The sequence below is a fragment of the Desulfatiglans anilini DSM 4660 genome (genome assembly GCF_000422285.1).
Lineage (GTDB): Bacteria > Desulfobacterota > DSM-4660 > Desulfatiglandales > Desulfatiglandaceae > Desulfatiglans > Desulfatiglans anilini.
The window spans coordinates 1-81,394 of sequence record NZ_AULM01000016.1 but is presented as its reverse complement, the minus strand read 5'-3'; the positions used below and the strand labels follow the sequence as shown (position 1 = coordinate 81,394).

Sequence of the window (81,394 nt, the reverse complement as noted above, 5' to 3'; positions counted from 1 at the left end):
CAAAACAAGTCTGTCCAAATTACCCCGAAAATCACCACCAATCGTCCAGGATAATCAGAAAAAAAACGTCAGATTATTGTGAAAGACGACACCCCGCCGGCAAAAGGAGCCAGAAAAAAGTGCCCACTGCAAGTCTCCATCGACAAAGGATTTCACAGCCTTGTGCAGGTGCTCCTCGAAAGCGGAGCAATTTTTCAAGATGGGTCTTTCAATGCGCTCGAGCTGGCGCTGGGCAACCGTCGCCTGGATTTGATCAAGCTTTTGGTGGAACACGGAGCCGACGTCCGGTCGGTGGACATGACGTGGGTCTTCGACTCCTGGGACCCGGCGATCATGGAATATTTCATCGATCAGGGTGCCGATGTTGAAACCGGCTATCCGCTTGCAGAGGCGCTGTGCTGGAAAATCCGAACCGTTTTGAGGGTGTTCAAGCGACACAAAGACCGCTTCCCCAGCTTTCAGGACCAGGTAAACATGGCATTGCGCCATCACTGCAAGGAGGGAAATCTCAAATGGGTGTCACTGTTGTTGTGGGCCGGTGCCGATCCGTTTGCCAAGGGGCCGGATTCACCTGGCGAAGACCCGGAGGAAGACCTGTGCGCCTTGGAGTACGCCGCGCTGTACAAGCATTTTGACATTTTCAAACTGAAAAATATCAGGATATCCCCTGATCACCCCATTGCGAGTGACATGCTGGAAAATGCCTGCCGGGCGGACAAGGCGGATTTTCTGGTTGAACTCCTTGATCAGGGATTCAATCCTGCCGAACAGAAGGATCGGGGGTCATCCCTCATCCAGACCTGCATACGGTGTTTGGATTGGTCCTTCGACTACGATTGGTTCACTCGCGAACGCAAAACCAAGGACATCGATACTTCCCGTTCGCGTGAAACGCTTAAAATGATACACATTCTGGCCAAACACGGCGCCAAGTGGAGGCCCACGGAGCGGTATCAAATCAACGACGCCCGCCGGTCTCTGCTCAAAATGAGCGTCGATTACACGGTCGAGTTCGTCTGGATCATGGCCAAATACGATGGCTGCAGCCGTGATACCATCGAACAGCTCCTGCGGACGCCCACGATAAAGCGGCACGTTGCCAAACATCAACCGCGCATCCAGGAGCTTTTAAAGGAATTTCCATCGATACCGGAAGACACGAGTTGAACGGGAACTGTTGGCGAGGAAACCCAAGCTGACACCGTTTCCACCATATCGGGAACGGCCTGATCTTTGATAACCCATTGATATTGAAGGTTTTCGGTTAACTCCGGGAGAAAAAGAACGGTTATGAAGAGGGTTGCACACGGGGAGCCAGACAAAAATACGGTCGATGAAGCACCGGTTTTATTTAAAAGGAAGCCTTGAGCAAGAACAGATCAGGGCTTTTTCTTTGTCCAAACGTTTCCGGCCCCTTCCAGCTTCTTCCCCGCCCGCCCGGCCATCTCTGTTTTTGGCCGGTTTTTACTGTACCTGGACATAACCCCATGCTTGCGCCGCTATCTGACTGACCGTAGGCCGCATGCCGCCCCGTGATGCGAGGCGCTCCTTGCCTCCAGCCTTTGCCGGCGCCGGATTGCCAACCCCGTTTCCTGCCGACTCCGCAAGGCCGGGATTGAAAGTGAGTGAATTCGGCTAGACCCAAGCAGGCCAAAGGCGAGCGGTCCTTGACAAACCCGCACTTTGGTAATACATTGGATGCACAATGAATAACCTGGAGGCGCACCATGATCAAAAGACTGACCAAACACGGGAATAGCCTCGCGCTGGTGATTGACCGGGCCGTGCTGGAGCTTCTGAAGATCAATAAGGAAACCCCTTTGGAAATTTCCACAGACGGCCAGTCACTGGTGATCACACCGCTCAGGGACACAGATCAGGATGTAACCTTCAAGGAAGCGCTCGAATCGGTGAACACCCGCTACGGGCGGGCACTCAAACGGCTGGCGGAATAGGGCGTGCATCCGATCTTTCTATCATTTGCAGAGGTCCTTCAGATTCATCAGGATCAGATCGATCGTTACGGCGGAGAGCCCGGCATACGCGACCGTGGGCTTTTGCAGAGCGCCATCGCAACGCCGGCGGCCGGATTCGGTGGGCGCTACATCCACCAGGACCTGTTCGCGATGGCTTCCGCGTACCTGTTCCACATCGTCAAAAATCATCCCTTCATAGACGGCAACAAGCGCACCGGAGCTGTAGCAGCTCTCGTCTTCATGCTTCTGAATGGAATTCAGGTAGGAATCAATGAGGATGACTTGGAAAAAGCCGTACTAGCCGTAGCCGAGGGGAAATGGGACAAGGCACTCGTCACCGAGTTCATCAGGAAAAACTCCCGACTTGACAGAAAATAGCTGATAAGCCATCCCCTGACCACCTATCAAAAATGTGCAAAGAACATGTCGTATCAGCAATTCTTCCGGCTGCAGGTTCCAGTGGGTTGCCGTCGGCTGGGTACATCGAAAAGGATCTTTCTGGTATTATGTGAAATTATTTCCGCATTTTCTTGCGCCGGGGTCTTGTTGGCCAGCAAAGCGCTGAAAATTGTAGGAACAGGCACACGCGGTTTCTGGAACCTCACCCACATTGACACAGAGGGAGCGTCTTGACCGTTGAGGACACCGTGGTCCGCGGCCGGCTCTTCGAGACATCCTCCGGCATCCCGATCCTGGAGGTTCCGGAGAACGACATCCTTGCCGTAGGGACCACCAAGCCACTCGCCGACTTGCCCCCGAATCGGACACGGACGCGGTGCATGTGGCACAAGTCTAAGGATCTGAGGCGCTTACGGAGAAACGGCTTGATGCATTCGGGGTCTGTCAAGACAATCCCTTATGACGCCTCACGTTGAGCGCCTTCCATTCGAGCAGCGGCTGGGATTGTATGCGTCGCTGAAGAGATTCATCGGCGGTCAAAAGCGTGGGGTCGATCACCCCTTGTTCCAGCAGCAGGTCCAAGAACTTACGCTCGGGATCCGTAAAGGGCAGCACTGCGGATAGACGTTCACGGCATTCCCTTACAAGACGCATCCCGTATTCGGCTGATTCCGCTTGGACCTCGGCCGCATTGACGCGCAGCGTAGGGATCAACTGCCTGGCCAAATCCATGGCGTCGAAGTCCACATCGCCCGAGGAGACCGTCCTCCAATCCTTCCTGTTCATCGCGCCGTAGACCACGAACCCGATGCGAAGGAGGTGGGAATCGAGGTTGTCCATTCGGAGAATCCGATGGCTGTCGAACAGGTCCCGCGCCTGTCTGCGCGCCAATAACGCCGCGAGCTTCCCGGCCGCCAGTTCATGGTGATCCAGCACGGGAATGCTCGTGGCCCTCCAAGTCCCGATGGGATGAGAGTCGCGGGTTGTCACAGGCCAAAGCGGGACACGGAACATGAAGTTGATGTCAACTTCGAGGTTACCGCTCCGGCCGGATGCGTTTTCATACCGCAATGACCACTTGCCTCCAGCGTGTTCTTCAGGCATCCGCCTGACTGTGAAACCCTCCCGAGCGAGGACTGCTTGAACAGCCTGCTCGACCTTGGGACGTTCGGCGAGCATGCCGTCACGATCTTCGGCTTCCACGTAGTTCAGATCGATGTCGACGGAGAGCCGGGGAACATTGAAGACGAAAAGATTCAAGGCCGTTCCGCCCTTGAGGACCAACTTCCCTTTGAGGAAAGGGTGGCTTCGCATGGCATCGAGCAGCCCAAGCAGGTGAGCGACCTTTTCGAGCACATCCGGTCTGAAGCCCGTTGCCTGCGCTTCGGCGGCCAGCTTCTCTGGGGAGATTTTCATAGTACCTCTCCCCACGCCCGTTCGAGCACTTCCCTTGGAACCACCAAGTTCCATTCCGACACGAGGCGACCGGATGTCCGCTTGGCGCGGTCCAGATAATGCGGTTGCCGGGGCCGCAGATCGTGAAGCGCCTTGAGGTGACGGTCCTCCACCATCAACGGTTCGCGGTGCTGTTCGAGAAAGAACCCCACCTTCGCCCCGGTGGTCGCGTTTCCGAGCAGAAGAGCGTACTCCACGACCTTGTCGAGGTCGAAGAATTCGACGGACTCCAGCGACCGCCAGATTTCCTCCCAGCTTCCCGAAAGGTCCGGACGATCCAGGACGTCCACCAAGGTCCGCTCCAGGCTCGTGACCCGTAGCTCCATACCGGCGCGCTCCGGGGTCGAAACGCCGACGTGGATTTTTCCCGCGCGGAGGAGAGTGTGTGGAAACCTCGTCCCCCGGAAAACATGGGAGCGGAACGTCAGAGGTCCAAGCGGGCGGGATGCCGAGTACGTGATGTGTGTATAAACCGAGTAAGCCTTTCCGTGAAACTCCAATGCCGTATGGTGCGACAACACCGAATCCGGCGTCAGCTTCGCGGCGACGAGGAACGGATCGACCGGATACGAATCCGTATCGGCTCCCGACGGGATGACGGCATACAACCCGCGGCGTACCCGAACGACGCGTCCGGCCTTCTGGTGGTACGCCAGGAGCGACTCCTGCGCCCGCCCGCCGACTTCACCGTGGGACGACAGATGGTTGGCCAGATCGTCTCCGGTGAAAACCGGGTGCTTTCGGAAGAACTCATCATGTTTCATCTTTGGCATCCTTGACTTGGTTTCACGTTACCCATAGCAATGTTATGGGTTTTGAGTCAAAATGTCAAGTGTAAAGTCGGGTTTATTGACAATCTCACGCGAAACCCATATGAAATTATGGGTTTCATACGTGCGCGTCAAGTGCCGAACGCCCCGTCGACGTTCCCTCCCCGCCTCCGATAGATAACCCCAGGGGCGGGCGCTTCCCGCCACACGGCGCGAATGTCGCGCCCACAAGGGCAAGACAAATCCGCAGGACAGCGGATTTGGACGGCCAAAGGCCGCCCGAAGGGGGGGAGCCATGGAAGGCGAGCATCAAACCGAGAGGACCCCGGTGGAAACACGATCCAATCCGAAATCCAAGAACCCGGCAGCTGATGCGGTAGCTGAGCCGTCGCCGCTTTCAGCGGACGGTCTGGTGCTCGTCCCGCTTGCCGCCGCCGCGGACGAGGGACTGGACCTGCCCGTGGAGCAGGTGCTTCACCTCGAGTGGGACGCGCCGGCCTTCTCGCCACGGGGCAACTCTCTCGTCCTTCCCGCGTTCCAGTCCATCGAACTCCTCCGCGATTACCGCCGGGCCGAAAAGGCCATCGCCAAGCGCTGGGCCACGCCGTTCAGGCTCCTCAAGGTCGGCGGCGCGTTCGGCCAGAAGATGGTCATGCCCGATCAGAAGATGCACGAACAGGTCCGCGACATGGTCAACAACATGGACCTCAAGAACGGCTTGGTCGTCCCCTTCTACGTCACGGTGGAGACCCACGGCACCGAGGGGCAGGTCCTCAACGTCGAGGACAAGGTCAAGGAGGTGAAGGAGGACATCGTGGTCAAAGTACTCGAAGACGGCTTCGAGTTCGAAGGCCGGCGCTATAAGTCCCTCTCGGCCATTGCCAGGGCAGCACCGGCTCCCAGTGGAACGGGTTCATCTTCTTCGGCCTCAAACCCCCAGTGACGACCCAGAAACACCAGGAGACGATCCCATGAAGAACGGTGCCGTCGCAAATCGGGAGAGCATCCGTTGCGCCGTTTGCACGCGTAAATCGACCGAAGAGGGCCTCAAACAGGACTTCAACAGCCTCGACGCCCAGAGGGAAGAATGCTACAAGACCACGCCCAGAGCTTGGGAACAGACCTCAGTTCTTTTTGCCTCATGGCGCTCTTACGCGGAGTGCAATGGGGAAGCGGGGGGTGATGTCCGCAAGTTCGGTCCAATGCTCAGTAAACGAGGTTTCCTGCCCGAGCGTCTTGGATGCCCCCAAAGACCCAATCCTCAATCTTCACTGGCTGGCCATCTATTTCAAGCATGATGGACAAACTGGACAGATAAAACCATTCATCGCTCCTGCGCGCATGGGATAAACCGGAAAATGCGTCCAGGGGATTGGGGAACCTCTTTGAGCAATGTCCCTTATCGACTGCAGGCTATGATTTTTTGGGCGTCACCGAGAGCCAAGAAGTACGTCAGAGGCAACAGTGGAGAGAGGCGAAATCCTGCATGCTCATAGAATCGGGCAGCCCTCTCATGCAAGGCATGTACAAGCAAGGCCCGAATGCCCGCGATCTCCGCCGCTTGCAGCGTCCGGAGTACAGCTTCTCGAAGCAGGTCAAGGCCGAAACCTTGCCCTTGCCACTCCTCGTCAACCGCGAGGCGGCCCAACACCATGACGGGAATGGGATCAGGCATGTTGCGCCGCACCTTAGAGGGGGCCTCGAGGGCGGCGACAGCCCCGGCAGCCAAGGCATAATACCCGATCACGCGGTCGTTTTCGGTGATGACATAAGTCCTGGATGCACCGCTGGACTGGTTTGCCAACGCCCTCCGCTTGAGCCAATCGTCCATGCTCGGTTCGCCGGAGCGAAACGACAGAACGTCGTGATTCCCTGCAAGAGGCTCCGGCGCGTTGATCATTTCTCCCACCGAGGCTTACGCGAGATGAGGGCCTTCAAACGCTCGTTCGAACTCGGGGGACTGTCCAGCAGCCTCTGGAATTCCAGGAATTGTTCGGCCGAAACCCGAAACAGCACCTGGTCGAGAATGGCGTCCTTCGCAGCCTTGGTAACCGCGTCAAGGATAAACTCCGTTCTCGTCTTGTTGCTGAGCGAAGCGGCCTGATCAATCAGGTTACGCTGCGCAGGGGCCACCCGGATATTGATGTTTGTGCTGCGGCTCAATTGAGCAGTCTGCGCCATGGCTTGTTCCTCCTATGCTGATACCATAGAGCACCGCGCATTACGTGTCAATACATTGTGCGCACAAAACCTTTGTAAGGAAATACCGCCGTTGAGGGTCTCATCTGGGGCATCCAGAATCATTAATCGCCCACGCGCATGCGCGCGCATAGAGCATGGAGGGAAAACCGGATTCGATAACCCTGATGCCCCCGATGACCCAATCCTCAATCTTCACTGGCTGGCCGCCAACGCCAAGGTCGAAGAGGAAGGAGATAAAGGCAGAGGCGGCTCGCAAACGGATCACGTGCTAGTGATCGCCGTAATCGAGCCACTGCGTGATCGCCTTAATGAGGCCACTTGGTGATCGGCGTAATGGGGCAACTCGATCCGACACGATACCCCGAAAGACCCGCTTCCGGGGGAAGCGTTCAGACCCCGTCACGTCTGCGGGAGATCCCGCCTGCTTCCATTCGTTCAATCCTGAAACAAAATTCTTGCGCAAACCCTTGTCTGGTGCTAATGAAAAGAGCATTCCTCAGGGCCCATTTTTCACAAATAATAAAGTCTATTTCAGTTTTATTAACGCCGGTCAAAACATGGACAATTCTGGCCTGCAGAAAAATGGCCAAGATTGGCGGCGCCTGGCGCTCGTATACGACAAAACAAAACCGTCAGGCCTGCTCGCGAAAATGAATCAAGGACTCTGGGATGTTGGGATATATGGACCCGTGGAAATTTCATAATAAATCCATCTATTTTCGGAGCATGGCGCCAATCTTCATCATTTCGGAGTGGAGCCGCCCAACGAATCAAATATAGGTAGAATGGGAAATCTGGCGCGTTATCTGCAGCTCGAATTCTCTCGCCACAAGCCTCCTGGGTGGTCCTGCACTTCGGAGGTTGCGGTCACGCCGCCTGAACTTTGCAAGCTCTTGGGGTTTACGCCTAAAACGGATGTCTTGTTGGCAAATGCCGACGGGTCACGCCGGTATTGGATTGAATTTGAAGTAAGCAGAGCGGACCCCGTGGCAAATCACGCGAAATTTGCCGCTACACATTTGTTCAGTCCACAATCCGATACGGATGTATTTGTTTCCATGGTCAGTCCCCATGTGGCAACAGGGCGTAGAAATCTGGGAGCAACCGCCATTTCTCTAATGCGTCATGTGGGCATGAATGCTTTTCAAACGACCTTATTGCCTCGATATTCACCTCAAGAAGTTAAGCATCTCAATCAAATGCCGCTTCATGAATTACGTGGAAGACATATTGATATCTCTTCTGAAATCTTAAGAGTTTTTGATATATCAAAACCGTTAATTTCTTTTGAGAGGTCCAGAATTCACTTCGCAGCAAATTTGCTGGAGGTGATTCTGAATATCAGATCATGGAACACTGAGATCCAGAATAACAGCAACAAGCTATTGTGGGGAAAAAGAATAGCTAAATATTTCGTATTTGATAATAGATTAAAATGGTTTGCACCAAGTAAGTACTGTGCATTTACATTCATTAATCCTGATGCCAATTTAATGTCATCTCGGTTGAAAATTTCGGATCTCAACGGCATGTCGATCAAGCGGTATTCAAGCATCGAACGTAATAACTGGCAGTTTGACGGACAGCGAGCCAAAAATCATCTGATTCACAACTTGGGGATGGTCTTAATAGAAGCTGAAGAGGATAGCAAAATTTGGGAACGCTTTCAAAGATGGCTTGGTGACAATTCAGATTCAATTACAGTTCATCCTTCCCGTCCCAAGTTTATTCTTTTTCCTTAAACGTCCGGCTTCGCTCAGGGGGGGGAATTCAACCCCTCAGTGCGTAGCCCGTTACATTGCAAGGCGGAAACCGATACTACAGGCATAGGTTTACCAGTCGGAGCCAGCACAAATTGCATATTTTAGACAGGCGAAAATTTCTTAAGCAGTAATAACTAATGCTCATCCTAAATGCTCTTCAACTGCAGACAGAGGACACCAGACCATTTCCGAGTGGATACCTCACCCGCGACGAACTGGAAGTCCTAGGCCGAATCGTCAAAACCTACCTCCCTCCGGCCGAAGACCGCGGCCTCCGCACTCAAAACGGCATCATGAGCAAAAGTATCCCGGTCGGAATATCATTACAGTGAACATAAGAAAATCATTCGTCTTGTAATATCAAAACCAGAGTATCTTTTTCGTATTTGATCCTAAAAAGCCTCTGTCCGTCAGTGCTGCCATCTTTTGATTGAGAAAAATAAGAGCAATAGGGCGAGTCGGGAGGCGATTGAATATAAAAGGATCTGCCGTCGCTGGATCGCCTGAGTGTTGCCTGCCATTTCTCGCCGTTCATTTTCACTCGCACGAGTTTCTCTCCTCCCGGGGGGAGCCGGCGAGCCCCAAGAAGCAGTTCTGCGAGCTCAGGGCGAAGCTTGAAGGTGCTTTCCGTAACATCCGGGCCGGCATACACAGTCTGCCGAAGGGCCTTCCGCCTGAAATATTCAGCCAGGGCGAATGTGGCCCGGTCGCGCACAAGCATCCTGAAATGATCGTCCATCCAGAAGGGATGGACGGCTTGTTGAAGAAGGAAGCGGTTCTGGTTGAGGTCCAGAATGAAAAAATCCTTCGGGCTGTTGCTCAGGAAATGGAGCGGCATTTTTCTGAGCTTTCTTATTATAAGGTCAAGAGGGAATTTGCCGGGCTCCTCGGCCCTGGCAAGATCTTCGTAGTCGGGCAGATGATCCGGATGGGCCAAGAAATGGTTGAGAAACCTGACGGCGATGTCCTCGATCGCCCATTGGGTGCCCGGCATTTCGAGCAGAGAAAGGAGCACCACCATTTTATAGGAGCGGACAGGGCGAAGGTCCTTTTCGAGATGCTGTAGAAACGCCTCTCCAGGGGTGTCGAGGATGTCGTTTTCGCAGGGATCCAGCCGGCCGTCTTCGCAGTAAAGCTTCGCCCGCAACCAGTTGCCGAAATGGGAGATGAAAGCGCGCGGATCGATATCATACCCTGCAGCGAAAAGATCCATGAGCTGTGGTGACCTGCCTCCAAGGTTCTCCCTGATCTCGAGATAAAAGTTCTTGAGACGTTCAGCCACTGGCGTATGCCTGCCGAGGATCGTCTTCAATTCATCGTCCCAGATCCTCTGGACCTTCAATTCCGGATCCAGGAAGCAGGATGCCGGCAGCATTTTTCGGGGGTCCGGCCGGACTTTCCCTGCAAAGTCTTTGATAAAGGTCTCGATCGACGTGTACCCGCAAAGCGCGAGCGGCGCCACATGCACTTTACGGTAGTTTCCCACGAAATCGATGGCCACCAGAAAATCCTTTCCGGGCGATCGTCGCAGTCCGCGGCCCAGTTGCTGGAGAAAAACCGCAAAGGACTGGGTCGGTCGGAGGAAAAGCACATGGGTAAGCTCAGGGATGTCGACGCCTTCGTTGAAAATATCGACCGAGCAGATCACCTTGAGTGGGTCCTTCTCATCTCGAAGGCATCGAATCGTTGCCTGGCGGGTTTCTTCGGAATCCTCCCCTAGAAGGGCCCTGGCAGGAATCCCATGGCTCAGGCTCAGGTGTCTTGCCGTATACCTGGCGTGGGCGATGGAGGAGCAAAAGGCAAGGGCTTTGATCTTGCCCATTGAAGGCAGAAAATTAGAAAGATTGCGTGCGATGACAGCGGTGCGGGTGTCCGTGCTCAGAGCCTGGTCAAGCTCGTGTTCGTCGTATTGGGTACCGCGCCAAGTGATCCCACTGTAGTCCGTTTCATCATAGACGGCAAAATACTGAAACGGGGTGAGCCAGCCGCGTTCGATCGCCTCCAGAACCCTCAGCTCATAGGCGATATTGTAGCCGCAATGGGCGAGAACATCCCGGCCGTCCATACGCTCCGGAGTGGCCGTGAGGCCTAGGAAGAACTGCGGGCGGAAGTGTTCGATGACGCGCCGGTACGTAGCCGCCTGGCTGTGGTGGAACTCGTCCATCACGATGTAATCGAAAGAATCAGGCGGCAGCTTTTCCAGTGTGGAATGGCGGCTGAGGGTCTGGATCATCGCGAAGACGGCCGGGTGATCTGATGCGGGCCGGTCCTCGGCGGTGCAGAGGGCGCCGAAATAGGGTAAGTTCATGACGGTTCGGAAGCTCTCCATGGCCTTCAGAAGAATTGTCTGGCGGTGGGCGATGAAAAGCATCCTACGGCAGCCGGATGTCCGAAAGTCGAAGGCGGCGAGGTAGGTCTTTCCGATTCCCGTGGCGGCGATGACCGCCGCCCGTTCGACGCCCTGTGCACGCATCTCAGCCAGTTTTTCAAGCGCTTCGATCTGGGGGGTGTTGGGGTGGACAGGCTCCTGGCGGGGTGACGAGCCTTCAGCCACTTGCTTGTCTCGGAAATGCTCGGGGTGGTAAGCTTTAGGGGCTGCGCTTTCAGGGACAGTGTGGAATCGCCGCCGGTAACCTTCGAGGAAGTCTTCGCTGACGGGAACGGACTGCTTCGTCCAGTATTGATCGAAGATCCGGACGGCGGCTTCGAAGGGGGCGGCTTCCTCGAAGGCGAGATTGATCTCGCTCGAAGTGAAGTAGTTCCACTCGATATTGGTGGTGAGCCCTGCCCCGGTGAGGTTCGAGGAGCCGATGATCACGGAGCCCACGCCGTCGCGGCGTTTAAAAAGGTATGCCTTGACGTGGAAATCCGGGGGCACCCTGTCGAACGGCATCTGCGGGGGATGAAAAACCCGTACTTCACCGCCTGGTAGAAGGCGTTCGATGTGGCTCAGGTATTCGGGCCGGGTGACGTTGCCCATGGTCGACAGGAGAAGCCGAAGCCTGCCGCCGGACGCAACGAAGCGCTCAAAACCCGTCAAGAGCAGATTGACGGCGGAAGGGGAGGAAAAGGCCGAAGCGATCCAGGCATCGGTGCTCCGCAAAAGTTCGGAACGGATGAGTTCGATCAGGTCCAGGGCGTCGCCGGGATTGAACAGAAAGGCAGGCGTGTCGCGACCGGATGCAGTTTGGGCGATGTATCCGTTGACAGCTTCAAGAAACAGTTTTTCGTGGAAGCAGCCTCGTTCGGCGGCCCTTGTACGGCGAGCCTGCTCCAGATCATGGAAGGTGAAACCTTCTTCACGGAGGGCGGCCAACACAGTCTCGAGCAGGTCGGCGGATTCCGTCAGAACGCCGTGCGAATCCTTTGCTCTCCACGCGGAGAACAGCTCGTGGGCCTCCTCGAGGATCTTCCGGCCGAGGGCCAGTCTGAATTCGTCATCGCCAAGCGTCCGCACAAAAGGCGCCTTACCGGCCTCCCGGATGATTTCCGGGATGCGGTCGCGCACGAGCTTGCGGTAAATGACCGGCTTTTCTTCTTGCTGGTCCATCAACCGGGCTCTCCCAGGGGATCTGCGGGTGCATCAGCTTCATGATGGGGTTTTTCGAGCACATACCCGAGCCAGACATCCTTAGGGCGTACCGCTGAAATCTGACGTTGAACATCCAGGATGGTGAAGCCGCTGGAGGCGATCAGCGCGCGTAGCGGCTGATCCTCCCATAGATAGAAGACGCGCCCGTCAGGAATGGACGAGGACCCGCGGCCTTCCTTGAGGGTCAGGAGGACCTTTCCACGTGGTCGGAGCCCCTGCGTAATGTGAAGGAAAACCCGCGAAAGGGACTCATGTGGGACGTGGACCAACGCTCCCACCAGCAGGATCGCGTCGCAGGGGAGAGACCGGAAGTCGAAAGAGCGGAAATCGGCCTCATGGATCTCGCATCCGGCATGGTCGGCGGCCATGCGTGCAAGACTGCGCGAGCGCTCCATGCCGACCACACGATAGCCTCTTTCTTTGAACCAGCGCAGATCGCGGCCGCTGCCGCAGCCTACGTCGAGGAGCAAACTCGCCGGCGGAAGGTATCGGATAAGCGGCTCGAGAAAGGGCGCCGGGTCGATTCCGACCGTCTGCTGGTAATAAGCTTCGTGGTTTTCCTCGTAGAATGAGCCGCTCATAGGTGTTTCAGCGCATCCCCCTTTTCTGCTTTCACAACCGCTCGGCTTGCTGCGCAAACGTGATCATCCTATACCGTCAGGCTGCTGCAAGCGAAACGAGCGCTCCAACAGGGGATCAAAGGCCTCTCGTTTTTCATGGGTGAATGGGGCAAGCCTAAGGCGATGCAAAACTCAGGGGATGTTTTCCCTTTTAAAGAACCCCATTTTTCGGGAAAGGCCCTCTTAAACAGATGTCTTCGGGAAGCGTGCATGCTTTTGCCGCTTCGCTGCTGTAGCGCCCGATTCCGTACCGAGTGAGATCGAATTCTGAGGTGCACCGCGATTCTATTCGTTTATATTCTGAACCGATATGATATCCTGCCCCTCGAGTCAACCTCAAAAACATGTCGAGGCGGCGGTGTGGCAATCGAGGCGTGGGATTGGCGAGGTCTTGACGAGGCCGGCGGGGAGGAGCCGGATCTGGTGGCAGGAGCCGGAAGGGGCAGTTCGGCAGTGTGGAAGGCGGAATTTTCGCGTCATGGCGGCTCGGCCTGCGCGCTTGGTGGGCGGGGCGATGCGGACGGTCAGATACGGGGCGCTCAACGGCGGAGCCAAGGGTGCACTGATAGGGACTGAGAAATGAACAGGCAAGGGGGGATCGCCTTTTGCCAAAGGAGGGGCGCCATTTCCGCATACAACCGGACAAATCAGTTCGTGCAAAACGACACCTCTTGCGCGGCCGCCCAGGATGACCGGCAATGCATCGTGTGCGGCATGTTCTCGGCCCATTTTTTTGCCTGGGTGGACGGGGCTCGATACGAGCGCTGCGGCACTTGCGGTGCAACGTTTCTGAATCCGGCACAAAGGTTGTCGAGCGAAGCGGAGTCCGCGCAGTACCGCCTGCACCGAAATGATCCGGCTGATGACGGCTACCGCCGATTCCTGTCGAAGCTTGCAGATCCGTTGCTGCAACGGCTGCCTCTGCGGGCGAAAGGGTTGGACTTTAACAACCCGTTTGCATCCGAGTGCACGAATGGTACTCGGAATCAGCAATCTTTGGTTGCTCCCATATCTCACTTGTTATGACATGCAATAACTTTTCCACGACGAGATTCGCGCAAGCAAATTCAAAGGGGCTTTTGCAGATCATCACCGATTATGCATATGCTTTGACCACCCTGGATCGGTTTGATCACGGGACGCTGATCATCGAGGAGGTCACGCGTCCGGCACCCTATCTGTTGACCTATGATGCGGCCATGAAAATCGTAAAGGCCATGCAACCCGGATTCGGCGGCTTGTTCGGGTTGGAAAAGGACCGAGGAACCCTTGAGCAAGAGCAGCTCAGGGCTTTTTCTTTGTCCAAACGTGTCCGGCCCCTTCCAGCCTCTTCGCCGCCCGACTGGCGATTCTTTCTAGCCGCTTTTTTTGGATACCCGGCCATCCTGCGCTGGATGATCGAGGGTTGCCTGAATTGGCGGGAGAATGGTCTACTGCAGCCGGAGAGCGTGAAGGAAACCACGGCCCCTATTTTGACGAGCAGGATCATGACCTTACGCCATTTTAAAGGCATCACACTGAGAAAGAAGGAAGAATGGGAGGATTCCTACCAAAACTACTGCTGACGCATGACAGAGATGACAGATATGCAGATTGACATCGGCTTTGGTGACATCGTTTATCCGGAGCCGGAAAGATTGGACCTACCGACCATGCTGAATTCCCCGGCGCCAAGGTTGCTCTGCTACAGTCGCGATCCGATGATCCTTGGTAGCCTAAAAATAGCTATTTATCCAGGTCAGTAGCCATTTGCCGATCTTGCCTTCTAAAGAATGATCTCCCAGCGAGCGCCCCGCCCCCTGCCGACAAGCCGAACCTTGCCTTGTTTTTTCAGCTCAGCGAGGATTTTCTTGATCAGTTGCGTGCTGGCCGATGGAAGTTGGGCTGCCAGGTCTCCCAGTGTGAACTGCTCCACTTGAGCGAGAACGGTCTGTTTTACCAGGTCGCTTTTGGCGGGACGGGCCTCCGTCGACTCCACCTGTCGTTCGAACTCCTTGTAAGCAAGGCGCAACATGCTCAGAAAATGGTTCCACCAAGGCAGAAGTTCGTTCTTGCCTTCATGCCATCCTTGTGAGCATTCGGCCAGGACGCCATAATAATCTTCCTTGCTCTGCTCGACCAGACGTTCCAAGCTGACGTACCGTGCAACCTGGAAACCATGTGACTGAAGCAAGAGTGTTGTCACCAGTCGTGAAACACGTCCATTTCCGTCCCGGAATGGATGGATGCACAGAAGGTCGAACACGAAATTGGCGACGACTAAAAGCGATGGAAGTTGTTCACCGTCACAAGCTTCTCTATAATTTCGGCAAAGGGTATCCATAATTTTCGGTGTGTCTTCGGCGGAAGTGGGAACAAACCTGATTTTCCTCTCGCCGTTAGGCAGAATCTCGATGATTTCGTTATCCCGTTTTTTCCATTCGCCTGCATCGCCCGAAAAACCACTTTGAGCGAACGCGTGAAGCCGCTGGATGGCCTTCGGTATGATGGACACTTGGCGCTTTCGCGAATAAATCCAGTCCAAAGCCTGTCGGTATCCCGCGAGTTCTTCTTCAGAGCGGTCCCTGGGCTTGGACTTTCCCAAAACCACCGGACGGAGACGGTCGGCCGCTATGGTCACGCCTTCTATCCGATTCGATGATTCCACACTCTGGATAATCGCCTGTTCCCTCAGAACATCGAGAACTTCCGGTTTCTGCCTAATCCATAGGTCTTGCTTGCCGCGGGCTTCCATACATGCGCCGAGAAGCCAACCCGTACCCACTGGGATCGAAATGTCAGCCAACTTTTTTTGGTCTAAAGACAACAATGTCGATTACCTCCATCTAATGATAGCTTAATAATGGCCTATTTCAATTCCAGTAGCCAATTCATTTTTCGAAAGGAGCGGCATCCATTCGAACAAACAGGAAAAAAAGTTACTTGTCGGAATAAAGAGTTATAAATCGGCTTTCGGCAAGAAAAATCATTACAGGTACCCCGCTCAAATTCTTCATATCAGCTCTTGTCCCGCCCACCGACGTTCCTTCCCCGCCTCCAGTAGATAATCCCAGGGGCGGGCTTTCCCCGCCACACGGCGCAAACGCGCCCACAAGGGCAAAAACACCAAAAGGAATCCGCTGGAAACACGAGCCGACAGGATACCCGAAAGCCCCGCATCCGGGGCAAGCGCTCAGACACCTCCGCGGGAAAAGGTGAATTCGATCCTGAAGCAGCTGCTGGAGGGCGAAGGGCAGCAGGCCGAACGGTCGCTCAAGAACCGGTTCGCGTCCTGGCGGCGAGGCCTTCAGGCAGCCGAGACCGGCGCATCTCGGCGTACTGTGGGAGAGCTGCGGCAGAATGCCGAAATGGCCCGCCAAATAAGGCTCGAAAGACAAGAACACGACCGCAGGCAGCGGGAACTCAAGCGCCGAAAGGAGCGGGATGCGTATCTGAGGAGATTGTCCAACGATTTTCCCAAGGCATGGGCATCGGTTCGGGAACCCGTCGAGCGCGGATCCGGGCTCGGGTATGACGAGGCCTGCCGTGCGCTTGTCGACATTTCCGAAGCCTACACGCTTTATTCGACCAAGAAGCGATTTCAACAGGAATTGAAGAAATTCATGGCAAAGCACCTGCGGCGCAAGGCGTTGATTCAACGCCTGGTAGAGGCCGGAATCTGGGAGGATCGATAAAAAATGAGCACGCGAAGCCCTAAAAACGATCGGGAACTCCCCGCCCTGGATGAGTTGATCGAGGAAATCACGGTCGACGCCTACGGTGATGATGAGCAGCTCTGGGCTTTCCGGCAAGCCTTCGAGGATGAGGTCCCACTGCCGGCCGACGGGTTCGTCATCGGTGAACCGGTTTCGCTGATGGCGGTGGACTACGATGGCAATGAACGGCGCGGTTTGACAGCAAGATGCCGTCGCGAGGACGGGTCCGAATATGTGGTTGCGGCCCCCGATGTCGTGTTGCCGCAAGCCTCGGCAGGTGCACGCTATATCGCCGCCTACCGGCAACCGTCCGTTTCTACGCTGCATGCACGGCTATGGATTGTGCCTCTGGCGTCTTGGGCGTTTTGAAGAGGCGGAGCGCCTATTGCAAAAGATGCTCTGGCTGAACCCGTCCGACAACCTGGGCGTGCGCTTTGTCATCGATGACGTGAAGGCAAAAACAGCCTGGGAGGATCGTGAAAACGAGTGAGGAGGTGCGGCAAGCAGCCTGCCCAAAAGAAGATAATCGTCAAGCAGCCTATCCTGTTTCATCGGAATCGGCCTGATCTTTGATAACCCACTGATATTCAAGGGCTTCGGTCAGCTCTGGAAGAAAGTGAACGCTTATAAGAATATTGCATACAGGGAACCGAAAATACATCGGCTGATTTCAGCGGTTTTTATTTAACGCACGCCCCCTTGGGGATCACCCAACGGGGTTTTGTCCGTTCGGCCTGGTCCTCCGATTTCATCCCAGCTTGGACAACTGGAGCGGGCGAGTCATCGAGACCCACCCAAAGTCTATCCGCTCGGTTCTGTGATGTCAGCGGGCGCGGGCCGGCTCGAAGGCCGGGACTTTGCATTTTTCGGCAGCCTTTGCGAGGGCTGGATCCTTTGTGGCGAGGGGAAGATCGAAGCGCATGGCGAGGTCCAGATAGGATGCGTCATAGGTGGAAAGCCCGTGTTCCCGAGCGAGTGAGACGATCTCTTTGAGCATCCGCTCCGGGGTTTCCTGTTCAACCGTAATGGGCAAGCCGCCCAAAAGGGCGAGAAAGCGCACGACCGCAGCGTGACTGAGTCGTTTTTTCCTTTCAGCCGCAAGCAGCACATTGCCCACTTCAAGGGGCCAGATGGCAGGCACCAAGGCCTCCGCGGATTCGAGGCTTTCGAGGACGGCCTCCGCGTAGCCGTTTCCCTCATCCTCGAAGCACCACGACATGACGACGGAGTTGTCGACCACGAAACGCGCGGACATTAGCGCCTTCCCTCCGCGATCATGTCGCGAACCGAAAGTCCGTCAAGGCGGTGGGCGCTTCGAAACTGTTTCAATTGATCGATGACGTCCCGCACGGGCGTCCTTTTCGAGGAATCCGCGGGTTGCAGGGTCGCGACAGGCACGCCGTGCTTCGTGATCGTTATTCTCTCACCCTTGGCGACACGCTCCAGAAGTTGGGGGAGATGTGTTTTTGCCTCGTAGGCCCCGATTGTCTCCATAAGCTCCCTCCACAAACAAACCAGTCTGAGACTAGTCTAAAAAAATCCACCCCGAAAGGCAAGTTTTTTCATATAGTAAACACATTAAAAATCACTCAGCTTTTATGATTAGAAGCAGGGCATCTTTTTCGTATTTGATCGTAAAAATCCTCTCGCCTTCAGTGCTGCCCCCTTTCGATTGAGAAGAACGAAAGCGCTGGAGGGTAAGACCTTTTTCGCGGAGAGCAGTCAGCATGGCCTCGAGCAGGTCGGCGGATCCCGTCAGAACGCCGTGTGAATCCTTTGATCCCCGGGCGGAGAACAACTCGTGGGCCTCCTCGAGGATCTTCCGGCCGAGGACCGGTCTGAATTCGACATCGCCAAGGGTGCGCTGATAGGAACAGAGAAATGAACAGGCAAGGGGGAAGCGCCTTTTGCCAAAGGAGGGGCTCCATTTCCGCATACAACCGGAAAAATCAGTTCGTGAAAAACGACACCTCTCGCGATGCCGCCCGGGATGACCGGCAATGCATCGTGTGCGGCACGTTCTCGGCCCATTTTTTTGCCCGGGTGGACGGTGCCCGATACGAGCGCTGCGGCACTTGCGGTGCAACGTTTCTGAATCCGGCCCAAAGGTTGTCGAGCGAAGAGGAGTCCGCGCAGTACCGCCTGCACCGAAATGATCCGGATGATGACGGCTACCGCCGATTCCTGTCGAAGCTTGCAGATCCGCTGCTGCAACGGTTGCCTCTACAGGCGAAAGGGTTGGACTATGGATGCGGTCCGGGACCGGCGCTTGCATGCATATTGAGTGAGGCGGGGCACCATGTGCGATTGTTCGACCCGCTTTTTTTCCCCGATTCAGAAGCGCTCGAAGATCTCTATGATTTCATCGTCTGTGCAGAGGTCATCGAGCACTTTCATCGGCCGGCCGAGGAATTCGCCCGGCTGGACCGGATGTTGCGACCCGGCGGGTGGTTGGCCCTGATGACCTGCTTCCAGACGGACGATGAGCGTTTCGCGGCTTGGCATTACCGCCGGGAACAGACCCATGTGGTTTTTTTCAGTGAGGCCACGCTGCGTTACATCGCTCGTCAGCACCGGTGGCGCTGTGAAATCCCGGTAAAAGACGTCGCCTTGATGCAAAAGCCTTGTGATGCAGGAGCCATGCACAGAAAAGCCTGATCTGGATCGTCTGCGGCCGGGCCGAGGGCGGACGATGATCCCCGGAGCGTCTGCGGCTCCGCCAGAGACTCGCACACGTGGACCAGCATCCGCGGTCTGCCGCGCATCGGGGCGATGAAATCGACCTCCCGGCCGTTAGAATTTCCGGTTACCGCCATATCCGGTAATAATTATCGCCGGTTGCAAGCCTTACGAGGAATCAAGGCTGGATTGGCCCCTCGCCCTAGACCACCAGGGCGATCAAAAGAGGATTCATGTGGTAATCTACCCCGATATAAGCTAATTTTTGAAGCTGTCCTCCGTTTCAGGATTTTTTACCGGCGTGCATCTTACACCACGCACCCGCCCGTTTCATAATGATCCAAGGAGAAACAAAATCGGAAAAGCGGGTTTATGCCCGGATTCGAAAACATCGTTTCAGGAAAACGAAATAAGGCCGCCCCCCCGTTTTTAGATCGTGCAAAGCTGCGGTGGTCGAAAAAAACGACGAAAAAGCGATCGAATCGGATGATGGAGGCTATGGCCGGACCCATGAATGGCCACTGTTGTTTGTTGGTTCATCCGGCAACCGGGAAGGAGCTGGAATTCATCATTCAATCGACGAAATCTATGTAGAGCGGCTTTCCAATTGCAGCCGGTCCGACCTGCAGGGCGGGTTACCGGTCCACCCGCACCCGGCTCACCGGGTCTTTCTCAAAAGGAATCCGTATCATGCGGCAGGATCCTGTCTCTGAATACGACTACGTGGTGATCGGTTCGGGATTCGGGGGCTCGGTTTCGGCCCTCCGGCTCGCGCAGAAGGGCTACCGGGTGGCCGTCCTCGAAAAGGGCAGGCGCTACCGGACCGAAGACTTTCCGCAAACCAACTGGAATCTCCGCAAGTACCTGTGGCTCCCGCGCCTCGGCCTTTACGGCATCCAGGTGCTCACCCTGCTCAGAAACGTCTTCATCCTCAGCGGAACCGGTGTCGGGGGCGGCAGCCTGGTCTATGCCAACAACCTCCTCGTCCCTCCCGACGAGGTCTTCCGAAAGCCCGAGTGGGGGCCCGGAGACTGGAGAGCGAAACTGGCCCCGTATTACGCCAAAGCGCGCGCCATGCTCGGGGCCGTGAGATGCCCTCAGGTGGGGCAGGCAGACAGGCTGCTCGCCGAAGTGGGCCGGGAACTCCGCGGCGAGGACACCTTTCACGTCAACGACGTGGGGGTCTTTTTCGGGCCGCCCGGGAAAACCGTGCCGGACCCCTATTTCGGCGGCGAAGGGCCGCCGCGCACCGGCTGCACCCACTGCGGCGCGTGCATGATCGGGTGCCCGGTGGGAGGCAAGAACACCCTCGACAAGAACTACCTTCATCTCGCCGAACGGGCGGGCGCGAGGATCTTCCCGGAGACCGAGGCCACGGCGATCCGCCCACGTGCCGGCGGCGGCTACACCGTGTTCACCCGGCAGCCCACGGGCCTGCGCCACCCCCGCCGCACCTTCACGGCCCGGGGCGTCGTCCTGAGCGGCGGCGTTCTCGGCACCGTGAAACTCCTCCAGAAATGCAGAGATGCCGGCTTTCTCCCCGGCCTCTCCCCGCGGCTCGGGGAGGGCGTCCGCACCAACTCCGAAGCCCTGCTGGGGGTCAAGGCCAACGACCCCGGCGCCGACTACTCCGACCAGATCGCCATCACCTCGGGCATCTACCCCGACCCCGCCACCCACATCGAGGTGGTCCGCTACAACCGGGGCTCCGATGCAATGGCGCTCCTCACCACCCTCCTCACCGACGGCGGCGGGCGGATGCCCCGCGCCCTCAGGTTTCTCGGCATCGCCCTCAGGCGCCCCGGGGCCTTCCTGCGATCCCTCTGGCCGTTCGGGTGGGCCGCCCGCACCTCCATCCTGCTGGTGATGCAGACCGACGAGAATCAGATCCGTCTGGATTTCAAACCCCGCTGGTGGCGGCTCGGCCTGAAGAGCCTGAACTCTTCCCTGGCCCCGGGCGCCCGGAAAGTCCCCTCGTACATCCCCATCGCCAACGAGGTGGCGCGCCGCATGGCGGAGAAGATCGGCGGCGAACCCGTCAGCGTCTGGACCGAGGTTCTCCTGGATGTCTCCACCACCGCCCACATCCTGGGCGGCTGCGTCATGGGAGCCGGCGCGGAAAAAGGGGTGGTGGACCACGCGGGCCGCGTGCACGGCTATCCGGGCCTGTGGGTGGCGGACGGCTCGGTGGTGCCGGCCAACCTGGGCGTCAACCCGAGCCTCACCATCACCGCCCTGGCCGAGTATTTCATGGACCAGGTGCCCGAGAAGGAAAAACCCTCCGTCGCCCCGGGGCCCCCGGATGGACGGGCGACAGGGACCCGGCGCCGCCCGGCCGGAGGATACACGGGCAGGGTCCTCGTGGTGGACCTCAGCCGGCGCAGCACGGAGGTCTACGAACCTGCGGACGAGGATTACCGCAGGTACCTCTCGGGCTACGGCCTCGGGGCCGCCTTCATCATGGAGCGGCAGAGGCCAGGCGTCGCCCCCTTCTCCAACGGCAGCTACCTGGGTTTTTGCTCCGGGCTCCTGGGCGGGACGGGCGCCCTCTTCGGGGGGCGCCTCATGGTGGTGGGCAAATCGCCGCTCACCGGCGGGTGGGGCGATGCCAACGTCGGCGGCTCCCTGTCGCGAGCCCTCAAACGGTGCGGCTACGACGCAGTTTTTTTCACGGGGCGCGCCGACCCGCCGGCGTGGGTGCACCTCACCGACAAAGGGGTGGAGATCCGCGACGCCTCCGAACTGTGGGGGAAAGACAGCGTCGCCACGGAGCACTTCATCCGCGAGAGGCTCGAGGCACCCAGGGCGCGGGTGGCCTGTATCGGCCCGGCAGGAGAGCGCCTTTCGCTCATGGCGGGGATCGCCACGGACGGGGGGCGTCTGGCGGCGCGCTCGGGACTCGGGGCGCTGATGGGGTGGAAGCGCCTGAAGGCCCTGTCCTTCGACGGCCGGAAGCGGGTGAGCGTCGCACGACCCGCGGAGATCAAGCGTATCAACCAGCGGTTTCTCAAGCGCTTCAGAAAATCCGGGCTGCAGGATCGCCTGCTCCTGCGCCTGACCAACCCTTTCAGCCGGTTCCTCGCCCTGACCGGGCTGCCCGCCCCCGCAAACCCCGCCCTCCTGAGAGAACTCCTCCGCCGCTACGGCACATCGGGCTTCACCCTCTATTCGACCATGATCGGGGACATGCCCATACGGAACTGGAGCGGTGTGGGGCATCTGGACTACGGTTTTTCCCGAAGCGCGAAGCTTTCGGACGAGAGCGTCCTCCGCCACCAGGTGCGCCGCTATGCCTGCGACGCCTGCCCTCTGGGCTGCGGCGGAACCATCCGGATCGAGGCGGGCCGCTACGCCGGTGAAACGGGGCACAAACCCGAGTATGAGACCCTGGCTGCCTTCGGGGGCCTGCTCCTGCAGGACGACCTTGCGGCCATCATCGACATGAACGAGGCCTGCAACCGGGCGGGGATCGACACCATCAGCGCCGGAGCGGCCATCGCCTTCGCCGTCGAGTGCTTCGAAGCAGGGCTCATCGATGAGAACACCACGGGCGGGCTGCGGCTCGGCTGGGGAAGAACGCGCGAGATTTCCACCCTGCTCCGCCAGATCATCGAACGGGAGGGGTTCGGCGACATCCTCGCCGACGGGGTGAAACAGGCCGCCCTGAGGCTGGGGAAAGGAACCGAGTCGCTGGCGGTTCACGCGGGCGGGCAGGAACTCCCCATGCACGACTCCCGGCTCGACCCGGGCTACGCCATCGCGTACCAGTGCGAACCCACCCCCGGGAGGCACACCATCTCTTCCTATCTCTACGCCGACCTCTTCGGTGTGGACCGACGCTTCCCCCATGCACGCCGCCGGATCCGGACCGCGCGCACGCGCACCGCCCGCCGTGTCGAGCGCTACCGCGCCGGTTCCATCTACATGCAGCTGATCAACGGCGCCGGCCTGTGCCTGTTCGGGGCCCTCACGAGCCCCCTCCCTGTCGTGGACTACCTGAACGCCGCCACCGGGTGGGATCTTCCGGCCGACGCCTACTTCGACACCGGGGAAAGGATCCTTTCGCTTCGAAAGGCATTCAACGCCCGCGAAGGCATCAAGCCCGAAGATCAGCGCCTCAACCCGCGTGCCCTCGGCCACCCGCCCCTGCAGCGCGGCCCCCTCAAGGGCAGACGCCTCGACATGGACAGGCTCGAGCGGTGTTTCTACGAAACGATGGGCTGGGACCTCGAGACGGGCGGACCCACGCGGGAGACCGCGGTGCGGCTTGGCCTAGAGAAGATTTGCGGTGTTTGAGCGGGCTTGGCGGGTCGGCCCGCCGCCAGCAAATGGGGATCGACCGGGCTAGTCGCAGGATCGCCGCCCAAAGGGACGGTCGCATAAAGGCCGCGGCGGACAGGTATGATCCTCCCGCGGTTGCGGTAGTATGTCAGGAGCGATTTGCGGGTGTTCGGATTACCGGATCCTCTTACGGACAGAAAGCGGTCCAATTCGTCTACCGTAAATACCGCGTGCCGGGACAGGAATTCATTCAGTTTCATAGATGAATCTTTTTGACGCATATTTGACATAGTGCCAAAAATATTAGCTTTTTCTCGCCCGTTCATCAATCAATACCTCCGAGATTTCATGGCCTGGCGAGATAAGGCTAAAATACTTGACATTTTATCGCCTACTTGTCAATTCACCCAGCGATGTTCCTTTTCCACTTCCGGTAGATCATCCCAGGGGCGCGGCAGGCGGAATCCGATAGGTGACGCCCGTTGCGGTCGGAAATCGTTTCACGTCGACCAGGAATACCTGTAAACTGTTTCCATCCGGAAATGATTTCCTGGTAGAACCTGGTTTCCACTCCGGAAATGAGTTTTTGTCTTCACATGCTGCGAAGGCCGCGACCCATGACCCTTGTTTTGTGGAGCGGGATCTGAAGTTCCGGCTTTCCGCTCAGGAACGGCACCCGGCGGATCAGCAGCAGCGGCGATAATTTTGGAAGGCGTTTACGGGTATTGTGCGCAACCTTTTGCCGGGCCGGAACATGATCGGCCATCCCGGGGGAGGCGTGCTCGGAAAGGAGATAGAGGCAAGATTGATTGCAGGTTAGCCTGCCAAATGAAAGAACGAATGAAACGGGGAGGTCTTTATGGATAGAATCAACCTTGATCGACTTCGGCGAGCGTTCATCGACCGGCATTTCGGCTGGTGTGTTTCCCTTTATATGCCCACGCACCGGGCTGGAAAGGAAACGGAGCAAGACCCGATCCGCTTCAAAAACCTGCTGCGCCAGGCGCAGGAGCGGCTGCAGGCCAAAGACATGCGCTCAGCGCAGATCCAGGATCTCTTCAACGCCCCTCAGCGTCTCCTTCAGGATCAATCATTCTGGAGGAAGCAGAGTGACGGGCTGGCCGTGTTTTTCTCGGAGGATACGCTCGAGTTTTTCAGGGTCCCGATCGATTTTCCCGAATTGATCGTCGTCTCGGACCGCTTTCACGCCAAGCCTCTGCTGCGCCAGCTGACCAGCGACGGTACGTTCCATATTCTGGCGGTCAGCCAGAACCAGCTCCGGCTGCTGGCAGGAACGCGCGACACGGTCGATGAAATCGAGCTGGAAGATGTGCCGCTGAATCTTTCCGAGGCCTTTCCGGAGGGCATCCCGGAAAAGCAGCTGCAATTCCACACCGGGACGCGCTCGACTTCCGGGGGTAAACGCGCCGCCGTCTTTCACGGACACGAACTCGGCAATGAAACCAAGAACCGCATCCGGCAATGGTTCCGAAGGGTCGATAAATCCCTGCGGGATTTGCTGCCGGAGGGGTCCTCCCCTCTGGTGCTTGCGGCGGTCGACAACCTTTTTCCGCTCTATAAAGAAGTCAACACCTACCCCTGGCTGATGGATGAAGGCATCCCGGGAAACCCCGAACGAATGAAACCCGACGAGCTTCACCAAAAGGCCTGGGCCATTGTCGAACCGGTATTCAAACAGGAACGTGAGGATGGCGCCGCCCGGTACCGGCAACTGGCAGGCACCGGGCAGACGACGGCCGAGGTCACCGAGGCGGTCCAGGCGGCGCTTCACGGACGGATCGAACTGGTCTTCGTCCCCGTCGGGGTGCAGGTCTGGGGCAGGCTCGATCCGGAGGCACAGACCGTCGACGTGCACAAGAGCCATGAGCCCGGCGATGAGGACATCCTGGATTTTACGGCTATCCAGACGCTCCTCACGGGGGGCAGAGTGTACGCAGTTTCACCCGAAGAGGTCCCGGACCAGGCCCCTCTTGCAGCTGTGCTCCGTTATTGATGTCACAGCCCATTTCAGTAAGGAGCTTTTATCGGGACTAACCATACAAATAGGAGGCGACACCATGACCATCACACTGCCCGATCTCCCTTTTTCCAAAGACGCGCTTTCCCCGGCGATCAGTGCCACCACGCTGGACTTCCATCATGGGAAGCACCACCAAACGTATGTGGCAAACCTCAACAAACTTCTGGAAGGGACGGATCTGGCCGGAAAGACCCTCGAAAACATCATCGAGAAAACCGCCGGGAGCCCTGACCGGGCCGGCATCTTCAACAACGCGGCCCAGGTCTGGAACCACACCTTCTACTGGCACTCCATGAAGCCGGGCGGCGGCGGTTCGCCCTCGGGCGCCGCCGCCCAAAAGATACAGTCGGATTTCGGCGGTTACGATGCCTTTGCCAAGCAGTTCAAGGATGCCGCCCTGACCCAGTTCGGCAGCGGCTGGGCCTGGCTGGTCCTGGGGGAGGGAAAGCTGGCGGTCATGAAAACATCCAATGCGGACACCCCCATTGCCCATGGACTGAAGCCCCTTCTGACCGTGGACGTGTGGGAGCACGCCTATTATCTCGACTATCAGAACCGGCGCGGTGATTATGTGGACGCCTTCATCCAGAAACTCATCAACTGGGATTTTGTAAATACCAACCTGGGCTGAAGCCCGGGTCTGGAAGAGGCCGGCGCAGGCCGCCGAGAGGAAAGACCTGCCGGAGCCCGGCGGCGTTCACGCAAGGAATAGCGTTTTCCTGCTCAGGACTTTCGACTGGTTCAGGAGGATCACTCAGTGGAACAGAGCGGCAATAAGAGGCGATCTGTGGCCTATTTTTCCATGGAGATCGGCATCGACGAAAAAATCTGCACCTACAGCGGCGGCCTGGGGGTGCTGGCCGGAGACACCATTCGTTCGGCGGCCGACCTGCGGGTGCCCATGGTTGCGCTCACGCTTCTATACCGCAAGGGCTATTTCCGGCAGCGCCTGGAGCCCGACGGATGGCAGCGGGAGGAGCCGACCTCCTGGCCTTTCGAGGAGCTGCTTGAGGAAGGGGTTCCTCGGGCGCAGGTCCTGGTCGAGGGAAGGACCGTCCACCTTCGGGCCTGGCGGTACAACGTCAAGGGAGTGACCGGGTACACAGTCCCCATCTACTTTCTGGATGCCGACCTTCCTGAGAACTCCGAATGGGACAGGGGGCTCACCCATGCTTTGTACGGTGGTGACGACCATTACCGCATTTCACAGGAGTTGATCCTGGGGGTGGGCGGCATCCGGATGCTGCGCACCCTCGGTTACAACGAGATCGACACCTACCACCTCAACGAAGGCCACGCGGCCCTAATCACCCTGGCGCTTCTCGACGAGGAAGCCAGACAGGCCGGAAGGGAATCAATCGTCCAGCAGGACGTGGAACCGGTCCGCGACCGTTGCGTCTTCACCACCCACACCCCTGTGCCGGCCGGTCATGACAAATTCCCTCTGGATCTCGCGCGGAAGGTGATCGGAGAACGGGATGACTTTTTCGGTCTGGAGGGCGTCCTCTACGAAAGCCACTTCCTGAATATGACCTATCTGGGCCTCAATCTGAGCCGTTATGTCAACGGCGTCGCACAAAAGCACGGCGAGGTGTCGAGGCTCATGTTCGCCGGCTACTGCATCGACGCCATCACCAACGGGGTCCATGCCGCCACATGGGTTTCGGCTCCTTTTCGAGAACTGTTCGACCGGCATATTCCTATGTGGAGGAAGGATAACTTCAGCCTGCGCTCCGCTCTGAGCATCCCCCGGGAGGAGATCTGGAATGCCCACATGCAGTGCAAGAAGCAGCTCATGGGGCTGGTCAACCGCGAAACAGGCGCGGGCATGGACGAAAACATCCTGACCATCGGATTCGCCCGCCGCGCCGCCACCTACAAACGGGCCGACCTCCTTTTCAGGGACATGGAGAGGCTGAAGCGGATATCCCATGAAACCGGAAAAATCCAGGTCATTTATGGCGGCAAGGCCCATCCCCGCGACCAGGAAGGGAAGGAACTCATCAAGCGGATCTTTCGGGCCAAATACGAACTACAGCAAGATATCCGGGTAACTTATCTGGAAAACTACAATATGACGCTGGGAGCGATGATCACCGCCGGCGTCGACCTCTGGCTCAACACCCCCGAACCGCCTATGGAGGCTTCCGGTACAAGCGGGATGAAGGCCGCCATGAACGGAGTCCCGAATCTAAGCGTTCTGGACGGCTGGTGGATCGAAGGCCACATCGAAGGGCTGACCGGCTGGTCCATCGGGGACCCTGTTCGCGGGAAAGGCGACGAGCGGGATCATTCAAGGGATGTCCCCTCGCTTTACGACAAATTGGAGCACGCCGTCGTTCCCCTCTTCTATCAGGATCGACGGCGGTTTATGGACATCATGGCGTATTCCATCGCCATCAACGGCTCCTTTTTCAACACGCAGCGGATGGTGCAGGAGTACGTCCTCAACGCCTATTTCAACCGCTGAAGCAGGCCGTTCCTAAACGGGTTGCTTCGCCTTCGGCGGAGAAAGAGGCGCAGGGGCCCTGAGAGCCGTGGCCGCTGGATGATCTTGCCCGGCAGGGACGCACGGCCCGCAGAGATCGAGCCGGCCGGTCAGCATTTTCGAAAACCGCGCCCCGAAAAAATGGAGAGGGGTCGAGCATCATGCAGGAAGAAAGAAACCGGGCGCTCTGGCACGCTATGGAGATTGAGGACGTGCTCGGGCGCCTGGAGGCCTCCAAGGAGGGCATGACCAGCGAGGAAGCCCGCCTCCGCCTCGAGGAGGCAGGCCCGAATTCCCTGGAGGTGGAGGAGGAAACCGGGCCGCTCCGCCTGCTCTTCAGGCAGGTCCAAAACCCCTTGATCTATCTCCTTGCGGGCGCCGCCGTCCTCTCGCTCCTGGTCGATCACCAGGTGGATGCAGCGGTCATCGCAGGGGTCATCGTGCTGAACACCCTGCTGGGTTTCATGCAGGAATGGCGTGCCGAAGGCGCGCTGGCGGCTCTTCGCAAAATGGCATCCCCCCACGCGAAGGTCCTGAGAGACGGAGGGACCGAGGACATAGACGCGGCCGAAGTGGTGCCGGGGGACATCTTGATCCTCGAAACAGGCGACCGGGTCGCTGCCGGCGCCAGAGTGCTCCTGTCAGAAGACCTCCATGTGGACGAATCGGCCCTTACAGGAGAATCGGTGCCGGTTCCCAAGAGCCCGGACGCCTTGGATGAAGACGCCTCCATGGCCGACCAGAAGAATATGCTCCGCATGTCCACAAGTGTCACGGGCGGCAGGGGCAGGGCGATCGTGGTCGCGACGGGGATGAAGACCGAAATCGGCCGTATCGCGGCGGAGGTCCGCGCCACCAGCAGGGAGGATACGCCCCTCCAGAAACGGATGCACAAGCTCGGCATGGTCCTTGGCCTGGCCGGCCTGGCACTGGCGGCCGGCGTCTTCGGGCTCGGGATCCTGCGCGGGCATGAATGGATCGAGATGCTGATGTTCTCCGTGGCGGTGGCGGTCTCAGCGATCCCCGAGGGGCTTCCGGCGGTCATCAGCGTCACCCTGGCGCTGGGCGTGCGGAGGATGGCGGGAAGAAAGGCCATCATCCGGCGCATGCCGGCCGTCGAGACCCTGGGCTCCACGACCGTCATCTGTTCCGACAAAACCGGAACGATCACCAAGAATCAGATGACAGTTCAGAAGATCTGGGCCGGAGGCCGGACCTTCGAGGTGAGCGGAGAGGGGTACGCCCCCGAGGGCCGGATCAAGGCCGAAGACGACGAGCCTATAAAGGAGCTGCCCGGACCGCTGAAAAGGCTCCTCGAAATCGGTCTTTTCTGCAACAACGCTGAACTCCAAGAAACGGACGGCCGGTGGACCGTCGAGGGAAACCCGAGCGAAGGGGCGCTGGTCGTCGCCGCAATCAAGGCTGGAATGGACAAGCGCGCCGAAGATCTGCAGAGACTCGCGGAAATCCCGTTTTCCAGCGATGCCAAGTACATGGCGACGCTTCACCGGCAGCCGGACGGCGGAAAACCCGTTGCCTTCGTGAAAGGCGCCCCCGAGCGCATCCTCGAGTTCTGCTCCCACGTGCTCAAGAACGGGGAGGCTGTGGAACTCGATGCGCGGCTTCGCACCGAGATCGTCGAGATAAGCGAACGGCTCGGTTCCGAGGCCCTGCGGGTCATGGCAGGCGCCTTCAAAGAGATCCCGCAAAGGGAGAAGACGCTGAAGCGACCGGAAATCGAGAAAGGGCTGACGCTTGCCGGCCTCTGGGGCATGATGGATCCGCCGCGTGAGGAAAGTATCCGAGCGGTCGAAGACGCCAAAGGAGCGGGCATCAAACCGGTCATGATCACGGGCGATCACGCGCTCACCGCCCTCGCAGTCGCAAAGGCCGTCGGGATCGCCGGTGACGGGAAAGCCGTCACGGGCAGTGAAATCGACGCGCTCGAGAACCCTGCGCTGGCGGAGGCGGCACTGCAAAACGGGGTGTTCGCCAGGGTCACACCCGCGCACAAACTCAAGATCATGGAGGCGCTCAAAGGGAGGGGGCACATCGTGGCCATGACCGGCGACGGCGTGAACGACGCCCCGGCGCTCAAGGGCGCCGATATCGGGGTGGCCATGGGGATAACCGGGACCGAAGTGGCCAAAGAAGCAGCCGACATGATCCTGATGGACGACAATTTCGCGACCATCGTGCGTGCCGTCGAAGAGGGCCGCGTCATCTACAACAATCTCAGGCGGGTCGTCTTTTTCCTGCTGGCCACCAACCTGGGCGAAATTCTCACCCTGGTGGCGGCCCTGATCCTCGGGCTGGACCTGCCTCTGACAGCGGTCATGGTCCTTTGGGTCAACCTGGTGACGGACGGGGCCTGCACAGTGCCTCTCGGCATGGAGCCCGGACATGCGGACATCCTCGAACGCCCGCCCCGAGACCCCGACGAATTCATCATAGACCGCATCGTAGCCCTGCGAATGGCCCTGCTTACGCCTATCATGGCCATGGGAACCATCGGCCTCTTCTGGTATGCCGGCAGGAGCGGAAACCTGGAGCATGCCCGAACGGTCGCCTTCACCACGCTTGCGGCCTTCCAATGGTTCCAGGCCTTCAACGCGCGCGCAGCCTTCCGTTCCATCTTTTCGGTGGGCGTCCTCAGCAACCGATGGGTGCTGCTCGGCGTGGGAACCGCCGTCATCCTTCAAATCGGGGCCGTGCACAGCCCCATCGGACAGATGCTCTTCGGCACCACCTCCTTGGCTTTGAGCGACTGGCTCCTGATCCTGTCGGTTTCGAGCTCCATCTGGGTCGCCGACGAGATCTTCAAACTATTGGGCCTCTATGGCAATCCCGAAAGAAGGCGGGATTAAACCGTTTCTTTGAACTAACATGGCACGCTGAAATATCAAGATGCCTTTGCCTGCCACGAAAGGAGTACAAGCAATGGAAAATCGTGATCTGATTCCCGACCATCAACTGGATGAGGTCGGTCTCCACCACCTGGGACAGGTCTACTGGAACCGCTCCACTCCGGAATTGTACGAGCATTCCATCCGACGCTACGAAGGGCAGATCGCCCACCTGGGGCCCTTGGTGGTATCCATGGGCCAGCACACGGGCCGGGCGGCCAAGGACAAGTACGTTGTGGACGAACCGAACACGACCGGGGATGTCTGGTGGGGCAAGGTGAACGTGAAGTACCCGGAGGAGCGGTTCAAGGCCCTCCACGAACGGATGGCCGCCTACCTGCGCGGAAAGACGGTCTTTGTGCAGGACTGCTACGCGGGGGCGGACAAAACCTACCGGCAGGCCGTGCGGGTCGTCTCGGAGTTCGCCTGGCACAACCTTTTCGCCCGCAACATGTTCATCCAGCTGCCCAGGGAGCAGGCCCCGATCAAGTCCTTCGTCCCGGATTTCACCGTCCTGCACTGCCCGCAATTCCACGCCGACCCGGACGACGACGAGACCCGCAGCGGGACCTTCGTGGCCCTCCACATCTCCAGGAAGCTCGTGCTGATCGGGGGCACCGCCTACGCCGGGGAGATCAAGAAGTCCATCTTCACGGTCCTCAACTTCCTGCTGCCTGAACGGAACGTGCTCTCCATGCACTGCTCCGCCAACGCCGGCAAGGCCGACCCGGACGATGTCGCTATCTTCTTCGGCCTGTCAGGGACCGGCAAGACCACGCTGTCGGCGGATCCGGACCGTCTGCTCATCGGCGACGACGAACACGGGTGGTCTGACAAGGGGATCTTCAACTTCGAGGGCGGCTGTTATGCGAAGGTGATCAAGCTGTCGAGCGAATCGGAGCCCGAGATCTATGAGTGCACCCGCCGTTTCGGCACAATCCTCGAAAACGTGGCGATGAACACGACCCTGCGCCGCCTCGACCTGGATGACGCGAGCCTGACCGAAAACACCCGCGCCTCCTACCCGCTCACCCATCTGCCCAACATCGTGCGCTCCGGCATGGCCGGCCACCCGCGCAACGTCATCTTCCTGACGGCCGACGCCTTCGGCGTGCTTCCCCCGATCGCCCGGCTCACGGAGGACCAGGCCATGTACCACTTCGTCAGCGGATACACGGCCAAGGTGGCCGGGACGGAGAAGGGCGTGAAGGAGCCAAGCGCCACCTTCAGCGCGTGCTTCGGCGCCCCCTTCATGGTGCGCCATCCCTTCGTCTATGCCGAACTGCTGGCGAAAAAGATCAAGAAGCACAAGGCGAACTGCTGGCTGGTCAACACCGGCTGGACGGGAGGCCCTTACGGGGTGGGATCGCGCATGAAGATCGAATTCACCCGGGCTCTTTTGAAGGCTGCACTCGACGGCTCGCTCGAAAAGGCCCGCATGCGGCCCGAACCGGTCTTCGGGTTTCAGGTGCCGACCGAATGCCCGGGGGTCCCCTCGGAGATCCTCGATCCTCGCGCCACCTGGCCGAATCCGTCGGACTACGATGCACAGGCAGGCAAGCTGGCCCGGCTGTTCCGGGAGAACTTCGTCCAGTTCGAAGATCAGGCTGCAAAAAGCGTCATCGGTGCAGGGCCTCGAATCAGCTGATTCAGCAGGGGGTAAAAGCGCCCTGCCGGCTGGCCGCAGCGATGTGAACCTCGGCCGCTTGCGAAACGGTATCGGACTCGCCGGAACCTGCGAATCCGATACCGTTTTGCTGTTTTTTCTCTTCTACGGACGATCTGAGGGGGCTGTCAGGCGTCTTTCCGGCAATGACGGGCTTCCGCCGACAGGAGGTCGAAAAATGCCGGCCCGGCCCTTTCCACCAGGGCCGCGAACCTTTCTCCACCCTTGCTGTGCTCCTTATAGTACCGAACACAAAACTCCAGCAGATGCAGGACCGTATCCGCATCGTAGAGGCCGGGGAGTTCTTCCGCCAGTCTCGGGTGACGCCCGAGCTTGCCCCCGATCAGCAGCCGATACCCCCGCTCCCCGCAGCCTATCGTGCCGGTGGGACAGGCTCCGATGCACTGTCCGCACCGGACGCAGCGGTCCCACTCGAACACCGGGCCGTGGCCGACCGGGTCGACCGCCACGGCCCCCTCCCGGCACACATCCTGGCAGGCGCCGCATTCACTGCAAGGGATTTCCGTTCGCAACGGCGCGGCCGCACCTATCAACCCGATATCCTTGATTTGCGGCTGGGAGCACGCATTCGGACAGTCTGCCAGGGCAACGCGGAATTCATGATGAAGCTTCAAAGGACCGGGCACCGTCCGCTCCAGAAAACCCCGCAGATCCTGCTCCAGGAAAACCTTTTCAATCGACCGCACCAGGCCGCTGTCTTCGATGATCCGATTGGGACACCCTTGCGATCCGAAGCAGGCCTCCACCTGAAAACCCTGAACCTCTTCGCTCATCCGGCTCAGAAAGCGCTTCTTCGCCGCCTGCACGTCGTCCAGCGTGACCACCTGGCGTCCTTCCGCCGAAACCTGCGCCTCCACGCGCTGGCGGACCCGCTTCCGAACAAAAAACGGCGCCTTTTTCACCTCTGCCTCGGCATCTGCCTGCCACTTCATCGGCTACGGCCACCTACTCTTACCATCTAGTAGAATTAAATTTCGCGACTCACTCGTAAGCGAAGATCACATCCGCCCAACGGCCGCAGAAAGAGGGGGCTCGCCCCTGCGTATCCAGCCAGGAGAGCCTTCAGCACTTGGGAACAGATCCAAATGCGGTCTCCGGCCGGCCCGTAAGACTCAGAAGTCATATAAAAGCCGCGTGGTAAAGGTGGTCTCGCTATCTAGCGGCACCCCCTTAACGGTGATTTCATCCCTAAACCAGGCGTGGTCCAGATTGAACTGAAAGCGGATGTGCCTGTTCGGGAACCAGTTCAATCCTACGGTGATCGACTGGGCCTTGTCGGTCCCGGTGGCAAGTCCAAGTCGAAGCAGTTCATCGGAGACTCTGAAGATTTGATACCGCCCCACCACCTGCCAGGCTCCCCATCCCCCCTGGGAAGGATCGAAAACCGCCTTCGGCTTGATGGGGAGATCGCGCGGCGAATCCTCCCCGGTCAGGACATAACCCAGATTGAGGTAATACCCGTGCACATCGAACTCGGTGGAATACTCCGTGTTTTTAACCGTCTCGAAATGTCCGGACAGATACTCCGTCTTCAGATTGAACGGCCCGCTGAGGTACTCCAACTCCAAGCCCCAGCGGGTCAGCCTGTCATCCTGGTCAACGCCAGGCTGAAAATCGAAAAACGGGGTGAATGCCTGCGTCGTAAATTCAATCCCCGAAAGATCCCGTTCATTGTTACCTGTGCTGAAGGACCCGCCCACGTACAGATCTTTCAGCGACGGAAGAGAACTCGAATGGTAAAAGGGGGCATAGACGATTCGCGCAGTGAAGTCCTTGTCGTCGACCACCGCCTCGTCATTGCGTCCCTGGCCGTTGAAGAATCCGGCGGCCCACTCCAGCTGGTTTCGGTACACCTTCCCGAAGGCCATGAGCCCGATGTCTTCCTGTGGCGAAAGCGCGTTGACGACCATCGCGCGCTCCATAAAGTCGGTCCATCGTGCGGAGTATACGGCCTCCAGGCTGAAAGGCTCCAGCACCTGTCCTGCACGAATGCGCATTTCCGGATACTTGCGGTATTCGAGCCACCCTTCCTGGAGGATCCCGTTGCGCTCGCCTATGAAGGTGCCGTATAGCCGGTATCCCCAATCGTTTTCGAGAATGCCCCGGACATCCAGCCGAGCCCTTCGCATCAGAAATGTGCTGCTCTCGGGATGCCCGCTGTCGAGGTACCAGCGTGAATCCGCTTGCAGCCATCCGCCGATCCGAAGCTGGTCATCGGCTCCCTTCAAATAGAATCCGTCGTCATAAAGCGTCCTGAGGCTCTCTTCTCTGGGTCCTTCCTGCGCCTCTGTAAGCCGTATGCTTTGCATGATTTCGCGCAGGTACTCCTCGTGCTCCGGCTTCTTGACAGCGGCTTCGATCTTCTGTTCGACCTCGGAATCCTGTCTCTTCAACTGCTCTTTCATCGCGGACAGTTCTTCCTCATGAGCCTCCATGACACGCTTGTAGTCCAGGATGATCTTCTCGAGCTTCTCGATCCGCGCCTTGAGCGCCTCCTCTTCAGAACACTGCGCAAAGGGGCAGACGACCGGACACAGCAGCCAAAAGAACGCTCCGGCGCAGGCCCAAAGCGATTTCTGAATTTTGTGGCTTATGGTCGAATTCACGCTCTACCTCCTCTCCGATTCTTTTTCCTTGCCCTTGGTTCAGATCACACCGGTCGCCAACGCCAGGGCAATCACCACCAGGAGCCCGCCAGTCAAGGTCTGGATGGACGCCATGGTGATCTTGTGAAGGAAGCGCTTGCCGGCCATGACACCGAGAAAGGCGGCGAGGGTGCCCGTAAGAATCAGCGGCCACTGTTCGGGCCCGATCGGATTGGCGGCCTTTGCCATCAAGAAGGTGGCCGCATAGGTGGCGATCCGCGCCATGTCCACCATGAACCCGATCAGGGCGTTGGTCCCCACGAAGGCCTCGGTGGAAATCCCCACCTTGGCCAGAAATGCCGATCGCAGGGCTCCCTGGTGCCCTGAAAAGCCGCCGAAAAAGCCTGAGAGGAGGCCGCCCAACAGGAGATACCTGCGGTCGAATTTCAGCGCCCGCAGCTGCGGCAAGAGCTCGAAGCAGGCAAACCCCAGCATCAGGACCCCCATGACCAGCTTGATCGGCGTGATGACGGCGGTCCGCCCTCCGATCGCGTAGCGGGCTATCTCTCCCAGATGGGAGACATAGCCGAGGGCGGCCGCCCCGGCGAAGGCAGCGAGGATCGCCGGCACCCCGAAGCGGACGACAAGCGTCCTGTCCGCGTGTTTGCCGACCACTGCGATCTTGAAGACGTTGTTTGCCCCATGGACCACCGCCGTGGCGGCGACCGCGACCTCGAGGGGAAAGAACAGGGCGAAGACCGGCATCAGAATCGTACCCAGGCCGAACCCGGAAAACAGCGTGAGCCCCGAGACAAATAGCGCGGCGACCCCGACAATCACGAAATCCACTGGATCCCCCTCTGCTGCCTGCAACGGACCATCGGACTCGCCCCGCTTGGGAGCTCCAAGGGCGCGGCGAGTCCGATGCCGGGCCTGCGCAAAACAAACCCATCATTGGGTCAAAAGGTCAAGACCTTATCGGCGTCAATGGAAAGTTCATAGAGGTCATCCATCCATCCGATAGGGCAGGAGGCTGATCCCACGAGACCGTGGGATTTCATGCAGACGCCTCAGACATAGAAATCACCCTCGAACTGGTTCATCTGCCCCATGACGTCGAACTGATCACTGCCGGCCTGTTCGAAAAGGACCCCTTTGCCCAGCATGAAGACGCTGACCTCGTCCCCCTTCTTCACGCCGACATTGGCCAGCCTCATGGCGTTGTAAATGGTCTCCCCGTCCTCCGTGGTAATGATGAACAACACTTTCATGGTCGACCTCCGTTAATATTTTTTGATAAGAATTCCTCCATCTTTTGTCTATCCGTCGCTACATCGAGAGGCAACCATTCATCCTCGAACAGAACGTTGGTCGAGCTCCTGAAAAGATACCCTCTGGCCTCTTCGGAATCGATCGTGTAGATGTTCACATCCAATTTCCCGTTGAATTTCTCTTTCATGTCGTTGGCTACGCCTATAGCCTTTCTGCACGAAACTCAACCTGGGTTGCCGCTGTGAAATACCGTCAATTTGGGCATGCTCCGTCACTCCTGGTATCTAGTGTCTATCCGGAAATGATTTCCCGGTACAACCCAGTTTCCAATCCGGAAATGAGTATTTTTTGCCAATATCAAGGAAATCAAGCATTTGCGCGGAGGCGACCTGTAGGTCGCCGCACAAGCAAATGCGCAGATTGACGCCGAGATTGGCAAAAAAGACGATTTCCGGATGGAAACTGTTATATTTCTGTGCAAACACGATCATGATGCTGACACTTTGAAAATCACGCGGCCGCGCGGACACGCAGCAGCGAAAGGACCGCCGTCACATCTCCCTTCCATCTTCATCCGGGTAGCCTCTCCTCCCTTTCAAGTTTGGACAGCAGAAACGTCGCGCCCCTCAAGGAGAGACCGAGTTTTTCAGCCAGCATTTTGCTATCCAACCGCCCGTGCTTTTTGGAAAGCGCCAGCACCTCCGCCTCCAATTCATCCAGCCAGTCTTCGAAAAGCACCAGCAGCTCCGGATCCGCAATCGAAAGCAGCAGCTCCGATTGCGCAACCTTGTTCACCAGACTCTGACACATTTCCGTCGGGTCGACACCTTCGCCCATGCATTCCGCCAGTCACAAATGCACCATGCTGGAAACCCTGTCGCCCTCCGACTGCTCGATCAGGTTCATCAGAAAGCGTTCCCGGGCTTCCTGATCCAAATCCTGCAAAAGCCGTCCCAGAATCCTGGTGATTTCCGGCAGGGCCTCTTCCGGGGCCATGCCGGCGATACTCTCGAAAAGTTTATCCATACCCCCAAGCTACCTCGTGTCCATCCGGAAAGGATTTCCCGCCAACCCATCGACCAATCCGGAAATGAGGATTTTGCTTCACACCCTTCGGGTGCTCAGTCCCACCCGTGCGGGGCAGGTCCCCGTTGCTTCACACACTTCTCGTGCCGGGATATCATCCCCGGAATCCCTGCTCTTCGACCGACAGGTCAAGGGCCATATCGCTTAACATCTTCAACACATTCATAATTCTCTTGTCCGCCAGATCATAGTAAACAAACGGGCCTTCCCGCTTCACCCTGACCAGCAGGGCTCGTTTCAACTCCTTCAAATGGTGCGAGACCAGCGGCTGCGACAGATCAACCTCCTCGACAATCGCGGACACCGATTTTCTGCCCTTGCTGATGGACATCAAGATTTTCAGGCGATTAGGGTCCGAAAGACTCTTTGCAAGAAAAGCGGCACGCTGAAGGTCATCGCCGCCCGGTTGGTGCTCCAACGCGCACTCGTCGCCGCAAACGTCCGACTCCCTGTCCGGAGTCCTCGGCCTATGCACCGTTTTAGCTGCCATTCAAAGCCACCCTCGCTCCGCCTTCGGGTCTTTCCACCTCACATGTTGTCAGGAACTTTCCACCCGGTCCGGACGCCGGCACCCGCAGCGTCCCTGTTGACGACAGGGGTTCAAGAGCGGGATGCCTCGCACACCCAGCCTTGTTTCCGGTGCGCATAATATAAATGCTCGTTTATATGTTTATCTTCATTTTGTCAAATGGATTTGGTGAGGACAGCCCTCGGGCCCCCTTTTCTCTCAGGAAAGGTTCAGATCGCCAGAGGTCCCGGCCCCGGCAAAAAACTCCTGGCTCTTATGCTTCGCTGGGTTCTCGAGCCGGCGGACGCACACGGCCCTTTCTTCGCGGACTTGGGTCCCGCCGGGCTACCCGTTCTTGTGTCCTTCCTGTGCTTTCTCGCCTCATGAAAACGAATTCCTCGCGAAAAGCGGTTTCCGCTTAACCCCGACGAGGGTATGATAGAAAAAAGAGGCGAGGTGCGAGTCGGCGCCTGGGCCATTTTCCGACCGTTTGGCCTCAGGCGGACGCTTGCCGCGCGTGAGGCAGGAACTGGATCCCCGGCCGCCTCCGGCCCGGACATCCCGAGCAGCGAATCCATTACAGAGGAAAATACATGCTGAATCGATCGAACATCCTGATCGGCATTTCGGTGGCGATCCTCACCATCTCTCTGTGGGCGTTCCTGAACCGCCCCGAGCAGGAGCCGCGCTGGCCTCCACGGATCCAGGGCTTTTCGTTTTCCCCCATGCGGGCGGGAGACGACCCGGTGCAATCGATCTACCCGAGCGAAGAGGAAATCGATGCCGACCTGGCCCTCCTCTCCGGCACGACCCACGCCATCCGCACCTACACCGTTGACGGCGTCCAGGGCCGGATATCGGAACTCGCTGAAAGACACGACATCAATGTGGCGCTGGGGGCCTGGATCGACGCCCGGCTCGACCGGAACGAAGCGGAGATCCAGCGACTCCTGAAAATCCTCGCCAACCCCCGCAACATCGTGCGCGTCATCGTGGGAAACGAGGCCGTCCTCCGGAACAATGTGCCCTTGGAACAGCTATGGACTTATCTCGACCGGGTGCGCAGGGCCACCGACATTCCCGTCAGCACGGCGGAGCCCTGGCACGTCTGGGTCAAGAACCCTGAGCTTGCGGAGCACGTCGACTACCTCGCCGTCCACATGCTCCCCTATTGGGAAGGCATCCATGTCGACAGGGCCGTGGACTACGTCGTCGAGCGGATCGACGAACTGAAGACGCTGTTTCCCGGCAAGCCCATCGTGATTGCGGAGGTCGGCTGGCCCAGCAACGGGCGGACCCGGGTGTCGGCCGTGGCCTCGATGTCCAACGAGGCGACGTTCCTGAGGCGCTTTCTGGATCGGGCCGGGAAAGAGGGTTACATCTACTATGTCATGGAGGCCTTCGATCAGCCCTGGAAGCGGACCACCGAGGGAGCGGTCGGGGCCTACTGGGGGGTCTATGACGTCGAGCGGAAGGTCAAATTCCCCTTTGTCGAACCGATCGTGCCGATTCCGCGTTGGTATATCCTGGCCGGCCTCTCGGTGCTCATCGCGGCCATCGTCCTCGCCGTGCTCTTCATCGACAGCCGGACGCTCCGCAAGCGCGGGCGCAGCTTTCTGGCCCTGACCGCCTACGCCTCTGCCACGGCCGGCGTATGGATCGTCTACGATTATCTCCATCAGTACCTGACGCTGACCACGATCATCGTGGGGATCCTCCTGTTCTGCGGGATGGTGGGGGTTATTCTGGTCCTGCTGACCGAGTCCCACGAGTGGGCGGAAGCGATCTGGATCACCGGAAGACGGCGGGCCATCGAGCCGGTTGTGGACTGCCCCGATGCCGACCTGCCGTTCGTCTCCATCCACGTCCCGGCCTACAACGAGCCTCCCGAGATGTTGAAACGGACCCTCGATGCCCTGGCCGCCCTGGATTATCCCCGCTTCGAGGTCATCGTCATCGACAACAACACCAAAGACCCCGACATCTGGAGGCCGGTTGAAGCGCATTGCAGGGAGCTGGGTCCTCGCTTCCGCTTTTTTCACGTGGACCCCCTGGCCGGGTTCAAGGCGGGGGCGCTGAATTTCGCCCTCCGGCAGACCGCTCCGGAGGCCCGGGTCATCGGCGTCATCGACAGCGACTATTGGGTCGATCCTCAGTGGCTGCGCGCCCTGGCGCCGCATTTCCGCGGGGATGCCTACGCGTTGGTCCAGGCCCCTCAGGATTACCGCGATGAGCACGAAAGCCTGTTCAAGTTCATGTGCTATGCGGAATACCGGGGCTTTTTCTACATCGGCATGATCACCCGCAACGAGCGCAATGCCATCATCCAGCACGGCACCATGACCCTCGTGCTCAAGAATGTGCTGGAAGAGGTCGGAGGATGGAGCGAATGGTGCATTACGGAGGACGCCGAACTGGGGCTGCGGATCTTCGAGGAGGGATATCAGGGCACGTACATCCCTCAAAGCTTCGGCAAAGGCGTCATGCCCGACTCCTTCCAGGATTACAGGAAACAGCGGTTTCGCTGGGCCTATGGCGCCATCCAGATCCTGCGGCGGCATTTCGGCCTTATCTGCGGCCTGCGCAAGAGCAGGCTGACCTGGGGGCAGCGCTATCACTTCCTGGCCGGCTGGCTGCCATGGATCACCGACGGGCTCAACCTGATCTTCAATCTGGGGGCGATTGCCTGGTCCGCCGCCATGATCATCAACCCGCGGAAGATCGACTCGCCGCTGATGGAGCTCTCCCTGCTGCCGCTCGCCTTCTTCGCCTTCAAGGCCGCCAAGATGCTCTACCTCTACCGCACGCGGGTGAACGCCACGCTCCGCCAGACCGCCGCAGCGGCCCTGGCGGGCCTGGCGCTCTCCCACACCATCGCGAAAGCCGTCATCACGGGGTTCTTCACCAGCGGTCTGCCGTTTTTCCGCACGCCCAAGTGGTCCCGCAAGAACGCCTTTTTCCAGACCCTGGCCTCGGCCTGGCAGGAGGCCGGTCTGGCTTTGGTGCTCTGGGGATCGGCGGTCGGCGTCCATCTTTCCAAGCCGATTCGCGACCCGGATCTCAATCTGTGGATCGTGGTTCTGCTGGTCCAGTCGCTGCCATACTGCTGCGCGGTCATCGTCGCCTTCATCAGCAGCCTTGGAAAACCGTCCGCGGCGGTTCCGAGCTGGGAAACGGAGGAGGAGGGTGCACGGTCGGCGGTCTTGCAGCAGGGAGACGAGACCTTAAAGCCCTGAAGACCTCTTCCGGGTGCATCGGGACCATACGGAAATGAAGCGTGTATCTTGACACGCTACACGTGTTCAGTCCGACTGCATCGCGGCCGGTCTCGGTTTGACCGATATCCAGGAAATCGAGCGCTTGCATAGAGGCAATCCGTAGGCCGCCCCTGGCGCCGAGATTGGTAAAAAGGACCACATCCATGGAGACCGCACCCTTCAATCATCCGGGTCTGATTATCGCTCTTGCGCTGGCAGCGGGAATGATTTCTCAAGCGCTGGCCCACCACCTGCGCCTGCCGGGGATCGTCCTGCTGCTGGCTGCAGGTGTCGCTCTAGGACCGGACGGTGCCGGCCTCATTCACCCGGAGGCGCTCGGTTCGGGGTTGAATATTCTGACGGGTTTCGCTGTGGCCGTCATCCTCTTCGAAGGCGGGATCAACCTGAAATTCAGGCGCTTGAGGCGCACTCAGCACTCAATCCGCCGACTGATCCTTCTGGGCGGCCCCGTGACCCTGGCGGGCGCCGCGACGGCCGCGCATTGGATCATGGACTGGCCCTGGCAGACCGCCCTCCTCTTCGGCACCCTGGTGATGGTCACCGGCCCAACGGTGATCAATCCCCTGCTGAAACGACTGAAGGTTAAACGCACGGTGGCCACTGTGCTCGAGGCCGAAGGCGTGTTGATCGACGCCTTCGGTGCGGTCGTCGCCACGGTGGCCCTTGAGGCCGCCTTGAGCCCCGCCCACGGCACCCCGCTTGTGTGGGGCTTGCACGTCGTATCCCGCCTGGGATTCGGCACCCTTTGCGGCTGCGCCCTGGGTATGGTCCTGATTCTGCTCTACCGTCTAAAACGATGCATCCCGGAGGGCACGGAAAACGTATTCACCCTGGCCGCAATCCTGGCCCTTTTTCAGGGCAGTAACCAGCTGCTTCCGGAAAGCGGTCTGGCCGCCGTAACCACTGCGGGTATCATCGTCGGCAATTTCAGCACTCATGCCCTGCGGGATCTTGCGGAATTCAAAGAGGAGTTGACCGTCCTCCTGATCGGCATGCTCTTCGTCCTGCTCGCCGCCGATGTCCGCCTGTCACACGTCATGAACCTCGGGTGGCCGGCCCTGGGACTCGTCCTGGTCCTGATGTTCCTGATCCGGCCTGCGGCCGTTTTCGCCGGAACCGTTTTTTCGGATCTGCAATGGAAAGAACGGCTCCTTATCGCCTGGATCGGCCCCCGGGGAATCGTGGCTGCAGCCGTGGCATCCTTTTTCGCCAACGCCTTCGGCGAAAGGGGACTAACTGGGGGCTACGAACTCCGTGCAATGGTTTTCCTGGTCATCGCCTCGACGGTCGTCGTCGCGGGTCTGACCGGTGGCTTCGTTGCCGGCGCGCTGGGTCTGCGGCGACCGAGTCAGGCAGGGTGGGTCATTTTGGGGGCCAACGCCCTTGCAAGGGGCTTGGCAAGATTGTTCAGAGAAGACAGCCAGGAGACCATCCTGATCGACTCCAATGCGGATCACTGCATGGCCGCGCAAAACGACTGCACTCGGATTATCTACGGCAATGGCCTGCAGTCCAGAAACCTGCTGCGGGCTGAAATCGACACGCGGCGCGGCGCCCTCGCCCTGACAGGCAATGACGAGGTGAATTATCTGTTCGTCCAGAAGGTGAAGGAACAAACCAGAGGGATTGCCCTTTGGACTGCCTTGAAAATGGATTCGGAGACCCTGACCAGGAAGATGCTGCATAGATCCGGGATCCACCTCATTTTCGGCGCGCCGATCGACGTCGAGATCTGGGATCGCCGCTTCAGATCGAATCAGGTGTACCTCCAGCATTGGCGATGCCGATCCAACCCTCCTCGATACGCTGAAGGCTGTCATCTGATGACGGGGTATCCGGGAAGCGGTCTGATTGCCGCCGCCATGCGCAGGGAGAAAAGACTGTCACCCGTCGGTGACGGCACACGCTTCAAGGCAGGGGACAAGGTCTATTTTTTCGTGTTCAAGCCCGAAATAGACACAGCCCGAGAATTTTTGAAGGCTGCGGGGTGGCGGCGCCTCGACCTCGAGGACCAAGACGCCTTCACGACCTCGACCTGCCACCTCAAACAGGGTAAACCCACGCCTTCGTGCGCCCAGACGGAACCATAGGGTAGACACCGGTACCGGCGGAACTTCGTGATCCCGAGCGGTTCAAGGTGCCCCATGAGCTGGTTCCAGAAGCCTGCCGGCTTCTCTTCCTCGTGCGGTCGAGCCCCTCCATCGGGTGGGCAACCGATGCGCTGCGACCGCTATCCAAACAAAAAAATTGACGCCTCGCAAATAGCATGGTAGAGGGAGAAGGCATATAATGAGCGGCTGAAGCCGTTCCGGCCTGAGCTTCGGGCCATTACGGTCCAGAATTTCGCAGCCCTTCGCTAAAAGGGCGGAAGTACATGCTAAAAAACAAGGCCACGAAGGTCTAAGCCCCCGGTGGCGGGAGCGCCTTCGTGGCCTTTTTCGTTCAGGGGTCTTCCGGGGGAAGGACAAATCACAGGAAACGCCTGCTCGGATACGGTGATTATGCGGCAACCCCCGGGTTCCTTCGCGGAATCTTCTCCGATCGGTCATGAGCATGGCATACAACGCGTTGACAGGGAAAGAGGTTATGAAAAAACATGTTATGATAGCGACGGCCATCGCGGCCGGTGTGATATTAACCGGAAACACCTGGAGCGGAGAAGCATCCGCTCAAATGGGCCGAGGGCCATCGGAGCCTTACGTAGAGAAGCGGCCGAAAGTCTCTGCAGCCCCTGAACCGGAATCCCCCGCGCTGTTCGAGAAAATCGGTGATATGATCACATTCAGTTGTATCATCGCCGGAGCCTACCAGTATGAGAACCCGAGCGTCGGTGAAGACGATGACTTCGGGCGCGGCGCCATGGCGATTCAACCGGAAGTCAGCATCAGCCCGACCCCGGCCGACGAGATCTTCTTCAAGCTCGGCTTTGGCGCAGGAAACGGCCTGAACATCGAAAAGCACCCGTTCCCCCTCGCCCCCTGGGCCGCTGATCTGGAAGACGACGTTAAGGATATCAACGGACGCAACCGGGATTACCTCTTGACAGCCTGGTACAAACATCTGTTCACTTTCGATGAGGGGCTCACGCTGGGGCTCACGGGGGGCATCATCGATGCGACCGATTATCTCGACGAGAATCCATATGCCAACGATGAATTTTCCCAGTTCATGAACGAAGCCCTGGTCAACGCCCCCAATGCATTCCTGCCCTCCTACGACCTCGGAGGGGCGCTGGAATGGGAGTGCAGCAACATTGCCCTGAAGGGGGTGATCATGCAGATAGATGAAAACGACGAGGGCGATGCTTATGATTTTTACGGCGTCGAACTGAACTATACGCTGGACACTCTCCTTGGGGAGGGCAGCTACGGCATCCTCCTGTGTGCGACCAGCCGTGATTTCAGCGGAGCAGGGGGGGGCGGCAAAGAAGCCCTGAAAGGAATCGGCCTTTCGTTCGCTCAGCCGCTTGGAGAAAACCTGGGGGCCTGGATCCGCTTCCGTTGGTGCGACGATAAGGCGGCCGTTGATTTCAAGAACCTGTATTCCGGAGGATTCGACATCAGCGGCAGACTCTGGGGCCGGGAGCAGGACAATATAGGGATCGGGTATGCGCGGCTGGGCGGCGGCAACCAGGACATCGACCGGGTACAGGTGGCTGAGGCCTATCTGCGATGCGGACTGGGCGAGATCTTCGCCGTCACCCTGGATGTCCAGTATCTGGACGACCAATATAAGGCGGGTGCCGGTGAGGATGTCGACGGATGGATCACTGGTGTGCGGTTGACCGCGGAATTCTAGCACCCGATCCGATCCATCCTTTTCACTCCGAACCCGAAGTCGGCTTGCCTTGTTTTTTCGTCCGGGGAGAGGGAATTTTATGTCATGCCCCGCCTGATCAGGCCCGACGGTCTCTGGTGGACGCCGGTTTCTTCAACGCGTTCGTCTGCCTGTCAAGGCGCCGGGTGGACATCCATCGCCCGTCTTTCCATTTTTCCCGATTACAGCTGTTTCAGGCGTAACCACGCTTTTTCAGAACCATGAACTTCATCCGACAAGAGGTTGCCCATGATGCGCAAAGTCTTTTCATGCCTTACCGCTGCAGTTCTGACCCTCCTGGCGGCGTCTTTCCATCCCGCCTGGGGCCACTTCGGTGCGATCATACCGTCCGATGACATCGTGACCAAGGACGACCCAAAGAATCTGACTCTTCAGATCAAGTTCATCCATCCCATGGAGATGCATTACATGGACATGGCAAAGCCGAAGCAATTCGCCGTGGTCCATAACGGCGAGAAAACCGACTTGCTCGGCGGCCTTCGGGCGTCCAAGGGAAAGAGCCCCGATCAGACGGAAGCCTTCACCTTCTGGACCGCCGATTTTGAAATCCGCAGACCGGGGGACTATACTTTCTACACAGAACCTGCACCTTACTGGGAACCCGCCGAAGACTGTTTCATCGTCCATTACACCAAGGTTTGCGTCAACGCCCTGGGTCTGGAAGCAGGCTGGGATCAGCCGGTCGGTTTGGAAACGGAGATCGTGCCGTTGACCCGCCCCTACGGGCTGTGGACCGGGAATGTCTTCACAGGGCAGGTGCTGCTCAAGGGCAAGCCGGTTCCGTTCGCCGAAGTGGAAATTGAATATCTGAACGAATCGCCCGGGAATACCCATGTCGTCACTCCGCCGGCCGATCCCTACGTGACGCAGGTGGTCAAGGCGGATGCCGGCGGCGTTTTCACCTACGCCATGCCGAGGGCCGGCTGGTGGGGCTTCTCCGCCCTTAGCAAGGCCGACTGGAAGCTGAACCAGGACGGGCAGGAAAAGGAAGTGGAAATCGGGGCTGTCTACTGGGTGCGCACCCGCGATATGAACTAGCTTCCATCCGGAAATGGTCTTTTTTGCCAATCTCGGCGTCCATCTGCACGTTTGCTTGTGCGGCGACCACCAGGCCGCCTCCGCGCAAACGCTGGATTTCCTTGATATTGGCTAAAAATCCTCATTCCCGGATTGGAAACTGGGTAGTACCGGGGGACCATTACCGGATGGACACAAACGGGCTTGCATCAGGAAACGGCCTTATCACCGGAATGGATTCGAAATTAACGGAGGTTTACATGAAAATCAGGCGTTGCGGAATTCTGGCCTTTGTTGCAATTTTCCTTTTCTCTGGGACCGCGCTGGCGCACAAGGTGAACGTCTTTGCCTACGCCGAAGCCGGAAAGATCTATACGGAAAGCTATTTCCCGGACGGCAAGGCCATTATCGGCGGCAAAGTGCAGGTGTACGACAGCTCGGACCGATTGCTTCTGGAGGGAGTGACAGACGATAAAGGATTGTTCAGCTTTGACATTCCCAAAATGGATGACTTGAAGATCGTCATCGACGCGGGCATGGGGCACCGAAACAGCTTCGACCTGAAAAGATCTGACGTGGAGACCGGCAAGTGATCCGCCTGCAAAAAGCCTTATTGACAGGTCTTCTGTGGGTTCTGCTTTTCGGCCCGCCTGCCCCCGTCCATGCGCAGGATCTTCCCGAGGGACAGACTCAGGCCATGATGGCCCTTCTTAAAGAGCAGAACAGCGCGCTGTCAACGGATCTCCGGCGCATTCAGCGTGAAATTGCAGCCCTGCGGGCCGATCTTTCCATGCCCGGCGTGAAAGACATCTTCGGGGGCATCGGGTATATCTTCGGCCTGTTCGGGGTCGCGGCCTTCGTCGCCTCCCGCCGGAAATCCCCAACCCCTCCGGCCGGATGAAGAACATCTCGACAACGGTTTCACGTGAAACACGTGCGGAGTCATCATAAAGGGAAAGACGCTTGTCGAATAAGGGTGAAATGATGAGCTCGCGACTACGGGGGAGCGCAACTTGACCATCGAAGTCCTCATACTCCTGGCCATCGTCGCTGCAGCCTTCGTCCTTTTTGTCGGGGGATGGCTGAGGGTGGATGTCGTCGGCCTGCTGGTGCTCTCCGCCCTTGCCTTGACAGGCCTTGTCAACGCCCAGGAGGCGCTGGCGGGGTTCAGCAGCCCGGCGGTGGTCACGGTGTGGGCCCTGTTCATCCTGTCCGCCGGACTGACGCGCACCGGCATCGCCCACCAGCTCGGGCGGCCGCTGCAGCGCTTCGCCAAGGGCAGCGAAGCGCTGCTCATAACGGCCCTGATGGTTGCGGCCAGCCTGCTCTCGGCCCTCATCAACACGGTCACGGTCGCCGCGATTCTGCTGCCGGCGACGATGGACCTGGCCCGGCGCAGCGGACGCCCCCCTTCGCGGCTGCTCCTGCCCCTGGCGCTCGGGTGCCTCCTCGGGGGCCCGTTCACCGGCATTTCCACCCCTCCCAACATCCTGGTGACCGACGCCATTCGCAGCGCCGGCCTGCAGCCCTTCGGCCTTTTCGACTTTACACCGATCACCGGTGCCATCGTTGCTGCCGGGATCTTGTTCATGGTCGTGATCGGAAGGCGTCTGCTCCCGAGCCGCACCACCCCGCAGGAAGGCGTTGACCGCCCCTCCATCGGCACGTCTTATCAGCTCGCTGCCCACATTTTTACGACACGCATCCCGAAAGGCTCTCCACTCGACGGCCGTACCCTCGCCGAGAGCAGGCTCGGATCGGCCCTTTATCTCACCGTGCTGGCGCTTCAGCGAAAAGGGGTGCTGATGCTCGCTCCGCGTCCGAACGACATCCTGCAGGCAGGCGACACCCTGGTTGTGCATGGCACCCCTGAATTCCTGGAGGGCTTCCGTGCCAGCGAGCACCTCCAGGTAGAGCCGGTCGAACTCGCGCAGAACCTCTTCCCGCGATGCCTGCAAATCGCTGAGGCGCGCATTCCCGAAGGCTCGCCGCTGCTTAGCTCTACACTGGCGGAAAGCGGCCTGCGGCGCGAACATCGCGCCCAGGTGCTCGCACTCCACGCCTCGGATGAAACCGAGGTCAAGGATCTGCGGCGCCATCGTCTGGCCGAAGGCGAAAAGCTGATCCTGCAGGGCGAGTCTGAGGCCCTCGAAAAGCTGGCGGCCCTCGGGCTCATCTCGGATCTGCATATCGTGCCGGATCACGAGGCAGGCATCCTTGCCGCCAGGCGCACCGAACTTCTGCCTGTGCGCGTTCCTGCGGGATCGGTGCTCGCGGAGCACAACCTGATAGAGAGTCGTCTGGGAAACGGGTTCGGTCTGACGGTGATCGGCCTCGCGCGCGGAGAGGAAGTGCTGTGCATGCCATCACCGGACGAAAAGATACAGCCTGGAGACCTTCTGGTGCTGCAGGGCTCGACCCGAGACCTCGAGGTGCTGGAAGGGCTTCAGGATCTGGAAATCTCGGAACGGTCCACCAGCCTGGCCGCCGAACTGGAATCCCAGCAGATCGGCGCAACCGAGGTTTTGCTCTCGCCCAGAACCAGCCTGGCCGGCCGGACCCTCGCCGATCTCCTTTTCCGCGAGCGTTACGGCATCAGTGTCCTCGCCATCTGGAGAAGGGGCCGCGCCTATCGGACCGGTCTTCAAGACATGCCGCTCCAATTCGGAGACGCCCTCCTGGTATATGGACAGCGTCAAAGCCTGGAAAATCTGGCCCGCGACCCCGATTTTCTCGTACTCGACGAAGCGGCCGCCCGGGCGCCCCGCCTCGAAAAAGCACGGGTTGCAGTGGCCATTATGCTCGCGGTCCTCGCAAGCGCTATCCTCGGCCTGGTACCGATCGCCATTGCCGCCCTTACCGGTGCCGCGCTGATGGTGCTCTTCGGCTGCCTGAGCATGGAGGAGGCCTACCGGGCCATCGAGTGGAAAGTCGTATTTCTGATTGCAGCGATGCTGCCGCTCGGAGCCGCCATCGAAAACACGGGTGCTGCCCAGATGGGGGCCGGCGCGTTGGTCGCCGCCGTCGGCGATCTCGGCCCGCGATGGGTCGTCGCCGCCCTCTTCGTCATCACAGTGCTCGGCACCCAGATCATCCCCACGGCGGCCCTGGTGGTCCTCATGGCACCGGTGGCGCTGAGCGCCGCCGCATCGCTAGGGATTTCGCCGCATCTCCTGATGATGACCGTAGCCATTTCGGCCTCGTCGAGCTTCGCGAGCCCCCTCTCGCATCCCGCCCATCTACTGGTCATGGGACCGGGCGGCTACCGCTTCATGGACTATGTGAAGGTCGGCGTCCCCATCACGATCATCTCGCTGCTTGTCTCCGTCGCGCTGCTGCCGGTCCTGTGGCCGCCTTTCGGATAGTCTTTGGCCACAGAAGCAGGCCAATAGGTCCGGCCGCGGCCCGGATCCAGTTTTTTCGACCGGCGCGCAATCATGACAGCACCTCGGCCTGCACAACAGCATCAAGGGCGGGTGAAATTCCTTATAGGGGCCAAATCCTGGAGCAGTGCATCCGCTCTCGCCCCGGAATCGAACGGTTTCTTTCCCTTCCCTTTATAAAGATTCCGAAGGCTTGACCTTTTATCATCGTAATTTCCTGTTTGACATATCGGATTAAATCACATATTATCGTTATCAATAATCGCAAAAGGAGTTCTTGCGTGGACCGGCTTCGAGGCTTTACCTATCGGTCGAATCTGTGAACGTCTCAACGTCTCGCTCGGGGAATGATCTTTTAGCCTCTGATCAACAGGTATACGAATGAGAGCAGGTCCGTTCCTGGTTGTTTTCGAGTCTGATCATATGGCGGTTTTCTTTCATCGTAAATCAAGGTTCAAAAGGCGTCTCGAAATCCTGAGGCGAGGCGATAAAAAGTCCACGATCGCTGCAAGCAAAGCAGACGAAATCATTAAGAATCTTATCGGGGAGGATTTCTCGCTTTTTGATGATATATACAATAAAACCAAACACGGGGAATTGCGAATTGATAAATGCATAAAATACGACTTGGGGAGTGGATACCGGCTGATATGCATAGAATATGGCGGCGATATTTTCATCACTTATGTGGGTACCCATGACGATTGCGATCGCTGGATCGAAAACAATAGGCGCTTTGAACCGGACTTAACGGATGCGATAGATGAAAAAAACCCTGAGGATTACACGCAGAGAGACAATAAGCCTCTGGATTTAAGTCGCGATGAAGAAACGGACTATGACGAAATCCTCATGAAGAAGATCGATCAGAATGTTCTCAGGAAGATTTTCTGCGGTCTGTGCAGTAAAGACACCGACTAGATAAAAAGCCGCAAGAGCTTTTAAATCAAATCGTAAAGCCGCTCGGGATAGCCATAGCTCTCTTAAATCATAAATCTATTCCCCCGCCAGAAGCGCTGCGCCGAAGGCACCCACGGACTGCGGATCCTCCGGCACGAGCACCCTTCGGCCGAGCCTTTCCTCCAGCAGCCGGCGCATGCACGGATTCTTGGCAACACCGCCGGTGAATACGATGTCTCCCCCGGACGCAATCCGGCTGATCATGCTCGCAGCCCGGCGGATGACGCTGGCGTGCAGGCCGAGGGCGATCTCCAGCCGGTCGTTGCCCTTCGCGATCAGGGAGGTGACCTCCGATTCAGCGAATACGGTGCACATACTCGATATGCTGAGTTCTCTGTTCGCTTTAAGGGCCTCTTGGCCGAAGGCTTCGATGGCGAACCCCAGTGTTCTTGCCATAATCTCCAAAAATTTCCCGGTACCGGCGGCACAGCGGTCGTTCATCTCGAACTTTTTCACCTTCCCGTTTTCGAACAGCGCAATGGCCTTGCTGTCCTGCCCGCCGATGTCGAGCACGGTTTGGGCCTCGGGGAAGATTGCACGTGCACCTCTGGCGTGGGCCTTGATTTCCGTCACCGTCGGTGCATCGAAGGAGATCTCGAAAAGATTCCGGCCATAGCCGGTTGCCATGATCCGGTCGAACGTCACCTCCTCGGTCAGCCGCTTCGCCTCGGCCATCGGGTCGAACCCGGTGTCGGCCTGCACGCTGGAAACGATCTCGCCTGCTTCACCCACAACCACCAGTTCAATGGTGCGAGAACCAATGTCGATTCCTGCAAAACGCATGTGTATCCAAACCCCTCTTCGCCCAGGATGCATGCACCCTGAACATGTCCGTGAAAAACAACGGCCTTCCCTTCCGGAAGACATAGCCCTGCGGAGAATACCCACCGCCGGACGGCGCGGCGGTCTTGATCCAACAGGAAACTTGGGACCGCCTGAAGCCGAAGCAGCCGGAGGCAACCCTTGAGATCAGCGAAAAAACCCGTCTGAAGGGACGCTGTCTGCAGCCTGGCTTACCGAAGCTGTTCGACGAACGCCTCCACCCGAGTCCTCAGCTGGCCGACGTCCTCCATACTGTAGTCGGTCTCGATGCGCAGACAGGGAATCCCCATATCTTCCAGGGCTTTTTCGACCGGCATCGACTCCATCAAATAAGGCTGGCAGAACTGGAGTCCATAATGGATTACACCATCCGCATTGTAGGCGGCGACCATCTCCCGGATGTGCTCGAGCCGATCGGGATTGGGCGTAAAGATGGCGCAATCGATTTCGAAATAACGATCGACGATCGCATCCAGCATTTCATCCACGGTTTCACCGGTTTCATCCGTAAGATTGCGGGTGCCGCGTTCGCCCACGCAGGACTCCTCACCCACGATCACCGCCCCGGCGCCTTCGACGATCATGGGGAGTTTCCAGTTCGGTACGGCCTGCGGACAGCCCGATATCAGGATACGCGGGGTCTTTGCGGGGAAGACGCCTTTCTTCAGCTCGATCCGCCGCTCCAGCTCGTCGCAGATCTTGTTCACGGATTCAGTGAACCGCGCCGGGTTGTCATAGAAAAAGACCTGATTGACCAGCAGGGCATCCAGTCCCGATACGGGCGCCGGATCGGCCTTCCGGAGCAGCGACAGCCGATGAACAGCGGCGCGCTTGGCATTGACCGTACGTACCGCCTGCTTCAGCGATTCGGCGGTCACCGGAATCCCGGTGAGATCCTCGACGGCTTCCTTGAAACGCAGATACTCCGCCTTCAGAAGGGCCTTCCCGTTTTGGGATTTGACCTGCGGGAGATCCATGACATAAAGGTTTTTGACGAGATCCTTCAAGGACTCGTAGGCCTTCTTCTTGCCGTCGCAGGTGTTCTCCCCAACGATCATGTCCGCGCTCTCGAGATAGGGGCAGACCTTGCCGATCTTGAAGCCGAAGGAGGATTTGATCAGGGCGCAGGTATTGCGAGGCAGGATTTTTTCCACATCCTCCATGGCGAAGTCCGCCCCCGAGCAAAGTCCCACCAGGGTGGCATTGGCGGCCAGGACGATTTCCTCCGGCACGAAAACGCAGTAGGAGCCGATGATCTTCCGCCCGGCTGCCTTCTCATCCAGCAGTTCCTTGATCCTGAGGCCATGGACTTCGCTCATGACGAAGTCGAAGTAGCCCATTCCCTCCGGACGGTCTTTCTGCGACATGTAGATGTCCTGATAGGCCTGTCCCAACACCGCCAACAACGCATCGTGGGCCGCCAGGTCGAGCCCCAGGTCCGCCCACATGGATCGGTAATCCTCTGCCATGGTATTATGCTCCTTTCGATTCTTCTCTTCGGTTGAGCTTCCGCTTTTTGCATCGGTCGACCAGATGGTACGACCCCTATACGTTCCGATGCCTGTTTGCCCGCCGGTACTATCGGCCCTATAGCCCCATGAAACGATGCCTCCGGCGGGCGGCGGCGCGCCGAATTGGCGGGCAGGCTCGCGGCGCTCGGCTTCCCGGCGCGAACCTCCGCAGAACGATGGACCCTTTACTCGGATTATCGAGTCTTAAAGAGACCGCCGGAATGCATAAACAAGAACACATGATAATATAAATTTTAACGATTTGTCAAACAGGAAATACTGATATTAAAACCCATCTTCATCGGGGCATACAATGATTTCGCCTGCACCGGCCGACACCTCGAAACCCTTGTAGGAAATCGGCTCATACCGGACACCTCACGGACCTCGGGCAGAGGAGCTTTGAGGGAAACGAAACTCTCTACGGCAATGTCAAAAATGGCGTGAATTCAAGCCTGTTGAGACCAGGTCGTCGGCATTTGTCTCCACGCCCTCCGGACGACAAGGGGCTTCTTGCATGGGAAGCCTTTCAGCCTATCGAACCTGCCCTTCAAAATTTGGTTCGCGTGGGGTTTCGTTGGACGTGCGGCAGAAAAATCGGGATTGCCGGAAGGGATTTTCATGGTAAGGTGTTCAGGATTTGAGATGAGTCTTCGGCACCCGTCCGGCCCAGCCGGGCACAACTACTCGGCGGGCCGGAACCTGTGCCGACACCCGCTAACGGGCAGTGCACTGGTAGGGCAGATGAAGGAATCATCGCCGATCATTGAAGTCGCCGGCCTCGCCAAGCATTTCGGCGATGTCGCGGCCGTCGAATCCGTGACCTTTCACATCCAGCCGGGTGAATTGTTCGGTTTCCTGGGCCCCAACGGCGCGGGCAAGACCACGACCATCAATATGCTCACCGGCCTGGCACGACCGGATTCAGGGTCGATCCGGATCGGCGGCATCGATTGCACCGCCCGGCCACGGGCGGCCCAGCACCTGATCGGGGTGGTCCCCGACGAAAGCAACCTCTACCCCGAACTCAGCGGTTTTCAGAACCTCGCCTTCTGCGGGGCCCTTTACGGCATGCCCAAACACGAGAGGCACGGGCGGGCCCGCGAGTTGCTGGACCTCTTCGGACTGACTGCAGCCGCCGACCGCAAGTTCAGCGGCTATTCCAAGGGGATGAAGCGTAAACTCACCATTGCCGCTGGAATCATTCACCGGCCCCGGATCCTTTTCCTGGATGAACCGACGACCGGGATCGACGTGGCGAGCGCGAGGCAGCTGCGGGAGCTCGTCGCCGAATTGAACCGGGCCGGTACGACCGTCTTTCTGACCACCCATTACATCGAGGAGGCGGAACGCCTCTGCCACCGGATCACCTTTATCGTCTCGGGACGCATCGTCCGGGTCGATACGGTGGAGAGCCTGGTTCAGCCCATCCGGGAAAAGCACGTCCTGGAGGTTTCCTCTGTGAATGATCCGTCCGATCTCCTGGTGCGGCTGGAGAAATCCTTTCCGGGACATACCTTTGCCAGGCCCGGGCGGGGGCTGGTCCGCGTGGAGGCCGATGAACCCATTCGGGTCGGACCGTTGGTCCGTTTTCTCGAGGATCAGGGGGGCGAGGTTATAGAGGCGCGAAGGATGCGGCCGACGCTCGAGGATATCTTCGTGAAGGTTACCGGGATCGAAGCGGATGCCATGCGAAAAGAAAAGACCAAGGCGGGAGACGGCGGCCGATGAAGCTCTGGATCGCCTTCTGGAATATCCTGGTAAAAGACATGCGGACCTACTACCTGAAGCCGCCGAATGTCAGCTGGGGACTCGTCTTCCCCCTCGCCTGGACCGGGATGTTCTTCATCAAATCCGGAAGCGGCCTGGAGAGCATCCTGCGCCTGCTGCCGGGTGTGGTGGGGCTCTCCATCCTCTTCGGAACGACTTCCCTGCTCGCCGTCACGGTGACCTTCGAGAAGAAAAACCGCTCCTTCGAACGGCTGCTGCTCGCGCCGATCCCTTTCGAGTTTCTGATGCTCGCCAAGACCAGCGGCGCCATCCTCTTCGGGATCGCCAACGCCTTCGTACCCGTGGCAATGGCGGCATTTTTCACCGATCTGTCGGGCATAGCCTGGGGCATGTTCACCTGCGCGGTCGTCCTGATCGCCGTTGTCTCGACCTTTCTCGGTCTATTCATTGCAGTGGCCGTAAGCGAAGTCTTCGAGGCGCAGACCTTCTCCAATTTCTTCCGCTTCCCCATGGTCTTCCTGTGCGGGCTTTTCTTTCCTATCGACAGGCTCCCCGTATTCCTGAAGCCCCTGAGCTTCATCCTGCCCTTGACCTACGGGGCGGACATCCTTCACGGGGCCGTACACGGCGGGCACATGCTTCCCTTCGCCCTCGACTGGCTCATCCTGGGGCTGGCCTGCATCCTGCTCTTCGGGGTGAGCCTGTGGAACATCCAGCGCAAATGGATCGTCTGAGCGGCGGCGCAGACCGCGTCATCGCACGCGGCCATCGCCCGAAGCCAGGGTGAGGGCGGCCCCGCAAGAGTGGAAGCAAAGCTCCTATCCGGACGTAGCCGCCGTGCGCCCGGCAGTCGAGCGCGTATGGCGCTTGAAGAACTGCCATACAACCTCCCCCGCATGGATGTCCATGCATTTCCTGCCGATCAGCCTCGGCCTGTCTGGGGCATCGATCCCCGGAACACTATGACCGCCACCTTCGACGACATAAAGCAGCACCTCCAGGGATCCACCCTCCTTTCGATAGGTCAAACGTTCAATGCGGCATTCATCATCCGGTGCAGTATCGGGAAGCATGACCCTTTCCGGCTCAGAGGTTATGTCATTGGCTTTGAGCCAGTAGGCAAGGCTCTCTTCAGTGGACAGGACCTTGCCGAATTCATAGCCCAGTACGCTCAACTCCCCTCCCTCCAACAAGAAAATGGGATCCTCGGTCCCGTTCATAATCAGCACAGACAACGGAGCTGCGGGCTCCTCTCCGGCGATGGGCAATGCGATGTTCGATATGAGCGGTGCAATAGCGGCCAACCTGTAACCGATCTCGATCCCTAATCGATGGGCCATCATGCCGCCATTCGACAGTCCCGTGACATACACCCTGTCTTCATCGACTCCGAATCCCCGCACACAATCGTCGATGACCGCCGAAATAAAACCCACGTCGTCAACGGCTGTGATGTCCTTAAGAGGCCTTAAAGACTTTTCTTTACCGTCATTCCACTCTCCATGAAGCCCTTTCGGATACACCACGATGAAGCCTTCACGGTCAGCGATCTCGTTCAAGCCGAACCAGTCAGACAGGGTTTCGGCATCGGTGCCCCCGCCGCCATGAAGAACGAAGACCGCCGGCATGGGTGCGTCCACCTTCTTCCCCTGCGGGACGTAAACCCAGTAATGCCGGTTCACACCATGGACCCTCAGTTCTTTCCCCAGCAATTCGTTTGGTTCGGCCGAAACGGACACCCCCAGCGCAAAAACCAGAAAAGCTGAGGCGCATGCAGCCCCCTGAACCCGGAACTTGGCTCTTCTCATGGTGCACCCTCCTGCCACTGTCTGTAACATCAGGGAACCAGCGTCAGCACCCTTTTCACTACGTCTCCGACCGGCCTGCCTCCGTTTCACACCCCTCCAAGAGTCGCTTTTCGCAGCCGCTCTCCGGCGAATCATCCCTGTTCAACCCCGGAAGCACGTCCCGGAAGGCCTCTCCGTAGATATCCCAGATGGTCACGAACAGGGCGGCGACGATCGGCCCGAGGATGAATCCGATCACGCCGAACAGGGCAATCCCGCCCAGGGTGGCGAAGAAGATCATGAGATCGTGCATCTGCGTATCTTTACCGACGAGCCGGGGCCGCAGCAAGTTGTCCAGGCTGCCGACCACAACCCCGCAGAAGACCACCAACCCTATCGCCTTGAGGTAGCTGCCGCCGAGTGCCAGGATGATGGCCGCCGGCACCCACACCAGGGCTGAACCGATGGCAGGGATGATCGACAACACCGTCATCACGGTGCCCCAGAACACCGCGGCATCGATGCCCACGACTGCGAAGGCCAAACCGGCCAGAATTCCCTGCAGCGCGCCGATCACCGCCGTACCTTTCAACGTCGCCCGGGTCACCGAGGTGAATCGGGCCAGCAGCCGTCTTTCGTCCCGCTCTTCGAGCGGCAGGTAAAAGAGGATGCGATCGAGGAGCCGCCGGCCGTCGATCAGGAAAAAATAGCTGACGTAGAGAAACACGAAAAACATGAAAATGAAGTTGACGGTCCCGATCGCCCCGGCAGACAGATTGTTGACAAGCAGCGAACTGGCCTTGCCGGCGAGTTCACCGGCCTTGCGCAGGATCTGATCATGATAGGGCAGGATCTCTTCGTAAAAAGGGATCTTCTGGAGATAGGCCGTCAATCCGGCCGGCTCCGCGATCTGCCGCTGGACCCAGGGCGTGACGGTCTGCCCCACCTTCAGGGCCTGGGCTGTGATGATCCCGGCCAGTCCGGACAAAGGCACCAGGATGACGAACCCGAAAAGGAGCAGGGTCAACGCAGAAGCGGCCCTGGGACGCTCGCCGAGCAGGCGGGTAAGCCGGCGAAAGAGCGGTTGCGCCATCGCTGAAAAGATGCCTGCCAGCAGAATAGCCATCAGGAATTGGCTGATCATGGCCAGGAAAAGAGCCGAGATCAGCAAGACGAAGAACAGCAGGAACAGAATATCGACGGTGCGGCGCTGCATGGCATTCCTCCGTTTCATCGCCTCGGCGGCTTCCCCCGCTGATGGATGTCATCCGGAAACAGATGAGCGGTGCAATCAGGGTTCCGATCCAGGAATAAGACCTCTTCTTTAAAGGCTGCATCGGTTCGGTCCCGCCCTCCAGGGCGGCCCGGTTGGGCAAGACCGTGAAGACCAGGCTCTTGCGCCGAGGTGATTTTGGAGCTGTCGCGAAGCCGGAGATTCAGATAACCCGCTCAATCGCCCGAAAAAACCCTTTTCGGAAGGACAGCGATCGGGGCCGGAGCGAGGTTCGATCGGGCGGCGCTCGGACATGCCCCTGGCCGGGGTTCCACTGGGCCCATCAGCTGAACACTCGCGAAATTCTATCGGCCTGAAGCGAATTTATCAAGAAAGGAGATAGGAATTGCAAAGAAGCCGATTCCGTTCAAGAAGGCAGGGGCGCGACCCTGCGATCCTGAAAGCCGGAGGAATCGATCCATCAAGAGGAAACGGGGGGCTTGAGGGCCTCGAGCAGGTAAAACCCGGGCTCGTCGATCGAGCGGCGGACCGCGAGCCCGGCCTCCTCGAAGAGGCCTCGCATGGCGCCGGCCTCGGGCAGCTGGTCATGCATGACCGGGGTCCCCGCCTTGCGGTGGTGGTCGTTGATCTCGCGGGATGAATGAAAGTGCGCCACCGACAGGCTTCCGCCCTCCTTGAGAACCCGGGAGAGGGCCGCCAAGGCCAGCGGCTTGTCATCGAAATGCGGGAAACAGGCATAGCAGATGACGACATCGCAGGCAGCGTCCTCGAGCGGGATGTCCTTCACGTCGGCCACGATGAACCGCACCCGCGGGTCCGGGTGAAGCTCCCGGTTGACCGCGATCATGCGGGGGGCGTAGTCGAGTTCGAAGACCAGGCCGTCGGCTCCCACCCGCTCGAGCAGATGCGGGACCAGCACCCCGGGGCCGCACCCGACATCCAATACGCGATCCCCGCGCCGGACCGGGATTGCCTGAAAAAGCCGCGCGAATTGATCGCGATGCCGGTCCATCCTGCCGGTCGCAGGGTCCCGGTAAAAGGTGTCCATCCACCTGGGGGCCCTCTCATCGAAAAAGGCGCGGCGTTCCTCATAGGCTGCGTCCTGCTTTCTCGAACTCATCTTTCCTCCGTCCATTGCATCCACTGGCAGGCGCGCAGGGCCTTGGCCGTCTCCCGGTCCACCCCGTACACGCTCTGGTAAAAATCCAAAATCCACTCGGCAAGGTCCACATCCTCGAACCGCTCGGGATAGGCCGCCTTGGCCATGACCATGACGTCGATCGGATATTCGAGCCGCTTGTCGCAGTTGCACGGGGTCCAGGGCAGGGCCAGGACCCGGCGGTTCCGGACCGCTTTCAAGTCCTTCAGATGCCGGTAATACGGGGCATCATAGAGTTCCTGCGGCGGATGATAGCCGTAGGCGGTGATGAGCACGATCACCTCAGGGTCGAGCGCCAGCACCTGTTCGGTGCTGAGGACATACCAGGCCCCCTTCTCTCTGAAGGCATTCTTCGCCCCTGCGTAGGTCTCGAGGAGTTGCGAATCGATGGTCCCAAGGCCGCGGACATTGCCGGCCCCGCCGGCATCCCGCGCCTTGGGCGAGAGGCCGAAAAGCAGCACACCGGGACGCCCGGTCTCCAGAATCCCTTCCGTCCGGCGGCGCACTGCTTCGACCTCGTGCTCGAGGACGGCGGCCAGGCGCTCACCCTCGGGCTCTTTACCGAATGCTTGGGCTATGATGCGGATCTCTTCCGAAAGCGTGCGCAGATCGGGCTGCTCGAAGGTGTTCGGCGCAAAGAGGACGATCAGGGGGATGCCCAGGGACTCGATCATGTGGATCGTTTTTTCGGCCTTTTCGTCGCGCGCTCCAATCGTGCAATCTCCCACCCGCAGCAGGACGAGATCAGGCCGGAGGGCGGCCAGCGCTTCGTAGTTGATGCCGGTGCCGCTCTGGGCCACCAGCGGAAGAGTCAGAAAGCCGGGGTTCAAACAGGTCAGAAGGTTCATTCCGCCGCGGAAATGAAAGGAGCCCCCGTCGGCTGCAGGATAATCGAATTCCCAGTGTTTCGGGATGCAACTCGACCCCAGTCCCACAATCCTGTCCGCCACGCCGATCACCGTCATGACACCGGCGATGAGACCGTCGTCGATGGTGACCACCCGCTCGATCCTCTCCGGGAGATGAACCGCCACACCCCGGTGATCCGTCACCCCATGCCCACCCTGCCCCGCATGCGCCGGAACGCTGCCGGCCAGCTGCATCACGGCGCAGACGGCTGCCGTAAAGAGCACCCGGCTGGCGATCCGCCGCCGGAGTCGCGGGAATCGGCGGCCGCCTCTTCCAAGAACGGATTTTATGAGAACTTGGAGCCTCGATGCCTTCATGTCTTCTCCTTCCTCTTCATTCTGAATAGCTCCCTGCTTCATCCGGTCATGGATCTGCACCCCTGTTTATGCAGCGATCTGCGGCCCTCCTCCGCATAGACGCTCCGTTTCAGGATCAACGCTCAGCTTCAAGAACCTCGGCGGAGCCAGGTCCGCACTCGCAGCGAGAAGGCCTGGCAGGCACAGCCTGCGAAGAGGATCCCCCATTATAGATTGGAAACCCGCCCCCGCCCTGCCACTATTTCCGGATACAGACTCCCCTGAACATGTTTTCGATCGGCCGCGGAGGGCCCCTCGATCGAGCGTCGCGTCAACCGCCTCCGATCAATCCCCTGGGAAGCGGCATCCAGGTCATAAAGGCCTTCCCGATCCATGCCTTGCCTTCCCGCGAGGCCGCTCGGCAGCACCATGCGTACGCCCCCGACACGGTGGACCGCACAGGTGCCCTCGTAAATCCGGTCCAGGGTCTCTTGGCTCATCGCCCTGTCCGGAGGCCCGTCGGCGATGACGCCGCTGTGGTTCATCACCACCACCCGGTCACAGAACCAGGACACATGGTTGGGATCATGGCAGCAGGCCAGGATCGTGATGCCGCGGGCCGTTACACTGCGCAGGACCCCCCAGATCTTCACCTGGTTGTGGAAGTCGAGGGCGGAGGTCGGTTCATCGAGGAAAATCACCCTGGCCTCCTGCGCAATGGCCCGGGCGATGAGGACCAGCTGCCTCTGCCCCCCGGAAAGGGCATTGTAGGGCTGGTCGGCCCATTCGCTGATCTCGAGGAGTTCCATGGCCTCCTCGGCCTTCTGATAATTGCCTCGGTCGATGCCGAACATCCCCCCGAGGTGCGGGGTGCGCCCCATCAGGACCACCTCCAGGACACGATAGGGGAACGGGGGTTTGTGGTCCTGAGGCACGTAGGCCGCGAGCTTCGCCATCTCACGCACCTTGAGCCCCTTGATATCGCTCCCGGCCAGGCATATCCGCCCGCCCTGGGGCCGCAGAAAACCGAGGCAGCATTTGAAGAGCGTCGTCTTGCCGCAGCCGTTCGGGCCGAAGAGCCCGCAAAGCTCGCCATGACCGACCTGAAGCGTGACCCCCTTCAGGACCGGCACACGATGATATCGAAAATGCACCTGTTCCACTTTGAGCATCATTCAACCTCTCTCTGCGGCCTAGGCAACGCCGCCCGTTCTCGACGGTCGGCCCTCGTGGCTCATATCCCGCAACCCGGCAGGGCTCCAGCACCGAGACTCCGTGATTCAGTGGCTTCGCCGCGCTGCGCCCCCGCGGCAAGGGAACCCGTGTATCATCGGCTTGCCGCGAAGCAGGCCGGGGGCGAGGCCGCCGATCGACAACGAACTCGGGCGAACAACCCCCACACCCTTCGGGTGCTCAGTCCCACCGCTTCGTGGCGGGTCCCGGTTTGGCCAATATCAAGGCAATCAAGCGCTTGTGCGGAGGCGACCTTTAGGTCGCCGCACAAGCAAACGTGCAGATGGACGCCGAGATTGGCCAAAAAGACCATTTCCGGATGGAAAGGCTAACCAAAAACCATCTTCCCCTTGCTCCGGAGCAGATAGAAGAGGTAAGGCGCCCCAAGCAGCGACGTCAGGATCCCGATCGGGATCTCGGCCGAGGTCAGCGTCCGCGCCAGGGTGTCGCACACCACCAGATAAATGGCTCCCAGCAGGGCCGCCGCGGGGAGGAGGTAGCGGTGGTCCGGCCCCACCATGAGGCGGGTGGCATGCGGCATCATGAGGCCAATCCAGGCGATGACCCCCACCGATGCGACGGATACCGCCGTCGCGAGCGTGGCCAGGGCGATGAACAGACCTTTCCAGCGCTCCGGATGCACGCCCATGGCGCGGGCCTCCTCGTCGCCCATGGAGAGGACGTTCAGCTTCCAGGCATGCAGCCACATCCCGGCAAAACTGACCAGCACCACCGGCGCGACGATCTGCACATCCCGCCACCCGGCATAGTAGAAGCCTCCCATGAGCCAGAAAACGATCTCCCGCAGGGCCGCATCATGGGCCATATACTTGAGCACCCCCACCAGGGATGAAAACACCGAACCGATGATCACCCCGGCCAGCACCAGGCCAACCACGGAGGTCTCGTTGCGGACGCGTCCCAGGCCATAGGCGCCGCAGACCGCCAGGGCGCTGAAGACGAAGGCCAAGCCCTGGATGGAAAGGGCGAAGCGCGGGAACAGGATCCCCAGCGCTGCGCCGAAGGCGGCCCCGGAGGAGACCCCCAGGATGTAGGGCTCGACCAGGGGATTCCGGAAACACCCCTGAAAGACCGCCCCGGCCGAGGCCAGGGCCACCCCGACTCCGATATTCAGCAAGACCCGCGGCAGCCGGAGATTCCAAATGACCGTCGAATGCAGCGGGCTGATGCCGCCGTCGTCCAGCCCCGGGAAGAACCGGTCGAACAAGACCCTGAATACCTCGGCGGGTCCGATGTCATAGGCCCCGACGGTCATGCCCAGCACCGCCGTCCCTCCCAGCAGCACCAGCAGAACCGCCAGGACGAGATACCTGTTGCGCTCCGAGGCGCCTGCTGCAACGGGACCGTCCCCGCCCCTATTCATCGGCCGGCCCTGCCCCCGCAACCCTCCCGCGGGTGCGGCCGAGTCGATTGAGGCTCGCTTCGTAAGGTTTGCCCTCCAGGAACCGGCCGACAAACAGAAGGCCCATGAAGTCCTCTTCCTCTTCGGAGAGGTCGGCGGACATGCAGTCGAGACGGCCGCGCAGCACGCGCTGGCGCCCGGGGTAGCCCGCCCAGTAGACCACGGCGCAGGGCGTGTCTCCCGGCAGAACCTCCCGCAGAGCCTCAAACACGTGTCCGGTGTCGCGCAGGGCCATGTAGAGGACCAGCGTGCAGGCATGGCGCGCGATATCCTCCAACGCGGCGCGATCCAGCCGGCCATCGACCGTCAGGCTGTAGGGTGAGGTCTGCACCAGGTAACGGATGTCGTGCGCGGGGATCGTGCTTTGCCCGAGGGCGGCCATCGCCGCTGCGTCGCAGCCCATACCCGGGATGATGACCACCTCATCGGGGTCGAACGGCTCCTTGTACCAGTGGCCCGGACCGAAGAGGCAGGGGTTCCCGGTTTCCAGGAGGCCGAAATCCTGCCCTGCGGCAAGGACCTCGCGGATCAGTCCGACCCGCTCATCCCGCAGTCGGAAACGCTCCTCCTGGAAACGCTCCCGCTCTGCCTCGCCCAGATCCCAGACCCGCTTCCCCTTGAAGTCGAACAGCCCCTTCCAGGGGTCGAAAAGCACGGGCTTCCCGGCGATGTAATCGCCGAAGAGCTGAACCTGCTGCTCCGGGGCCGCCAGCACCTGCACCCGCTCGAGCGCTTCCAGCGCCTGCAGGGTGGAGGTCCGGGGGCCAGCCGGCCCCGTGCTGATCACAAAGAGCCGTCCGGACCCCCGTTCCCCGGGCAAGGCGTCCGTCGAGGCATCCCTCCACTCCCCGGTTACGCCTGGGCTATCAAGGGACGCGGGCATCAGAACCGCGCCCCGATCTGAAGGCCCCAGACATACTTGGGCATGAAATAGCCCGACTGCTCCTGATAGTCCGTGCCGGTCACGTTGCCCATGAAAACGCTGGCGGTGTACTTTATGCCCTGGAAGCGGAAGGTCTGCTCGAATCCCAGGTCCAGGGTGATGTAGTCATCCAGGACCGTGCCTTTCTGGGCCTCGCGTTTGTAGACATAGCGCGAACTCAGCTGGAACCAGCCGTCTTCCCACACATTGTACCGCGCAAGGAGCTTGACTTTGTGCTTCGGCAGCAGCCCCGGCAAATAATAGGTCCATTCCTTCTCGAAGACCGGGTTTTCCTCCACGTCATATTCCTGGTAGACATAGGCCATAGTCGCCCTCAGTCTGGGACCGAGTCGAACGGCTGCCTCCAGTTCGCCACCATAGAGCTTGAAGTGATCGATGTTGTAAAGGCAGCCGCTCCCAAGCCCCGTTCCCGGAGCCGTGATGCCGTTGTCGTTGATGAAGTCCTGAATGTCGTAATACCAGACGGCCGCTCTGAGCGTCGTCGCCTTGAAATCCTGAATGAGACCCAGTTCATACTCCCACGCCGACTCCGGTTTCAACTCCGGGTTGTCCTGTGAGGCGCACCGCGCCCACCAGTAGTAGTCTCACGGGCACGGGAGGCGGTATGACCGGCTGACAGCGGCATAAAGGGCCGTATCCGGCGCAGCCTGGAAATCCGCCTTCAAGCTAGGATAGAAACCGCTCTCCGTCTGCTGCTTGCCGCCTGTCGGCATGACGGGCTTATCGACGCCCTGTTCCATCCAGGAATAATAGGTGTCCATGTCCACCTTGTAGTAGCGAACCCCGGGGGTCAGGCGCCACTTTTCACCCAAGCCGATCACATCCTGCGCATAGGCCGACTGGACCTTGTAGATGATCGGGTTGGCCGGGGGGCTTCCCAGTTCCTGGTATTCCAACCCTGCGGTCACCAGGTGATGATCGCCCAGTTTTACATCCCCGTACTGGAGGATATACCCCTCGGTGCGATCGTTCACCTGGACATCGTTCGTGAAGCTCGTCCCCGAATAGCTGCTCACCCAGCGCCGGCCTTCCTGGCTGAAGGCATGGAACTTGAATTCCCCCGGACCCACCGGCATACGGAAGATGGCATCCAGGTAGGTGGTGTGCTTGGTCCATTGGGGGACTTCGTCTCCCGGGTATTGGACCGAGGAGGGGAGATGCCTCAGATTGTCTGCATCCGCCGGGATGAAAATGGGGTAATCCGGATCGTAATCCGGCCGGGATGGATCGTTGATCACCGGAAACCCGTAGTTCACATCCGTGTACTTCGCACCCAGTTCGATCGTCGCATCCTTCGGCAGGTAAAAGCTGAGATGCCCGTTGTAGCTGTGGTTGTCCTGGAAATTGTTTCTCAGATATCCGTCGGTCTGCTGGCGGCTGGCCGAAACATTGTAGCCGATCCAATCGGCCGCCCCCCCGTTGACCGACGCCGACAGGTTCGAGGTATCGTAGCGGCCGATCCCCGCCCCGACAGTCGCATCAGGCTTGAGGTTGGTGGTCTTTTTCCCTTTTTTCGTGATGACGTTGATCACCCCGCCGATAGCGAAGGGATGCAGCACGGAGTGGCCGCCGCGAATGACCTCGATCCGTTCGACATCGTCCATGTTGATCGTGGACCAATCGACGATGTAACGGCCGTTGTGGCCGGTCTGGTTGATCCGGCGCCCATCGATCTCTATGACCATCCGGCCTTCGTTCAGCCCCCGGATGGACACCTCGTCCCCCGGGCTCGCCAGGAGCGGGTTGATGCGCTGCACATCGATGCCGCCGATCTCGTTCAGGACATCGGTCAGACTCCGCACCTCACCGGGTTTTTTGAATTCATCCATGCGGATGATCGTCTTTTCCGTGGTGATCTCCACGCCCGGCTGCGGCGCCATGACCGTAATCTCGCCGATGTGGTGGGTCTCTGTTTCCTCCTCTTTCACGTCAGCCGCTTCCGAAACATGCGGCCAGCACAGGAGCAACCCGAGGGCCGCCAAACGGGCCCATCTTCCTCTTCCTGCCCTCATAGCATCATCCTCCCTGTAAAATGAGCGATATGGACTGAGATCAGGGAGAAGCCCCGCAGGACAGACAGGCCCTTCCAGGCGGAAAGACGCTCTTGACGGCCGAACGATTTCTGTTTAGAACTATGGCCGAGGCTCTCGCACAGTGCGGGGCTTCACCCGATGGAAGGCAGCCACCCGGTTCTTGGCGGACAGGGGCTGCCTTCCTGCATTGTTGGATTATCTATCGTGTTCCGGTCGATGCATCACCCCTTTCAGATCCCCATTCGTCTGCAAAAAAAGAAAAGCCACGAAAGCGCCTTGGATTCCGATCCAAAACAGCCTTCGTGGCTTCTAATGGTTTTCACTCTTAGATTTTAGATTCCGGTCGCCCAGATGGGGGCAGCAATTTCGTATTGCCGTTCTAAGCCTGTGCTGTGTAGCAAAACGCCTGTCTTCTGTCAAGCGGAATTCCGCCCTCAGCCAGGATACAACCATTTGCTGCGACCAGGGCCGAGGGGCGAAAAAACCTCTTGACCGCCAGAGCCAAGCCGATCCATGACGCCCAAACGCTCGAACCTTGAAAATCCCACAACCCCGCAGCCAAGAAGTCTCTTGGAGCAGAACGGCCGATCGTCTTCTGCGGCCTGGTAACCGCCTTTTGTTCAGCCATGGCACCAATCCAGGCCAAGAGAGCCTCGTTTCATCAGAGAATCGGGCGATGACTCCCTGGCGGAAGCCATTCAGCATCAAAAAGGGAGGCCTCGGATTGACGGAATAGCGCCCGCAATCTATATTGGAGGCAGATTCTCCCCGCCGGTTCATTGACCGGCAAGAGACTGAACCTTTTGAAAAGGAGCACGTCATGCCCGAAAAACTCGAAGCCGCCATGCAGGAACTTCAACGCGAATGCCCGTCTCTTATGGGACCTTTCGGCCTGCTTCATAAAGCCGCTGTCGAAGACGGGGTGCTGAGTGCCAAAACGAAAAAGCTGATGATGATCGCTGTATCCGCCGCCACCCGGTGCGAGCCCTGCCTTCGATTGCATGTGAAGGGCGCGCTGGAATTGGGAGCCACCCGGGAAGAAATCCTCGAAGCCGCCGGGGTGGCGATTCTTATGGGCGGGGGGCCGACGGCCGCCTACTGCGCCCTGTATCTGCTGGACGAGCTGGAACGTCGAAAGAAGTAAGCCTCCTCCATGTGCAAGATAACCGAAAGGGCGCCTGACACCACCGGCAATTCGCTGTAAGAGGAGGGCAAGCCTTTGGTAAAAGGTAAAAAATACGAAGGGTTATCCGTAGTGCCCACGGATGACAGGTTGATGAACCTCCTCAACAAGATTATCCGGGGGGCTGTCAGGATCCTGGCTGTACTGATGGTGCTCGTGATTCTGTGGGGCATTGGGGATGTCATATGGGTGATCTATGGGCACATTGTCGAGCCTCCCTATGGGATCCTAAAAATCAATGATATCCTTGGAACTTTCGGGGCATTTCTCGCGGTCCTCATCGCCATTGAAATCTTTCTCAACATTACCCTCTACCTGAGGGAAGATATCATCCATGTGAAGCTCGTCGTCGCGACAGCGCTGATGGCCATCTCCAGAAAGGTCATCGTGTTCGATTTTGCCGAACTGAGCTATCAGCATGTCATGGCTACAGGCATTGTCGTTCTTTCCCTTGGAATCACCTACTGGCTGATCTCGAAAAAGGAGCATACCGATAAGGAAAAAGCGTGAACCACAACAGAAAAATCCATCGTAAGGTGCCGATTCGTCGATTTCCGGGACAAAGCCGCTTTTGAAAAAGGCCACGTGGAAGGGGCCCGGCGTTTCGTCCTCCCAACCCTGCTCATATACCGGGCCGGTCTCTTGAACGGACAAGCTTATCGGCATGTTGAAAAGGCCATTGTCTGCAGGCCAAAGAAAAATGTCGTTATGCAGAACAGGCTAAATCCCAGCGGGTGAAACGCGCACAAGTATACGTTTACGCCACCTGGGACAGGTAGAACGCAGCAGTTGGACCTTTTTCTACAGCCTGGCAACCCTTCAGGATATCGACCCCGGCCCTTTTACGATTGGCAACGAAGCAAGGCCGCCCATCGGATCGTCCAAGGGTGGGAAGCGCAAGGTTCGCTTCGGCCTTTACATGAATGGCACCAGACATTGAAAGGCACCCCCAAAACGGACCGGCTTCCCTTTTCCACGGCCCTCCGACTGCCACGGTCGAAAATTCGATTGAAAGACCGTTGCTTCTTGGCTACACGTCATCTCTTGGTATTACTACAGCAGTTTTTTCATGGGCTGACAGTCTTGCCAAATTTATACCCGCTGCATCATTGAATTGTAATTCATCCGTGAGATATGGTTTTAAATTCATGAAAAGGAGAGCTTTTGTGAAACGTTGCTGTCCTGCTATCGCTATTGTGTATTTTTTAATTTCAACTATTTCGGCCTGCTCTACCATATCGGAGAATCATTTTGCATCTCAATCTCCATCTCCAACAGGATCACTGATCGTTTCCACATATGATACCAAGCGTGCGATGAATGACAGCAAACTCACGGATCACCGAATGGAGATGGCCATTTATGACGGAAATCCCAAGAACGCCCATTCCAGGCTTATTCGGCAGGCTGCAGGGGCTGAATGGCGCGTCGACAATCTTCCGCCCGGAGAATATTATCTCAAAGTATCTGGATGGATAGATGAAACGCAAAAAATGGATAAATCGAAATCACAGGTTCACAAATTTTCAGTATCGGAGGGTGAAGTGACTGTCGTAAACCTCGTTCTGACCGATTATGCCAAATCAACGGCAGCCGCGGGTGGAGCGGCACTTGGAACTGCAACTCTCTTGACCTTGGGTTTTTGCGTGGCACTGGTGTTGGCTGTTATCGCCGCCCTCTGATTTCAGTGCATCTGTTTTATTCGAGTCGTGCCTTTTGATCACTATCCCAATGAAGCGGCAATGTATTTCACCGCAGTGAACGCCATCACCCCGGCGAGCATCCACTTGATGTGCCTGGCGGGGACAAACTTCTGGCAACGGGCACCTAGATACATCCCTGCCATACCCCCCAATCCGAAAAGAAGCCCCAGAAGCCAGTCGGGCGCAATGGACTTCTCCGGGTAAAATGGAGCGATGGCCTGATAAAACGCGACGCCCGCCACCGACGTGACAAAGGTACCCATCAAAGCCGCACCCGCTACGGAATACACCGGCAGCCTGAAAAAACTCACGAGAAAAGGAGCGATAATCGCACCGCCACCGATCCCGTAAACCCCACCGACTATCCCTACAAGAAGGCTCAAGAAGAAGATGCCCCAGAAGGGGATCTCGAAAATTTCCCCGTTGAAGGAATAGCCGACGTATTTCAGGTCGAAGCGCGTCGTGGCGAGCAGAGGGGAATCACAGGTTTCACCGGTCTCCTGCACACGCGGCATCAAACGAGAGCGGCGCACCCTTTCCCGAAAAGCCTTTTCACTATCAGGAACGTTGCCTTTCTCCGACCTCCTCTTGAGCAAATCGCGGACCATCTTGCCCCCGATGTACAAGAGAACCCCCGCAACGAAAAGCTTGAAATGCCGGGGATCTGGAAGATAGTTCACCCGGATCAGAGCCCCGAGCAAAACCCCCGGCAGGGTCCCGATGACGATCACCCACGTGAGCGGCCAAGCCATCCGGCCTTCCCGGCAGTAGCGATAGACCCCGCTCGGAATCGCCACGATGTTGAACAATTGATTGGTAGCGCTGACCGACGGGTTCGTATAGCCAAGGAAAGACATTTGGAACGGTAAGAGGAGGAAGGCGCCCGAAACGCCCCCCATCGACGTGAAAAACGACACGACAAACGCCACCACGGGTGGAATCCAGGGGGCGACTTCGATTCCGGCAACGGGAAAAATCACGGCAGCATCCTCGCAAGCGGTCCTGCATTTACAAGCGCGAAAAAGATAATTTTCAAGTCAATAAATACAGAATTCCCAAGCGTGTCAAGCTTTCCCACAAAAACAGCTTCATCGCCGCCTTCCTGGCCTCAGTCCCACCGTTTCCCTCTGGCGGCCCTAGGCCCATTTCCCCCTGGGCTCACGTTTTCGAGAACCATCTGCGGGTCCGGGGCCGCGGTTATGCTCTCACGCACAGGGTGCCGCAGGGGCGCAAAAAGACTTGACAGGTTCGCCGTCTTTCGACTATCCAGAGGTAATGTTTTCTTGGAAGCTGCCTGGGCCCGCCTGCTACTGAACAGGCACCCGGCGATTTGAGCGGTTCTCCCTGATTGAGCCGCATTGAGCGATCTTGCTGACTAGAAAAGGAAATTCCGCTATTTCTGTGCATTGAGGAGACATTTCTGAGAAAGCCTGGAAGAATACAGCTTATGCCGCCAGAGAGACTTTCTTCGGTATCGCATTCCTCGAATCCGACGTCATCCTGCATTCACTCCTCTTTAAGAGTGGTTTTCCTGCTCATTGCAGCGGTCTTCTTCATGGCCGGCGTGCGGGAAGCTGCAGCGACGGAGTGGCCATTCTCTGTCAGCAAGCCTTCTTTCATCGAGCAGTTCAACTCCGCCTTCGACTTCTCACCCCCTGAACAGCCTGTTGAAAAGATCAAGCGGGAAATGAAGAAATTTCTAGGCATCCCCTACCGTTGGGGTGGTGAAAGCTTTAAAGGAATGGACTGTTCCGGGCTTACCAAAAAAGTCTATGCAAGCATTTTCGGAATTGAGCTGCCTCATAACTCGAGCCAGCAAAGCAGGCTCGATGGCCTCAAAGAAGTCCGGCCAACCAGGGAGGAACTTCAGCTGGGCGATCTGCTGTTCTTCGGGCCGAAGAAAAAGAGAATCAACCATGTCGGCATCTACCTGTCAGACGGAAAGTTCCTCCATTCGTGCAGATCGCAAGGGGTCACCATCTCGAGTCTGAACAAGGCCTACTGGAAAAACAGGCTGATCACTTCCAAACGCTTGAAGGACGTCGAAACGACCTTGACGCCGGAAACCGCTGCACTTTCTCTGGCGCCTTGTCCGGAGGCAGCGCCCATGTTCGATCCTTTCGAAGATGCACCCCCCTCCTTCGAACTCGGCTATCGCAGGACCCTTTTGGATTTCGCGAATCTCAGTCTGGACACCTTCATGCACATCACGGCTTGGGACAGAGCCTTTTCCCCGGGCGCACGAGGATCTGATTCCTGGTATCCGGAACGATCGAGTGCCGTTTCATCCTTTGAGCCCAGGCAAGGTTTCCGGCTTTTCGCCGATTTCACTCCGTTCGAATGGCTGACCATCACACCCTCGTTCACCCGCGTAAGCGGCCACGCATTTCTTGCGGATAATGACGGGTCTTGGCAGTCTTTCGGTTTGGAGACCCTCGTGACGATGCCCGATTCACGGTGGGCATTGGCCATGTCTGCCAAGGCCGACCATCAGGAAACAGCTCCCGGGTGGCTGTCGGCCACGGAGGAGGACACCTTCGACATCACCTTCGGCCTGCGGTACCGCTATTCCAGCTCGATCAATTTCTCCATCCTGGGCTCACACGAACCTGACGCCTTCAGGCAGATGGAAGCCGGCGATGAAGATCCATCCGGCAGCAGCCATTTCACATTCAAGGTCGATCTTACCTTCTAGCGCAGCGAGATCCTCCCTATTCGCCTGAGGCTTGCGCCTCTCACAAAGGCCTGGGCCAAGCGGCAGGCACACCGCGCAGCCGGTCCGCAAAGGATTGCGGGCCGGCCATCGCTTTTCTCGAGGGCCAAGAAACCCTCCCCAAGAGGGATCGCTAACGAAGCGCGTTGTAGACGTCTTCGATCACCTGCCGCGAGACTGCCCGCATGGCGCGGCTCATGGCGGCCGCTAAACCCGTAGGGGTTTTTTCCTGAAAAGGCTCCCTCACACGGTAGGTCTTCTGCCGTACCACCTTTTGGCTGACATCCGGTTCCAGGGCCTTCGTCAGGGTAATCGAAACGGTCAACACGGCCTCCCATCCCTCCTCGAAGTCCCACTCGAAGAATTCTTCCACGTAGCCTTCCAGGACATGGGTAACACCCGCCTGAGTGCGGTGAGGAACGACCGCGTTGAAATATCCGGATCCCCGCAAGTCCCTGGCAAGGAAGTACGACACCATGTCCCCTGGATTATCCCGCCACTGGCTATAAACATAGGCATCACGACGGAAGTCGCCTTCCCGGTAAATCATCCGCCGCGTGTTATACGTCGGCGCAACCCTGAAGCGGTTTACCTGAAGGATGGAGCCAAGCGGCTTATCGAGCCTGAGCTCCGGCTCGGCATACTCCAAGGTGTAGAATCGAACCGGCTTCTCGGGCCGCTGGAGCTTCAGACATCCACCAAAGAGAAGGATCCCTAGGAGCACAGCAACAGCGCTATAACCGAATCTCACCATCAGCACATCCCTTTCTCGCGATGGAAAAAAATCAACGGGCAAAGCCGCCTGCACACCCTTCCTTCGCCCATCCCCGGCCGGCAGGATTCATGGCTCTCTGCCGGTAAGAACCCCCTTGTCCTTTCCTTAAATTCCAGATCCCGACAAGCACTGCGCCGTCTTCAGGGCTGGTGCTCCAATTCCCGCGGCGGCGGGGGCTCGGCCAGCAGAAATCGAGCAGGCTCATTGGCCAGGTTTTCAAGGACGATATTCAGGTTTTCGCTGGCGTTTTCCAGATTCTGGCCAATGGTCAACAGGCTCCCTTTCAAATAGGTGAATCCCGATCCTGCACCATCCATCAACACAACGCCTTTCGAAAAAAGCTCGTTGGCCCGGTCGACCGCAGTGCGCAGCTCCAATACGGTCTCCTCGAGCGGCTTTTCACTGTGCTCGACGATCCGGTCCACACGGGCAAGGGTTGCCCCCATCTGTTCAACCGTCGTGTGGCTCTTATCGAGCAGCGTCGCGAAGGCGGCGGCTGACTGTTCGAGGGAAGCACCGATGCGCTTGAACCGGTCGTCTTTGAGCATCCGGTTCACCTCTTTCAGCGACGATTCGACCTCCGCGGCAATTTCTTGAATGTGCGCATCCGTCATCAGTTTGTTGGCATGATCGAGGGTCATGATGATGCGGTTCGATACCGCTTCGAGGTCCAATTTTTTCATCTGGCTGAGAATCTCGTCAATGCTCCTGAACAGCTTGCCGATTTCAGAGGGTTTGGATGCCACCACAGGATATTCCGGAGAAAAATCGATGCGCGGCGAAAAGTCCGGCTCCCCCGGATCTTTGCGATCCATCTGGACAAACATCGCCCCGGTGATTCCCACAGGATTCAACTGGGCCACCATGTCCTGATCGAGGCTCAAACCGGTTTCGATGTTCATGAGGACCTCGATCAGCCTCGAATCCGGCGCCACATCGATCTTGACCACCCTCCCGATGGAAACCCCTCTGTATTTGACCGGTGAATCACGCCCCAGGCCCTGCACCGATTCATCGAAATAGGTTACATAGTGACGGCCCTTTTCCAAGACGCGGCTCATGCCCAGCCAGATAAACGCTACGATGACCATCGCAATTCCGGAGGCGACAAAAAGCCCGACCGTAAATTTGGTCTTTTGAGATGCCATCAGCCGTTTTACTCCTCAGCTTCGCGGTTGAAGAACTGTCTGACAAATGGATCGGGGTGATGATCCCGAAGATAAACAGGGTCTCCCTCGGCGATAATGCCCTTCGCTCGCTTGTCCAGCATGATCACCCTCTGTGCCACGTTGAAAATACTGGCCAAATCGTGGGTGACGATGACCATGGTCGTTCCAAGACTGCGATTGATTTTGAGAATCAATTGGTCCAGCTCCGCTGCACTCACTGGATCGAGGCCTGCAGACGGTTCATCGAAAAAAAGAATCCTTGGATTCAGGGCCATGGCCCTTGCCAGACCGGCCCGTTTTTTCATCCCGCCGCTCAACTCGGAAGGCAGGTGGTTTTCATAGCCCCCCAAATGGACCAGCCGCAGCTTCATGCGGACCAGGGTCTCCATGGCCCCCTTCGGCAGATCCGTATAGGCTTCGACGGGCAAAAGGATGTTCTCGGCCAGCGTCATGGAGCCAAAGAGGGCCCCGCTCTGAAAAAGCACCCCGAATTTCTTGAGAATCTCCCGGAATCGCACCTCGCTGCACTTTACGATATCCTCCCCCTCGATCAGAACCTCTCCCGAATAGGGAGGTATCAGACCGATGACATGTTTGAGCAGGGTGCTCTTTCCACACCCGCTGCCCCCAAGAATCACGAAGATCTCTTCCTCCCGTATCTCAAAGGATACGCTGTCCAGGATCGTCACTTCGCCGTAACGGGCCGTCAGATTTTTCACCTGGATGACAGGCGCGGTTGCCGCCATGGATGTCTATCCCCAATAGGTCAGTATCACAGCAAAGATAGAGTCGAACAAGATGATGAGAAAGATGCCGCTCACAACAGCAGACGTGGTGGCCTGGCCGACAGCCGCGGCTCCGCCGCGCACCTGGAAACCCCGCAGGCAACCCACATAGGCGATCAGAAGGCCGAAGACCGCGCTCTTGAAAAACCCCCAACTGACATCGAAAAGGGACAGGGTTCGAATGGTCTGATCGATGTAGGCGCCCGCCGTCAGATTCAACATGGACACCCCCACGACCAGCCCCCCGAAGATGGCAAAAAGGTCTGAAAACAGGGTGAGCACGGGAACCACCAGAACGGAAGCCAGGATCTTGGGGACAACGAGGAACCGCGTCGTGTTGAAGCCCATGCTGTAGAGCGCGTCCACCTCCTCGGAGATCTTCATGGTGCCGATCTCTGCCGCGTAAGAGGAGCCGGAACGCCCGGCCACGAGAATGGCGGTCATGATGGGCCCGAGTTCGCGCACCATGGCAAGACTCACCAGCGAAGCGACATAGATATTGGCGCCGAACTGCTCCAGCTGAACGGCGGACATGAAGGCCATGATCAGCCCCAATAGAAGGCTGATCAAACCGACAATCGGGACCGCATCCACACCCGTCCGCTGCATGGCCTGGATCGTGTCCTCGCCTCTGAGGCTCCGCGGGTGCAGGATGACATAGCCCAAGGCCAGGCACACATCTCCAAGGAAGGAAAGCGCGAAACGGCCCTCGGAAAACTGCCGGATACTCGCCTCCCCCAAACGCACCAAGGCGTTTGGAGGGCGCTTCTTCTTCAAGGCGGCGTGCTCCTCCGCCAGGGCCTCGAAATCCATCATATCGAGGATTTCTTGAATCTTCGGGCCAGGGTTTAGGATGCGAAAAGCGCCCTCACCTGTTGGACCATGGCGCTTCAGCTCAAGCAGCAGCAAAACGCCGAAATCATCCATATACTGAACGCCGCTTAGATCCAAAGTGACACGCAGGGGCTTCTTTTCCCTCAGCAAATGATCGATCTCGGAAAGGAGGCGGCCGGCACTGCCGGCATCGATCCGGCCCGTCAGGGCAAACGTCCATTCCCCCCCGGCAGACTCCCGCGCCTCATAGCCCAGCTCCTGACCGTCACTTCTCGTCATGCCGTCTCCCACGGTCGAACACGGATCCGTACCCGCTCACAGTCCGTGATCCTGCATCGCACGCCACCACCAGACATGAATTGCCTTGATCTTTTCCCGACACCCCATTAAAAGAGGGGCTTAGACGGCTGCGAACCGCAGCCTGCTGTTAGTCTTTTTTTCACACCGTTTCACACAGCAGACAGACCGGAACACCACACAAAAATGAGGTGCCTGCCATGGCAAAAATTCTGGCCATTTACGGAAGCCCCAGAAGAAAAGGAAACACCTCCACCCTCCTCGACCAAGCGGTGGAAGGGGCGCTCTCGAACGGCGCCGAGGTTGAAAAGGTCATTCTCAGGGATTGCAAGATATCACCCTGCCTTGAGATTTACGGCTGCAAGAAAGACGGGCGCTGCGTCATTCAAGACGATTTTCAAGCCCTCTACGACAAGATGCTGGAAAGCCAAGGTCTCATGCTCGCCTCGCCTATATTCTTCTACAGCGTGAGCGCCCTCGCCAAATGCCTCATTGACCGCTGCCAATCGCTCTGGGTCAAAAAATATTGGATCGACAAGGTGTCTCCGGGCCGGTGGACCGCCAAGCGCAAAGGCCTGTTCATCTCTGTAGGCGCAACGCAGGGGAAAAAACTTTTCGACGGCCCCTTGCTGACAGTGAAATATTTTTTCGATGTCCTGGACATGGAGCTCTATCGGACGGTCTTGTTCAGGGGCTTGGACTTCGAGGGCGACGTTCTTCAACACCCTGAATACCTTTCGGCAGCGCGGGAGGCAGGCCAAGACCTCGCAAGGGCACTGAGCCGTTAGCCATCGGAGACCGCAGCCTCGATCCCCCGGCTTCCAAACCTTAGGAGATGCCCGAGGCATCGATCGGATGCCGCCTCACGCACCCGCTTCGTCCATGAGACTTTTAAGCGTCTCTCCGTCGATCTTCTCTTTTTCCAACAGCAACTTGGCGGCCCGATCCAGCACAGGTCGCCATTTTTTGAGGATTTCCAAAGCCTTAAGATACTGCTGCTCCACGATCTCCCGCACCTCGGCGTCGATCAACTGCGCCGTCGCCTCGCTGTATTCGTCCTGCCCCCGGAAGCCGGTTTCCAGGTAAAGGGGCCGTTTTTCACCCGCCAGGTAGACCTGTCCAACCTTGGCACTCATGCCGTATTCCTTGACCATGCTTCGGGCGATATCGGAGGCCTTCGAAAGATCATTGTGGGCGCCGGTCGAAATATCACCGAATACGATCTCTTCGGCAGCCCGCCCTCCCAGGAGCACGGCGATTTTGTTCAGAAGTTCGGTCCGCTTCATCAAAAAACGGTCTTCGGTCGGGACCTGCATGGTGTAGCCAAGCGCCGCGATGCCCCTCGGTATAATCGATATCTTCTGCACGGGGTCCGTCCCCGGCAGCGATAAAGCAACCGTGGCATGGCCCAGTTCGTGGTAGGCCACAATCTCCCGTTCACTTTTGTTGATCAGCCTATTTTTCTTTTCGAGGCCGGCCATGACCCGTTCCACCGCCTCTTCGAAATCCGACATGTCGACCTGCTTCTTTTTGCGCCTGACAGCAAGGATCGCGGCCTCATTGACGAGATTGGCCAGGTCCGCCCCGACCATTCCCGGCGTCATGGCCGCCAGCCGTTCGACATCGAGATCTTCGCTGGCCTTGATCCCTTTGAGGTGAACCTTCAGGATATCCTCGCGCCCTTTCTTGTCCGGGCGGTCCACCAGGATCTGTCGATCGAAACGCCCCGGACGCAGCAGCGCGGGATCCAGGATCTCAGGCCGGTTGGTCGCCGCCATCAGGATAACGCCCACCTTCGGATCGAAGCCGTCCATCTCGACCAGGAGCTGGTTGAGGGTCTGCTCCCGTTCGTCATGGCCGCCAACGGCCCCGAACCCGCGGGCCTTTCCGAGGGCATCCAGCTCGTCGATGAAGATGATGCACGGGGCTTTCTCCTTCGCTTGGACAAACAAATCCCGCACCCGGGCGGCCCCGAGCCCGACAAACATCTCAACGAACTCAGACCCGCTCAGACTGAAAAAGGGCACCCTGCTTTCCCCGGCCACGGCCTTGGCCAACAGGGTTTTGCCGGTACCGGGCGGACCGACCAGCAGCACCCCTTTCGGCAGTTTACCACCTAATTCCGTATACTTGTGCGGGTCTTTGAGGAATTCTATCACCTCCACCAGTTCCTGTTTGGCCTCGTCCACACCCGCCACGTCGTCGAACGTGACATTCAGCTCATCCTCCATGTAGATCTTGGCTTTGTTCTTCCCGAGCGTCATAAAGCCTGCCTGCTGGCCCGTCATGCGCCGCATCATGAAATACCAGATGCCCACGAACAGCAGGATCGGGAAGACCCAGGACATCAAATCCCGCAGAAAGGTCGATTCCACCTCTCCTTTAAAAGTGACATGATACTGCGCCAACAGCTCCGAAAGCTCCTGGTCTACGCGAATCGTGCGAAAAAGCTCCCCCTTGCTCTGAACATCTCCGTTCAGCAGAGCCCGTCCCTGAATCTCGTTGGCCTTTACAGCCACCTCGGTCACCTTGTTTTCTTTCAACAGGCGCAAGAATTCGCTGTAGGGGATGACCTTGATGGCAAGAACGGAGACCAGGTACTGCTGCAGCAGGAGAACCACCCAAATGCCCAGGAGGACATACCAGATAGAAAATTTGTGGTGCTTTTCCATGACACCTCCCCATCCCCAATGACTTCCTTCCGCACGCACGCACGTCCCCGGCGCGCCGCCGCATTCCCTATCTCAAAACAACCCATCCAACGGGCAAAAAACGCGTGAAAAAAGCGCAGGTGCGGAGCGGCGCCCATCGAGTCAAGCTAGTCAGCCTCTGGACATCTGGATAGGCGCCTGAAAAACGGGTTGCGCCGGCAGACCATCTCCGGGCGGACACCCATGAGCGAACCACCTTCGAACCCTATCCATGCTATGTTTTTCGGCGTCTTTCATCAACCAAAAAGCAGAACTTGCAATACACCGGGCTGTATTCTATGGTAACCCCGATCCCTGAGACGATTCTGCGGCCGCTCGGGTCCCGCCGGCGGAGAAAACCTTTTCTCCCCGTCTGAAAACAGAAGCGCCCTGCGCTGCGCCGAGGCTTCCTGCACCAGCCCTTCCTCCCTGGAAAGGCTTGGCGGTATTGGTTGGGCGACGGGAATCGCCTATGGGAAATCCATCGAGGGGAAAGAATCCTGTCGGCCCGGCTCTTTCCCGGAAATCGTCCCGAACCGAAAGGCATCCATTGAAAAAACGATGCGCCTGGCGCTTTTTCCAGGCTGTCCGCAGCCGCGTCCGGACCTGACATGAAACTCCGAAGACACATTCCCCTTGCATCGATGAATTCAGGGCCGACAAACTCGCCCTGGGAGGAGATCCTTGCCGAAAGCGTCACCGGCGCGGGCATGATCGCTGATCTTTTCGGACTTGACGCCGATGAACTCAACCGTGTCACCGAGCGTTACCCCATGCGAATCAATCCGTATTACCTCGGGTTGATCCGTCAAAAGCACGATCCTATCTACCGGCAGTGCATACCGGACCTCCGCGAGATCCGCCTCGATGACGGCCTGGACGATCCCCTGGCAGAAGAGGCGTTTTCGCCCGTACCCGGCCTGACGCACCGATACCCTGATCGGGTGCTGTTCCTGGTCTCGGCCTCCTGCGCCATGTATTGCCGGTTTTGCAATCGCAAAAGGAAGGTCGGTCGCCCTTCAATGGTGAACGACGCCACCATCGAAACCGGGTTGGCCTACATCCGCCGGCATGAAGAAATCCGCGACGTGCTTCTATCCGGAGGGGATCCCCTCCTCCTTTCAGACGAACGGCTGGGGGAAATCCTCTCAGACCTGAGGGCCATCAGCCATGTCGAGATCATCCGCATCGGCAGCAGGGTCCCTTGCACGCTGCCCCACAGGATCACCCAACGCCTGGCCGATCTTCTAAAGCAATTTCATCCCTTGTTTCTGAACACCCACTTCAACCACCCGGCTGAACTCACCCCGGAAGCGGGGGCGGCTTGCGCGCGCCTTGCCGATGCGGGCATCCCGTTGGGCTGCCAAACCGTGCTGCTCAGAGGCGTCAACGACGACCCCGGCACCATGCGCGAACTGATGCAGAAACTCCTGATGGTGCGCGTCCGGCCCTATTATCTGTTCCAGGCCGATCTAGCCAGAGGGACTGCTCATTTTTGGACCCCCATCGAAAAAGGAATCGAAATCATACGAGAATTACAGGGGCACACCTCCGGCCTGTGTCTGCCCCACTTCGCCATAGACCTGCCGGGGGGCGGCGGCAAAATCCCTCTTCTCCCTCAATATGTCGAAAGCAGAGGGTCGAATTCGCTCGAGGTGAAAAACTACCGCGGGCAGACGTTCCGCTATCCCCTGAGTCCATTTTAAGCCGAGGGGTCCCGGGCCGCGGCCCCTACAGAAAGGAGCATCCATGATCAGAGTAACGTGTTTAGGCGGCGCAGGATCGGTCACTGGTAGCAATTATCTCGTCGAAACCGTCCAGGGAAAGAAATTCCTGGTGGACTGCGGGCTCTTTCAGGGTGGAAGGCAGATCGAACTCCGCAACTGGCAACCGTGGCCCTTCGACCCCAAAAGCATCGACACGCTCTTTTTGACGCACGCCCATATCGACCACAGCGGGCGCATCCCCAAGCTGGTCAAGGACGGTTTTCAGGGCAGGATCATCACCTCTCCCCCCACCGCAGAGCTCTGTGAGATCATGCTCCTCGATTCCGCCCACATCCAGGAGATGGATGCCGAATGGCAGACCCGCAAGAACAAGCGGCAGTCCCAGCCTCCCATCGAACCGCTGTACACGACGGCCGATGCCGAGGCAAGCCTCAAGCTGTTCCATCCGCTCGAACGGGACCGGCTGGTGGAGATCGAACCCGGTGTGCGCGCGCGGCTCAGGAATGCGGGGCATATTCTCGGCTCCTCGATCCTGGAGATCTGGGTGGAGGAGAACGGAAAGACGGTCAAGGTCGTCTTTTCCGGTGACCTTGGCAAGAAGGATCAGCTGATCGTCAAGGATCCCCATGAAATCTTCGACGCGGACTATCTTTTCCTCGAATCGACCTACGGAAACCGCCGCCACCGCTCCTTCGAAGAAAGCGAAGAAGAACTGCTCGAGGCCATCCGTTACAGCACCCGCCACAACGAAAAGATCATCATTCCCGCCTTCGCCGTAGAACGTACCCAGGAAATCCTCTATGTCCTCGGCCAGTTTCAACGTGAGGGTAAACTGCCCGACATTCCCATCTACCTCGACAGCCCTCTGGCCATCAAAGCCACGGAAATCTTTCGCAGAAACAAGAAATGCTATGACGCCGAGGCACGCGCTATCGTCTCTGAAGGGTATGATCCTTTCAATATGCCCAACCTGCATTTCACCCAGGAGACGAAGGATTCGATCGCCATCAACGAAAGGCGCGGCTCCGCTATCGTAATCGCCGCAAACGGGATGTGCACGGCTGGAAGGATCAAGCATCACCTGAAGCACAATCTCTGGCGGGAAGGCGCCAGTCTGGTGATCGTCGGCTACCAGGCCAAGGGAAGCACCGGGCGGAAGATCGTGGACGGTGCCAAGCAGGTCAAGATCTTCAGGGAGAATGTTGCCGTGCGCGCACGCGTCTTCACCATCGGGGGGTTTTCCGCCCATGCCGACCAGGCTGATCTGCTCGAGTGGGCCGGCCATTTCGAAAGCAACCCCCGTGTCTTCGTGGTCCATGGAGAGGCTGAGGCCGCGCAAACGCTGGCTCAAAAGATAAGCGAGGAACTGCATTTCTCCGTTCACGTTCCAAAATGGAAGGAGCGACTGATCCTCAAGGCGGTGGAGGTCGCTTACGAAGAGGCCCCAGAGGAGGAAGCTGTTCCGGATGTGGCTTCACAGACCTTGAATATGGTGATCAATCTCGAAAATGAACTCAAGGATCTGAAAAAGCGGATCAAGGCCAGAGAACTGGAAGGGAAGATCGGCGAAGAGGACCTTGACAGGCTGCAGTATGTCCAGGAAGAGCTGCGGTACCTGCTGAGTGTTTAAGATCTTATCCGTAAATAACGCCCACTTTTCGGTAGGCGATGATAGCAGCAGCCATATGCAGCAAAGCCATATAGGTATCGCTGAGCTTCTCATAGCGAACCAGGATTTTACGGAAGCGATTGAACCATGAATGACTCACTTCAACCACCCATCTTCTGGCTTTCCATGCGGGATTGCGCTTTTTTTCCTGGCGCTCCTCCCCCCGTGTTTTCACGTGGGGAATATAACCGTGGGCAACGATGGTCTTCAATGCGGGTTTGCCATCATAGGCTTTATCGGCACACAGATTCTGCTGGATATCGGTGGGACGGTCGATGACGATTTCTT

General features: G+C 58.5%; 70 protein-coding genes. 34 read left to right on the top strand and 36 right to left on the bottom strand.

Features of this window, described 5'->3' with window-relative positions:
• Positions 1-78 precede the first annotated feature (78 nt).
• The 3 genes from H567_RS0112505 to H567_RS0112495 all read left to right on the top strand — a co-directional run bounded on the left by H567_RS0112505 (position 79) and on the right by H567_RS0112495 (position 2,354).
• Positions 79-1,167: an ankyrin repeat domain-containing protein gene (locus H567_RS0112505; RefSeq protein ID WP_028321658.1), complete on the top strand. Its 1,089-nt coding sequence runs from the start codon at positions 79-81 to the stop codon at positions 1,165-1,167.
• Positions 1,168-1,727: 560 nt separating this feature from the next.
• Positions 1,728-1,955 (top strand): AbrB/MazE/SpoVT family DNA-binding domain-containing protein, encoded by a 228-nt coding sequence (locus H567_RS0112500; RefSeq protein ID WP_028321657.1) that lies wholly within the window; start codon positions 1,728-1,730, stop codon positions 1,953-1,955.
• Between the two features lie 3 nt (positions 1,956-1,958).
• Complete coding sequence (locus H567_RS0112495; protein WP_028321656.1) at positions 1,959-2,354, top strand: type II toxin-antitoxin system death-on-curing family toxin; 396 nt, start codon at positions 1,959-1,961, stop codon at positions 2,352-2,354.
• Between the two features lie 465 nt (positions 2,355-2,819).
• Here the strand turns inward: H567_RS0112495 and H567_RS0112490 are convergent, their stop codons facing one another.
• Together H567_RS0112490 and H567_RS0112485 are read right to left on the bottom strand one after the other, a co-directional pair.
• Positions 2,820-3,791, bottom strand: a complete 972-nt coding sequence (locus H567_RS0112490) for a nucleotidyl transferase AbiEii/AbiGii toxin family protein (RefSeq protein WP_035254284.1) — start codon at positions 3,789-3,791, stop codon at positions 2,820-2,822.
• On the bottom strand, positions 3,788-4,594 hold the full coding sequence (locus H567_RS0112485; RefSeq protein ID WP_028321654.1) for a type IV toxin-antitoxin system AbiEi family antitoxin domain-containing protein: 807 nt from the start codon (positions 4,592-4,594) through the stop codon (positions 3,788-3,790). The genes H567_RS0112490 and H567_RS0112485 overlap by 4 nt, the downstream gene beginning before the upstream one ends.
• A gap of 301 nt (positions 4,595-4,895) precedes the next feature.
• On the opposite strand from H567_RS0112485, the gene H567_RS29330 reads away from it, so the two are divergent.
• Positions 4,896-5,543, top strand: a complete 648-nt coding sequence (locus H567_RS29330) for a DUF2924 domain-containing protein (protein WP_028321653.1) — start codon at positions 4,896-4,898, stop codon at positions 5,541-5,543.
• 28 nt (positions 5,544-5,571) lie between these two features.
• Positions 5,572-5,898: a hypothetical protein gene (locus H567_RS29180; RefSeq protein ID WP_028321652.1), complete on the top strand. Its 327-nt coding sequence runs from the start codon at positions 5,572-5,574 to the stop codon at positions 5,896-5,898.
• Positions 5,899-5,999: 101 nt separating this feature from the next.
• Here the strand turns inward: H567_RS29180 and H567_RS0112470 are convergent, their stop codons facing one another.
• Together H567_RS0112470 and H567_RS0112465 are read right to left on the bottom strand one after the other, a co-directional pair.
• Complete coding sequence (locus H567_RS0112470; RefSeq protein ID WP_028321651.1) at positions 6,000-6,500, bottom strand: GNAT family N-acetyltransferase; 501 nt, start codon at positions 6,498-6,500, stop codon at positions 6,000-6,002.
• Positions 6,497-6,781 (bottom strand): type II toxin-antitoxin system TacA family antitoxin, encoded by a 285-nt coding sequence (locus H567_RS0112465; protein WP_051184790.1) that lies wholly within the window; start codon positions 6,779-6,781, stop codon positions 6,497-6,499. Before H567_RS0112465 ends, H567_RS0112470 begins: the two co-directional genes overlap by 4 nt.
• Before the next feature lie 806 nt (positions 6,782-7,587).
• Between H567_RS0112465 and H567_RS28560 the strand changes: the two genes are divergently transcribed.
• Positions 7,588-8,544, top strand: coding sequence for a hypothetical protein (locus H567_RS28560; RefSeq protein ID WP_153306168.1), 957 nt, complete (start codon positions 7,588-7,590; stop codon positions 8,542-8,544).
• Between the two features lie 364 nt (positions 8,545-8,908).
• Here H567_RS28560 and H567_RS24720 read toward each other — a convergent pair whose 3' ends face one another.
• Together H567_RS24720 and H567_RS24715 are read right to left on the bottom strand one after the other, a co-directional pair.
• Positions 8,909-12,115, bottom strand: coding sequence for a DEAD/DEAH box helicase family protein (locus tag H567_RS24720; protein WP_084517247.1), 3,207 nt, complete (start codon positions 12,113-12,115; stop codon positions 8,909-8,911).
• Positions 12,115-12,738, bottom strand: a complete 624-nt coding sequence (locus tag H567_RS24715) for a class I SAM-dependent methyltransferase (protein ID WP_035254280.1) — start codon at positions 12,736-12,738, stop codon at positions 12,115-12,117. The genes H567_RS24720 and H567_RS24715 overlap by 1 nt, the downstream gene beginning before the upstream one ends.
• Before the next feature lie 618 nt (positions 12,739-13,356).
• On the opposite strand from H567_RS24715, the gene H567_RS29325 reads away from it, so the two are divergent.
• A complete protein-coding gene (locus H567_RS29325) occupies positions 13,357-13,803 on the top strand; it encodes a hypothetical protein (protein ID WP_028321648.1) in 447 nt (148 codons plus the stop codon).
• A 53-nt stretch (positions 13,804-13,856) separates the two neighbouring features.
• The gene (locus H567_RS29175; protein WP_028321647.1) at positions 13,857-14,342 is read left to right on the top strand and encodes a hypothetical protein; all 486 of its coding nucleotides are present in this window, start codon (positions 13,857-13,859) and stop codon (positions 14,340-14,342) included.
• 200 nt (positions 14,343-14,542) lie between these two features.
• Here the strand turns inward: H567_RS29175 and H567_RS0112425 are convergent, their stop codons facing one another.
• Positions 14,543-15,586, bottom strand: a complete 1,044-nt coding sequence (locus H567_RS0112425) for a Fic family protein (RefSeq protein ID WP_028321646.1) — start codon at positions 15,584-15,586, stop codon at positions 14,543-14,545.
• 385 nt (positions 15,587-15,971) lie between these two features.
• Here H567_RS0112425 and H567_RS24700 point away from each other — a divergent pair, with 385 nt between their 5' ends.
• Positions 15,972-16,451: a hypothetical protein gene (locus H567_RS24700; RefSeq protein WP_208598374.1), complete on the top strand. Its 480-nt coding sequence runs from the start codon at positions 15,972-15,974 to the stop codon at positions 16,449-16,451.
• 3 nt (positions 16,452-16,454) lie between these two features.
• On the top strand, positions 16,455-16,841 hold the full coding sequence (locus tag H567_RS24695; RefSeq protein WP_035254277.1) for a hypothetical protein: 387 nt from the start codon (positions 16,455-16,457) through the stop codon (positions 16,839-16,841).
• 454 nt (positions 16,842-17,295) lie between these two features.
• Here H567_RS24695 and H567_RS0112405 read toward each other — a convergent pair whose 3' ends face one another.
• From H567_RS0112405 to H567_RS27890, 3 genes are all read right to left on the bottom strand, one after another.
• Positions 17,296-17,727, bottom strand: coding sequence for a type II toxin-antitoxin system VapC family toxin (locus tag H567_RS0112405; protein WP_028321645.1), 432 nt, complete (start codon positions 17,725-17,727; stop codon positions 17,296-17,298).
• Entirely contained in the window at positions 17,727-17,966 is a 240-nt protein-coding gene (locus tag H567_RS0112400; protein ID WP_028321644.1) for a type II toxin-antitoxin system Phd/YefM family antitoxin, read from the bottom strand. Before H567_RS0112400 ends, H567_RS0112405 begins: the two co-directional genes overlap by 1 nt.
• A 91-nt stretch (positions 17,967-18,057) precedes the next feature.
• Positions 18,058-18,270 carry a hypothetical protein gene (locus H567_RS27890; RefSeq protein WP_028321643.1) on the bottom strand — a complete coding sequence of 71 codons (213 nt, stop codon included), beginning with the start codon at positions 18,268-18,270 and terminating at the stop codon, positions 18,058-18,060.
• Between the two features lie 158 nt (positions 18,271-18,428).
• Here H567_RS27890 and H567_RS24685 point away from each other — a divergent pair, with 158 nt between their 5' ends.
• Together H567_RS24685 and H567_RS27885 are read left to right on the top strand one after the other, a co-directional pair.
• Positions 18,429-19,130 carry a class I SAM-dependent methyltransferase gene (locus H567_RS24685; protein ID WP_244155470.1) on the top strand — a complete coding sequence of 234 codons (702 nt, stop codon included), beginning with the start codon at positions 18,429-18,431 and terminating at the stop codon, positions 19,128-19,130.
• 711 nt (positions 19,131-19,841) lie between these two features.
• The gene (locus H567_RS27885; protein ID WP_084517243.1) at positions 19,842-23,447 is read left to right on the top strand and encodes an aldehyde ferredoxin oxidoreductase C-terminal domain-containing protein; all 3,606 of its coding nucleotides are present in this window, start codon (positions 19,842-19,844) and stop codon (positions 23,445-23,447) included.
• On the opposite strand, the gene H567_RS30100 is transcribed toward H567_RS27885, so the two are convergent.
• The gene (locus H567_RS30100) at positions 23,357-23,692 is read right to left on the bottom strand and encodes a type IV toxin-antitoxin system AbiEi family antitoxin domain-containing protein (RefSeq protein ID WP_161626619.1); all 336 of its coding nucleotides are present in this window, start codon (positions 23,690-23,692) and stop codon (positions 23,357-23,359) included. The genes H567_RS27885 and H567_RS30100 overlap by 91 nt on opposite strands.
• A 599-nt stretch (positions 23,693-24,291) precedes the next feature.
• Here H567_RS30100 and H567_RS0112360 point away from each other — a divergent pair.
• The 5 genes from H567_RS0112360 (at position 24,292) to pckA (ending at position 32,515) form a co-directional block, all read left to right on the top strand.
• A complete protein-coding gene (locus tag H567_RS0112360; RefSeq protein WP_028321640.1) occupies positions 24,292-25,446 on the top strand; it encodes a baeRF3 domain-containing protein in 1,155 nt (384 codons plus the stop codon).
• 64 nt (positions 25,447-25,510) lie between these two features.
• Positions 25,511-26,104 carry a superoxide dismutase gene (locus H567_RS0112355; RefSeq protein ID WP_028321639.1) on the top strand — a complete coding sequence of 198 codons (594 nt, stop codon included), beginning with the start codon at positions 25,511-25,513 and terminating at the stop codon, positions 26,102-26,104.
• 156 nt (positions 26,105-26,260) lie between these two features.
• Positions 26,261-27,943 (top strand): alpha-glucan family phosphorylase, encoded by a 1,683-nt coding sequence (glgP, locus tag H567_RS0112350; protein WP_028321638.1) that lies wholly within the window; start codon positions 26,261-26,263, stop codon positions 27,941-27,943.
• A gap of 179 nt (positions 27,944-28,122) precedes the next feature.
• Positions 28,123-30,828, top strand: a complete 2,706-nt coding sequence (locus H567_RS0112345; protein ID WP_028321637.1) for a cation-translocating P-type ATPase — start codon at positions 28,123-28,125, stop codon at positions 30,826-30,828.
• Positions 30,829-30,901: 73 nt separating this feature from the next.
• Positions 30,902-32,515, top strand: a complete 1,614-nt coding sequence (pckA, locus tag H567_RS0112340; RefSeq protein ID WP_028321636.1) for a phosphoenolpyruvate carboxykinase (ATP) — start codon at positions 30,902-30,904, stop codon at positions 32,513-32,515.
• A gap of 146 nt (positions 32,516-32,661) precedes the next feature.
• On the opposite strand, the gene H567_RS24675 is transcribed toward pckA, so the two are convergent.
• The 8 genes from H567_RS24675 to tsoR form a co-directional block, all read right to left on the bottom strand.
• Entirely contained in the window at positions 32,662-33,486 is an 825-nt protein-coding gene (locus H567_RS24675) for a 4Fe-4S dicluster domain-containing protein (protein WP_035254271.1), read from the bottom strand.
• Positions 33,487-33,666: 180 nt separating this feature from the next.
• Positions 33,667-35,160: a porin gene (locus tag H567_RS0112330; RefSeq protein WP_028321635.1), complete on the bottom strand. Its 1,494-nt coding sequence runs from the start codon at positions 35,158-35,160 to the stop codon at positions 33,667-33,669.
• Positions 35,161-35,199: 39 nt separating this feature from the next.
• Positions 35,200-35,988 carry a TSUP family transporter gene (locus H567_RS0112325; RefSeq protein WP_028321634.1) on the bottom strand — a complete coding sequence of 263 codons (789 nt, stop codon included), beginning with the start codon at positions 35,986-35,988 and terminating at the stop codon, positions 35,200-35,202.
• A 110-nt stretch (positions 35,989-36,098) separates the two neighbouring features.
• The gene (locus H567_RS29845) at positions 36,099-36,410 is read right to left on the bottom strand and encodes a DsrE family protein (protein WP_279614987.1); all 312 of its coding nucleotides are present in this window, start codon (positions 36,408-36,410) and stop codon (positions 36,099-36,101) included.
• Positions 36,407-36,676 carry an HSGNPxU motif (seleno)protein TsoX gene (tsoX, locus tag H567_RS0112310; RefSeq protein ID WP_337661156.1) on the bottom strand — a complete coding sequence of 90 codons (270 nt, stop codon included), beginning with the start codon at positions 36,674-36,676 and terminating at the stop codon, positions 36,407-36,409. The genes H567_RS29845 and tsoX overlap by 4 nt, the downstream gene beginning before the upstream one ends.
• A gap of 19 nt (positions 36,677-36,695) precedes the next feature.
• On the bottom strand, positions 36,696-36,902 hold the full coding sequence (locus H567_RS0112305) for a hypothetical protein (RefSeq protein WP_153306166.1): 207 nt from the start codon (positions 36,900-36,902) through the stop codon (positions 36,696-36,698).
• A 79-nt stretch (positions 36,903-36,981) separates the two neighbouring features.
• A complete protein-coding gene (tsoA, locus tag H567_RS30095; RefSeq protein ID WP_353743100.1) occupies positions 36,982-37,437 on the bottom strand; it encodes an LULAXC motif selenoprotein TsoA in 456 nt (151 codons plus the stop codon).
• 154 nt (positions 37,438-37,591) lie between these two features.
• Entirely contained in the window at positions 37,592-37,915 is a 324-nt protein-coding gene (tsoR, locus tag H567_RS0112290) for an ArsR/SmtB-type metalloregulator TsoR (protein WP_028321629.1), read from the bottom strand.
• A 683-nt stretch (positions 37,916-38,598) separates the two neighbouring features.
• Here tsoR and H567_RS24670 point away from each other — a divergent pair.
• From H567_RS24670 to H567_RS0112250, 8 genes are all read left to right on the top strand, one after another.
• Positions 38,599-41,241 carry a glycosyltransferase gene (locus H567_RS24670; RefSeq protein WP_084517237.1) on the top strand — a complete coding sequence of 881 codons (2,643 nt, stop codon included), beginning with the start codon at positions 38,599-38,601 and terminating at the stop codon, positions 41,239-41,241.
• A gap of 185 nt (positions 41,242-41,426) precedes the next feature.
• The gene (locus H567_RS24665) at positions 41,427-43,373 is read left to right on the top strand and encodes a cation:proton antiporter domain-containing protein (protein ID WP_051184789.1); all 1,947 of its coding nucleotides are present in this window, start codon (positions 41,427-41,429) and stop codon (positions 43,371-43,373) included.
• Positions 43,374-44,055: 682 nt separating this feature from the next.
• Positions 44,056-45,081 carry a carbohydrate porin gene (locus H567_RS0112275; protein ID WP_051184793.1) on the top strand — a complete coding sequence of 342 codons (1,026 nt, stop codon included), beginning with the start codon at positions 44,056-44,058 and terminating at the stop codon, positions 45,079-45,081.
• 270 nt (positions 45,082-45,351) lie between these two features.
• Positions 45,352-46,158 (top strand): DUF4198 domain-containing protein, encoded by an 807-nt coding sequence (locus H567_RS0112270; RefSeq protein WP_028321627.1) that lies wholly within the window; start codon positions 45,352-45,354, stop codon positions 46,156-46,158.
• Positions 46,159-46,397: 239 nt separating this feature from the next.
• On the top strand, positions 46,398-46,730 hold the full coding sequence (locus H567_RS0112265) for a NikL family nickel/cobalt ECF transporter subunit (RefSeq protein WP_028321626.1): 333 nt from the start codon (positions 46,398-46,400) through the stop codon (positions 46,728-46,730).
• Positions 46,727-47,038: an HI_1622 family ECF transport-associated protein gene (locus H567_RS0112260; RefSeq protein WP_028321625.1), complete on the top strand. Its 312-nt coding sequence runs from the start codon at positions 46,727-46,729 to the stop codon at positions 47,036-47,038. Before H567_RS0112265 ends, H567_RS0112260 begins: the two co-directional genes overlap by 4 nt.
• A gap of 112 nt (positions 47,039-47,150) precedes the next feature.
• Positions 47,151-49,502, top strand: coding sequence for an SLC13 family permease (locus H567_RS0112255; RefSeq protein ID WP_028321624.1), 2,352 nt, complete (start codon positions 47,151-47,153; stop codon positions 49,500-49,502).
• Positions 49,503-49,901: 399 nt separating this feature from the next.
• Positions 49,902-50,441, top strand: coding sequence for a hypothetical protein (locus H567_RS0112250; RefSeq protein ID WP_035254266.1), 540 nt, complete (start codon positions 49,902-49,904; stop codon positions 50,439-50,441).
• Positions 50,442-50,516: 75 nt separating this feature from the next.
• Here H567_RS0112250 and H567_RS0112245 read toward each other — a convergent pair whose 3' ends face one another.
• Positions 50,517-51,263: an acyl-CoA dehydratase activase gene (locus tag H567_RS0112245; RefSeq protein WP_028321622.1), complete on the bottom strand. Its 747-nt coding sequence runs from the start codon at positions 51,261-51,263 to the stop codon at positions 50,517-50,519.
• A 230-nt stretch (positions 51,264-51,493) separates the two neighbouring features.
• Positions 51,494-52,771, bottom strand: coding sequence for a double-cubane-cluster-containing anaerobic reductase (locus H567_RS0112240; RefSeq protein ID WP_028321621.1), 1,278 nt, complete (start codon positions 52,769-52,771; stop codon positions 51,494-51,496).
• Positions 52,772-53,557: 786 nt separating this feature from the next.
• On the opposite strand from H567_RS0112240, the gene H567_RS0112235 reads away from it, so the two are divergent.
• Together H567_RS0112235 and H567_RS0112230 are read left to right on the top strand one after the other, a co-directional pair.
• Positions 53,558-54,544, top strand: a complete 987-nt coding sequence (locus tag H567_RS0112235) for an ABC transporter ATP-binding protein (protein ID WP_028321620.1) — start codon at positions 53,558-53,560, stop codon at positions 54,542-54,544.
• Complete coding sequence (locus tag H567_RS0112230; RefSeq protein WP_028321619.1) at positions 54,541-55,278, top strand: ABC transporter permease; 738 nt, start codon at positions 54,541-54,543, stop codon at positions 55,276-55,278. The genes H567_RS0112235 and H567_RS0112230 overlap by 4 nt, the downstream gene beginning before the upstream one ends.
• Before the next feature lie 84 nt (positions 55,279-55,362).
• Here H567_RS0112230 and H567_RS24660 read toward each other — a convergent pair whose 3' ends face one another.
• The 8 genes from H567_RS24660 to H567_RS29600 all read right to left on the bottom strand — a co-directional run bounded on the left by H567_RS24660 (position 55,363) and on the right by H567_RS29600 (position 65,540).
• The gene (locus tag H567_RS24660) at positions 55,363-56,352 is read right to left on the bottom strand and encodes a CE1 family esterase (RefSeq protein WP_051184788.1); all 990 of its coding nucleotides are present in this window, start codon (positions 56,350-56,352) and stop codon (positions 55,363-55,365) included.
• Positions 56,353-56,410: 58 nt separating this feature from the next.
• Positions 56,411-57,565 carry an AI-2E family transporter gene (locus H567_RS24655; RefSeq protein ID WP_244155468.1) on the bottom strand — a complete coding sequence of 385 codons (1,155 nt, stop codon included), beginning with the start codon at positions 57,563-57,565 and terminating at the stop codon, positions 56,411-56,413.
• A 460-nt stretch (positions 57,566-58,025) separates the two neighbouring features.
• Positions 58,026-58,685, bottom strand: a complete 660-nt coding sequence (locus tag H567_RS24650; protein ID WP_051184786.1) for a class I SAM-dependent methyltransferase — start codon at positions 58,683-58,685, stop codon at positions 58,026-58,028.
• Positions 58,682-59,950, bottom strand: coding sequence for an ABC transporter substrate-binding protein (locus H567_RS0112210; protein ID WP_208598373.1), 1,269 nt, complete (start codon positions 59,948-59,950; stop codon positions 58,682-58,684). Before H567_RS0112210 ends, H567_RS24650 begins: the two co-directional genes overlap by 4 nt.
• Positions 59,951-60,156: 206 nt before the next feature.
• Positions 60,157-61,104 carry an ABC transporter ATP-binding protein gene (locus tag H567_RS24645; protein ID WP_244155467.1) on the bottom strand — a complete coding sequence of 316 codons (948 nt, stop codon included), beginning with the start codon at positions 61,102-61,104 and terminating at the stop codon, positions 60,157-60,159.
• Positions 61,105-61,490: 386 nt separating this feature from the next.
• The gene (locus H567_RS0112200) at positions 61,491-62,546 is read right to left on the bottom strand and encodes a FecCD family ABC transporter permease (protein WP_028321617.1); all 1,056 of its coding nucleotides are present in this window, start codon (positions 62,544-62,546) and stop codon (positions 61,491-61,493) included.
• Complete coding sequence (locus H567_RS24640; protein WP_084517231.1) at positions 62,539-63,468, bottom strand: SAM-dependent methyltransferase; 930 nt, start codon at positions 63,466-63,468, stop codon at positions 62,539-62,541. Before H567_RS24640 ends, H567_RS0112200 begins: the two co-directional genes overlap by 8 nt.
• The gene (locus tag H567_RS29600; RefSeq protein ID WP_435051120.1) at positions 63,468-65,540 is read right to left on the bottom strand and encodes a TonB-dependent receptor, PCPU motif-type; all 2,073 of its coding nucleotides are present in this window, start codon (positions 65,538-65,540) and stop codon (positions 63,468-63,470) included. The genes H567_RS24640 and H567_RS29600 overlap by 1 nt, the downstream gene beginning before the upstream one ends.
• Positions 65,541-66,381: 841 nt before the next feature.
• Between H567_RS29600 and H567_RS0112175 the strand changes: the two genes are divergently transcribed.
• The 3 genes from H567_RS0112175 to H567_RS0112160 all read left to right on the top strand — a co-directional run bounded on the left by H567_RS0112175 (position 66,382) and on the right by H567_RS0112160 (position 68,426).
• Complete coding sequence (locus H567_RS0112175) at positions 66,382-66,705, top strand: carboxymuconolactone decarboxylase family protein (protein ID WP_028321613.1); 324 nt, start codon at positions 66,382-66,384, stop codon at positions 66,703-66,705.
• Between the two features lie 75 nt (positions 66,706-66,780).
• Positions 66,781-67,254: a phosphate-starvation-inducible PsiE family protein gene (locus tag H567_RS24635; protein ID WP_035254262.1), complete on the top strand. Its 474-nt coding sequence runs from the start codon at positions 66,781-66,783 to the stop codon at positions 67,252-67,254.
• A 656-nt stretch (positions 67,255-67,910) separates the two neighbouring features.
• The gene (locus H567_RS0112160; RefSeq protein ID WP_153306164.1) at positions 67,911-68,426 is read left to right on the top strand and encodes a hypothetical protein; all 516 of its coding nucleotides are present in this window, start codon (positions 67,911-67,913) and stop codon (positions 68,424-68,426) included.
• Between the two features lie 41 nt (positions 68,427-68,467).
• Here H567_RS0112160 and H567_RS0112155 read toward each other — a convergent pair whose 3' ends face one another.
• On the bottom strand, positions 68,468-69,427 hold the full coding sequence (locus H567_RS0112155; RefSeq protein WP_028321610.1) for a sulfite exporter TauE/SafE family protein: 960 nt from the start codon (positions 69,425-69,427) through the stop codon (positions 68,468-68,470).
• 575 nt (positions 69,428-70,002) lie between these two features.
• Between H567_RS0112155 and H567_RS27220 the strand changes: the two genes are divergently transcribed.
• Positions 70,003-71,142, top strand: coding sequence for a C40 family peptidase (locus H567_RS27220; RefSeq protein WP_051184784.1), 1,140 nt, complete (start codon positions 70,003-70,005; stop codon positions 71,140-71,142).
• Positions 71,143-71,293: 151 nt separating this feature from the next.
• Here the strand turns inward: H567_RS27220 and H567_RS0112145 are convergent, their stop codons facing one another.
• From H567_RS0112145 to H567_RS0112130, 4 genes are all read right to left on the bottom strand, one after another.
• Positions 71,294-71,914: an ABC-type transport auxiliary lipoprotein family protein gene (locus H567_RS0112145; protein ID WP_153306163.1), complete on the bottom strand. Its 621-nt coding sequence runs from the start codon at positions 71,912-71,914 to the stop codon at positions 71,294-71,296.
• Between the two features lie 161 nt (positions 71,915-72,075).
• Positions 72,076-73,083 carry an MlaD family protein gene (locus H567_RS0112140; protein WP_028321608.1) on the bottom strand — a complete coding sequence of 336 codons (1,008 nt, stop codon included), beginning with the start codon at positions 73,081-73,083 and terminating at the stop codon, positions 72,076-72,078.
• A gap of 8 nt (positions 73,084-73,091) precedes the next feature.
• Positions 73,092-73,850, bottom strand: coding sequence for an ABC transporter ATP-binding protein (locus H567_RS0112135; protein ID WP_028321607.1), 759 nt, complete (start codon positions 73,848-73,850; stop codon positions 73,092-73,094).
• Positions 73,851-73,856: 6 nt separating this feature from the next.
• A complete protein-coding gene (locus tag H567_RS0112130; RefSeq protein WP_028321606.1) occupies positions 73,857-75,002 on the bottom strand; it encodes an MlaE family lipid ABC transporter permease subunit in 1,146 nt (381 codons plus the stop codon).
• Between the two features lie 218 nt (positions 75,003-75,220).
• Between H567_RS0112130 and H567_RS0112125 the strand changes: the two genes are divergently transcribed.
• Positions 75,221-75,808: a flavodoxin family protein gene (locus tag H567_RS0112125; protein WP_028321605.1), complete on the top strand. Its 588-nt coding sequence runs from the start codon at positions 75,221-75,223 to the stop codon at positions 75,806-75,808.
• Positions 75,809-75,883: 75 nt separating this feature from the next.
• On the opposite strand, the gene ftsH is transcribed toward H567_RS0112125, so the two are convergent.
• On the bottom strand, positions 75,884-77,692 hold the full coding sequence (ftsH, locus tag H567_RS0112120) for an ATP-dependent zinc metalloprotease FtsH (RefSeq protein ID WP_028321604.1): 1,809 nt from the start codon (positions 77,690-77,692) through the stop codon (positions 75,884-75,886).
• Between the two features lie 629 nt (positions 77,693-78,321).
• Here ftsH and H567_RS0112115 point away from each other — a divergent pair.
• Together H567_RS0112115 and H567_RS0112110 are read left to right on the top strand one after the other, a co-directional pair.
• Positions 78,322-79,416, top strand: coding sequence for a KamA family radical SAM protein (locus tag H567_RS0112115; RefSeq protein ID WP_244155466.1), 1,095 nt, complete (start codon positions 78,322-78,324; stop codon positions 79,414-79,416).
• A 43-nt stretch (positions 79,417-79,459) separates the two neighbouring features.
• Positions 79,460-81,067: an MBL fold metallo-hydrolase RNA specificity domain-containing protein gene (locus H567_RS0112110; protein ID WP_051184783.1), complete on the top strand. Its 1,608-nt coding sequence runs from the start codon at positions 79,460-79,462 to the stop codon at positions 81,065-81,067.
• A 4-nt stretch (positions 81,068-81,071) separates the two neighbouring features.
• On the opposite strand, the gene H567_RS0112105 is transcribed toward H567_RS0112110, so the two are convergent.
• The coding region (locus H567_RS0112105) for a transposase (protein ID WP_028321601.1) at positions 81,072-81,394 on the bottom strand (323 nt) is incomplete at its 5' end.

What these genes read in the sequence shown, in the direction of transcription:
- H567_RS0112270 (WP_028321627.1), top strand. Translation starts at nt 45,352, where the DNA reads ATGCGCAAAGTCTTTTCATGCCTTACCGCTGCAGTTCTGACCCTCCTG.
- H567_RS24670 (WP_084517237.1), top strand. Translation starts at nt 38,599, where the DNA reads ATGCTGAATCGATCGAACATCCTGATCGGCATTTCGGTGGCGATCCTC.
- H567_RS0112245 (WP_028321622.1), bottom strand. Translation starts at nt 51,263, where the DNA reads ATGCGTTTTGCAGGAATCGACATTGGTTCTCGCACCATTGAACTGGTG.
- H567_RS0112265 (WP_028321626.1), top strand. Translation starts at nt 46,398, where the DNA reads ATGAAAATCAGGCGTTGCGGAATTCTGGCCTTTGTTGCAATTTTCCTT.
- H567_RS0112110 (WP_051184783.1), top strand. Translation starts at nt 79,460, where the DNA reads ATGATCAGAGTAACGTGTTTAGGCGGCGCAGGATCGGTCACTGGTAGC.
- H567_RS0112485 (WP_028321654.1), bottom strand. Translation starts at nt 4,594, where the DNA reads ATGAAACATGATGAGTTCTTCCGAAAGCACCCGGTTTTCACCGGAGAC.
- pckA (WP_028321636.1), top strand. Translation starts at nt 30,902, where the DNA reads ATGGAAAATCGTGATCTGATTCCCGACCATCAACTGGATGAGGTCGGT.
- H567_RS0112345 (WP_028321637.1), top strand. Translation starts at nt 28,123, where the DNA reads ATGCAGGAAGAAAGAAACCGGGCGCTCTGGCACGCTATGGAGATTGAG.
- H567_RS0112400 (WP_028321644.1), bottom strand. Translation starts at nt 17,966, where the DNA reads ATGGAGACAATCGGGGCCTACGAGGCAAAAACACATCTCCCCCAACTT.
- H567_RS30100 (WP_161626619.1), bottom strand. Translation starts at nt 23,692, where the DNA reads ATGAAACTGAATGAATTCCTGTCCCGGCACGCGGTATTTACGGTAGAC.
- H567_RS29180 (WP_028321652.1), top strand. Translation starts at nt 5,572, where the DNA reads ATGAAGAACGGTGCCGTCGCAAATCGGGAGAGCATCCGTTGCGCCGTT.
- H567_RS0112465 (WP_051184790.1), bottom strand. Translation starts at nt 6,781, where the DNA reads ATGGCGCAGACTGCTCAATTGAGCCGCAGCACAAACATCAATATCCGG.
- H567_RS0112500 (WP_028321657.1), top strand. Translation starts at nt 1,728, where the DNA reads ATGATCAAAAGACTGACCAAACACGGGAATAGCCTCGCGCTGGTGATT.
- H567_RS24655 (WP_244155468.1), bottom strand. Translation starts at nt 57,565, where the DNA reads ATGAAACGGAGGAATGCCATGCAGCGCCGCACCGTCGATATTCTGTTC.
- H567_RS24665 (WP_051184789.1), top strand. Translation starts at nt 41,427, where the DNA reads ATGGAGACCGCACCCTTCAATCATCCGGGTCTGATTATCGCTCTTGCG.
- H567_RS24720 (WP_084517247.1), bottom strand. Translation starts at nt 12,115, where the DNA reads ATGGACCAGCAAGAAGAAAAGCCGGTCATTTACCGCAAGCTCGTGCGC.
- H567_RS0112360 (WP_028321640.1), top strand. Translation starts at nt 24,292, where the DNA reads ATGGATAGAATCAACCTTGATCGACTTCGGCGAGCGTTCATCGACCGG.
- H567_RS24715 (WP_035254280.1), bottom strand. Translation starts at nt 12,738, where the DNA reads ATGAGCGGCTCATTCTACGAGGAAAACCACGAAGCTTATTACCAGCAG.
- H567_RS29330 (WP_028321653.1), top strand. Translation starts at nt 4,896, where the DNA reads ATGGAAGGCGAGCATCAAACCGAGAGGACCCCGGTGGAAACACGATCC.
- H567_RS0112125 (WP_028321605.1), top strand. Translation starts at nt 75,221, where the DNA reads ATGGCAAAAATTCTGGCCATTTACGGAAGCCCCAGAAGAAAAGGAAAC.
- H567_RS0112175 (WP_028321613.1), top strand. Translation starts at nt 66,382, where the DNA reads ATGCCCGAAAAACTCGAAGCCGCCATGCAGGAACTTCAACGCGAATGC.
- H567_RS0112230 (WP_028321619.1), top strand. Translation starts at nt 54,541, where the DNA reads ATGAAGCTCTGGATCGCCTTCTGGAATATCCTGGTAAAAGACATGCGG.
- H567_RS0112305 (WP_153306166.1), bottom strand. Translation starts at nt 36,902, where the DNA reads ATGATCGTGTTTGCACAGAAATATAACAGTTTCCATCCGGAAATCGTC.
- H567_RS0112115 (WP_244155466.1), top strand. Translation starts at nt 78,322, where the DNA reads ATGAAACTCCGAAGACACATTCCCCTTGCATCGATGAATTCAGGGCCG.
- H567_RS27220 (WP_051184784.1), top strand. Translation starts at nt 70,003, where the DNA reads ATGGCCGGCGTGCGGGAAGCTGCAGCGACGGAGTGGCCATTCTCTGTC.
- H567_RS0112355 (WP_028321639.1), top strand. Translation starts at nt 25,511, where the DNA reads ATGACCATCACACTGCCCGATCTCCCTTTTTCCAAAGACGCGCTTTCC.
- ftsH (WP_028321604.1), bottom strand. Translation starts at nt 77,692, where the DNA reads ATGGAAAAGCACCACAAATTTTCTATCTGGTATGTCCTCCTGGGCATT.
- H567_RS0112135 (WP_028321607.1), bottom strand. Translation starts at nt 73,850, where the DNA reads ATGGCGGCAACCGCGCCTGTCATCCAGGTGAAAAATCTGACGGCCCGT.
- H567_RS0112490 (WP_035254284.1), bottom strand. Translation starts at nt 3,791, where the DNA reads ATGAAAATCTCCCCAGAGAAGCTGGCCGCCGAAGCGCAGGCAACGGGC.
- H567_RS0112200 (WP_028321617.1), bottom strand. Translation starts at nt 62,546, where the DNA reads ATGAATAGGGGCGGGGACGGTCCCGTTGCAGCAGGCGCCTCGGAGCGC.
- H567_RS28560 (WP_153306168.1), top strand. Translation starts at nt 7,588, where the DNA reads ATGGGAAATCTGGCGCGTTATCTGCAGCTCGAATTCTCTCGCCACAAG.
- H567_RS0112470 (WP_028321651.1), bottom strand. Translation starts at nt 6,500, where the DNA reads ATGATCAACGCGCCGGAGCCTCTTGCAGGGAATCACGACGTTCTGTCG.
- H567_RS24640 (WP_084517231.1), bottom strand. Translation starts at nt 63,468, where the DNA reads ATGCCCGCGTCCCTTGATAGCCCAGGCGTAACCGGGGAGTGGAGGGAT.
- H567_RS0112240 (WP_028321621.1), bottom strand. Translation starts at nt 52,771, where the DNA reads ATGGCAGAGGATTACCGATCCATGTGGGCGGACCTGGGGCTCGACCTG.
- H567_RS0112250 (WP_035254266.1), top strand. Translation starts at nt 49,902, where the DNA reads ATGAGAGCAGGTCCGTTCCTGGTTGTTTTCGAGTCTGATCATATGGCG.
- H567_RS24660 (WP_051184788.1), bottom strand. Translation starts at nt 56,352, where the DNA reads ATGAGAAGAGCCAAGTTCCGGGTTCAGGGGGCTGCATGCGCCTCAGCT.
- H567_RS29325 (WP_028321648.1), top strand. Translation starts at nt 13,357, where the DNA reads ATGAACAGGCAAGGGGGGATCGCCTTTTGCCAAAGGAGGGGCGCCATT.
- H567_RS0112145 (WP_153306163.1), bottom strand. Translation starts at nt 71,914, where the DNA reads ATGGTGAGATTCGGTTATAGCGCTGTTGCTGTGCTCCTAGGGATCCTT.
- H567_RS24645 (WP_244155467.1), bottom strand. Translation starts at nt 61,104, where the DNA reads ATGATGCTCAAAGTGGAACAGGTGCATTTTCGATATCATCGTGTGCCG.
- H567_RS24695 (WP_035254277.1), top strand. Translation starts at nt 16,455, where the DNA reads ATGAGCACGCGAAGCCCTAAAAACGATCGGGAACTCCCCGCCCTGGAT.
- H567_RS0112235 (WP_028321620.1), top strand. Translation starts at nt 53,558, where the DNA reads ATGAAGGAATCATCGCCGATCATTGAAGTCGCCGGCCTCGCCAAGCAT.
- H567_RS24650 (WP_051184786.1), bottom strand. Translation starts at nt 58,685, where the DNA reads ATGAGTTCGAGAAAGCAGGACGCAGCCTATGAGGAACGCCGCGCCTTT.
- H567_RS27885 (WP_084517243.1), top strand. Translation starts at nt 19,842, where the DNA reads ATGCGGCAGGATCCTGTCTCTGAATACGACTACGTGGTGATCGGTTCG.
- H567_RS24675 (WP_035254271.1), bottom strand. Translation starts at nt 33,486, where the DNA reads ATGAAGTGGCAGGCAGATGCCGAGGCAGAGGTGAAAAAGGCGCCGTTT.
- H567_RS0112275 (WP_051184793.1), top strand. Translation starts at nt 44,056, where the DNA reads ATGATCACATTCAGTTGTATCATCGCCGGAGCCTACCAGTATGAGAAC.
- H567_RS0112405 (WP_028321645.1), bottom strand. Translation starts at nt 17,727, where the DNA reads ATGTCCGCGCGTTTCGTGGTCGACAACTCCGTCGTCATGTCGTGGTGC.
- H567_RS0112140 (WP_028321608.1), bottom strand. Translation starts at nt 73,083, where the DNA reads ATGGCATCTCAAAAGACCAAATTTACGGTCGGGCTTTTTGTCGCCTCC.
- H567_RS0112210 (WP_208598373.1), bottom strand. Translation starts at nt 59,950, where the DNA reads ATGAAGGCATCGAGGCTCCAAGTTCTCATAAAATCCGTTCTTGGAAGA.
- H567_RS0112130 (WP_028321606.1), bottom strand. Translation starts at nt 75,002, where the DNA reads ATGACGAGAAGTGACGGTCAGGAGCTGGGCTATGAGGCGCGGGAGTCT.